Raw genomic sequence first — 113,852 nt, forward strand, 5'->3', positions numbered from 1 at the left:
TCAAGATGAGCGACAGCGACTGGGACATCGTCATGAACGTCCACCTGCGTGGGGCCTTCCTCATGACGCGCGCTGCCCAGAAGCACATGATCGACGCCAAGTGGGGCCGGATCGTCAACCTGTCGTCGACCTCGGCGCTGGGCAACCGCGGCCAGGCGAACTACTCCACGGCCAAGGCCGGGCTGCAGGGCTTCACCAAGACCCTCGCCATCGAGCTGGGCAAGTTCGGGGTCACCGCCAACGCGGTCGCGCCCGGCTTCATCCAGACCGAGATGACGAAGGCGACCGCCGAGCGCCTCGGCGTCGGATTCGACGACTTCATCCAGTACAACGCCTCGCAGATCCCGGTGGCCCGGGTCGGCCAGCCCGAGGACATCGCCCACCTGGTGTCGTTCTTCGTGAGCGAGGGTGCCGGCTTCGTGTCCGGTCAGGTCGTCTACGCCGCGGGCGGCCCGAGGGCCTGACGGGCCGACGCACATCACGCCGGTCGGCGGGCATCGCGCCCCGCCGGCCGGCGTTGTCGTGTCCGTGACCCGAACGCCGCTGCGCCTGGCCGTCCTCGGCGACTCCATCGCCTTCGGTACCGGGGCCGCCCGACCCGAGGACGGGCTCGGGCCTCGGCTGACCGCGGCGCTGCGCGCGGACGGCCACGACGTCGAGCTCACCGTGCGCGCGGTCCCCGGTGCGGTCTCCGCGGACCTCGGTGCCCAGGTCCGACGCGGCGGGCCCGCGCCGGACCTCGCGGTCGTCGTGGTCGGCGCCAACGACCTGGCCCGGCTGGTCCCGCCGGACCGCGCAGCCGCCGACCTGGCCGACGCCGTGCGGTCGCTGCGCGCCGGTGGCACCGACGTCGTCGTGGTCCCCGCGCCCGACATGTCGAGCATCCCGTTCGTCCCACCGGCGTTGCGCCCACTGGTGCGCGCCGCCTCCGCCGAGCTGCAGCGACGGCAGGAGGCAGTGGCCGGGGCAGCCGGAGCCCGTGTGGCCGCAGTGGCCGCGCATGTCGGCCGGTCGTTCGAGACCGATCCCGCGATGTTCGCCGCCGACCGGTTCCACCCGTCGTCGGCCGGCTATGCCGTCATCGCCGCCGCGGTCCTCCCGTTCGTGCGGGACGCCGCCCTGGCGCGCCGGGACGTCGTCGCCTGAGCGGCGGCCGCCCGAGCGCCGGCGGAGCCCACTGTCCCGGGTGGGCTCCGCCGGGGACCACCCGGTCTCAGTCGGAGGTCGGCGGCTCGTCCTTGCCGGCTTCCTCGAGCTCGTCGGCCTCCTCCTTGGTCGCGTGGACAGCGCCGTCGGCGTGCTCCGGAGGCCCGTACACCGTGTAGAGCACCAGCGGGTTGGGCCCGGTGTTGACGAAGTTGTGCTTCGTCCCGGCCGGGACGACGACCAGGTCGCCCTGGGCCACCTTCCTGGTCGCCCCGCCCACCCGCGCCTCGCCGGTGCCGGAGACGAAGGTCAGGATCTGGTCGATGTCCTCGTGGACCTCCTCGCCGATCTCCCCGTCCGGCGGGATGGTCATGATCACCAGCTGGGTCTTCTCGCCGGTCCACAGGACCCGGCGGAAGTCGGCGGACTTCTCGGCCTCGGTGGCGATGGTGTAGTGGATGACGGCCATCGACGGCTCCTCTCGTTGCGGTGGGCTCCTGACTGCCGCCCCGGAGCTCCGGTCCGGGCGGCGAACGCCCTGGTCCTGCCCGGTGCGCCCCCGGATTACTCGTGGGGAAGGACGGAGGTCACCGCGCCACGGCAGCTCGCTCGCCGCGGTCGGTGCCGCGGCAGTCGGCTCGACGTCGGTGACGGCATGGGCGCAGCCGCGACGGCCCGGACGGGGCGTGGTCAGCCGACGCGCAGGGCCCGATGCGCCCGCCACAGCCGCACCAGCCCGGTGGCGACGAGCGCGACACTCGCCCCGATCGCGGCACCGACCACCGTCAGCAGGGTGAGCCGGTCGGTCGCCACGAACAGCTCGACCGCGACCGCCTCCAGGGCGACGAAGCACCAGACGGCCACCCCGGCCACCCGGTCGGCTGCCGCGATGCCGGAGTACAGCAGGAGCTGGGCCAGCGCCAGGAAGGTGCCGAGCAGGGCGAAGACCCAGGTCGCGCCGCCGAGGGCGGCTCCGTACTCCGCCCCGCCCACCAGCGGCAGCGCGCGGGCGCCCAGCCCGGCGGTGGCTGCGGTGATGACGGCGCCGGTGCACGCGACGAGTGCGACCGCAGCGGGCAGCGCCCGCCGCCGCGACTGGGGGTCGGCCAGCCGGGGGAGCAGCACGACGCTGACGCCCTGCGGCAGCCAGAAGGCGACCTTGGTGAAGATCGAGGCCACGGCGTACTCCCCGGCCAGGTCCGCGGGGAGGTGGTGGCGGGCCAGCAGGACGTCGAGGTTGACCAGCAGGACCAGCCCCAGCAGTGCGCCGGATGCCCGGGCCGCGGCGCGGACGTGCGGGCTCACCCCTCGGGCCACGCCGGGCCGGCCGGTGACCAGCCAGCCCAGGACCGCGCTGGCAGTGCAGCCGAGGGCCATGCCGATCAGCGCCGACTCGGGAGTGCCGCCCACGAGGAGCCCGGTGATGCCGCCGCCGGTCTTGGCCACGCCGAACAGGCCGTGGACGATGGCCAGCCGGCCGTAGCGACCGGCGCCCTGCAGGAGGCCGTCGTATCCGCCGACCATCGTGTGCGGGACCAGGACGGCGACCAGCCAGAGGGCCGTCGAGGGACCGGCCAGGTGCAGCAGCGAGACGAGCGGGCCCACGGCCAGCAGGCCCACCACGCCGACGGCCACGGCCCCGGCCAGCACGGTGGTGTGCAGCCGGGCCATGACCAGGGGCTGATCGGCGGGGCGGCGCCCGAGCGTCAGAGCGGCAGCCGTCTGCAGGCCGGTCATCGGCACCACGCCGATGAACATGACGCCGAGCAGGGCGGCGAGCTCGCCGTAGGCCTCGGGTACGAGCAGGCGCGCCGCCATCACGGTGAAGACGTAGGCAAGGGCGTTGACGCCGAGCAGCGCCAGGGAGAGCAGCGCGGCCGGGACCGCGGTGTTCCCCCGTCTCGGGCCCGCCGCGGCGTGTCGTCCCCGGGCGGAGGAGACGGTCACCTGAGCGACGGGGACACCGGCACGCCCCGCGTCACCGGTCGGCAGTGCGCGCCGCCAGGGGGGGAACCGGTCGTGCCCAGGCGAGCACGCCGCCTCCGTCCGTCGGGCCTGCGGTGTCGCGGTCGCCCGGATGTCCAGGCGCTGCGACCTCCCCGGCGCCGACGCCGGCTGCGATGCGGTCCAGTGCGCGGACCAGGTCCTCCGGGCGCGACCCGGGAGGCGCACCGGCCGACGACTCGCGGACGCTGCGGGCGAGGAACGCGGCGAAGGAGGCGACCGAGGCAGGCCAGTCCAGGGAGGCGGTGTGGCGGGCGGCCGCGCGTCCCAGGGAGCGGCGTGCGTCCTCGTCCTCGATCAGGTGGGCCACGGCGTCGGTCATCTGGTCCAGGTCGTCCACGAGTACGCCGGTGACGCCGTCCACGATCGACTGCTGCAGGCCGCCGGCGGCGGTGTAGCCCACCGTGGGGACCTGGTGGCCGCCGGCTTCGTTGACCACGAGCCCCCAGCCCTCCTTGACCGAGGGGCACAGGTGGACCCACGCCGACGCGAGCAGCTCGTGCTTGGTCCGCTCGTCGACGAAGCCCGCGAACAGCACCCGATCGGCCACGCCGAGACGCTCGGCCTCGGCGCGCAGTCGCTCCTCCCACCAGCCGTCGCCCACGACGGTGAGCCGCATGTCCGGCCAGCGGTCGCCCAGTCGGGCGAGCACCTCCAGCGCGTGCTCGACCCGCTTGTGCGGCACCAGGCGACCGAGCGCGATCAGCTCCGGGGTGGCCGACCGCTGCGTCGTCACGGCGGGGAGGGGCTCGATGCCGACGGGGACGACGGTGATCCGGGAGGCGTCGATGCCGAGATCGACCAGCTCGGTCCGCGTCGCCTCTGACAATGTGACGTAACGGGTGCGGCGGTAGACCCACGGGGCGACGACCGACTCCAGCCACCAGCCGATCCGGCCGCCGATGCGACCGAACACGATCGGCCACTGCTCGCGGTGGACGTGGAACAGCGCGACGGCCACGGGGGAGCGGGTCACGAGCGTGCTGGCGAAGGGAACGCCGTTCTGCACGTCGACCACCAGCCGCGGGCGGGACCGCCGGACGAAGGCGAGTGCGCGGGCGTAGACGGTGAGCCGCCCGCCGCGCCGCATGATGCGCACGCCGTTGACCACCTCGTCGGCCGGTGCGCGGTCGTGGGCGGCGCAGAACATGGTCACCCGCAGCCCGGCAGCCGCCAGGCCCTCGGCGATCCGGTGCACGTACCGTTCGGATCCGCCGCCCTCCGGGTGACTGAGATCGCGCCAGTTCACGAACAGGACATCGATTTCCGGTAGTGGGGCGAACACCCGCGGGACAGTAGTACACCGCTGCTCGGCGAGCCGCCTGACAGACTGCGCCCTCCCACGAAGGTGTACAGCAGTGAATGGAGTGAAGAGGGATGAATCGGTCGGCCACCGTCGAGCGGTCGGTCACGCTGTTCCGGGCGTTCCGGAAGGAGCAGTCCGACCCCGAGCACTTCTACACGGTCCTCGCAGCCGACTCCGTCGACCAGCTCGCCCAGTGGGCGCGTCTGGACGGGGCGACGGTCCTGGACGTGGGCGGTGGTCCGGGGTACTTCGCCGACGCCTTCCGCGGTGCGGGGGCGAGGTACGTGGGGCTCGAGTACGACGCCAGCGAGATGGCCGCGCGGGGCGAACCCGAGCCGGGCACGGTGCGGGGCAGCGGCGAGGAGCTGCCGATCCGCGACGGCGCCGTGGACATCTGCTACTCGTCCAACGTCCTGGAGCACGTACGCCGACCCTGGGTGATGGCGGCTGAGATGGTCCGGGCGACGAAGCCGGGGGGCGTCATCTACCTCTCCTACACGCCGTGGCTGTCGCCGCACGGTGGACACGAGACGGCTCCGTGGCACTACCTGGGCGGGCATCGCGCCCGCCGGCGGTTCCACCGCCGTACCGGGGCCGAGGCGAAGAACCGCTTCGGGGAGTCGCTGTTCGCCGTGTCGGTGGGTGCCGGGGTGCGCTGGGCCCGGTCCTGTCCCGACGTCGAGGTGCTCGCGGTCCTGCCGAGGTATCACCCGTGGTGGGCGACCTGGGTCGTGCGGGTCCCCGGCTTGCGTGAGGTCGTGAGCTGGAACCTGCTCCTGGTGCTGAGGCGACGGTGAGAACCGGAGGCAGGAGGCCCTGACGTGGTGGTCGTGCTCGGTCGTCCGCCGCGGGCTCGCGGGGTGACCGGTTCACCCACCTGTTCGGGTGGATGCGCGCGCGAGCTGTCCCTGCGTTCCGCCGCGTGCTACGAAACGCTGTGACTGCGTCGCGGCCGGGGCAGGGATCCCTCGGCCGGCGACCACCGCGCACCGCGGTGACCGGAGCGTTCCGGGGGAGCGCCGATCGTCCCGACAAGGAGGGCCGCATGCGGGCACGTGCCGTCGGCTGGACGCTGGGCTGCATCGGGTCGGTCGCGCTCGCCGCCGCCGTCCTCGTGCCCGCCTCGTCCCCGGCGCGCGAGACCGAACTGCCGCTCGACGTGGCCTACCGGACCGAACTGCTCGGGGCCGACGTCACCTTCCTGGACCCGGCGACCCTCGTGCAGCGCACGGCCGAGGACGTGTCGGTGTCGGTCCGGGTCCGCGGGGACGAGGACTCCGGGGAGGCCGACGACGACACCGCGGTCTGGACGTACGACACGACGACCAGCGCCGCTGACGGAACGCTGATCTCGACGACGACGACGACCGCCTGCCTGGATCGTCGGACCGCCGAGGGGGTCGACTGCGCCGCGGAGTCGGTGGACGGCACCCCGATGGACGTCCGGGGACTGACGGTGACCTTCCCGGTCGCCGCGCCGGAAGAGGACCTGAGGCTCTGGAACGACACCGTCAGGGCGTCGCTCCCTGTGCGGTTCGTCGGCAGCGAGCGGTTCGCCGGCCTGGAGGTCCAGCGGTGGGAGCAGGTCGTCCCCGAGCGGGTGCTGAGGGCGGTCTCGGTGCCAGGAGCGCTGGTCGACTCGACCGCGCCGACGTCGCCTGCTGACGTCGTGTACAGCTCGACGAGGAGCCTGCTCGTGGAGCCGGTCAGCGGCATCGTCGTCTCGTCCGAGGAGGACACGCTCTCGGTCCTGCGCGCCCCGGACGGAACTCCTGGAGCGGTGCTGCTCGGTGGGGTGTTCACGGCGTCCGAGGAGAGCACCGACCGCGCCGTGGCCCGCGCGCGAGAGGTCATCGACCAGCAGGAGTCGCCCGGGCTCGTCTCCCCGTGGGGAGTCGGGGGCGCCGGGGTGGTCCTGCTGGGGCTCGGCGCCCTGCTCGTCGGGCGCAGCCGCCGCGGCGTACCTGCCGAGCAGACCGAGGACCAGGACGTCCGATCGCCCGTGCCGGCTGCCTGATCGCTCGGGCGGATCGTCGACATGGCAACCATCGCGCTCGGTGAGCGCACCGGTCCCGCGCTCCCGGACCCGGCCCGGCTCCGGGACACGGCGCCGCCCCGGCTGAGGCGGGTCCTCGCCCTGCCGGGCCGGTTCCGGGCAGCCCTCGTGTGCCTGGGCTTCGTGCTGCTGTCGGTCCTGCAGCGGCCGGGCGAGGTGGTGGGCGACACCAAGCTGGACCTGGCTGTCGACCCGCTCGGCTTCCTCGGCCGGGCCCTGTCGCTGTGGGAGCCGCAGGGCGCGGCAGGTCAGGTCCAGAACCAGGCGTACGGCTACTTCTTCCCGATGGGTCCCTTCTTCGCGCTGGGGCGGGTGCTGGGGCTGCCGCCGTGGCTGGTGCAGCGGTTGTGGCTGGCCCTGCTGCTCAGCGTCGCGTTCCTCGGTGTGGTGACCCTGGCCCGACGGCTGCGGATCGGCAGCCCGGCCACCGCACTGGTAGCCGGAATCGCCTATGCCCTGGCGCCGCGGATGATCACGTCGCTGGGTGCCAACTCGGTGGAGCTGGTCCCCATGGCGCTCGCGCCATGGGTGCTCGTGCCGCTCGCCGGGGTGGCAGGGCACGGGTCGGCCCGGCGGGCCGCGATGCGTTCGGGTCTGGTCGTGTTCTGCATCGGCGGGGTGAACGCGGTCGCGACGGCGGCCGCCCTGCCGCTGAGCGCCTTCTACCTCCTGACCCGCCCGCCCGGTCCGCTCCGCCGTCGGCTGATCGGCTGGTGGGTGCTGGCCGTGGGGCTGGCCACCGCGTGGTGGGCGGGGCCGCTGCTGCTGCTGAGCCGTTACAGCTCCCGCTTCCTGGACTACACCGAGACAGCGGCGGCGACGACCACGACCACCGACGTGCTGAGCGTGTTGCGCGGCACATCGCACTGGATCGCGCCGCTGATGTCCGGAGTCCAGGGGCCGGCCTGGCCGGCGGGATGGTCGCTGGTGAACGACGCGCTCCCCGCCGGGGCGACGGTGGTCCTCGCGGCGGCCGGTCTGGTCGCGTTCTGCCGTCGTGACCTGCCCGAGCGGCGCTGGCTGGTGGTGTCCGCCCTGATCGGGGTGGCCCTGGTGTCGATGGGGCACCTCGCCGCGGTCGACGGCCTGTGGGCCGGTCAGCTGTACGACGCCCTCGACGGGCCGCTCGCGCCCCTGCGGAACCTCCACAAGTTCGACCCGATGCTGCGGTTGGCGCTGGTGCTGGGGCTGGCGCACCTGGGTGCGGTCCTGGTCGCGCGCTCGCGGCGCGCGCGCCCGTCCGACCGGTCGGGTGCAGCCGGCCGGCGGCGACCCGCTGCAGCCTGGGCGTGCCGCGCCCTCCTGGCCGCCCTGACGATGGCCCTGGTCGCCACCGCGTCCCCGGCGCTGGCCGGACGGCTGGTGCCGCCGACCGGCTTCGAGGAGGTGCCCGCCCACTGGCAGCAGACGGCGGACTTCCTCGCGGCCCAGCAGCCGGACGGCAGGGCGCTGCTCGTGCCGGGGTCGTCGTTCGGCACCTATGCCTGGGGGACCACCGGCGACGAGCCGATGCAACCCCTGGCGCAGACGGCCTGGGACGTGCGCAACCAGATCCCTCTCACCCCGGAGGGACACATCCGCATGCTGGACACGGTCGAGGCGCAGCTGGCGCGCGGCGAGGGGTCCCCGGGTCTGGGTGCCTTCCTGGCCCGTGCCGGGTTCTCCCACGTCGTGCTCCGCAACGACCTGGACACGAGCGTGTCGGGCGTGACCCGGTCGATCCTCGTCCGCCAGGCGCTGGCGAACTCTCCCGGGATCACCCCGGTGGCCGAGTTCGGGCCGGTCCTGGATCAGGGCGCGGAGGAGGACGGGCTGGTGGTCGACGTCGGGTTGACCGAGCCGGCGCCCGCGATCCAGGTCTACGCCGTGGCCGGTGCGGCCCCGCCGGCCTGGACGGCGCCGCTGTCCTCGGCCGTGGGGGTCCACGGTGCCCCGGACGGCCTCCTCGCGCTGGAGGACCGCGGTCTGATCACCGACCAGCCCACCGTGACCGCCGGAGACGCGTCCGTGGACACGGTCATGGTCAGTGACGCGTGGGTCCGGCGGGAGCGCAACTTCGGTCGCATCGCCGATGCGACGTCGGCCGGACTGACCCCGACGGACCCCCTGCGGCTCGACTCCCCGGTCCGGGACTACACCGACCCCGACCTCGCCGGCGGCGAAGGAGCGGTCGCGTACATCAACGGCACGCCCAGCGCCTCCAGCTCGGCCTCGGATCCCGTCGGCTTCGGTGGGACCCGGCTCGACGCCGGGCCGATGTCGGCGGTGGACGGAGACCTGCTGACCGCCTGGCAGCCGGCCCCGTGGGTCGAGGACTCCGCGCCGCCGTGGTGGCGGCTCAGGACCGAGGAGCCGTTCTCCGCCTCGACCGTCGACGTCCGGCTCGGCGCGTTCCCGGGCCTCGAACGTCCGGAACGGCTGCGCCTGACGACGGACGCCGGAGAGGTCACCGTCCGGGTGGAAGACACAGGAGACACCCAGGTGCTGCCCCTCCCCGAGGGGTCCTCCAGCACCCTGACCATCACCGCGGTCGTCGAACCCGGCACCACGGGCGCCGGGTTCTCCCTCGCGGAGGTCGACCTCCCGGGCGTCGACGTGCAGCGGACGGTGGTCGTCCCGCGCGCCGACGAGCCGGTCCAGGCCTTCGCCTTCGATCTCGTGCCCGGGCGCTCCGGCTGCGTCGTCGACGCCGCCGGCGCACCCCGGTGTGCGGCCGCCCTCGTCCGCGCGGCGGAGGAGAGCCTCGTCCTGGACCGTACGTTCAACACCGTCGGAGCCGGCGACTACGGGCTCACCGCGACCGCGCTGCCCCGCCTCGGACCCGAGTTCGACGCCCTGCTGGCGTACGTGCGGGGCTTCCCGGCGGTCCTGGCCAGCAGCAGCGCGGTCAGCGACCCGCGGGGCAACGGGGCGGCTGCGATCGACGGCGACCCGTCGACGACGTGGGTGGCCTCCGGTGACGACCACAGCCCGACGCTGACCATCACCTTCGGCGAGGTCCGGTCGATCGACTCGGTGCGGGTCGTCACCTCCCCGGGCACGGCCGCGGCCGTGCCGAGCGCGGTGACCGTCGACGACGGCAGGGGCCTGCGGCGGACCATGCGGCTGGACGACGACGGCGTCGTCCGCTTCCCTCCCGTGACCACCGATCGGCTGTCCGTGACGTTCAGGCTGGCCGACGCGCTGGAGTCCGTGGACCCGCAGACCCTCTGGCGCCAGCCGCTGGGTGTCGGCGTCAGCGAGCTGGAGGTGGGCGGTCCCAACCGGGTGACACCGCCCGAGACCCCGGTGAGCCTGCCCTGCGGGTCGGGCCCGGACGTGTACGTCGACGGCGTGGTGCTGCTGAAGACCACGGCGACGACAACCCTGGGCGCGCTGTCGACGGGCCAGCCGATCCCGCTCGAGTTCTGCTCCGGCGCTCCCGAGCTGGCCTTCGACGGGGGGGAGCACCGTGTGCGCGTGGAGGCCGGCCGCCTGCTCACCCCGGAGTCGATCACCTTCACCCGCGAGGGTGCCTCGACGGACGCCCCCGCCGGAGGCCGCACGCCGGTGGAACGGAGTCGCTGGGACGCCGAGCACCGCACGGTCGAGGTCGGCGCCCGGAGCGAACCGACGCTGCTGGTGGTCCCAGAGAACGTCAACCCCGGTTGGGTGGCGCGGCTGGACGGGCAGGCGCTGGAGACGGTGACGGTCGACGGCTGGCAGCAGGGCTACGTGCTGCCGGCCGGACCGGCGGGCACCGTCCGGCTGGACTTCGCCCCGGCCACCCAGTACCGGCTGGCCCTCGCCGGCGGCGGCGGTGCGGTGCTGCTGCTCGCCCTGGCGTCCGTTCTCCCCGCCCGCCCCGGGAGGACCGCACCGGGCGGGCGGGGTCGGTCCAGTGCCTCGCCGGCCCTGGCGGAGGCCGGCTTCGTCGTCGTGCTCACCTTCGCGATGGCGGCCATCGGGGGCGGCGTCGGGGTGGCAGCGATGGCGCTGTTCTGGCTGGTGGGCCGGTGCGTGGGCACCTGGCGTCCGGCGGTCCTCGGGGCCTCGGCCGCGATGGCGCTGCTCGCCTCGGGCGTGCTGCTGCTGGCCGTACCCGAGGGCACGGGCACCGCCCGGCAGGTGCTCGCGGTCTCGGCGCTGGCCGCGGTCGCCGCGGCCGCGCTCCCGGCCCACGGACCCCGGCTCCGGCGGAGGACCCGCACCGGGACACCCGCCGCGGGATAGCCCGACCGCAGGGGCGCGTCAGCATCGTCGGCGGCCGGAGCCGGGGTATCGTCGCCCGGGTTGTGGCGCATGCGCCGTCGTGTCGAGGAGGGGCTGCATGCGGGCACACGTCGTCGGGTCGGGGGGTGGCCACGTCACGGTGACCGTCGCGGAGGTCGGGCCCACCCGGGTGCTCCTCGCGACCGCCTGACCCGAGACGACGACATGGCGACGATCGTCACCGACCAGCGCACCGTGGCCCCGGCGGAGCCCGTCACGGCGGCTCGTCCGCGGGTGCCTCTGAGAACCCGCGCGGCCGAGTTGCTCGTGCGCGGCCGGCTCGCCGTCGTCTGCCTCGGGTTCGTCGTCCTGTCGCTGGTGCAGCAACCGGGGCGGCTCCTGGGCGACACCAAGATCGACCTGCTCGTCGACCCGGTCGGGTTCCTGGGCCGGGCGCTGACCCTGTGGGAGCCGCTGGGCTCGGCCGGGCAGGTGCAGAACCAGGCCTACGGCTACTTCTTCCCCATGGGCCCGTTCTTCGCCCTGGGCGACCTGGTCGGGCTGCCGATGTGGATCGTGCAGCGGCTCTGGTGGGCCGGGCTCATGAGCGTGGCCTTCCTCGGAGTGGTGGCCCTGGCGCGGCGGCTGCGGATCGGCACACCGGGCACCGCGCTGTTCGCCGGCCTGGCCTACGCCCTGGCGCCGCGCATCGTGTCCGAGATCGGCCAGACCTCGTCCGAGCTGATCCCCATGGCCCTGGCGCCGTGGGTGCTCGTCCCGCTGGCCGGTCTGGCGCAGGACGGGAGTGCACGGCCCGGGCAGGTGCGACGGGCCGCGCTGCTGTCGGGCGTGGCGGTGTTCTGCGTCGGCGGGATCAACGCGGTCGCCACGGCCGCGGTCCTGCCACTGGCCGTGCTCTTCCTCCTCACCCGCCCGGCCGGCCCGCTGCGCCGCCGGCTGGTCGCCTGGTGGCTGGTCGCCCTCGGCCTGGCCACCGCCTGGTGGGCCGGACCGCTGCTGCTGCTGGGCCGCTACAGCCCGCCGTTCCTCTACTACATCGAGAACGCCCAGGCGACGACCGGCCCGAACGAGGTCCTGGGCGTGCTGCGCGGCACGTCGCACTGGATCGCCGAGATGGCCAACCCGTACGGCCCCGCCTGGCCGTCGGGATGGGCGCTGGTCCACCACGTGCTCCCCGTCGCCGGCACCGTCGTCCTCGCCGCGGCCGCGATCGCCGGGCTGTGCCGCCGCGACCTGCCCGAACGCCGCTGGCTGGTCCTGGGACTGCTGGCCGGGGTCGGCCTGGTGTCGCTCGGGCACCTCGCCGCCGTCGACGGGCTGTGGGCCGGCCCGCTGCACGACGCCCTCGACGGCGCGCTGGCCCCGCTGCGCAACGTGCACAAGTTCGAGCCGGTGGTGCGGCTGCCCCTCGTCCTCGGGCTGGCCCACCTGGGCGGGGTCCTCGTGCTCCGCGCCCGCCGCCTCCGGCAGGTCCCCCCGGTACGGCACCCCGCCCGGCCCGCGCCCGCCCGGGCGGCCTGGTCCCGGCTGGCCCGGGGAGGCTCCCGGCTCGTCCTCGCCGCCGTCGTCGCCGCGCTGGTCGCCACCGTCTCCCCGGCGCTGGCCGGCCGGCTGGCGCCGCCCACCGGCTTCACCGAGGTCCCCGGGTACTGGGCGGAGACGGCCGACTACCTCGCCGCCCAGCAGGACAGCGGCCGCGCACTGCTGGTGCCGGGTTCCTCCTTCGGCACCTACGAGTGGGGCAACCCCAACGACGAGGTCCTCCAGCCGCTGGCCGACTCGCCGTGGGACGTCCGGAGCGCCATCCCGCTCAGCCCCGAGGGGCACATCCGGGTGCTCGACGCCATCGAGGAGCGGCTGGCGATGGGCGAGGGCTCCGAGGGCCTGACCCGGTTCCTCGCCCGCGCCGGCATCTCCCACCTGGTGCTGCGCAACGACCTCGACACCGGGCAGGGCCGCTCGACCCGGGCGATCCTCGTCCGCCAGGCGCTGGCCACCTCACCGGGCATCGCCCTGGCGGCCACCTTCGGCCCGGTCGGCGCCAGCGAGGACGTGCCCGAGGGCCTGGTGTCCGACGCGGGCCTGGACGAGCCCGCCCCCGCCATCGAGGTCTACCGCGTCGCCGACACCGTGCCGCTCGCGTCGACCGCGCCGCTGGCCGACGCCGTGACCGTGCACGGCGGCCCCGAGGCGGTGCTGGCGCTCGAGGAGCGGGGCCTGATCACCGGCCGACCGACGCTCATGGCCGGCAGCCCCCAGGCCACCGGCACGCCGATGGTCACCGACGCGCTGGTCCGCCGGGAGCGCAACTTCGGCCGGCTCGACGGCGCCACCTCCGGAGCGCTCAGCCTGGAGGACCCGCTCCGGCTGGAGACCCCGGTCCGTGACTACGTCGTCCCCGACGCCGCCCTCGCCGAGAGCGTCGTCCACTACATCGGCGCCGCGCCGTCGGCGTCGAGTTCGGCGTCGGACCCGAGCGGCTTCGTGGCCACCCGCCTGGACAGCCAGCCCTACTCCGCCGTCGACGGCGACCCCACCACGGCCTGGCGGCCGGCGCCCTGGGACGAGTCGGGCGAGGCGCCGTGGTGGCGGGTCACCACCGACCAGCAGGTCCTGGCCTCCACCGTCGTGGTCGCGCTCGGGCAGGAGCCCGGTGTCCCCCGGCCCACCGAGCTTCGCCTGATCACCGACGCGGGGGAGGCCGTCGTCCCGGTCGTCGACACCGGCGACGAGCAGGTCCTCCCGCTCCCGTCCGGCCCCACCTCCAGCCTCACCATCGAGGCCACGAGCGCCGCGGACACCCGGGCGCTGGCCCTGGCCAACGTCCGGCTCCCCGGCGTGGACGTGCAGCGCTCGGTCATGGTGCCGCGCGCGGGGTCCCCGGTGTCGGTCTACGCCTTCGAGGCCCAGCGCGGCCGCGCCGGCTGCGTCGTCGACGCCTCGAGCGCCCCCCGGTGCTCGGGTGCGCTGCTCACCGGCGCCGAGGAGCCGGTGCTCATGGACCGCACCTTCTGGGTCGAGGAGTGGGCCGACTACGACGTCCGGTCGACCGGGGTGGCCCGCCCGGGCGCGGCTCTCGACGAGCTCCTGACCTCGCTGCGCGGCACGATCCCGGTCACGGCGAGCAGCTCGGCGGTCGGCGACCCGCGCGGCAGCGCCGTGGCGGCGCTGGACGGCGACCCGACGACCACCTGGATCGCGGCCGGCGAGGACCGGCGCCCCTCCCTGACCCTGACCTTCCCCCGGCCCCGGTCGGTCGACTCCCTGCGGGTGGTCACCTCCGACGGCGTCGTCGCCGCCCGCCCGGGCGCGGTCACGATCGACGACGGCGGCGGGCTGGCCCGCACCGTCCGCCTGGCCGCGGACGGCACCGCGCGCTTCGCGCCCGTCGTCACCGACCGGCTGACCGTCACCTTCGACCTGGCCGACGACGTGCGGTCGCTGGACCCGCTGACCCGCTGGGAGCAGACGGTCGGCGTGGGCGTCAGCGAGCTGGAGGTCGGCGGCCCCAACCCGGTCACCGACCCGGCGACGCCGGTGTTCCTGCCCTGCGGGACCGGCCCGACCGTCCGGATGGACGCCGCGATCATCGGCACCGAGGTCCGCACCACCGTGGGCGAGCTGCTGGCCGGCACACCGGTGACCGTCAAGCCGTGCGACGCGATCCCGGCCCTCCGGCTGCCCGCCGGCGAGCACCGGGTGGTCGCGCGCAGCACCGACACCATCGCCGTCGACACGGTCACGCTCAGCCGCTTCGGGCGGGCGATCAAGGAGGCCGCGGGGGTGCGCACCCCCGCCGAGGTCACCCGCTGGGACGCCGAGCACCGCACCCTCCAGGTGGCCGCGCGCGAGGAGCCCACGCTGCTCGTCGTCCCGGAGAACCCCAACCCCGGCTGGACGGCGCAGCTGGACGGCGAGGAGCTGGAGGCGGTCACCGTCGACGGGTGGCAGCAGGGCTACGTCCTGCCGGCCGGTCCGGCCGGGACCGTCCGGCTCGACTTCCCGCCGGGGGCGGAGTACCGGGAGGTGCTGGCCATCGGTGCCGGTGCCGTGGTCGTGCTCGCCGTCCTCACCGCCCTGCCCACGCGCCGGCCGGGGCGGATCGGCCCGCGCCGCCGGGCGGGACGGCTGCCCGGCGTGCTGGCCGGCGCCGCCCTCGTCGCCGCCGCCGGGCTGGGCACGGCCCTGGTCGGCGGGGGAGTCGCGCTGGCCGCGCTGGCCGTGTTCTGGGCGGTCTCCCAGCTGGCCGGAGCCCGGCGGTCGGCGGTCCTCGGCACGGTCGCCGTCGGCGGGCTGCTCGTCGCCGGCGCGCTCCTGCTGGCCGGTCCGGAGACGACCGAGGACGTGCGGCAGGTGGCCGCGGTGCTCGGGCTGACCGCGGTCGTGGCCGGGGTCCTGCCGGTGCTGCCGGGGCAGCCGTGGCGCAGGCGCACCTCCGGCGGGGGCGCGGTCCCGCGCGCCGCCGGCAGCGCCCCGTGATCGGGCACCATGGACGTGTGCGCCGCCCCCTCGTCCTCCTGCCCCTGGTCGGGCTGCTGCTGACCGGTTGCCTGCGGCTGGAGGCCCCCGAGGCCGACGCGGTCGCGGGGGAGCCGTCCGCCACGCTGCTCCCGGTCTCCCCGGGGGCCTCGGTGGGCACCGAGCGGCTGGAGCCGGCGTGCCCGGACCCCGAGCCCGGCGCGGTCCTGACCGCCGACGACTACAACGAGGCGTTCGAGGAGCTGGACCTGCCGTACTGGCAGTCCGCGGACGTCGGGGCCAGCGCCATGCTCAGCGACGGACGCGTCCTCTGGATGTGGGGTGACACCATCCGCGAGGCGGAGGTGGAGCCGGAGATGCCGCGCATGGTGGACAACTCCATGCTCGTCACCTCCGGCACCTGCGTGTCCCAGGTCGTGAACGCCGAACACGGGCCGGCGCTGCCGCGCGACCCCAACGAGCTGTCGATCTGGCCGATGTCCGTGGTGCGCACCGATCCCGGGCCCGAGGCCGCCGCGGACGTCACCGACGTCGTCGTCGTCTACTGCTCGCGGGTGCAGCGCGGCGACCGCATGTGGGACTTCATCGTCCGCGGGACGACGGTGGCGGTCTACACCGTCGGCGCCGACGGCGTGCCGCGGCTGTCCGAGGCCGCCCAGCTGACCCCCGACGACCCGAACCTCGGGGCCATCCACTGGGGCGCGGCCGCGGCGCTCGACGGGGACTGGCTCTACGTCTACGGCTCCCGCAACACCGGGCAGGCGTACACCTACGGCCACGAGGTGTACGCGGCGCGGCTGCCGGCCGACCGGCCGACGGACCCCACCGCCATGCAGTTCTGGGACGGTCGGAGCTGGCAGGCCGACCGCTCCCGTGTCGTGCCGGTCATCGGTGCGGCCGAGGGGGTGGCGCAGACCCTCTCCGTGGACCGGGTGGACGGCACGTGGGTCGCCTACTCCAAGCTCGGCGGCGACCTCGCCGACGAGGCGGCGACCTGGACGTCGGACTCGCCGACCGGCCCGTTCGTGGTCCAGCCGGTCCTGCCCTCGCCGGCCGGGCAGGACACCGGGTACATCCAGTACACGCCGCTGGCCCACCCCGAGATCCCGACCACGCCCGGACGGATGGTGGTCTCGGTGTCCCGCAACGTCGACGACTACGACCTCCTGCTGGCGCGACCCCAGCTGGGCCGGCCGCTGTTCTCCGAGATCCCCCGGCCCGCCGCCGGAGCCTGAGACCCGCGCCGAGCCGGCCCCCGGTGGGCAGCATCACGCCCGTGCGCGGAAGATCGGCGGCGTGCGGAGCGTCCTCCCGGGGGTGACCCGGTCGCCCGCCCTGCGCGCCCACGGCGTCTGGCTGGTGGCGCTCGCCTCCTACGTGATGGCGGTGTTCCACCGGGCCTCCCTCGGCGTGGCCGGGCCCGAGGCCCAGGAGCGGTTCTCCGCCGGCGCGTCGGCGGTCTCGCTGTTCCTGGTCCTGCAGCTGGCGGTCTACGCCGGAATGCAGGTCCCGGTCGGCGTCGCCCTGGACCGCTTCGGCTCACGGCGGCTGATCGTCGCCGGCGGGCTGACCATGGCCGCGGGCCAGCTGCTGCTCGCCGTCGCGACCGACGTGCCCACCGCGATCGCCGCCCGCGTCCTCGTCGGGGCCGGCGACGCGATGACCTTCATCAGCGTGCTCCGCATCATCGGCGCCTGGTTCCCGGGCGGCACCGTCCCCGTGATCACCCAGCTGACCGGCATCCTCGGCCAGCTCGGTCAGGTGATCGCCGCGTCCCCGCTGGTGGCGCTGCTGCACGGCGCCGGCTGGCGGAACACCTTCCTCGGGGCCGCCGCGGTGGGCGTGCTGGTGACGGTGCTGGTCCTGGCGACGCTGCGGGACGCGCCCGCGGGAGTCGTCCGGCCCGCGCCCCCGGACCTGGCCGCCGTCCGGGAGGGGCTGGTCGCCACCTGGCGGGAGTCGGGCACCCGGATCGGCCTGTACACCCACCTGGTCACCCAGTTCTCGGGCACGGTCTTCGCCCTGCTGTGGGGGTTCCCGTTCCTCACCCGGGCCGAGGGCCTCTCCCCGGGGACGGCGGCGGCGCTGCTCACGCTGCTGGTGCTCGTCGGCATGGTCGTCGGCCCGGTGCTCGGCCGGCTCTGCGGCCGGTGGCCGCTGCGCCGCTCGGTGCTGGTGTTCGGCATCCTCGTCGCCACCGTCGTCGTCTGGACCGTCGTCCTGCTGTGGCCCGGCCGGGTCCCGCTGCCGCTGCTCGTCGTCCTCGTGGTGGTGCTCGGCACCAACGGCCCCGGGTCGATGATCGGGTTCGACTACGCGCGGACCACCAACCCGGCCGAGCGCCAGGGCAGCGCCAGCGGGGTGGTCAACGTCGGCGGGTTCGTCGCCTCCCTGCTGACGATCCTGGCCATCGGCGCCGTCCTGGACCTGCTGACCCCGGGTGCCTCGACCGCCTACGACCGCGACGCCTTCCGGGCCGCGTTCGCCGTCCAGTACGTGCTCTGGGCGATCGGCACCGTCGGGGTCCTCCGCCACCGCCGGCTGCTGCGCGCCCGGCTCGCCGAGGACGGGGTCGTGCTGATCCCGCTGCACGTCGCGGTGGTCGCCCGGCTGCGCGGGAGCTCCCCCCGGCGCTGACCCGGTCGCGCCGCGGCGCCCCTACCTCCATGATCACCGGGAGGGCGGGAGGAGCCGGCGTGGACGTGGTGGTCGGACTCGATGCCGGCACGACGGCGACCAAGGCCGTGACGGCCGGCACCGACGCGCGCGTCCGGGACCTGGTCAGCGTGGGCTACCCGCTGCAGGTGCCGGCGCCCGGCCGGGCCGAGCTGGACGCCGGCCGGTTGACCGCAGCCGCGGTCGAGGCGCTGGCCGGGATCGCCCGCGCGGCCCGCGACCGCGGTGACCGGGTCGTCGCGGTCAGCCTGAGCGCGGCCATGCACGGCCTGGTCCCCATGGGCGAGGACGGCGTCCCCCTCGGGCCGGTGGTGACCTGGGCCGACGACCGCGCTGCCCGGTGGGCCGCCGCGCTGGTCGCCGACGGGCGCGCGGCCGGCCTGCACGAGCGCACCGGGACGCCCGTCCACCCGATGTCCCCGCTCGTCAAGCTCTCCTGGGAGCGGGCGCAGGACCCCGACCGCGTCGACCGGGTGCCGCGCTGGGGCGGGGTCAAGGAGCTGCTCGTCGCGGCGCTGTGCGGCGGCGGGCACCGCGTGGACCGCTCCTGCGCCTCGGCCACCGGGCTGTACGACGTGCGGGCGGGTCACTGGGACGCCGAGGCGCTGGGCATCGCCGGGGTCCGGCCCGGGCAGCTGGGCGAGGTCCTGCCGACGACGGCGGTGCTGCCCGCTCTGCGTCCCGAGGTCGCCGCGGCGACGGGCCTGCCGCCGGGGACGCCGCTGGTGATCGGGGCGTCCGACGGCGTGCTGGCGAACCTCGGCGTCGGCGCGGTGCGCCCCGACGTCGCGGCGGTGTCGCTGGGCACGAGCGGAGCGCTGCGGGTCGTCGTCCCCGCGCCGGTCGTGGACCCGGCTCACCGGCTGTTCTGCTACGCGCTCACCGACGACGCCTGGGTGGTGGGCGGCGCGGTCAACAACGGCGGATCGGTCGTGCGCTGGGCGGCCCGGGCGCTCGCCGCCGCCGACGGTCCCGAGCCGGAGGGCGAGGCCGCCGACGAGCTCGACGCCCGCCTGCTCGAGGAGGCCGCCGGCGTGCCCGCGGGCAGCGCCGGCCTGCTGTGCCTGCCCTACCTGCTGGGGGAGCGGGCCCCCTGGTGGCGCTCCGGCCTGCGCGGGGCCTACGTCGGGCTCCGCCGCGAGCACCGCCGGCCGCACCTGGTCCGGTCCGCGGTCGAGGGGGTGTGCCAGCAGCTGGCCCTGGTGCGGGACGCCTTCGCCGCCGCGCAGCTGCCCGTCCGCGAGGTGCGGGCGACCGGCGGCGCCGTCGCCTCGCCCCTGTGGGTGGGCACCCTGGCCGCCGCCCTGGACCTGCCGGTGCGCGTCGCCGACTCGCCGGAGGGCACCGCGCTCGGCGCCTGCCTGCTGGGCTGGCACGCCCTCGGCGCGCTGCCGGACCTGGACGCGGCGACGGCGCTGGTCGACGTCTCGGACCCGGTGGAGCCCGATCCGGCCGACGCGGCCCTCTACGCCCGGCTGCGGCCGCTGGTGGAGCGCTCCACCGGTGCCCTGACCGACGTCCTCACCGAGCTCGACGCGCTCGACGACACCCCGTCCCGCCCCGCCGGACGACCCGTCTGAGCCGGACCGGGACGGTCACGGAGACCCTGCTCGGCACGATCGGCTTCGTGCCGGCGCTGGTCCTCAGCCTGCTCCTCCGACCGGCCGCCGTTCCGCTCGCCGCCGCTCCGGGGGAGGGGCAGGGTGGAGGCATGAGAGGGATCGTCCGCGCCGCGGTGGCCGGGGCCGGGGCGGTCGCCGCCGTCGCCGCCCGGGACCTGCTGCAGCGGGAGCACACCGTGCTGCGCAACTACCCGGTGGTCGGGCACGCCCGCTACCTGCTGGAGCGGATCGGCCCGGAGCTGCGGCAGTACCTGGTCGCCGGCAACGAGGAGGAGCGCCCGTTCACCCGCGACCAGCGCCGCTGGGTCTACGCCTCGGCGAAGCGGGAGAACAACTACTTCGGGTTCGGCACCGACAACGACCTCGAGCACACCGCCGGCTACCCGATCATCAAGCACAAGACGTTCGGCGCCACGGTGCCGCCGTCACACCCGTCGTCGGCCGACGACGTGGCGTTGCCCTCGGCCAAGGTCCTCGGCGGACCCCGGGGGAGACGGCACGCCTTCCGCCCCCGCTCCGTCGTCAACGTCTCCGGCATGAGCTTCGGCTCGCTGTCGGGCTCGGCGATCGAGGCGCTCAACCGCGGTGTCGCCCTCGCGGGGTGCCTGCAGAACACCGGCGAGGGCGGGCTGTCGGTGCACCACCGGCACGGCGGCGAGCTGGTCTTCCAGATCGGCACCGCCTACTTCGGCTGCCGCGACGAGCACGGCCGGTTCGACCTCGACCGGCTGCGCGACCTGGTCGCCGGAGCCCCGGTGCGCGCCCTGGAGATCAAGCTCAGCCAGGGCGCCAAGCCCGGTCTGGGCGGCGTGCTGCCGGCGGCGAAGGTGTCGGCGGAGATCGCGGCGGCGCGGGGCGTGCCGGTGGGCGAGACCTGCGTCAGCCCCTCGCGGCACGCGGAGTTCTCCGACCCGGACAGCCTGCTCGACTGGGTGGAGCTGCTCGCCGCCGAGACGGGGCTACCGGTCGGCATCAAGTCCGCCGTCGGCGACATGGCGTTCTGGGACGAGCTCACCGAGCTCATGGCCACCACCGGCCGCGGCGTCGACTTCGTGACCGTCGACGGCGGCGAGGGGGGCACCGGCGCCGCGCCGATGGTCTTCGCCGACTCGGTCTCGCTGCCCTTCCAGCTCGGCTTCGCCCGGGTGTACTCGACCTTCGCCCGCGCCGGCCTGCACGAGCAGGTCACGTTCGTCGGCGGCGGCAAGCTGGGGCTGCCGGACAACGCGATCGTCGCCTTCGCGCTGGGCTGCGACATGGTCAGCGTCGCGCGCGAGGCGATGCTCGCCATCGGCTGCATCCAGGCGCAGAAGTGCCACACCGACACCTGCCCGACCGGCGTCGCCACCCAGAACGCCTGGCTCGCCCGCGGCCTGGACCCGCAGCTGAAGTCGGTGCGGCTGGCGAACTACGTCGCCACCCTGCGCCGCGACCTGCTCAAGGTCGCCGAGGCGTGCGGGGTCGAGCACCCGGGCCTGATCGACACCGACGCGGTCGAGCTGCTCGACGGCCGCACGTCGTCGACCCCGCTGGGCCGGGTGTACGGCTACGAGCCGGGCTGGGGGCTGCCGTCGCCGGCCGACCGGGCGGCGATCGCGGCGATCATGCGCGGCGAGGCCCCGCAGGGCGGCTCGGCCGTGCCGTCGCCGGACGCCGTCGGCTAGTCCCCACGCCGTTGCGCGAGGCATGGGAAGCGATCCCCTCGTCGTGGCGGTCGCATCCGCGGGGATCGCTTCCCATGCCTGGGCCCTAGGCCTGGTCGCCCAGCAGCTGGTCGAACGGCACGAAGTCCGCGAAGGGGTCCGCCGGCCGCGCGGCCCTGCCGTCTCCCGCCCGCCCCAGGCCGGCGATCAGGTCGGCCAGCTCGCCGGCCGCGCGCTGCACGCGGGGGAGCAGCGCCCCGCCGTCGCCGTCGGCCCAGTCCTCCGCCGCGGCGAACACCCCGGTGGGGACGACGACCGCACGCAGGTACGCGAACAGCGGCCGCATGGCGTGCTCGAGCACCAGGGAGTGCCGGGCGGTGCCGGCGGTCGCACCCATGAGCACCGGCCGGCCGCTGAGGGCGTCGGGGTCCAGCACGTCGAAGAACGTCTTGAACAGGCCGCTGTAGGAGGCGCTGAACACGGGCGTGACGGCGATCAGTCCGTCGGCGCCGACGACGGTGTCGAGCGCGGCCTCCAGCTCTCCGGCCGGGAAGCCGGTGACCAGGTGGTCGGCCAGCCCGCGGGCGTGCTCCCGCAGCTCGACGTGCTCGACGGTGGCGTCCTCGCCCCGCTGCCGCAGGGCGTCGACGGTCGCGGTGGTCAGCCGGTCGGCCAGCAGCCGGGTGGACGACGGCGTGCTCAGGCCGGCGCTGACGACGGCGAGGGTCCGGGTGGTCATGCGCGCACCTCCTCCGGGGCCGGCGTGGCGGCGCGGCGGGCGGCCACGCGGGCGGCGTGGGTCGGGGCGTCGGGCACGTGCGCCGGCTTCCGGGCGGCGAACTCGCGGCGCAGGACCGGGACGACCTCCTCGCCCAGGATGTCGAGCTGCTCGAGCACCGTCTTCAGCGGCAGCCCGGCGTGGTCGACGAGGAACAGCTGCCGCTGGTAGTCACCGACGTAGTCGCGGAAGACCAGCGTCCGCTCGATGACCTGCTGCGGGCTGCCGACGGTCAGCGGGGTCTCCCGGCTGAACTCCTCCAGCGACGGGCCGTGGCCGTAGACGGGGGCGTCGTCGAAGTACGGCCGGAACTCCGCGACGGCGTCCTGGCTGTTCTTCCGCATGAACACCTGCCCGCCGAGACCCACGATCGCCTGGTCGGCGTCGCCGTGGCCGTGGTGGGCGAAGCGGCCGCGGTAGAACTCGACCATCCGCTTCGTGTGCTCCGGCGGCCAGAAGATGTGGTTGGCGAAGAAGCCGTCGCCGTAGTACGCGGCCTGCTCGGCGATCTGCGGGCTGCGGATCGAACCGTGCCATACGAAGGGTGCGACGCCGTCCAGCGGGCGCGGCGTCGAGGTGAAGCCCTGGAGCGGGGTGCGGTACTTGCCCTTCCAGTCGACGACCTCGGTGTCCCAGAGCCGGCGCAGCAGCGCGTAGTTCTCCACGGCCAACGGGATGCCGTCGCGGATGTCCTGGCCGAACCACGGGTAGACCGGGCCGGTGTTGCCGCGGCCCAGGGTGAGGTCGACCCGGCCACCGGCCAGGTGCTGCAGCATCGCGTAGTCCTCGGCGATCTTCACCGGGTCGTTGGTGGTGATCAGCGTGGTCGCCGTCGACAGCTGCAGCGTGGACGTCTGCGCGGCGACGTAGGCCAGCGTCGTCGTCGGCGAGGAGGAGAAGAACGGCGGGTTGTGGTGCTCGCCGAGGGCGAAGACGTCGAGCCCGACCTCTTCGGCCTTGCGCGCGATGGCCAGGACCGCCTGGATGCGCTCGGCCTCGCTCGGGGTGCGGCCGGTCGTGGGGTCGGTCGTGATGTCGCTGACCGTGAAGATGCCGAACTGCATCGGTCTCGCCTCTTCGGTTGAAGTCTCAACTACTGATCCGTGCAACCGGGCGGGGGTCGACCCCATTCCCGTCAGGCGCGAGGGGCGAGGGCCCCGCGCACGATGTCGAGGAACGTCTCGAGGGGGATCCCGTCGGCCGCCTCGGTGATCTCCGGGTCGACCTGCGCCTGGGCGAGGACCAGGCCGCCGACGTACTGGGCGAGGTGGCGGGGGCTGCCCTCCCGGACGGTGCCGTCCCGCTGGCCCTGGGCGATGGCCTCGGCGTAGGCCTCCAGGACGGCCCGGAACGACGTCCGGTCCGCGTTCCCGGCCAGGTCCACCCCCAGCGACGTCGCCGTCAGCCGCGCGTGCCGCGGGTGGCCGCGGAGGTCGTGGACGGCGGCGCGGGCCATCGCCACGACCTTGTCGATGCCGCTGGCCGCGGGCTCGGCGGAGGCGCGGAACGACGTGCCCAGGGAGGTGGCGTGCCGCTCGAGGGCGGCCGAGTACAGCGCGTCCTTGTTGGTGAAGAAGTTGTAGATGCTGCCGACGGAGAAGCCGCAGCCCGCCGCGATCGCCTCGAGGCTGGTGCCGTCGTACCCGTTCTCCACGAAGAGCCGCTCGGCCACGTCGAGGATCTCCCGGCGGCCGCTCTCCAGCCGCTCCAGCCGGCGGCGCTCGCGCGCCGCGGCTGCGGGGTCGGGGGGTGCGGGGACGGACCCGGAGGCGGACGGCACGGTCCCGAGTCTGCCAGTCGCCCGGCGGACCTGAGGGTCGTTCAGGACGTTGAAGGTGACTCAGGACACGGGCTAGGGTCGGTTCGCCCCGGCGCGGAGGCGGCCCGGCCGGCGCCACGTGTCCCGACTGGCCGCCGCGCTGACGACGAGGAGGAACTCCGTGTCGAGAAGGCTCGACTTCCCGGTGTTCGACGCCGACAACCACATGTACGAGACGACCGACGCCTTCACGAAGTACCTGCCGGCGGAGTACGCGGGGCTGGTCAAGTACGTGCAGATCAACGGGCGCACGAAGATCGCGCTGAAGAACACGATCAGCGAGTACATCCCGAACCCGACCTTCAACAAGGTGGCCCCGCCGGGCGCCCAGGAGCTCGAGTTCCGCGCGAAGAACCCGTCGTCCAAGCACGTGCCCGTCGGCGGTGCGGGGCAGTTCCTGGAGAAGAGGGCCGGCGACGAGAAGATCGCCGGGATGCCGCCGAAGTACATCGAGTCGCCGCCGGCGTTCTTCAACCCGGCCGACCGGCTCCCGCTGCTGGACGAGCTGAAGATCGACCGGGCGATCATGTGGCCGACGCTGGCGTCCCTGCTGGAGGAGCGCCTGGCCGACGACCCGGACGCGACCCACGTGATGGTGCACGCGCTGAACGAGTGGATGCACGAGCACTGGACGTACAACTACGAGGACCGGATCTTCCCGACGCCGGTGATCACGTTGCCGATCGTGGACAAGGCGATCGCGGAGCTGGAGTACGTGGTCGAGCGCGGTGCCAAGGCCATCCTGATCCGCCCGGCGCCCGTCCCGGGCTACAACGGCCGGCGCCGGTCGTTCGCGCTGCCCGAGTTCGACCCGTTCTGGGCCCGGGTGCAGGAGGCCGGTGTGCTGGTCGGGATGCACTCCTCCGACGACGGTCAGCAGCGCTACCTCAACGAGTGGGAGGGCCACGTCGGGGAGTTCCTGCCGTTCGGCCAGAAGCCGTCGGGCTTCTCCAAGATCCTCGGCGCCCAGTACCGCGGCATCAAGGACACGGTCACCTCGATCGTGGGCCACGGCCTGGCCACCCGGTTCCCCGACATCCGGTTCATGCCGGTGGAGAACGGCAGCGCGTGGCTCAAGCCGCTGATGACGACGATGGAGAAGGTCTACGGGCGCAACCCCGGCGCCTTCGACGAGGACCCGCTGGTCGCGCTCAAGCGGGCGATCATGATCCACCCCTTCTTCGAGGAGGACATCCTCGGCGTGGTGGAGGCGATCGGGGCCGACAACGTCGTGTTCGGGTCGGACTACCCGCACCCGGAGGGCCTGCACGACCCGACGAGCTTCATCGACGAGATCGACAGCCTGTCGGTCGAGGACCAGGCCAAGATCATGGGCGGCAACCTCAACCAGCTGCTCGGCTTCCCGGCCGACAGCGGAGCCCTGCCGGCCGCCGCCTGACGCCCCGCCGGCCGGGTCGCACGACGTGACCCGGCCGGCTCGCGCGGACGCGGCGCGACTGTGCCGCAGAACACTTCGAGACTTGTCGTTGAATCGAATTCAGAGTCTTGAAGGTGACTCAGCCCACTGCTACGTTCGGCTCGCCGCTGTTCCCGCGCGCATCCCGGCCGGCCCTCGGCCGCCGAGCGCGTTCGCAAACGAATGAGGAGAGGCCTCGTGGCCCGACGACTGCCGTTCCCGGTGTTCGACGCCGACAACCACTTCTACGAGACGACCGACGCCTTCACGAAGTACCTGCCGGCGGAGTACGCGGGCCTGGTCAAGTACGTGCAGGTCAACGGCCGCACGAAGATCGCGCTGCGCAACGTCATCAGCGAGTACATCCCGAACCCGACCTTCAACAAGGTCGCGCCTCCCGGGGCCCTGGAGCTGGAGTTCCGCGCCAAGAACCCCTCCTCGAAGCACAAGCCGCTGAGCAACAAGACCGCCTTCGGCGAGGTCACCAACGAAGAGCGCAAGACGATCGAGGGCATGCCGCCGAAGACCATCGAGTCGCCGCCGGCGTTCTTCAACCCGGCCGACCGTCTCCCGGTCCTCGACGAGCTGGGCCTGGACCGCGCCGTCATGTGGCCGACCCTGGCGTCGCTGCTGGAGGAGCGCCTGGCCGACGACCCGGACGCGACCCACGTGATGGTGCACGCGCTCAACGAGTGGATGCACGAGCACTGGACCTTCAACTACGAGAACCGGATCTTCCCGACGCCGGTCATCACCCTGCCGGTCCTGGACAAGGCGCTCGCCGAGCTCGACTACGTCCTCGAGCGCGGTGCCAAGGCCATCCTGATCCGCCCGGCGCCCGTCCCCGGCTACAACGGCCGCCGCCGGTCGTTCGCCCTCCCGGAGTACGACCCGTTCTGGGCGCGCGTCCAGGAGGCCGGGATCGTCGTCGGCATGCACTCCTCCGACGACGGCCAGACCCGCTACCTCAACGAGTGGGAGGGCCGCCAGGGCGAGCACCTGCCGTTCGTCAAGAACTCCGGCTTCCACGCCCTGGTGTCCGCCGAGTACCGCGGCATCAAGGACACGGTCGCCTCGATCGTCGGCCACGGCCTGGCCACCCGGTTCCCCGACATCCGGTTCATGCCGGTGGAGAACGGCAGCTCCTGGCTCAAGCCGCTCCTCGGCACGATGGAGAAGGTCTACGGCCGCAACCCGGGCGCCTTCGACGAGGACCCGACCGTCGCGCTGCGCCGCTCGATCATGCTGCACCCGTTCTTCGAGGAGGACGTGCTCGGCGTCATCGAGGCCATGGGCGTCGACAACGTCGTCTTCGGGTCGGACTACCCCCACCCCGAGGGCCTGCACGACCCGATCGAGTACATGAACGAGCTCGAGGGCCTCTCCGACGAGGACAAGGCCAAGGTCATGGGTGGCAACCTGAACAAGCTCTTCGGCTTCGCCGCCGACGACACGGCCATCGCCGCCTAGTTCCACACGAGCACACGACCTGAGGCGCCGGCCGGACGAGATCGACCGTCCGGCCGGCGCCTCAGCCGTGTCCGCAGCACCACCTTCGACAACCACCCGATCGGACCCCGGCGCGGGCGCCGGGCGGAGAGGCGGCGCGTTCCGCATGGCGGAGTACCAGTTCATCAGCACCGAGTCCTACGACGACGGGGCGATCGTCCGGATCAACCTGAACCGGCCCAAGCAGCGCAACGCGCAGAACCGCGGCATGCTCGTCGAGCTCGACGAGGCCTTCCGCGCCGCGGAGATGGACGACCAGGTCCGCGTGATCATCCTCGGCGCCGAGGGGACGATGTTCTCCGCCGGGCACGACACCGGCTCCAAGCAGTCGATGGTCGAGTGGATGCCCGGCCCCGATCAGCACCCGACGGTGAAGATCGACGGCGGCACCCGGCTGGGCCCGGAGCGGCTGTTCCTGCAGGAGTGGCACTACTACTTCCAGAACACCCGCCGCTGGCGCGACCTCCGCAAGATCACCATCGCCGAGGTGCACGGCAACGTCATGTCCGCCGGCCTGATGCTCATGTGGGCCTGCGACCTGATCGTCGCCGCCGAGGACACCCAGTTCTCCGACGTCGTCGGCCAGCGGCTGGGCATGTGCGGCGTCGAGTACTTCGCCCACCCGTGGGAGTTCGGCCCGCGCAAGACCAAGGAGCTGCTCCTCACCGGCGACTCCATCGACGCCCGCGAGGCGCACGCCCTCGGCATGGTCAGCAAGACCCACCCCCGCGAGCAGCTCGCCGACGGCACCCTGGCGCTGGCCCGCCGGATCGCCGCGCTGCCGACCATGACCGCACTGCTCATCAAGGAGTCGGTCAACCAGTCCGTGGACAACATGGGCTTCCAGAACGCGCTCAAGGCCTGCTTCACCCTGCACGAGCTCAACCACGCCCACTGGTCGACGGTCAACGAGGACGGCTTCCCCGGCGCCCGCGCCGCGGACGGCATCCAGGGCACCATCCAGGCCGAGAAGGCCTCGACCGGGCACGGGACGCAGTCGTGAGCGAGGCGGTCCGCCCCACGGTGGACGACGTCCTGCGGGTCCTGCAGCTGCAGCAGGACGGGGACGGCCGGTACGTGGGTCAGTGCCTGGCCACCGAGGGCCCGGTGGTCCCCGGGGCGCAGATGATCGCCCAGGCGATCGTCGCCGCCACCGCCGAGGCCGGCGGCAAGCGGGTCACCTCGATCTCCTCGAACTTCGCCCGCACCGGCCGCGCCGACACGCCCGTCACCCTCGAGGTCGAGCGCTTCCACGAGGGCCGGTCACTGGCGTCGGTCACCGTCACCGTCAGCCAGGGTGATCGGAAGCTGGCCCGCTCGCTGGTGCTGCTCGGTGCGGACGAGGCCGACGTCATCCGGCACGGCAGCGAGCCGCCGGCGATTGGCGGTCCGGACGCGGCCGTCGCCCAGGACAGCCACCTCGAGGGCCACGAGCAGCGCATCGTGGACGGCGTCGACGTCTTCGACCCGGCCCTGGTCGGGCCGCCCGAGCTGCGGTACTGGTCGCGCTGGGCCACCGACCGCACCGAGCGCGACGTCTCGCAGGCGCTGCTGACCTGGGCGAGCACCAACTCGTTCCTGGGCGCGGCCATGCGCCCGCACGAGGGCGTCGGGCTCAGCCTGGCGCACCGGTCCCTCTCCACCGGCGTGCTCAGCCACACGCTGTACTTCCACGACGACGTCGCCGCGGGGGAGTGGCTGCTCTACTCGCTGCGCAGCACGTTCACCGGCGGCGGCCGGGCCTTCGGCGTCGGCGAGGTGTTCACCGAGGACGGCCGGCTGGTCGCCACGGCGACGCAGGAGTCGATGATCCGGCCCATGACCGGCGGGGCCCTCTGAGCGCGGCCCGCGCCCGCTGACCGGGCGCTGTCCCCGACCTCCCGGGACAGCGCTCGGTCACCGCCCCGGCACGGGCGGTGGGACACCTTCCGTCGTGGCCGATCCGTGATGCAGCGGACGGGCCCGTGCCGTCTCCCGTGGGGGAGCCTCCACTCGTCGCGGCACGGGGGTCCGCCGCGCAGGGGGAGCTGGAGGGAACGTCCATGTCGGTGCGCGCTTCGGTCCTGGTCCCACCCGCCGCGGGCGGGGAACCGTCGGCTCCTCCCGCCGACGGCCCGCGGGCGCCCGGGGCCCTCGACGGGCTGCTCGGCACGGCCCCGTCCTTCCGCGGCGCGCTGCGCGGCTACGACCGGATCGAGGTCGACAACTACGTGGCGTGGGCCGAGGCCGAACTCGACCTCGCCCGCCGCGAGAGCGAGCACCTGTTCAGCCGGTTCTCCGTCTGCTCCGCCGAGCTGGTCGACGTCCGCCGCCGGCTCGCCCGCCTGATCCAGGAGCGCGCCGACGAGGACGCGCGCGGCGACCAGGCGCAGGAGCTGCTGGTGCGCGCGGCCGGGCACGCGGCCGCCATCACCGCCGCCGCCGAGGCCGAGGCGCAGCGCATCCACGACGCGGCCCGCGCCGAGGCCGAGGCGCGGCTGGCCAACGTCGCGGAACTGCGCGTGGCGGCCGTCGCCGTCCGCGACCAGGCCGAGCAGCGGCTGGCGGCCGAGCGCCGGGAACGGGCGGCCGCCGAGTCCGCGGCCGCCGAGCGGATCGCCGCTCTGGCGGCCGAGGCGGCGCAGCTGCGCGCCGAGCGCGACCGCGCGCGGGAGTCGCTCGCCGAGCTCCACGAGCGGATCGGCTGCGCCCTGCAGGTGGTGACCGCCGGACTCCCGGGCGAGGAACGTCACAGCGACGCTCCCTGAAGGCTCGCCGCACTCCCTTCGGGATCACCGTCCGGCGCGCGCCGCGGCCCCGTCGCCTCCTGAGGGGGTCGCCGGCGGTCACGCCGGGTGAGCGCGGACCCCTCCGCGGCGGCGCGTGGGACGGGCGGGGCGAGATCGGTCACGCTGTGGATTTCGCCCACGGCATTGTCACGGCCGGGTAACGGACCTACGGTGGCTCCCGTCCGGCCGGTCGTCTCCTCCCCAGCCGGGGAGTTCGGCCGGACGCCGCCGAGTCGTTCCGCGTCAGCGGAGCGAGCCGGGGACCCACCGCAGTCCTGGGGTGAATCCCGCGCGCCGAGCCCTGCTCGGACGCGGGTAGGGCGTCTTCCCTCCCGAACCCGTCAGCTAACTCGGTAGGCGGCCACGGAAGAAACGGAGTACCTCCGCATGCACCGCCTCCGGGCTCCCGCGGCCCGCGGCTGCCGCCGGCTGGACGCCTCGCTCGTCCGGCCCGCCTGAGCGCCCGCCCCGCCCCCGAAGACCTCCGCACCGCCGACGCGCGCCCCCCGGGGCGCGATGCGCGCGTGCGCCCTCTCCCACGGAGTTCCTCCCGCATGTCCTCGTCCCGTACTGCCCGTCCCCGTCGCAGCACCCCGCCCGGCGGCGCCCGGCGCCCCGGCCTGCTCCTCGCGGCCGCGGCCGCCGGCGGTGTCCTCGTCAGCGTCCTCGCCACCGGTGAGCCCTCCGCGGCCGCCGACGCGCCCGTCGCGGAGTCGGTGAGCGTCGCCCAGGCGCTCGGCATCGACGGCGTCGCCCCCGCCGCCGCCACCTCGCCCGACCTGGGCCCGCTCGGCCAGCTCGCCGCCTCCCGCTCCGAGCGGGGCGAGGCGGCCTGGGGAGCCGCCGCGACCCAGATCGCCGCCGACCAGGCCGAGATCGACCGCCGCGCGGCCGAGGCCGCCGCCGCCGAGGCCGCCGCTCGTGCGGCCGCCGAGGCCCAGGCCGCCGCCGAGGCCCAGGCCGCCGCGGAGGCGGAGGCGGAGGCGCGCGCCGCGGCCGCGGCGAGCGCGCCGGCGCCGGCCGCGTCGTCCGGCAGTTCGTCGTCGGGGTCGGCTCGCTCCGGGTCCTTCAAGGACTACGCGCTGAGCCAGGTCGGCAGCGCGTCGGAGTTCTCCTGCCTCGAGCGCCTCTGGGGCCGGGAGAGCGGCTGGAACCCCAACGCGCAGAACCCCACCAGCACCGCCTACGGCATCCCGCAGTTCCTCGACTCCACGTGGGCGGGCACCGGGATCGCGAAGACCAGCGACGGCTACCGGCAGATCGACGCCGGCCTGATCTACATCAACAACCGCTACGGCAGCCCCTGCGGCGCCTGGGCCCACTCGCAGTCCACGGGCTGGTACTAGAAGGACCCCCTCGCCCCCCAGGCCTCGCAGGCTCGGCGCGGGCTCGGCGCGGGCTCCTGCGAGGGGGCCGGCAGCGGGGCCGTTCCAGCACGTCACGATGACCGGGTGATCCCCTCTGTCGTGCCTGCGGGGTTCGTGCGGGCGCACACCTCCGTCCAGCGGCCGTCCTCGGTCCCCGAGGTCCGGCTGCACGTCGCCGACGACGTCGTCGCCCTCTGGGAGGCGATGGAGTCGGCCGGCGGGGCGGGGGACGCGCCGCCGTTCTGGTCGGCGGCGTGGCCCGGCGGGCAGGCGCTGGCGCGGTTCGTGCTCGACGACCCCGAGACCGTCGCCGGCCGGGTCGTGCTCGACCTGGGGGCCGGCAGCGGCCTGGTGGCGATCGCCGCCCGGCTGGCCGGCGCCGCCCGGGTCCTGGCCAGCGATGTCGATCCCTACAGCCGGACGGCGATCGGGGTCAACGCCGGGCTCAACGGGGTCGACGGCATCAGCGCGCTCGGCGACGTCCTCGGGCACCCGCTGCCTCCGGTGGACGTCGTCCTGGCCGGTGACGTCTGCTACGACCGGGAGATGACCGAGCGGGTGCTCCCGTTCCTGGACCGGGCACGCGCCGCGGGCTGCGCGGTGTACCTCGGCGACCCGGGCCGGCCCTACCTGCCGCACGACCGGCTGGACGAGGCGGCCGTGTACGAGATCCCGGAGACCGAGGGGCCGGGCCTGCGCCGGACGACGGTGTGGCGGCTCCCCTGACGGGGGAGGCGCCCGCTCGACGAGGTGTCGACTCCCTCGACACCCGCTAGCGTCCCGACCGTGAGCACCGCGGAGGACCCCGGCGCCGGACGGAGCAGGCGGCCCCGCCGGCCCTCGGGCGACGACCGGGAGCGCGCCCTGCTGGCCACGGCCGAGCGGCTGCTGGAGGAGCGCCCGCTGGCCGAGATCTCGGTCGACGACCTCGCCCGCGGCGCCGGCATCTCGCGGTCGACGTTCTACTTCTACTTCGCCTCCAAGGAGGCCGTCGTCCTGGCGCTGCTCGACCGTGTGGTCGCCGAGGCGCGGGCCGCGCGGGCCGAGGCCCTCTCCGGGACCGCCGGCGCCCGCGCCGCGTGGCGGGCGGCCCTGGTCACGGTGCGGGACACGTTCCGCGACCACCGGGCGCTCACCGCCGCGGCGACCGAGCTGCTGGCGGCCAGCCCGGAGGTCCGCGGACTGTGGTCGGCCGTCATGGACGACTTCGTCGCCGAGACGGCGGCCGCGATCGAGGCCGAGCGGGCACGGGGTGCCGCCCCGCCGGGGCCGCCGGCCCGGGACCTCGCGGTCGCCCTCAACTGGATGAACGAGCGGGTCATCCAGGTCTCGGTGTCCGGGCACGGTCCGGGTCTGGCGGCCGACGACCTGCTCGACGTGCTGCTGACCGTCTGGCTGCGCACCATCTACGGCTCCGACGCCGATCCCGACGAGCCGCGCAACCTTCCCGCCGACACGTCGTTGAAGTAGTCGACACCGTGTCGACAACGACGTCGGCACGGTGCACCATCGCCAGGGACCACCAACGGAGAGCGGGAGCCCCGATGACTGCAGAGCACGTCGACGTCCTCATCGTCGGGGCCGGACTGTCCGGCATCGGCGCGGCCTGTCACCTGGAGACCGAGCGGCCCGGGACGACCTACGCCGTGCTCGAGTCCCGCGGCGCGATGGGCGGCACCTGGGACCTCTTCCGGTACCCGGGGATCCGCTCGGACTCGGACATGTTCACCCTCGGTTACTCGTTCCGGCCGTGGACCGACCCGCAGGCGATCGCCGACGGGACCTCGATCCGCCGCTACATCGAGGAGACCGCGCGCGAGTACGGCGTCGACGAGAAGATCCGCTACCACCACAAGGTGCTGTCGGCGGAGTGGTCGACCGACGACGCGCGCTGGACCGTGACCGCCGAGCGCACCGACACCGGCGAGCGGCTGACGCTGACCTGCTCGTGGCTGTCGGTCTGCTCCGGCTACTACCGCTACGACGAGGGCTTCACCCCGCGCTTCGAGGGGGCCGACACCTTCCGCGGGCAGGTCGTCCACCCGCAGCACTGGCCCGAGGACCTCGACGTCACCGGCAAGCGCGTCGTCGTCATCGGCAGCGGCGCCACGGCGGTCACCCTCGTGCCCAGCCTCGCCCCGCAGGCCGAGCACGTGACGATGCTGCAGCGCACGCCGACCTACGTCGTCGCGCTGCCGGGCCGGGACAAGCTCGCCGAGCGGCTGCGCCGATTCCTGCCGGAGCGGCTGGTGTACCCGATCGCCCGGTGGAAGGCCCTGCTGGTCTCGATGTTCTCCTACCAGCTGTCCCGTCGCCGGCCCGCGGTGATGAAGAAGGTGCTGCGCAAGGCCCAGGAGCAGCAGCTGCCCGCCGGGTACGACGTCGCCAAGCACTTCACGCCGCCCTACGACCCGTGGGACCAGCGGCTGTGCGTCGTCCCCGACGGCGACCTGTTCCGCACCATCCGCGAGGGCCAGGCCTCGATCGTCACCGACCGCATCGCCCGCTTCGACGAGACCGGCATCGTCCTCGAGTCCGGCGAGCACCTCGACGCCGACGTGATCGTCACCGCGACCGGTCTGAACCTGCTCCCCATCGGCGGCATGACCCTCGCCGTCGACGGCGCCCCCGTCGAGCTGTCGGAGACGGTCTCCTACAAGGGGATGATGATCTCCGGCGTCCCGAACTTCACGATGACCATCGGCTACACCAACGCGTCCTGGACGCTCAAGGCCGACCTCGTCTCCCGCTACGTCACCCGGCTGCTCGAGCACATGGAGCGCAACGGCTACGACGTCGCGACCCCGCTCGCCCCGGCCGACCCCGAGCGCGAGCCGTTCCTCGGCCTGAGCTCGGGCTACGTGCAGCGCAGCCTCGACCAGCTGCCCAAGCAGGGCGGCCGGGCGCCGTGGAAGCTGCACCAGAACTACATCCGCGACGTCGTCCTCATCCGCCGCGGCCCGGTCGAGGACGAGGGCATCCGGTTCTCCCGCCGCCCGGTCCGCGCGGAGGTGGCCGCCTGATGGACGCCTACCGCTTCGCCGGGGGCACGGCCGTCGTCACCGGCGCCGCCAGCGGTATCGGTGCCGCCCTCGCCCCGCTGCTGGCCGCCCGCGGCAGCGACCTCGTCCTCGTCGACCGGGACGCCGAGCGGCTGGCCGAGGTCGCCGCCGGTGTCCGGTCGGCGTACCCGGGGGTCTCGGTCGACACCGCCGTCGTCGACCTGGCCGACCCGGTGGCCACCCAGCGGGTGGCCGACGAGCTCGTCGCCGCCCACCCGGACACGACGCTGCTGGTCAACAACGCCGGGGTGGCGCTCGGCGGCCGCTTCGACCAGGTGGGCCTCGACGAGTTCGACTGGGTCATGGAGATCAACTTCCGCGCCGTGGTGCGGCTGACCAAGGCGTTCCTGCCCACGCTCAAGGCCCACCCGGGCTCGCACGTGGTCAACCTGTCCAGCCTGTTCGGGCTCATGGCGCCGGCCGGGCAGGCCGCGTACAGCTCCAGCAAGTTCGCCGTCCGCGGCTTCACCGAGGCGTTGCGGCACGAGCTCGCCGAGGACGGCGTCGGCGTGACCAGCGTGCACCCCGGCGGCATCCGCACCCGCATCGCCGAGACCGCGCGGGTGGCCAGCGGGGTGGACGCCGAGGAGGCCGCGCAGGGCAAGGCGGACTTCGCCAAGCTCCTCACGTTCCCGGCCGAGAAGGCGGCGGCGCTGATCGTCGAGGCCGTCGAGAAGCGGCGGCCGCGGCTGCTCATCGGGATCAGCGCGAAGATCCCCGACGTGCTGGTCCGCGTCGCCCCCGGCGGCTACGGGAAGCTGCTGGCCGCGGTCACCAGGCTCGCCGGGATGCGCCGCTGACCGCCGTCCACATCGGGACGTCGGGCTGGAGCTACGACCACTGGGACGGCGTCCTCTACCCGCCGGGGACGCCGCCCCGGGACCGGCTGGCCCACTACGTGCGCCGGTTCGGCACCGTCGAGCTCAACGCGAGCTTCTACCGGTGGCCGCGGACGGCGACGTTCGCGAGCTGGCGCCGGCGGTTGCCGCCGGGCTTCCGGCTGTCGGTCAAGGCGCCCCGCGGGCTGACCCACGCCAAGCGGCTGTACGCCCCGGAGGCCTGGGTGCAGCGGATGACCGCCGCATGGCACGAGCTGGGTGACAGGCGGGCCGTGCTCCTGGTGCAGCTGCACCCCGCCCACGAGCGCGACGACGAGCGGCTGCGGTACCTGCTGCAGCAGCTGCCGGAGTGGATGCGCGTCGCCGTCGAGTTCCGGCACGACAGCTGGCACGCCGACGAGGTGTTCGACCTGCTGGAGCGGCACGGCGCGGCCTACGTCGTGATGAGCGGCGCCGGGCTGCCGTGCGTCCTGCGGGCGACCGCGCCGTTCGTCTACGTCCGGCTGCACGGACCCGACCGCGAGCACCTCTACGCCGGTTCGTACCCCGACGAGGACCTGCGCTGGTGGGCCGACCGGATCGGGGAGTGGCGGGCGCAGGACCGGGAGGTGTTCGCCTACTTCAACAACGACGGGTACGGCCACGCCGTCCGCGACGCCGAGACCCTGCGGGCCCTGGTCAGCGGGCGACCCTGACGCGGCGGCGGGCCAGCAGCGCGTAGCCGACGACGTTCGCCCCCAGCGCCACCGTGTACATGCCCACCTGGACCGCCGGGGATCGCACGTCCAGGCCCACCGGCGAGAACACGTAGTGGCCGAGCCACCCGCCGGGGAAGGACGCCGGCGCGCCCGCCGCGGCGCGCAGGTACAGCTCGAGCTCGGTCAGCGGGCAGTCCAGACCGGCCAGGTTGACGGCGAGGACCGCCGCGGCCAGCGGGGCGTGGACCCGGACCAGGCCGGGCCACCGCAGCGCCAGCAGCGCGCCGGTCAGCATGAAGGCGACCACCAGCGCGTGGACCACGGAGACGGCGGAGGCGAGCAGCACGAGGCCAGGGTGGCACCGCGGGCGGCGGAGGGGGAGGGGTCCGGGCACACTGGTCCGGGGCCCGCGGCGGGCGGGTCGGAGGGGGCGCGATGAGCGAGCAGGAGCCGACGGGCGGGCGCGTCCCTCGGTCGATCGAGGACTTCGTGACCCAGCTGCGCGGGTTCACCGACCGCGCCCGCGGGATGGCCGCCGGCGCGGTGCCGGGCGGGTTCTCGCTGCCGCGGCTGCCCTCGCCGCCGGGCGCGATGTCGGCCGCGCAGCTGCGGGCCATCGACGGCGCCGTGCGGGGCCAGCGCCGGCAGATCCAGGGGATGGTGGCGCAGCTGCAGGCCTTCGACGAGCAGCTCGCCGTGTTCGAGCGGCTGCTGGAGCCGCTGGTCGAGTGGAGCGGCACGTGGGCGCGGCTGGAGGAGTCCGTCTCCGAGTTCGTCCGGGGGCCGGGCAGCGGCGACCCGGCGAAGCGCACGCCGCCGGACGCCGGATCGGCCCCGACAGCCCCTTGACCTGCGATGCTGCGCACCTCCGGGCGCGCGCCGCGTGCCCCGACAGCGAGGAGCGCGGCATGGCCGGGCGGTACGAGTACAAGGTCGAGGAGCTCCGCGAGGGGATGCTCGGCGGCAAGATGTCGGGTGACAAGCTGGAGAAGGTGCTCAACGAGCACGCCCGCGAGGGGTGGCAGCTGAAGGCGATCACCGCGGTCGAGGTCAAGGGCCGGATCGGCCCGGGCGGTGTCGAGGGCGTGCTCGTGACCTTCGAGCGCCCGGTCGGCTGACGAACCAGGAGGGCCCGTGACCCCGCGCGACGACCGGGCCCTCCTGCACGCCGACTGCGCCCGGTGCGCGGCGCTGTGCTGCGTGCTGCCGCCGTTCGCCGCCTCCGCCGACTTCGCGATCGACAAGCCGGCCGGCCGGCCGTGCCCGAACCTCGCCGCCGACGACCGGTGCTCGATCCACGCCCGGTTGCCCGAGCGCGGCTTCCCCGGCTGCGTGACCTTCGACTGCTTCGGCGCCGGACAGCAGCTCGTGCAGGTGACCTACGCCGGGCGGGACCCGCGGCGCGATCCCGGTGCGCTCGCCGTCCTCGACGCGATGCGCCAGGTCTCGGAGCTGCTCTGGTACGTCGCCGAGGCGCTGGCCCGGCCGGCGGCGGCACCGCTGCGGCCGCGGCTGACCGCCGTCCGGGACCGCGCGCGTGCCCTCCGGGAGGCCCCCGCCGACGAGCTCGCGGAGCTCGACACCGGTGCGCTGCGGCGCGACGCCGGAGCGCTGCTGCGCGAGGTGAGCGAGCGGGTCCGCGCGGAGCTCCCCGGCCCGCGCCGGGACCGGTCCGGCGCCGACCTGGTGGGCAGGGACCTCCGCCGCGCCGACCTGCGGGCGGCCTGTCTGCGCAGCGCCTACCTGATCGGTGCCGACCTGCGCGGGGTGGACCTGCGCGGCGCCGACCTGCTCGGCGCGGACCTGCGCGGCGCCGACCTGCGGGGGACCGACCTGCGCGACGCGCTCTTCCTCACCCGCCCCCAGGTGGCCGCCGCCCGCACCGACCCCGCCACCCGGCTGCCGGACGGGCTGCCGTGAGCGCCGCCGGGGTGCTGGCCCTCTTCGACTCCCTCGACCCGGTCGCTCCGGCCGAGCTGGTCGGTCGGTGGCGGGGCGCCGAACTGCCCACCGGCAGCCGCCTCGACGGGCTGCTCCCGCTGCACGGCTGGTGGGGCAAGGAGGTGCTGGACCCCGAGACGGTGCACCCGCTGCTCTTCGCCGACCGCTCCGGGCGCCCGCACCCGGTCGCCCCGTGGCCGGCGCCGCTGGGCCTGCTCCGCCGCGCGCCCGGCCTCGCCCGCACCCCGCCGGCCCGGGCCGCGTTCGCCGCCGCCCGGCCGCTGCTGCGCGCCCGTCGGCCCGGGGCGCGGGTGCGCACGGTGACCGTCCGCGGGGTGGCCACCGCCGCGATCGTCTACGACGCGCTGCCGGTGGTGGACGCCTTCCGCCGGGTCGACGAGCGGTCGCTGCTGGGCCTCATGGACATGCGCGGCCTGGACGAGCCGTTCGCCTTCGTGCTCGTCCGCGACCCGGAGGGTTGAGCCGCGCCGCCGTCGGTGGAGCCGCGCCGTGACGCGGCTCAACCGACGCCCGGGCGGCTCCAGCCGCACAGTGACGGGAGGCGGAGCGCCCCCTACAGGGCCTTGAGGATGTCCTCGACCCGCTCGCGCGCGTCCCCGAAGAGCATCCGGGTGTTCTCGCGGAAGAACAGCGGGTTCTGCACGCCGGCGTACCCGGTGTTCATCGACCGCTTGAACACCACGACCCGCTCGGCCTCCCAGACCCGTAGCACCGGCATGCCGGCGATCGGGCTGGAGGGGTCCTCGGCGGCAGACGGGTTCACCGTGTCGTTGGCACCGATGACGAGGACGACCGACGTGCTGGCCAGGTCGTCGTTGATCTCGTCCATCTCCAGGACGACGTCGTAGGGCACCTTGGCCTCGGCCAGCAGCACGTTCATGTGCCCGGGCAGCCGGCCGGCCACCGGGTGGATGCCGAAGCGCACCTCGACCCCGGCCTCGGACAGCCGCCGGGTGAGGTCGGCGACCGGACCCTGCGCGTGCGCCACGGCCATGCCGTAGCCGGGGGTGATGACGACGGAGTCGGCGTCCTTGAGCAGCTCGGCGACCTCGGCCGCGGTGATCTCGGTGTGCTCGCCGTCCTCGCCGCCCCCGCCGGCCGCGGCGCCCTCGTTGCCGAAGCCACCGGCGATGACCGACAGGAAGGAGCGGTTCATCGCCTTGCACATGATGTAGCTGAGGTAGGCACCCGAGGAGCCGACCAGCGCACCGGTGATGATCAGCAGGTCGTTGTCGAGCAGGAAGCCCGCGGCGGCCGCCGCCCAGCCCGAGTAGCTGTTCAGCATCGAGACGACGACCGGCATGTCGCCGCCGCCGATCGAGGCCACGAGGTGCCAGCCCAGCGCCAGCGCCAGCGCGGTGAGCACCGCGAGCACCGGCAGGTTGGGCTCGACGACGAACACGACCGTGAGGACGGCGAAGGCGACCAGCGCCCCGACGTTGAGCCAGTTCTTGCCCGGTAGCACCAGCGGGTTGCTCTTGATCCGCGCCGAGAGCTTGAGGAACGCGACGATCGAGCCGGTGAAGGTGACCGCGCCGATGAAGACGCCGATCGCGACCTCCGCGGAGTGGATCTCCACGGCCAGGCCCAGCTCCTCGGCCTCGCCGGCCGGGGCGCCCTCGACCGACAGGTAGCCGTTCCAGCCGACCAGCACCGCGGCCAGGCCGACGAAGCTGTGCAGCAGCGCGATCAGCTCGGGCATGCCGGTCATCTCGACCCGGCGGGCCCGCCAGATGCCGATGGCGGCGCCGGCGGCCATGGCGACGAGGATGGCGGCGATCGCGGCGGCCTCGAGGTCGTCGGCGGCCAGCGCCACGGTCGCGACGAGGGCCAGGGCCATGCCGGCGATGCCGTAGCCGTTGCCGGCCTTGGCGGTCTCGTGCTTGGACAGCCCGGCCAGGGAGAGGACGAACAGCAGGCCGGCGACCAGGTAGGCGGCCGCGGCGGCGGACTCGAGGCTCATCGGGCGCTCCCCGCGGTCGAGCGGGCGGGCCCGCGGGAGAACATGCCGAGCATCCGGCGGGTGACGGCGAAGCCGCCGAACACGTTGATCGAGGCCAGCAGCACGGCGAGGAAGGCCAGCACGGTGACGACGCCGCTGACGTGACCCAGCTGGAGCAGGGCGCCGACCACGATGATCCCGGAGATCGCGTTGGTGACGCTCATCAGCGGCGTGTGCAGGGCGTGGTGCACGTGCCCGATCACGTAGAAGCCGATGACGACCGACAGCGCGAACACCGTCAGGTTGCCCACGAGCTGGTTCGGCGCGAACGCCGTCGCCAGGAACAGCAGGGCCGCGGCGAGCCCGACCAGCGCCGACCGGCGGCCGGCCGTCATCGCCGGCTGCTCGGGCTTCGGCAGGGCCGCCGGTGGTGGCGGTGCGGGGGTGGACGGCGCGGCCGAGACGGCCACCGGCGGCGGGGGCCAGAGCACCTCGCCGTCCTTGGCGACCGTCATGGCCCGGATCACGACGTCGTCCAGGTCGAGGACCAGCTGCCCGTCCTTGCCGGGGGTGAGCAGCTTGACGAGGTTCACCAGGTTGGTGCCGTACAGCTGCGAGGCCTGGGCGGGCAGCCGCCCGGGCAGGTCGGTGTACCCGATGATCGTGACGCCGTTGGCGGTGGTGACCACCTGGTCGGCCACCGAGCCCTCGACGTTGCCGCCCTGAGCCGCCGCCATGTCCACGATCACCGAGCCCGGCTTCATCGAGGCGACCATCTCGGCGGTGAGCAGCCGCGGGGCAGCCCGGCCGGGGATCAGGGCGGTGGTGATGACGATGTCGACGTCGCGGGCCTGCTCGGCGTACATCACCGCGGCGCGGGCGTTGTAGTCCTCGCTGGTGACCGAGGCGTACCCGGTGCCCCCACCCGGCTCCCCGGCGTCGTCGGCCGGCACGCCCACGTACTCCCCGCCCAGCGACGCGATCTGGTCGGCCACCTCCGGCCGCACGTCGGTCGCCCGCACGATCGCGCCCAGGCTGCTGGCGGCGCCGATCGCGGCGAGCCCCGCCACCCCCGCGCCGGCGACCAGCACCTTCGCCGGGGGCACCTTGCCGGCGGCGGTGACCTGGCCGGTGAAGAAGCGGCCGAAGGCGTGCGCGGCCTCGATGACCGCGCGGTAGCCGGCGATGTTGGCCATCGACGACAGCACGTCCAGCGACTGCGCCCGGGAGATGCGGGGGACGGCGTCCATGGCCAGCGCGGTGATCGGGCGGGCGGCCAGCGCGGCCACCAGCTCCGCGTCGAAGGCGGGGGCCAGGAGGCTCACCAGCACCGCCCCGTCGGCCAGCCGGTCGAGCTCCTCGCGCGCCGGCTTGGCCACGTGCAGGACCAGCCCGGCCCCCCACGCCTCGGCGGCGGTGCCGATGCGGGCACCGGCCTCGGCGTAGGCCTCGTCGGGGTGGCTGGCGCCGGCGCCGGCGCCGGACTCCACGACCACCTCGTGGCCCAGCCCGATCAGCGCGCGGACCGTCGTCGGGGTGGCGGCCACCCGGGTCTCGCCGGGGGACGTCTCGCGGGGAACGCCGATGAGCACGAGGTCTCCAGTGCAGGTCGGTCCGGCAGCGCTGCCGGGAGGGGCCTGGGGGCGAGGAGGCCGCGCAGGTCGCGGGTCCGTCCGGCTGTTCCTACCAGCCGCGCGGTGGCCTCACCGCCGGGATCGGTGTGAGGCGCAGCACGGCGGGGGACCGGGCCCTCCCCCGTCCGGGGGACAGCGGGTCGATCGGGGTGCAGGGAACGTCCCGCGCCGCCGTAGTCCACAGCACGAGCCGGGCACCACCCGGACCGACCGAGAGCACCGCCGCCCGGAAGCAGCCCGAGCGGACGCACATCGCACAACAGCACGGGAAGGACGGGGGGAGGACGTGACAGCCACTCCGACCACGGCGATCGACCCCAGGGTGGCGCCGGAGATCGTGTCCTCGGTCTTCTACGGTGCCTCGGTCAGCGACACGCTGGCCCTGCTGGTCGCCGAGATGTCCGACGTCCCCCGGTTGTCGTGGGGCAACGAGGGCGCGGTGCACCTGCTCGGCTACGCCCAGGAGGACCTCCGCGGCCTGCCGGTCGCCCAGCTGCTGCCGTCGCTGCGCGGCAGCGAGCTGAAGCTCCTGCTGCGGCGGGAACGCGCGGCCCGGATGAACCTCCCGGTGCGCACCGCCAGCGGCGTCTTCGTCGAGTGCGTCGTCGTCTGCACCCCCACGCCCAGCGGCCGGATGTGGAACCTGCGGGTCATCTCGGCCGACAACGAGCAGGAGCGCGCCCTGCGCGCCACCGCCGACGCCCACGAGCAGCGCTTCGCCACCCTGACCGAGCGCTCGCCGATCCCCACCCTGCTGTCCGAGCAGGGCATGCGGCTGGCGCACGTCAACGACGCCTTCTGCAGCCTGGTCGGCCTGCAGTCCGAGCAGCTGCTCGGCACCGGGTGGATGGGCTCCATCCACCCCGACGACCTCGACCACGTCATCGAGCAGGTCGCCGTCGTCCTCGGTGGTGGTGACGGCGAGGCCCACGCCCGCCTGCTGCAGGAGGACGGCAGCGAGCGGATGACCGTCATCCGCTTCGCCCACCTGTTCACCCCCGGCGTCGGCGCCGGCTTCGTCGGCACGATCGAGGACATCACCGAGCGGCTGGCCTTCGAGGCGCGGCTGGCGCACCAGGCCAACCACGACCCGTTGACCGGGCTGCCCAACCGGACGCTGCTGGCCGGGCACGTCGCGGAGCGCTTCGTCCGCGGCGCCGCCGGCCTGGCCTGCCTGTTCCTCGACCTGGACAACTTCAAGGTCGTCAACGACTCCCTGGGCCACGCCGCCGGCGACGAGCTGCTCGTGGAGGTCGCCGCGCGGCTGCGGTCGGTGGTCCGTCCGGGGGACCTGGTCGCCCGGTTCGGCGGCGACGAGTTCGTCGTCGTCTGCGAGGACGTCGACGAGGAGGACGCCGTCGCCCTCGCCGAGCGGATCGGCGCGGCCCTCGCGGCGCCGGTGCGCCTGGGCGGCGTGGACGTCCGCCCGTACGCCAGCGTCGGTGTCACGGTCCAGGCCGAGGAGCACACCAGCGCCGACGACCTCATCCGCGACTGCGACATCGCGATGTACCAGGCCAAGAACGGCGGCAAGGGCCGGATCACGGTCCTGGACCAGCAGGCCCGCGCCGAGGCCCGCGACAAGCTCCGCCTGGTCGCCGACCTGCGCGACGCCATCGAGCGGCGCGAGATCAGCCTGCTCTACCAGCCGATCTTCGGCACCGTCGACGGCAGCTCGACGGCGGTGGAGTCGCTCGCCCGCTGGCAGCACGCCGAGCGCGGCCCGATCAGCCCGACGACGTTCGTCCCGCTGGCCGAGGAGAGCGGGCTCATCGGCCCGCTGGGTTCCCTGGTGCTGGACGAGACCTGCCGGCAGCTGGCCGAGTGGGACGCGCTCCTGGGCCCCGACGCGCCCCGCCGGGCCAACGTCAACGTGTCGGCGCTGCAGCTGGACGACAACCTGCACGCGCTCGTCGAGGCCGCGCTGCTCCGCCACGAGCTGCACCCCTCGCGGCTGTCGATCGAGATCACCGAGTCCGCGCTCATGCAGGACCCCGCGGCAGCGCGGGGGATCCTCCAGCAACTGCGCGACCTCGGCGTCCAGCTGGCCATCGACGACTTCGGCACCGGCTACTCGTCCCTGGCCTACCTGCGGCACCTGCCGGTGGACTGCCTCAAGGTCGACCGGTCGTTCGTCGCCGAGCTCGCCGAGGGCCACACCGAGATCACCACGGCCGTCATCGCGCTCGCCGGCAGCCTCGGCCTGTGCACCGTCGCCGAGGGCGTGGAGACCGCCGAGATGGCCGAGCAGCTGACCCGGCTCGGGGCCACCTACCTGCAGGGCTTCGGCCTGGCCCAGCCGATGAGCGGCACCGGTGCGGCAGCCTGGTTCGCCCAGCGCGCGTCGCAGGTGGCGGCCCCGGCCGTCCTGCCGTCCCTGCCCGTCCCGCGGGACCCCAGCCCGTGACACCGACCCGTCCCGCCACGCCCCGTCCCCCCGCGCCATCCCGACCCACCCCGGAGCAGACGTGACCCCCCCGCAGCTCGCCGCAGCGCCCTCGTTCGACCTGGACCGGCTGCTGACCAGCATCGACACGATGGCGGCCCAGAAGCCGGTCGCCGCGCAGATCGTGTCGGTCGCCAACTCCGACGACACCAGCGCCCGCGCGCTCGCCGACATCCTCGCCGCCGACGTCGCCCTGGCCAGCCGGGTGATGAAGCTGGCCAACAGCGCCTACTTCGGCATGCGGGGCCGGGTCGGCACGCTGCAGTTCGCGGTGACCGTCGTCGGCTTCACCACCGTGCGCACCATGGCCACCGTCGCGCTGACCGACCTGGACGACGAGTCGCGGCTGCCCGAGGACTTCTGGCGGAGCACCACCAGCGTCGCCCTGGCGGCCTCCCTGCTGGCCCCCCGCTTCGGCGAGCGCCCGCAGGACGCGCTGTGCCTGGGGCTGCTCGCCCAGGTCGGTGTCGCGCTGCTGCACCACAACGACCCCGAGGGCTACCGGGAGCTGGTCGCCGAGGAGCCGACGTTCCCCGGCCGCCGCGCCGCGGAGGTGCGGCGCTACGGGATCTCCGGGATGCGGCTGACCAGCGTCGCGCTGGAGCAGTGGGGCTTCCCGCACGGGATGGTGGCGCCGCTGAGCGCCGTCGACGACCGCAGCTCGACCGACGGCGCGCTGCTGCGCTGCGCCTTCGAGCTCGCCGCCCGGCTCACGCAGGCCGGTTACGAACCGGTCGACGTGTCCGAGCTGACCGGTGGCCAGCTGCGCGAGGACGTCGTCGGGCCGGTCCTGGACCAGGTCGCCCAGGACGCCGACGAGCTGCGCCGGGCGATGCTCGACAGCTGAGCCCCACAGCAGGACGGCCGGCGCCCCGTGCGGGACGCCGGCCGTTCTGCCGTGGTGCGGGTCAGCCGGTGAAGGGCGCGCCCAGCGGGTCCACGGTCGGGTGGTCGCCGACGGTGGCGGCGAGCCGGTCGAGGGCCCAGTCGCCGTCGCCGAGCACGTGGTCGATGGCGGTGAGCCGGCTGGTGTAGTGGCCGACCTTGTACTCCGCGGTGACCCCGATGCCGCCGTGCAGCTGGATGGCCTCCTTGCCGATGTGCCGGCCGGCGCGGCTGGTCTGCAGCCGGGCCCGGTCGGCGGCGGCGACGACGTCACCGCCGGCGTCGGCCACCATGCTCGCCCACAGCGCGGTGCTGCGGGCCAGCTCGAGGGACACGTACATGTCCGCGGCGCGGAAGGTGAGCGCCTGGAACTTGTTCAGCGTCACCCCGAACTGCTTGCGCTGCGTCAGGTACTCCGAGGTGGTGCGCAGCGCGGTCTCCATCGCGCCGACGGCCTCGTTGGCGTAGGCGATCCGGGCCAGCGCGAACGCCTTCTCGATCTCGGCGGTCCGGTCGCCGGTGCCCTCGCCCAGCAGCCGGGCGGGGGTCGACGCGAACGTCACGTTGGCCGCGCGGCCGCCGTCGTGGGTGCGGTAGCCGGTGCGGGTCAGCCCCGACGCGTCGCCGTCCACCACGAACAGCGCGGTGCCGCCGTCGGTGACGGCGCTGACCACGAGGACGTCGGCGCGGGCGCCGCCCAGCACCGGCTCCTTGACGCCGGTCAGCGTCCAGGAGTCGCCGTCGGCGCTCGCGGTGACGCCCTGCGCCGCCGCGCTCCACCGGGTGGTGGGCTCGGCGTGGGCGAAGGCGAGGACGCTGCTGCCCTCGCTCAGCGGGGCGAGGAGCTCGGCCCGCTGCTCGGCCGTGCCGACCGCCGCGACCAGGCCACCGGCCAGGACGACGGCCTCGACGAACGGCTCGGGCGCCAGCACCCGGCCGATCTGCTCGGCGACGATGGCCACCTCGACGGGGCCGGCGCCCATGCCGCCGTCCTCCTCGGCGAAGGGCAGGCCCAGCACGCCCATCTCGGCCAGCTGGCCCCACGTCTTCTCGTCGAAGCCGGGGTCGTTCTTCGTGACCTGCCGCCGCTGCTCGGCGTCGCCGTAGGCGCGGTCGAGGAGGCCGCGGACGGCCTCGCGCAGGTCGTTCTGCTCGCTGTCGAACTCGAAGTTCATCTCGTCAGAGCCCCAGGATCGTGCCGGCGATGATGGTGCGCTGCACCTCGTTGGAGCCTCCGTAGATGGAGACCTTGCGGTAGTTCAGGTACTCCGGCGTGGCCACGCGGGCCCAGTCGGGGACCTCCGAGCCGCCGTCGGCGAACGAGGCCAGCGAGAGCGGGCCGGCGATGTCGACCAGCAGCTCGGTGGCGGCCTGCTGCAGCTCCGAGCCGCGGAGCTTGAGGACCGACGAGGCGGGGTGCGGCCGGCCGTCGGCAGAGTTGGCGACCACGCGCAGCGCGGTCAGCTCCAGCGCGAGCAGCTCGTTCTCCACCTCGGCGATGCGCCCGGCCATCCGCGGGTCGTCCAGCAGCGTGCGGCCGCCGACCTGGATCTCGCGGGCGAGCTCCTTGGCCAGCTTCAGGTAGTACTTCGTGGTGCCGACCCGGGCGATGCCGACCCGCTCGTTGCCGAGCAGGAACTTGGCCATCGTCCAGCCCTGGTTCTCCTCTCCGACGAGGTTCTCGGCCGGGACGCGGACGTCCTCGAAGAACACCTCGTTGACCTCGTGGCCGCCGTCGAGCAGCTCGATGGGCCGGATGGTCACGCCGGGGGTGTCCATCGGGAAGAGCAGCAGCGAGATGCCGCGCTGCTTCTTCTCCGCGGTCGGGTCGGTGCGGCAGAGGCAGAAGATCCAGTCGGCGTGCTGGCCGAGCGTGGTCCAGGTCTTCTGGCCGTTGACGATCCAGTCGTCGCCGTCGCGGACCGCGGTGGTGCGCAGCGAGGCCAGGTCGGAGCCGGCGTCGGGCTCGGAGAAGCCCTGGCACCACCAGATGTCGAGGTTCGCCGTCTTGGCCAGGAAGCGCTCCTTCTGCTCCTGGTTGCCGAACTGGGCGAGGACCGGGCCGATCATGCTGGTGTTGAAGGCCAGCGGCTCGGGGACGCAGGCCAGCTGCATCTCCTCGCGCCAGATGTGCCGCTGCAGCGGCGTCCAGTCACGGCCGCCCCACTCCACCGGCCAGTGCGGCACGGCCAGGCCCGCGGCGTTGAGCGCGCGCTGGGCCTCGACGTACTGCTCCTTGCTGACGTGGCGGCGGGCGGCCACGGTGTCCCGGATCTCCTGGGGCACCTGCGTGGTGAAGAAGGTGCGCATCTCCTCCCGGAAAGTCTCGAGCTCCGGGGACAGCTGCAACCGCATCGGACCTCTCTCCTGACGTCGGCCACCGTGGGCGACGCCCTCTCGTGCGTGGTGACCCTGACGATCCCACACGTATTACCGGCGGGTAGCACGGGCCGCCGGACCGCGCGCGCCGGGAACCGGGCGGCCGCGACGGCCGTTGCCGCGACATGGAGCTGACCTGCCCGAAGTGCCACGGGACCATGCGGACCTACGAGCGCAACGGCGTCCACGTCGACCAGTGCGGCGACTGCCGCGGCATCTTCCTCGACCGCGGCGAGCTCGAGCGGCTGATCGACGCCGAGAACGCCTGGCACGGCGGCGGGACTCCGCAGGCCGCGCCGGCCGCCGAGGGGCGCTACCGCTCCGACCACGACCGCGACGAGGACCGGTACCGCGACCAGCAGCGCGCGGCGTCCTCCGGTGGGCTGGGCGCCGTGGTCAGCGAGGTGCTCGGCCAGGTGCAGGGCCGCTCCCACTCGAGCAGCTCGCACGGCTCCTACGGTCAGCCGTACAAGAAGAAGCGCAAGGAGTCGTTCCTCAGCGACCTCTTCGGCTGACCCGCTCTCCTACGCGGGCCGGCTCCGGGCCGCCCGCAGCGCGAGCCGGCGGGCGAGCGGGTCGGCCAGCCGCGGGGCGAGCGGCCCCAGCACGGCCAGGACCAGCACGTAGGCGGCGACCGTCGGCCCGAACTCCGGGACGACGGCGCCGCCGACCAGGCCGGCGATGATCAGCGAGAACTCGCCGCGGGGCACCAGCGCGGCGCCGGCGCGCAACCGGCCGGCCGGCCCCACCCCGGCCCGGCGCCCGGCCAGCCACCCGGTGGCCACCTTCGTCGCCACCCCCACCAGCGCGAGGCCGAGCGCGGGCAGCAGCACCGCGGGCAGCTCGCGGGGGTCGATCGACAGCCCCGCGAAGACGAAGAAGACGGCGGCGAACAGGTCGCGCAGGGGGCCGAGGAGGCCGCGCAGCCGCTCGACCAGCTCGCCGGAGAGCGCGATGCCCAGCAGGAACGCGCCGACGGCGGCCGAGACGTGCACCGCCTCGGCGCCCCCGGCGACCAGCAGCGCCAGCCCCAGCACGCTGAGCAGCAGCACCTCGTCGGAGCCGGTGCCGACGGCGCGGCTGAGCAACTGCCCGTGCCGCAGGGCCACCACCAGCACGACCACGAGCACGCCGAGCGCGACCGCGATCGACGCGGCGGCCGAGGCCCCGCCGGACGCGGCGAGCAGCGCGGTGAGGATCGGCAGGTACGCGGCCATGGCGAGGTCCTCGAGGACCAGCACCCCGAGCACGGCCGGTGTCTCCCGGTTGCCCAGCCGGCCGAGGTCGGTGAGGACCTTCGAGACGATGCCGGAGGAACTGATCGCGGTGACCCCGGCCATGGCCAGCGCCGCGGTCGGACCCCACCCGGCCACCAGGGCGAACGCCGCCCCGGGCAGCCCGTTGAGGAGCAGGTCGACGACACCCACCGGCGCCTGGCGGCGCAGGGTGCCGACCAGCTCGTCGGCGGTGTACTCCAGGCCGAGGACCAGCAGCAGGAGGACGACGCCGACGTCCGCGCCGGCCTCGATGAAGTCCTCCGGCGCGTCGAGCGGCAGCAGCCCGCCGGTGCCGAACGCCAGCCCGGCCAGCAGGTACAGGGGCACGGGGGAGAGGCCGATCCGGCCGGCGAGGCGTCCGATCACCCCCAGCGCGAGGACGACGGCGCCCAGCTCGACCAGCAGCCGCGCCGCGTCGCTCACGGGGAGTGCAGCAGAGCGCGGACCCGCGCCACCCCGTCGGCGGTGCCGATCACGATCAGCCGGTCGTCGGCCTGGAAGCGGAAGTCGGGGGTGGGGGAGGCGACCGCCTCACCCGCCCGGAGGACGGCGACCACGGAGGCGCCGGTGCGGGTGCGCAGCGCGGTGTCGCCGAGCGTCGCGCCGACGTACGGCGAGCCGGGGAGGATCGGCACGCCCTCGGTGGCCAGCCCGGACACCTGCTCGCGCAACCGGGACAGCCGCTCGGTGATCCGCGGGGCGCCCAGCAGCTCCGCGACCGCATCGGCCTCCTCGGGCGTCAGCTCGACGGTCGCGGCCGTGGCGTCGGGGTCGACCTCGTCGTAGAGGACGAGGTGCCGGGCGCCGGTGGACTGCGAGACCACGCCGATCCGCCGTCCGGACGCGGTGAGCAGGTCGTGCCGGAGGCCGATGCCCGGCAGGCGGGTCTCCTCGACCTCCACCGTCGTCCCCTCTCCGCCGCTGGCAGCTGCAGGGTCAGGCTAGGGGCCGGCGCGTGCCGGAGCCGCACGCGGGGCAGGGGAGGGTGCGTGTTCGACGTCGACTGGATGGACCTGCTCTGCCGGGCGGTGCTGCGGGAGCGGACCGGGGAGCTCGTCGCCGAGGCCTGCGCCTGGACGGTGGGCCTCTCCGACCGGCCGCACCACCTGCGCCGCCGCGGCCGGCTCGTGGAGACCGGCGGCACGATCGGCGACCGGGCGGCGACCGGGCTGATGCTCAGCGGCGACGAGGACGGCCGGCTCGACCTCGGTGACGCCCGCCCCGGCTCGTTCGCCGACGCGCTGAACGCCGTCGGCGCGGACGGGGTGGTCTTCGCCGACCACTTCGACCGCGAGGTCGTGGAGCCGTTCGTCCTGACCACCTGCGTGCGCGCGGCCGAGCGGGCCCGGGACACCCGGCCTGCGGAGTGGCGGGAACTGCTCGACGACCTCGGCGAGGACGGCACCGACCTGGTCGAGGTGGTCCGGGCGGGGGAGTGGGAGGTGCCGCTGCGGATCGACGCCGAGCACCTCGTGCTGGCCGCGCTGGGCGGCGTCCCGCTGCTGCAGGTGGAGGCCGAGGGGCTGCCGCTGTCGCTCGTGCGCCGCGCCGAGGCGCTGACCCGGGAGGCGGCGCCGCCACCGGCACCGGCCGCGCCCGTCGCGGACCCGGCGGCCTCCGGCGCGGTGTTCCTCGCCCGCGCGGCCCTGGCCGGCGGCGACCCGCCCGAGCCGGTGGTGCCCGCCGACGCCGACCGGCTGCTCGCCCTGCTGCTGGCGGAGGGCATCGAGCCCGACGAGGTGGCCGACGTGCTGCCGCACCTGCCGCTGGCGCCGGGCACCGCCGACACCGTGCTCGGGTTGCTCGCCGCCGGGCGCTGAGCCGGCTCAGTCCCCGGTGAGGCGGGCCAGCACCCGCGGGAGCAGGTCACCCGGGACGGCGTCGGGGTCGGACAGGGTCTCCACCGCGAGGCCGTGCACCAGGGCGAGGACGACGACGGCGAGGGACTGCGCGTCCCACCCGCCGACCCCGCGCTCGGCGAGGAAGCCGGCCACCACGCCGGTGACCCGGTCGCGCACCGCGCGGCGGGCGGCGACGAACGCCGGGCGCACCGCGGGCTCGCGCACTGCCCGCTGCCAGAACTCGAGGAAGAGGACCTGCCAGCGCGGATCGAGCCGGTGCAGCTCCGTGGCGACGGCGGACAGGGCCTCGGGCAGATCCCGGGCCGCGGCCATCGCGGTCTCGACCGCGGCGAGGCGGGCGGCCACCTCGTCCTCCATGAGGGCGAGGAACAGCTCGTCCTTGCCGGCGAAGTTGGAGTAGACGGCGCCCTTGGTGAAGCCGGCCGCGGCCGCCACGTGGTCCAGGCTCGCGGCGGCGAAGCCCCGGTCGGCGAAGACCTCCCGCGCGCCCTCGAGCACGCGGGCGCGGACGTCCGCCCGTGTCGGTCGAGGTGTGCGCGGCGACACCTCGGACGTGGTGGACGCGGGCACGACGACGAGGATACTCGTCGGTATCCAATACCTAGCGGTATCGAGGTGAGTCATGACCCGTCCGGGGGCCCCGGGACCCGCGCGCACCGGCACCGTCCGCACCGCGGTGCTCGTGCTGGGCGTCCTGCTGCTGCAGCTCGGCTTCGTGCTCAGCTACATCGGCGCCTTCCACTCGCCCACGCCGCGGGAGGTGCCGCTGGCCGTCGTCCTCCCGGCCGGCGCCCCGGCGGACGCGGCCGGCGACGTCGTCGACGCGCTGAACGGCATCGACGGGTCGCCGCTCGACGCGCGCGCGGTGGCCGACGAGGCGGCCGGACGGGACCTGCTGGCCGACCGAGAGGTCGACGGCGTGCTGCTCCTGGGGGCCGGCACGGAGGACCGGCTGCTCGTGGCCGGCGCCGAGGGCGGCGCGCTCGGCACCGCCCTGGAGACCGTGCTCGAGCGGGTCGACGCGACCCAGCAGCGCACGGTGACGACCGAGGACGTCCTCCCGGCCGACGAGCAGGACACCCGCGGCCTGTCGCCGTTCTACCTCGCCGTCGGGTGGGTGGTCGGCGGCTACCTGGTCGCCGCGATCATCGGCGTCGCCTCCGGCCCCGCGACGACGGCACGGGCCGCGGCGGGCCGGCTCGGTGGACTGGCCGCGTACGCCGTGGCCTCCGGCGTCGGGGGAGCGCTGGTCGCCGGGCCGCTCCTCGGCGCGCTCGACGGGCCGTTCCCGGCGCTGTCGGCGCTCGGTGCGCTGGTCGTCTTCGGCGTCGGCGTTTTCACCATGGCGCTGCAGGGCGTGCTCGGACTGGTCGGCGTGGGGGTGGCGATCCTGCTGTTCGTCGTCCTCGGCAACCCCAGCGCCGGCGGTGCCTACCCCGGCCCGCTGCTCCCGCCCTTCTGGGCCGCGATCGGACCGTGGCTGCCGCCGGGCGCCGGCACCGACGCCGTGCGGGCGCTGGTGTACTTCGACGGCACCGGGGCCGGGCAGGGCGTCCTCGTCCTCGCCGGCTACGCGGTGGCGGGGGTCCTGGGCTCGCTGCTCGCGGCCGGCCGCGGCGCCAGCAGCCAGGTGACCAGCGCGGTCAGCACCGAGACGGCGCAGCCGGCCAGCGCGAGCGCGGTGTAGCCCCCGGCGGAGGGGTACGGCGCCCCGGCCGGGGTCGCCGCCGCCAGTGCGGCGGCGACCAGCGCGCTCCCGGTGGAGAAGCCGACGTAGCGCAGCACCTGGTTGAGGCTCATGGCGCTGCCGGTCTCCCGTCCCGGCACCGCGGCCACGACGAGGGCGGGCAGCACCGCGAAGCAGGCGCCGACGCCGAGGCCGGCCACCGCCATCACCCCGGCGAGGGCCCAGAGGCCGGTCGGGGTCGTCGCGTACAGGCCCAGCGCGGTGGCCAGCAGCAGCGCGCCGGCCGGGAGGGACACGTGCGGGCCGGCGCGGTCGGTCAGCGCCCGGGCGGCCCGGCTGGCCGCCACGCTGAGCAGGGAGAACGGCACGAGGACGAGGCCGGCACCCACCACCGAGGCGGCGGACCCGTAGCCGGAGGTCTCGGGTGTCTGCGCGTAGAGCGGCACCGAGGCCAGCAGCAGGTAGTTGGCGAGGCCGACCAGCAGCGACGTCAGGTGTGCCGTGGCCGCCGTCCGCCCCCGGGCCAGGCGCAGGTCGACCAGCGGCGCCGGTGTGCGCAGCGACCACGCCACCCACCCGGCCGCGGCGAGCAGGCCACCGGCGGCGAGGGCGAGCAGGGCGGGCGACGTCCAGCCCCACGTGTCGCCCTCGCCGAGCACCAGCAGGCCGGCGGCCAGCGCGGCGCCGAGCAGGACGGCGCCGACGGCGTCGAGCCGGCGCGGCGGGCGGTCCGGTGGCGGCGGGAGCACCACGGCGCCGGCGGCCAGGGCCAGGCCGCTCACCGCGGCGCCCAGCCAGAAGGCGGCGTGCACGCCGCCGAGGTCGGCGACCAGCCCGGCGACCGGGTAGCCGAGGCCGACGCCGGCGACGACGGTGATCGACAGCGCCGCGACGGTCGCGCGCTGCCGGGCGCCGGTCAGCGCGTCCCGCGCGGTCGCCATCGCCAGGGGCGCCAGGCCCAGCCCCAGGCCCTGCAGCGCCCGGCCGGCCAGCAGCTCCCCGAAGCCGACGGGGAGGGCGGCCAGCACGCTGCCGGCCAGGACGGCGGCGAGGGTCGCGAGGACGACGGTGCGGCGGTGGCGTCCGTCGCCGAGCCGCCCGAGCACCGGGGTGGCCACGGCGCCGACCAGCAGGCTGATCGTGAGCGACCACTGGGCGTCGTGCACCGGGACGTCGTAGGCGTCGGCGATCGCCGGGACCAGTGGCGCGCCCAGGCTGCTGATCACCGCGACGACGGCGACGCAGAAGACCAGGACGGGGGCGAGGGCCCGGCCGGTGATCGGGGGAGGAGGCGCGGTCACCCCTCGATCGGCAGACCGGTGTAGTTCTCGGCCAGCTCGCGGGCCGCGGTCTCCGACGAGCACACCCGGCGCAGCTGGGAGAGCTGCAGCTGGGCGTCGAAGTCGTCGCCGGAGGTGTGCAGCATGGAGGTCATCCACCAGGAGAAGTGGGTGCAGCGCCAGACCCGGCGCAGGGCGGTGTCGGAGTAGGTGTCGACCAGGTCGGTCTCCTTCTCCTTGAGCAGCCGGGTGAGGGCGGTGGCCAGGAGGGTGACGTCGGCGACGGCGAGGTTGAGGCCCTTGGCGCCGGTGGGCGGGACGATGTGCGCGGCGTCGCCGGCGAGGAACAGTCGGCCGCGGCGCATCGGCGCGCTGACGAACGAGCGCATCGGCAGGATCGACTTCTCGGTGATCGGGCCGGTGCTGATCTCCCACCCGTCGAGCGCGAACCGGGTGGCCAGGCCCTCCCAGATGCGGTCGTCGGACCAGTCCTCGATCCGCTCGGCCGGGTCGACCTGCAGGTACAGCCGGGACACCGTGGGCGAGCGCATCGAGTACAGGGCGAAGCCGTCGGGGTGCCAGGCGTAGATGAGCTCGTCGGTGGCGGGCGCGGCGTCGGCCAGGATCCCGAGCCAGGCGTAGGGGTAGGTCCGCTCCCACACCTGCGCGCCCGCGGACCCGGCGGCGACGACCGCCCGCGAGGGGCCGTGGAACCCGTCGGTGCCGGCGATCACGTCGCACTCGAGCACCTGCGGGGTGCCGTCGGCGTCGGTGAAGCGGATGCGCGGGGAGTCGCCGTCGACGTCCTCGGGGACGACGTCGGAGACCTCGAACAGCAGCGGCGGGCCGCCGGCCAGCTGGGCGGCGATGAGGTCCTTGGTGACCTCGGTCTGCCCGTAGACCCACACGGTGCGGCCGCACAGCTCGGGGAAGTCCAGGGTGTGCCGGGTGCCCGGGTACTGCAGGTGGATGCCGGAGTGCTCGAGCCCCTCGCGGCGCAGCCGGTCGCCCACGCCCGCGGCGGTCAGCGTGTCGACGGTGTGCTGCTCGAGGATGCCGGCGCGGATCCGGGCCTCGACGTAGTCCCGGGACCGGTTCTCCAGCACGACCGAGTCGATGCCCTGCAGGCTCAGCAGCCGTGAGAGCAGGAGGCCGGCCGGGCCGGCACCGATGATCCCCACCTGAGTGCGCACGCCGCCGAGTGTGACCGCGGGCATGCCGGCGCGGAACCCGGTGCTGCCGCTCAGTGGAAGTCGCGCACCCGGGCCAGCTGCCGGCCGATGCCGCGGGCGGCGACCTCGAGCACCGGCGCCAGCCGGGTCACGTCGCGGCGCGAGCTCGGCACCACGACGCCCAGGGCGGCGGCCACCACCGGCGTCCCCTCGACCTGCACCGGGACGGCGACCGAGTGGGTGCCGAGCGACATCTCCTCGGCGGTCCGGGCGTACCCGCGGCGGCGCGTCTCCGCCAGTTCCCGGCGCAGCCGGCGGGGGTCGACGACGGTGTGCCGGGTGGCGCGGGTCAGGGACCGCAGCACCTGCTCGACGACGTCGTCGGGCGCCGCGGCGAGCAGGACCTTGCCGACGGCGGTGGCGTGCAGCGGCAGCCGGCTGCCCACGGAGCTGACCACCGATACCGACTCGCGGCCGGAGATCCGCTCCACGTAGAGGGCGGTGTGCCCCTCCCGGACGGCGAGGTGCACGGTGTCGCGGGTGGCGGTGTGCACGTCGAGCAGGAACGGCGCGGCCACCGACCGCAGCTCGGCCTGCACGGGTGCGAGCAGCCCGAGATCCCACAGCTTGCGGCCGACCTCGTAGCGGCCGTCGGGACGCCGGACCAGCCCGCCCCACCCGGTCAGCTCGGCGAGCAGCCGGTGCGCCGTGGAGAGCGGGGTCCCTGACCGTTCGGCGATCTCGGTCAGCGACAGCCGGGGGTTCGCGGCGTCGAAGGCGTCGAGGACGGCCAGGGCGCGCGAGGTGACCGACCGGCCGGTCTCGGCCGCTCCTCCGGACACGACGACTCCTTCCGGCCAGTGGAACCACGGGCTTGGGGAGGGTAGACCCGCGCCCTACGGTCGCGGCATGACGCGGAGCACGTCCGACGGCGGTCTCACCCTGCCGCGGTACCTGGTCGAGGACCCCTCGCAGCGCACCCCGCTCGCCTTTCCCGACTACCGCAGCACCGCGCTCCGGGCGCCGCTGCGCGAGCCGGTCGACCTGCCGCACCGGCTCACCGAGGTGACCGGACCCGTGCTCGGCGAGGACCGGGTGCTGCCGCACGACGCCGACCTGACGTGGCGCAACGGCGGCGAGGCGGTCGGCCAGCGGGTCCTCGTGCACGGGCGGGTGCTGGACAGCGACGGCCGTGCGGTGCCGCACGCGCTCGTCGAGGTCTGGCAGGCCAACGCCGCCGGCCGCTACCGCCACGTCGTCGACCAGTGGCCGGCGCCGCTGGACCCGCACTTCGACGGGCTCGGCCGGGTGGTCACCGACGACCTCGGCCGCTACGAGTTCCTGACGATCAAGCCCGGCGCCTATCCGTGGGGCAACCACCACAACGCCTGGCGGCCGGCGCACATCCACTTCTCGCTGTTCGGCCGGGCGTTCACCCAGCGCCTGGTCACCCAGATGTACTTCCCGGACGACCCGCTGTTCGGGCAGGACCCGATCTACAACGCCATCCCGCCGGCCGCCCGGCACCGCGCGGTCAGCCGGTTCTCCCTCGAGCGGACCCAGGACAACTGGGCGCTGGCCTACGAGTGGGACATCGTCCTGCGCGGCGTCGACCAGACCCCGTTCGAGGCCCTGTCCGAGGGCGCAGACGACGGGGACGTGGCGTGAGCGCCCCGGTGGACCCGCTGGACGTGCCGGCCGACCCGCCGGGCCCCTTCCAGCCGCGGTCCGGGCAGCGCGGCAGCGGGTTCCTGACCGGGCCGCTGCGGCGGGGCACGACTCCCAGCGCCACCGTCGGGCCGTACCTCGCGATCGGGCTGACGTGGGCCGACGGCGAGTGGGCCGCCGCGGAGGGCACCGAGGGCGGGTTCTGGATCCGCGGCCGGGTGCTCGACGGCAACGGCGACGTCGTCCCCGACGCGATGGTCGAGACCTGGCAGGCCGACCCCGACGGCCGGTTCCCCTCGCCGGAGGACCCGCGGGGCGCGGCGGCGTACCCGGGGTTCCGTGGATACGCCCGGTCGCAGACGCTCACGGGCGAGTTCGCCGTCTTCACGCTCAAGCCGGGCCGGGTGCCCGACGGCGAGGGCGGGCTGCAGGCGCCGCACGTCGACGTCTCGGTCTTCGCCCGCGGGCTGCTCGACCGGGTGGTCACCCGGATCTACTTCGCCGACGAGGAGTCGGCCAACGCGGAGGACGCGGTGCTCCGGACGGTCCCCGGCGACCGGCGTCCGACGTTGCTGGCGACGCCCGCCCCGGACGGCTACCGCTTCGACGTCCGGCTCCAGGGGGAGTCCGAGACCGTCTTCTTCGCGGTCTGAGCGTGGTCCGGACGGTGCTGGTAGGCAGAGCGGCGTGACAGGTCTCCTCGACGGCACCTTCGCGCGCGGTGCTGCCGCGGCGGCGGTCTCCGGCGACGCGTGGTTCCGGTCCCTGCTGGCGGTGGAGGCGGCGCTCGCCCGGGCCGCCGCGAGCGCGGGTCTCGTGCCGACCACGGCCGCCGACGCCGTCACCGCCGCGTGCGCCGACCCGGGCCGGCTGGACCTCGCGACCGTCGTCGCCCGCGCGGCCGACGCCGGGAACCCCGTGCCGCCGCTGGTCCGCGCGCTGACCGAGGCGGTGGGGGAGCGCGACGCGGTGGCCGTGCACGTCGGGGCGACCAGCCAGGACGTCGTCGACACCGCGCTGGTCCTGATGAGCCGCGACGCGATCGGGGCGATCGACGCCGACCTCGCCGCCGCCGCGGCGTCGGCGGCGGAGTTGGCCCGGGCCCACCGCGACGACGTCGTCGTGGGCCGCACCCTCCTGCAGCAGGGGCTGCCGACGACCTTCGGGCTCAAGGCCGCCGGCTGGCTCGCGGCGCTGGACGGGGCGCGGCTGCGGCTGGCCGAGGCGGTGGCCGGGCTGCCGGTCCAGTACGGCGGCGCGGTCGGGACGCTGGCCGCCAGCGGCGGTGCCGGGGTGCAGGTGCGCGCGGCGCTGGCCGAGGAGCTCGGGCTGGCGACGACGGCGGTGCCCTGGCACACGGTGCGGCTGCCGGTCGCCGACCTCGCGGGGGCCCTCGGCACGGCGGCCGGCTCGGTGGCCACGGTCGCCGTCGACGTCGTCCTCCTGGCGCAGTCCGAGGTCGCCGAGGTGGCCGAGGTCAGCGCGTCGCGAGGCGGCTCGTCGGCCATGCCGCACAAGAACAACCCCGTCGCGGCGATCTCCGCCCGGGCCTGTGCACGCCGCGCGCCCGGTCTGGTGGCCACGCTGTTCGCGGCCATGGAGCAGGAGCACGAGCGGGCCGCGGGCGCGTGGCACAGCGAGTGGCCGGCGCTGACGGACCTGCTGGTGACCGTGGGGTCGGCGGCGTCCTGGCTCGCCGAGTCGCTGGCCTCCCTGCGGGTGTCGGCCGACCGGATGGGCGCCACCGCGGAGGCCGCCGCCGAGGGCCCGCTCGCCTCAGCCCTGGCCGAGGCGCTCGCGCCCACCCTGGGCCGGGCCGCCGCGCACGACGCCGCCGCCGAGGCGACCCGCACCGCCCGCGCCTCCGGACGCTCCCTGGCCTCGGTGGTGCGGGAGCGCACCGACGTCGACGCCGCCGCGGTGCTCGCCGCCGCGGCCCCGGACGTCGGCGAGGCGGGTGTCCAGGTGGACGCCGCACTGGCCGAGCACACCGCTCTCACCGAAGGAGAGGCATGACCGCCGTCGAGGTCGCGTACACCGAGGACGGGCCGGCCGACGCGCCGGTCGTCGTCCTGTCCAACTCGCTCGGGGCCACCCGGGGGATGTGGGACCCGCAGGTGCCGGCGCTGGCCGAGCGCTACCGGGTGGTCACCTACGACACGCGTGGTCACGGCGACTCGCCCACGCCGGCCGGTCCGTGGACCCTCGACGACCTGGTGGACGACGTCGTGGCGCTGCTCGACCGGCTCGGTGCACCGCGGGCGCACGTCGCCGGGATCTCCCTCGGCGGCATGACCGCGATGCGGCTGGCCGCCCGGGCGCCGGCGCGGGTCGACCGGATCGCCGTCCTGTGCAGCTCGGCGAAGGCGGACCCGCAGGGCTTCCGCGACCGTGCGGCCGCTGCCCGGTCCGGTGGGACGGCGCCGCTGGCGGCCCCGGTCGTGAGCCGCTGGCTGACCCCGGAGTACGCGGCGTCGCACCCGTCGCTGGTCGCGCGCCTGGAGGCGATGATCGCCTCGTCGGACGACGAGGGGTACGCCGCCTGCTGCGAGGTCGTCGCCGACATGGACCTGCGGGAGGACCTCGGGCGGATCACGGCGCCGACGCTGGTCGTCTCCGGCGCCGAGGACCCCTCGCTGCCGCCCGAGCACCAGCAGGTCATCGCCTCCGGGATCGTGGGATCGGAGTTCCTGTCGCTGAGCCCGGCCGCGCACCTGGCCAACCTGGAGCGGACGCTCGAGGTGACCGGCGCGCTCCTGGCGCACTTCGACGGCGCCGGGCGATGACCGGACCGGACCTGTCCGACGAGGAGCGCCGGACGGCAGGCATGCGGACCCGGCGGGAGGTGCTGGGAGACGCCCACGTCGACCGCGCCGTCGCCGGCACGACGCCGTTCACCGCGGACTTCCAGGACTTCATCACCCGCGTGGCGTGGGGGGACGTCTGGCAGCGGCCGGGGCTGACCCGGCGCGAGCGCAGCATCGCCACGCTGTCGATCACCGTCGCGCTGCGGCACTGGGACGAGTTCGCCCTGCACGTCCGTGCCGCGGTGAACAACGGCCTGACCGACGAGGACATCGCCGAGGTGCTGCAGCACGCCGCGGTCTACGCCGGGGTGCCGGCCGCCAACCACGCGTACAAGGTGGCCGGGCCGATCCTGGCCGAGCTGCGCGCCACCACCGACTGAGAGGGAGACATGGCACTGCTCGAGGACGGCGCCTGGCACGGCCGGATCTGGACCGGCGCCTGGACCGACGGGTCCGGCGGCACCTACGACGCCGTCGAGCCGGCGACCGGGGACGTCATCGCGCCCGTGGGCCGCGCGACTCCCGCCGATGTCGAGGCGGCGGCGGTGCGGGCGGCCGGCGCGCAACGATCCTGGGCGGCAGCGCCGTTCGAGGAGCGGGCGCGGGTGCTGCGCCGGGCCGGCTCCGTGCTGGAGGAGCACGCCGAGGAGATCAAGGGCTGGCTGGCCCGGGAGTCCGGGGCGATCCAGCCCTTCGGCGACTTCCAGGTGCACACCAGCGCGCAGGAGTGCTTCGAGGCCTCGGCGCTGCCCTCGCACCCGTACGGCGAGCTGCTGCGCACCGGCTCGCCACGGCTGTCGTTCGCCCGCCGGGTGCCGGCCGGTGTCGTCGGGGTGATCGCCCCGTTCAACGTGCCGACGATCCTCGCGATCCGTGCCATCGCCCCGGCGCTCGCGCTCGGCAACGCCGTCGTCCTCAAGCCGGACCCGCGCACCGCGATCTCGGGCGGCGCCGTGTTCGCCCGCGTCTTCGAGGAGGCAGGGCTGCCGGCCGGCGTGCTGCAGGTGCTGCCGGGCGGTGCCGACGTCGGCGAGGCGCTGGTGGTCGCGCCGCAGGTCCGGGTCATCGCGTTCACCGGGTCGACGCGGGCCGGTCGGGCGGTCGGCGCGCTGGCCGGGCAGCACCTCAAGCGCGCGCACCTGGAGCTCGGCGGCAACTCGGCGCTCATCGTGCTGCCGGACGTCGACGTGACCGCGGCGGCGTCCGTCGGGGCGTGGGGCACGTTCAGCCACCAGGGTCAGATCTGCATGGCGACCTCGCGGCACCTGGTGCACGAGTCGATCGCCGAGGAGTACACGCAGGTGCTCGCGGAGAAGGTGGCCCAGCTGCCGGTGGGGGACCCGTTCCGCGAGCAGGTGGCCCTCGGGCCGCTGATCGACGAGGGCCAGCGGGACCGGGTGCACGGGCTGGTGACGGCGTCGGTCTCCGCGGGCGCGTCGGTGCGCACCGGCGGGACCTACGAGGGGCTGTTCTACCGGCCGACCGTGCTCGCCGACGTGACCATCGACCACCCGGCGTACGCCGAGGAGATCTTCGGCCCGGTCGCGCCGGTGACGCCGTTCTCCTCGCTGGACGAGGTCGTGAAGCTGGCCTCCGGCACCGAGTACGGGCTCTCGCTGGGCATCCTGACCCGCGACGTCTACGCCGGGCTGCAGCTGGCCGAGCGGATCCCGTCGGGGCTGGTGCACATCAACGACCAGACCGTGAACGACGAGGCGGTGGCGCCCTTCGGCGGTGTCGGTGCCTCGGGCACCGGCTCCCGCCACGGCGGTCCGCAGGCCAACGTCGAGGCGTTCACCGAGACGCAGTGGGTGACGCTGCGGGGGGACCTGCCGGCCTATCCGTTCTGACCGGCCGCTCCGGACGGTCCTGACGCGGGTGCTCATGACCGGGATGGTGGCCGGTCGTGCGGACGGGACGGGATCGGCCGTCCACAGGCCGGAGGTCTGTCCACAGGTCACGAATGGGCAGGTCAGCCGTCCAGCCTCGCGACATGATCGAACACGTGATCGATGTCGGAGGTGGTGGGGCGACCGAGGTGGAACGGCTGCTCGACGCCGGGGTCGCCGCCCTGTCACAGGCCACGGCCGCGTGGTCGGACGAGGCGAGGGCAGCGGGGCGGGGCGTGCGAGCCCTCGCGTCCTTCGCACGCCTGCGGCCGCAGGGAGCGTTCGACCGGCAACCCGGTGAACAGGGCGCGATGTCGGCGAGCACCCGCGAGGGGCGACCGGAGGTCCTGACCGGGGTCAGCGAGTGGGCGGTGGACGAGGTCGCGCTCGCCCTGCGGATCAGCGGTCCCGCGGCGGCGGGTCGGTTGAGTGACGCGCTGGTCCTCGTGGACCGTCTTCCCGCCACCCTGGCGTTGCTGGAGGCCGGCCGGATCAGCTGGGGTCACGCCCGGCAGATGATCACCCAGGTCGGTCCCGTGACCGACGACGGGCTCCGGGCGCAGGTCGAGGCGCGGGTGCTGGCGCTGCTCAAGGACAAGACACCACCGCAGCTGGGGGACTGCGCCCGCCGGATCGTGCTGCGGGAGGACGCCGACGCCGCCGCCCGACGGCTGGTCGCCGCCGTGCGTGACCGGGGGGTGCGGCTGTTCGACCGGCGGGACGGGGCGGCAACGCTTGCGATCGACCTGCCCCTCCCGGTCGCGGTGGCCGTGTACCGGGCGCTCGAGGCCTACGCCGAGGAGCTACGCACCGAGGGCGACGAGCGGACCAAGCAGCAGCGGATGGCCGACGCGGTCACCGACCTGCTGCTGCGGCCGGGCGAGAACGGGCTGCCGCCGGTGTCGATCGCGCTCACGTTGATCGCCACGCTGGAGACGATGCTCGGCGGCAGCGAGCCGGGGCAGGTCGAGGGGCATCTCGTGCCGGCCGAGGCGGTGCGCGAGCTGGGCTACACGTTCGGCCTGATGCCACGTCCGGCACCGCAGTCGGCTGGGCACCCGGCGGAGGCCCAGCCGGCCCCTGGGAGACCATCAGAGCCGGAACACGAACCGGAACCGGAATCGGAGCCGGAGCCGACGGAGGAGCCGACAGCGGAGGCGACCCCGACTCCGGCGCAGGCACCCACGACCCCTGTCCGTGATCGCCCTCTGGCGGAGTGGATGGCGCTCGCCGCTGCCCGGCACGAGGCCGCGGTCGCCGCTGCGCTGAGCGGCGCCGACCAGGCCGTCGCCGAGGGGACCTGGACCGACGGCGAGGAGCGTGCACTGCTCGACCTCGGCGCGCTGATCGGCGTCCGCGACCTCACCGGCACCGGTCTGGCCCACCGACCGCACATCGCCGTGGTCGACATGCTGCGCGGCAGCCTCGTGGCGCTCACCGACGCCATCGGCATCCGCCGCGGCGGATCGCTGGGCCCACCGGGCGGCACGGCCGAGCACGATCCGCCCGCCGCGCTCGACCGGTTCGTCCGACTGCGGGACCGCCGCTGCCGGTTCCCCGGCTGCCGGGCCCGCGCCCGCACCTGCGACCTCGACCACCGCCGCGAGTGGCCGCACGGCCCGACCACCCACGCCAACCTGTGCTGCCTCTGCGAGCACCACCACCGGCTCAAGCACCAGGCGCCCGGCTGGCGGTTCGACGTGCCCGACGACCCTGCACACGACAGCGCACTCGTCGTCACGACGCCCGGCGGCGACACCCGCGTCAGCCACCCACCGCGGTTCGGCAGCGACCTCGACGTCCCGCCGTGGTGACGGTCGTGCCACGGCGGGGAGGGGCGCGCACGAGGATGGGGAGGTGGCGGACGACTCCCCGACGGTCGAACTCAGCCGGACCGAGCTGCAGGCGATCAGTGACTTCGCCGCACGGTGCGCCCGCCCCGTGCTGGGGACCTTCGAGGACACCCGGCCAGGGGACACCCGCCCGCGGGCCGCGGTCGAGGCCGCCGAGGCCTTCGTCCGCAGCGGAGAACGCACCAAGGCGCTCCGGGACGCCGCGTGGGCGGCACACCGGGCAGCCCAGGAGGCGCGCGACGCGGGACAGGCCGCGGCGAGCGCTGCGGCGCGCGCGGCCGCCGACGCCGCCGGCTCGGCGTTCCTCCACCCGCTGGCGAAGGCGACGCAGGTCCGGCACGTCCTGGGCGCTGCCGCGCACGCGGCCCGTGCGCGGGAACTGGCCGCCAGGGAGGATCCGCCCGTCGCCGCCGACCACCTCGCTGCCGTCCGCGAGCTCGCCGGCCCCGTGGTGGTTCGCGTCCTGCGGAGGTATCCGCCCGCACCGCCGGGCGGTGGCCGCGTGGGAGAGCTGCTCCGTCGGCTGGACGCGCTGTTGCGCTGAGGGCGCGGGATGCTGACCGGCGGGGGCGGAGCGACCGCCAGGGGACAGGGGGCCGACGTGTCGGCAGCTCGAGTGGTGATCGCCGGAGGAGGCATCGGCGGCCTCGCCGCGGCGGCCTTCCTCTCCCGCGCGGGGCTGGAGGTCTCGGTCCACGAGCAGACCGCCGAGTTCCGCGAGATCGGCGCGGGGCTGGTGGTCGCGCCGAACCTGGTCCGGCTGCTGCGTCGGCTCGGGCTGGCCGCCCGGCTCGCCGACGTCGGGGTCCGCCTCGAGGTGGGCTGGGAGTTCCGCCGCTGGCAGGACGGCCGCGTCCTTTTCGCCCAGCAGCTGGAGCGGTCGGCCGAGATGTACGGCGAGGACACCTGGGTGGTGCACCGCGCCGACCTGCTGGAGCTGCTGCGCTCCGCCGTCCCCGCCGAGGCCGTCCACCTGGGGCAGCGGGCGACGGGCGTCGAGCAGGACGACGACGGCATCCGGCTGCAGCTGGCCGACGGCACCGCGGTCGAGGGCGATGCCGTCATCGGCGCCGACGGGATCCACTCGGTGCTCCGCGGCGCCGTCACCACGCCGGGGCCGCCGCGCTACAGCGGGCTCTGCGCCTGGCGTTCGCTGGTCCCCGCCGACGCCGCGCCCGAGCTCGCCCGTCGCCCCGCGCAGACCCTGTGGCTCGGTCCCGGCCGCCACCTCGTGCACTACCCGGTCTCCTCGGGCCGGCTGGTCAACCTCGTGGCCTTCACCCCGGCCGGCGACTTCGACGTCGAGTCCTGGGAGTCGCGCGGCCGGGTCGAGGACCTCGCCGCCGAGTTCGCCGGCTGGGACCCGCGGCTGACCGACCTCGTCGCCGGTGCCGGCGAGGTGGGCCGCTGGGCACTGCTGGACCGCGACCCGATCCCCACCTGGACGGCGGGACGGCTGGCGCTGCTGGGCGACGCCGCCCACCCGATGGTCCCGTTCTTCGCCCAGGGTGCGGGGCAGGCGGTGGAGGACGCCGCCGCGCTCGCCGTCTGCCTGAGCGATCCGGGGGCGACGGTCCCCGAGGCCCTCGCCCGCTACCAGGCCGTCCGCGCTCCGCGGGCCACCCGCGTGCAGACCGCCAGCCGCGGCCGGCAGGGCTCCCACCACCTGCCCGACGGCCCCGAGCAGCAGACCCGCGATGCCGCCTTCGCCGGCGACGACCCCCTCGCCCACAACGAGTGGCTGTACTCCTACGACGCCGAGGAGGCCGCCCGCACCGCCCGGTGAACCAGCCGCAGCGGCTGCCCCGGCTGCAGCTGCGCGCACCGGTCGACGTCGGCCTCGTCCACGTACCCGATGACCGGGTAGCCGCCGGTGACGGGCGCGTCGGCGAGGAAGAGCACCGGCAGACCGGACGGCGGCACCTGCAGCGCCCCGCGCAGCATGCCCTCGCTGGGCAGCTCGCCCTCACGCGCGCGGCGCAGCGGCTCGCCGCCGGACAGCCGCAGCCCCACCCGGTTGCTCTCCGCGGTGACCGTCCACGGCTGGGTGGTGAGCGCCGTCCAGGCGTCGTCGGCGAACCAGTCCTGCCGCGGGCCCGGCCGGACCCGCACGGACACCTCGTCCCCGGGCGGATCGGACAGCGGCGCGAGGTCGGCCGCCGGCATCGGCTCGCGCGCCGTGCCGACCGGGAGGACGTCGCCGACCGCGACCACCGGCGGGCCGAGCCCGGAGAGCAGGTCGGTCGAGCGCGACCCGAGCACGGGCGCCACCTCGATGCCGCCGCGCAGCCCCACGTAGGTGCGCAGCCCGGTCGGGGGTGGGCCCAGCCGCAGCTCGGTGCCGGCCGGCAGTGGCCGGGGCGCGTTGTGCGCCACGGAGCCGGGACAGCGGGCCCCGGTGGTGACGACGGTCAGGTCGGCCCCGGCCCGCAGCGCCAGCCCGCCGAGCGTGACCTCCAGCAGCGCGGCGTCCGGGTCGTTGCCCAGCAGGCGGTTGGCCAGCGCGGCGGCGCCCCGGTCGGCCGCCCCCGACCGGCCGACGCCCAGGGCGCCCCGGCCCGGACGGCCGAGGTCCTGCACGGTCGTCAGCGGACCGGTCGCCAGGACGGTGACGCAGCGGCCGGTCATGCGGCGACGAACCGCACCCGCACGCCCGGCCGCAGCAGCGCGGCCGGATCGCGGTCGAGGTCGAACACGGCGACGTCGGTGCGGCCGATCAGCTGCCAGCCGCCGGGGGACTCCTGCGGGTAGACGCCGCTGAACGGCCCGGCCAGGCCCACCGCGCCGGCCGGGACGCGCGTGCGCGGGGTGTCGCGGCGGGGCACGTCCCACGGCTCGCCGTCGGGCGTGCAGTAGCCGAACCCGGGGGCGAACCCGCAGAAGGCGACCGTCCACGCGGTCCCGGTGTGCCGGGCCACGACGTCGGCGGGGGAGACGTCCCAGAATGCCGCGACGTCGGCCAGGTCCGCGCCGTCGTAGTGCACGGGCAGCTCCACCGTCTCCGCGGTCCCGGCGCGACCGGGCCGCGGACGGATGCGACGGACCGCCGCCTCGACGTCGGGCAGGGCCGCCACCGCGGGGTCGGTGACGAGCAGGACGGTGCGGGCGGCGGGGACGACGTCCACCACACCGGGCAGCGGATCGTCCACCAGCGCCGCGTAGAGGCCGAGGACCTGGTCGAGGTCGTCGACCTCGACCAGCAGCGCGGTCGACCCGCTGGGCAGGACGCGCATCAGCCCGCGAAGGGGGCCAGCGCCACCCCTGCCCCGGTCAGCTCCGAGCGCACCCGCCGGGCGATCGCCACCGCGCCTGGAGTGTCGCCGTGCACGCAGATCGAGTCCGGCCGCAGCAGCAGCGAGCCGCCCTCGACGTCGGTGATCGGCTCGCCGGTGGCCATGGCCAGGCAGCGGCGGGCGATCGCGTCGGCGTCGTGCAGCACCGCTCCCGGCAGCCGGCGGGAGACCAGCGTGCCGTCGGGGGTGTAGGCCCGGTCGGCGAAGGCCTCGGCCACGGTCCGGAGACCGGCGTCGGAGGCCTGGCGCAGGAACGCCGACCCGGGGAGGCCGAGCACCGGGAGGTCGGCCGAGTACTCGACCACCGCCCTGACCACGGCCGCGGCCTGCTCCTCGTGCGCCACGATCGCGTTGTAGAGCGCCCCGTGCGGCTTCACGTAGCTCACCCGGGTCCCGGCCACGCGGGCGAACGCCTCCAGGGCACCGATCTGGTAGAGCACGTCCTGGGTGAGCTCGTGCGGCTCGACGTCGACGAACCGCCGGCCGAACCCGGCCAGGTCCCGGTAGGCGACCTGGGCGCCGACCGCGACCCCGGCGGCCGCGGCCTGCTCGCACACCCGGCGCAGGATCACCGGGTCGCCGGCGTGGAACCCGCAGGCGACGTTCGCACTGGTCACGACGTCGAGCAGTGCCTCGTCGTCGCCCAGGGGCCACTGGCCGAAGCCCTCGCCGAGGTCGGAGTTGAGGTCCACGGTGTCCATCCTGCTGCCCCTCAGAACAGCTCGATCACGGGCTTCACCGAGTTGACCGCCAGGTAGATCGTCACCAGCCAGGCGGCCCAGCCGATCACCAGCAGCCAGCGCGGGTACCGGTATCCGCGCAACAGGTCGCTCCGCCGGGTCGCGACGTACAGCAGGACGGCGATCCCCACCGGCAGCAGCAGCCCGTTGAAGGCGCCGGCGAAGACCAGGAGCGTCGTGGGCGCGGCCTCGGCGAGGACGAACACCAGCGTGCTGACGGCGATGAAGCCGACCACGAGCAGCGTGCGGGTGCGGTCGCTGGTGCGCTCGCGCGAGGTCAGGAACGACACCGAGGTGTAGGAGGCGCCGATGACGCTGGTGATCGCGGCGGCCCAGAGGATGACCCCGAAGACCCGCAGGCCGACCTCACCGGCGGCTGCCTGGAACGCGTTCGCCGCCTGGTTCTCGTCGCCGAGGTCGGTACCGGCGGCGACCACGCCGAGGATGGCCAGGAAGAGGACGACGCGCATGATCCCGGTGACGACGATGCCGGTGATCGAGCCGCGGGTGATGTCGCGGACGTGCCTGGGACCGCTCACGCCGGAGTCCAGCAGCCGGTGCGCCCCGGCGTAGACGATGTAGCCGCCGATGGTCCCGCCGACCAGCGTGGTGATGGCCAGGAAGTCGACCTCGTCGGGCCACACGGCGTTGCGCAGCGCGGTGCCGACCGGCGGGTCGGAGCTGAGGGCGATCCAGGTGGTGAGCACGATCATCGCCACGCCCAGGACGACGACGATCCGGTCGACCGCGACGCCGGCCCGCTTGCTGAGGAAGATCCCGATGGCGACGACGGCGGAGATCAGCCCGCCGATCCGCGGCTCCAGGCCGAGCAGCGCGTCGAGGCCCAGCCCGGTGCCGGCGACGTTGCCGATGTTGAAGACCAGCCCCCCGGCCACCAGGAAACCGGCCATCGCCCAGCCCAGGCCGGGGAGCACCAGGTTGCCCAGCTCCTGCGCGCGGCGGCCGGAGACGCCGACCACCCGCCACACGTTCAGCTGCAGCGCGATGTCGATGAGGATCGAGATCAGGATGGCGAAGGCGAACGCGGCCCCGAGCCGGACGGTGAACGTCGTCGTCTGGGTGATGAACCCGGGCCCGATGGCCGAGGTGGCCATGAGGAACATCGCGCCGAGCACGGTGGAGCGGGTGCTCGCCGCCATGCGGCCGCCGGCGGGGGCGGTGGTCGGAGGGGCGTCCTCGGCCGGGCTGTGGGACATCGGCGCTCCTGGCGGCTGCGGACCGGTACCCGACGCTAGGACCGCCCCCGGCGCCCGGCAACGCGAACGGCGGGCCACTCCTGCACCCACTCCTCGCCCGGTGCCATCGCCGCCCAGCGCTGCTCGGCGGCGCGCAGGTCCTCGACGGCCGCGGTCAGCCGGTCGGCGGGGACTCCGCAGCCGGCGACCTCGCCGGGGAGCACCTCGGCGCCGTCGGCGAGGCGGTGCACCAGGTCGGCGAGGGCCTCGGCCCGCATCACCGAGCCAGCCCGCTCGCGCTTGACCCGGTCCGAGCGCTCGGCGGCGTGCGGCGGACGACGCCCCGAGACGTGCCGCATCGTCGTCCACACGGCGCCGTCGGCGACGGTGCCCCAGACGCCGTCGCGGACGCCCAGCGAGGCCTCGACGAGCGCGTGCACCAGGTCGTGCGGCAGCCCCTCCCCGCCGCCGGCGCCGCGGATCGCGAACACCACGCCGTCGTCCCGCTCGACCAGCGACTCCACGGCGCGGCGGTCGGCCATCCGGCGGAAGGTGAGGCGCACGTCCCCCAGGATGGCGGCGCCCGCGAGCGATTTCCGTCGGGCGTGCAGCGCCGGTGGGCACCCGATGCGTCTTTCCGGGTGGGAGACGGGAGCGGACGTGACGTTCGAGCAGTTCGTGGCGGCACAGGGGCAGCCCCTGCTGCGGCTGGCGTTCGTGCTGTCCGGCGACCGGCACCTGGCCGAGGACCTCGCCCAGACCGCGCTGGCCGACGCCCACCGGCACTGGCAGCGGGTGGCGGCGGCGCAGGACCCGGCCGCCTACGTCCGCCGCATGCTGGTCAACGCTCACCTCAGCTGGCGGCGCCGCCGGTGGACGACGGAGCGGCCGGTCGAGCGGACCGACCCCGGCCCGCCGGTGGCCGACCACGGGCAGGCGGTCGTCGACCGCGACCGGATGCGGATCCTGCTGGCCGGCCTCGCGCCCCGGGCGCGGACCGTCCTCGTGCTGCGCTACTACGCCGACCTGGACGACGCGGCGATCGCCGACGCCCTCGGCATCACCGCGAGCTCGGTGCGCGCCACGGCGTCGCGTGCGCTGGCCGCCCTGCGCGGCGCCACCACCCCCGAGGCGCTGGAGGAGACCCGATGAGCACCGAGGACACCGAGCGGGAGCTGCGCGCCCTGTTCGCCGCGGACGCCGAGTCGGCGCCGTCCGCGGCCGGTCTGGCCGACGGGGCGCGGCGCCGGGTGCGGGCCCGCCGGGTGCGGGCGGCGGCCGGCGCCGGGCTGCTGGTGGCCGCCGGCGTCGTCGGCGCCGTCGTCCTCGGGGACGCTCCGGGCGACGCGGAGCCCGGACCGCCCGCCGCGCAGACCCCCGGCACGCACCCGGCCGCCGGAGGTGCGCTCCCCGTCGGCCCCGACGGGGACTGCGGGCCGTACCTGCCGATGGACCTGGTCACGTGGGACCTGGCCGTCGACGGCACGGTCGTCGCGATCGGGCCGCAGCCCTCCTGGGGGCCCGAGGAGCCGGAGCCGCGGGTCGAGGTGACCCTGGCGGTGCACGAGTGGTTCGTCGGTGGAGCGGGGGAGACGGCGACCGTGGAGATGTACCCGCCCACCGCCGCCCTGTCGGAACCGCCACCGGCCTACGGGGTGGGCAGCCGCCTGCTCGTCGCGGCCGTCGAGGACCGGGACGGCGGGCTCGTCGCCTCCAGCTGCGGGTTCACCCGCCACTACGACCGCGTGACGGCGGCGGAGTGGACCGCCGCGGCGTCGGCGGGACCCGCGGACGGACCGACCGGCGAACTGCCGACCGACTCGGCGGCCTCCTGCGTGGAGGAGTACTCCCCGCAGGCCGTGGCCGACCGGGCCTTCGCGTTCGACGGGACCGTCGTGGCCATCGGCCCGCCGGTCGGCAACGGGGGCGGGGCGCCGCTGGACCTCGTCGGCGTGACCTTCCGCGTCGACGAGTGGTACCGCGGGGGCTCCGGGGAGACGGTCACGGTCGACATGGACCCGCCGGACGGCGGCCTCCGGACCAGCGAGCCGGTCGCCGTCTACGGGATCGGCACCCGGCTGCTCGTCTCCGGCGAGCCGCGCTGGGGTGGCGCGCCGCTGGACGCGCCCCTCGCGTGGTCCTGCGGGTTCACCCGCTACTCCGACCCGGCGACCGCGGCCGGCTGGGCGGCGGCCACCGGGTGACCCTCATCCCTTTACGACGTCGTAGCGGACGCAGACGAACTCGCCGTTGACCGCCCACTCGGTGCGGGCCAGCTCCACGTGGCGGGGCAGCAGCGGGGCGCCGGCGCCGATGGTGACCGGGGCGATGGAGACGACGACCTCGTCGAGCAGGCCGGCGTCGGCGAACTGACCGGCCAGGTCGCCGCCGCCGACCACCCAGACGTCGCGCTCGCCCGCCGCGGCCACCATCTCGGCGTGCAGGGCGATGAGCTGCTCGCGGGTGTCGGCCGCGGTGATCCGGATGTCCGCGCCGGGGAACGGCTGGAGGTCCTGGTGGGTCAGCACCCACGCCGGCATCGCGTAGGCCCACGACTCCGGCTCGTGCTCGCGGACCCAGCGGTAGGTGCTCGACCCCATGACGATGGCGCCGATCCGCTTCTCGAACTCCTGGTGGCTCATCGGGCCGTCCGCGTCGATCTGGCGGGAGAGCAGCCAGGCGAGCGAGTGGTCCTCGGTCGCGATGAAGCCGTCGAGCGTGGTGGCGGTGTTGTAGACGGTCCGGGTCACTTCTCTCTCCTCGTCAGCCAGTCGATCGGGTCGCCGGTGTCGATCTCGACGCCGGCGTCGCGGAGCAGGGAGCGCACCAGCAGCCGCCGGTGCGCCGAGAACGTGAGGACGTGCGCGACGACGCTGCCGAGCACGAAGGTCTCCGGCGGCTCGCACAGCGCGTCGACCAGCCGGTCGCCCCAGGCGCCGCGGCGGGCGATGTCGCGGACGGCGGCCAGCCACCGCGGGGCGACGTCGTCGTGGCGGGCGAGCAGCGCGGCCGGGTCGTCGGCGCCGCGCACCGGGTGGTCGGCGCCCTCGATCGAGGCCAGCCACACCTCCTTGGACCACACCAGCGTCGACAGCACCGCGGCGATGGACTCCTCCGCGCCGTCCCACGGCAGCATCGACCAGCCGGGCAGCCGGACCCGGCGGTAGGCCTCGTCGTCCAGGCCCTTCGCGGCCTCGAGCAGCGCCCGGGTGTCCTCCACGTCGTGGTGCACCAGCAGCCCGGTCACCTCGTCGGGCGTGCCGCGGGCGGGCTGGTCGGCCACCCACAGCGACATGGGCGGGTGGAAGTGGATGCCGTTGGGCGCCGGCAGCCAGTGGCCGTCGCGCGGCGCGGGCCCGGGATCGGTGACGCTGCCGGGGGAGCGGCCGTAGGCGCGGGTGAACGCCCGGGCGAAGCCCTCGACCGAGTCGTACCCGGCGGCGAAGGCGGTCTCGGTGACGCTGGCGCCGCCGCGCAGCTGCCACGCCGCGCGCTCCAGCAGCACCCGCCGGCGCAGCGCCACTGGGGGCTCGCCGGCGCCGGCGCTCACCTGCCGGCTGAAGTACCAGGGGCTGGCGTAGGCGTCGCCGGCCATCTCGGGCAGCGTCCGGTTGTCCTCGTCGAGGACGGCGTCGATGAGCTCGCGGAGGCGGTCGCGCCCCGGGGCGGGGGAGTGCTCGGTCACGGGGAGAGTCTGGCGAGGACGGCGACCCCGGCGCCCGACCGTTCTTGCGCTGTGCGGGCGCGGCGGGCGGGATCAGGCCGCCGAGCGCGCGTACCGGGACGGCGTCGTGCCCAGCAGACGGCGGAAGTGCCGGTTCAGGTGCGCCTGGTCGCAGAACCCGACCGCGGTCGCCACCTCGGCGGGCGGCTCGCCGGCGAGCAGCCGGTGCCGGGCGGCGTCCACCCGCCGGCCGATGACGTACCGGTGCGGCGGCAGCCCGAAGGTGCGGCTGAACGCCCGGACCAGCGAGTCGGGGTGGACGCCGAGCAGCCGGGCGGCGTCGGCCAGCGCGATGCCCTCGGCCAGGGTCGCGTCGAGCAGGTCCCGCAGGTCCGCCGCGACCGCCCGCCCGGCCGGTTCCCCCGGTGCGGCCGGCCGGCCGCGCAGGTGCTCGGCGACCCGGCCCAGCACGAGCGCGAGCCGGCTCTCCGCCTCCAGCTCGTCGCCGGGCGTGGCCAGCGCCCGGTGCAGCTGGCCCACCCGGGAGGCGAGCAGCGGGTCCGGCAGGGCGGGGGTGTCGACCGCCCGCCCCGTCAGCTCCGGGGGCACGAGGGCGGGCTCGACGTAGACGACGCGCTTGCGGAACCCCGCGTCGCTGACGGCCCGCCCGGTGTGGGCGACCTGCGGCGGCAGCACCGTGACCTGGCCCGAGAGTGCGCCGTGCTGGTCGCGGCCCAGGTCGTAGCGGACGGCGCCGGAGTCGACGAGCAGGAGGGTCCACTCGTCGTGGGTGTGGGCGGGATAGGCGTGCGCGACGAAGCGGGCGTGCAGGACCTCGCTGACGCCCGGGACCGCCGGGCGCCAGGCCCGCACCCGCTCGCCGCCGGTGTCAGGAACGTCCAAGACCGCACCTCCTCCGGGTCCCAGTCTGGTCCCGCGCCGGCAGCGGGCCGGCGGCGGGACGGGAGGGAACCGATGAGCGGGCCGGTGCGCTTCGACACCAAGATCGCGGTGCTGCTGCGGGAGGACCTGGCGGGCTGGCAGCGGGTGAACGTGGTGGCCTTCCTCGCCAGTGGCATCGCCGGTGCGGTGCCCGAGCTGCTCGGCGAGCCGTACGCCGACGCCGACGGCACCGGCTACCTGCCGATGTTCGGCCAGCCGGTGGTCGTGCTGGAGGCCGGCGCCGAGGCGCTGCGGACCGCGCACGGCCGCGCCGTCGACCGGGCCCTGCCGGTCAGCGTCTTCACCGAGGAGCTGTTCGCCACCGGGCACGACGCGGCCAACCGCGCGGCGGTCGCCGCGGTGCCCCGCGCGGAGCTGGCACTGGTCGGGTTCGCGGTGCACGGGCCCCGCAACGCCGTCGACAAGGTGGTCAAGGGCGCGCACCTGCACCCGTGAACCGCCACCATGGGAGCCATGGCAGCTCCCGCCGAGCACCGCGCGCAGTACCGGGCCGGCCTCGCCGTCCCCACCTCGGGCGCCGCGCCGGGCTTCACGCAGGCCAACCTCGTCGTCCTCCCGCGGGACTGGGCCTGGGACATGCTGCTGTTCGCCCAGCGCAACCCGCAGCCGGTGCCGGTGCTCGAGGTGACCGACCCCGGCTCGCCGGGGACGACGCTGGCGCCGGGCGCCGACCTGCGCACCTACCTGCCGCGCTACCGGGTCTGGCGGGACGGCGAGCTGGTCGACGAGCCGACCGACGTGCTCGACGTCTGGCGCGACGACCTCGTCGCGTTCCTGGTCGGCTGCAGCTTCAGCTTCGAGACCGCGCTGCTCGACGCCGGCGTGCCGATCCGCAACGTCGAGCAGGGCCGGAACGTGTCGATGTACCGGACGTCGGTGCCCTGCCGCCCGGCCGGCCGGCTCTCCGGGCCGCTGGTGGTGTCGATGCGCCCGGTGCCGGCGTCCCTGGTGGCCACCGCGGTGGCGGTCACCGCGCGGATGCCGCAGGTGCACGGCGCTCCGGTGCACGTCGGCGCCCCGGAGGCGCTGGGCATCGCCGACCTGGCCGCGCCCGACCACGGAGATGCGGTCGACATGGAGCCCGGCGACGTGCCCGTGTTCTGGGCGTGCGGGGTGACGCCGCAGGCCGCGGTCCTCGCGTCCCGGCCGCCGCTGGCGATCACGCACGCCCCGGGGCACATGTTCGTCACCGACGTCCCGGACAGCGCCTACCGGCTGCCCTGACGGGCCCGCACCCTCGAGTGCCGGCGCCCGTAGAACGCGTAGACGACGAAACCGAGGGCCAGCCAGGCCAGGAAGCGCAGCCAGGTCTCGATGCTGAGGTTGAGCATCAGGTACAGGCAGGCCAGCGCCGACACGACCGGCAGCACCGGCGACAACGGCACCCGGAACGGCCGGCGCAGGTCCGGGCGGGTGCGCCGCAGCACCGGCACCGCGGCCGAGACCAGCAGGAACGCGAACAGCGTGCCGATGCTGACCAGGTCGGCCAGCGTGCCCAGCGGCACCAGCGCCGACAGCACCAGCACGAGGACGCCGAACACGAGGGTGATGCGCACCGGGGTGCCCGTGCGGGGGGAGACACCGGCGACGGCCGGGGGCAGCAGGCCGTCGCGGCCCATCGCGAAGCCGATCCGGCTGGCGGTCAGCAGGTCGACCAGGATCACCGAGGTCAGCCCGGCGACGGCGGCCAGCGAGATCAGCGACGACGCCCAGCCGGCGCCGACCTGGTCGAAGGCGTCGGCCAGCGGAGCCCCCTCGTCGAGCCGGTCGTAGCGGACCATGCCGACCAGCACGAGCGAGACACCGACGTACAGCGTCGTCGACAGCGCGAGGGTGCCCAGCAGGCCCAGCGGCAGGTCGCGCGCCGGCCGCCGGGTCTCCTCCGACAGGTTCGCGACCGCCTCGAAGCCGGTGTAGGCGAAGAACACGACGGCGGCCGCGGTCAGCACCCCGCCGACGCCGAACGCCACCGGCTCCAGCCCGAGCGTCGCCTCCAGCAGCGGCCGGGCCAGCCCGCCCTCGCCCTCGGCCGGCCGCGACGGCGGCACGAACGGCGTCAGGTTGGCGCCGCGCACGTACCAGGCGCCGGCCACGACGATGAAGACGCAGACCGCCACCTTGACGACGACGAGCCCGGCGGTGACCCGCGCCGACTCCCGGATGCCCAGGACCGCGACCGCCACCAGCACCACCACGATCAGCGCGGCGCCCACGTTGACCGGCGCGTCCTCGCCGAAGAGCCCGGGCGGCAGGTCCAGCAGGTTGCCGACGTACCCCGACCACCCCCGAGCGACGACGGCGGCGCCCAGGGCGAACTCGAGGAACAGGTCCCAGCCGATGATCCAGGCGACGACCTCGCCGGCGGTCGCGTACGCGTAGGAGTAGGCGCTGCCCGCCGTCGGCACCGACGAGGCGAGCTCGGCGTAGCAGAGCGCGGCCAGGGCGGCGACGACGCCGGCGATCACGAACGAGATCACCACCGCGGGGCCGGCGTTGTCCTTCGCCTGCACCCCGGTGAGCGTGAAGATCCCGGTGCCGATCACCACGCCGATGCCGAAGCCGACGAGGTGGCGGGCGCTCAGCCGGCGCCGCAGCCCTCCGCTGCCACCCGTTCCGTCGGCGTCGCCGGCCTCGGCCCGGATGTCCTCGACCGACTTCGTCCGGAACAGGTCCACCCGCACATGCTGCGGGCGCCCGGACCGGACCGCGCGCTAGACCTCGGTGACCTCGAACGTGTGGCTGGGGCTCACGAACTCCCCCTGGGCCGCCACCAGCAGGATCTCCCGCGATCCGGCGGCCTCGGTCGCGGCGAGCAGGCCGTGCACCGACGCGCTGGCACGGGCCACGGCCTCGGCGGCCGAGCGGGTGTCGAGCCAGTGGGCGAGGAAGAGGGCGGCGATCGCGTCACCGGCGCCGTTGACCGCGACGTCCAGCCGCGGCGTCCGCACCCGCCAGTGCCTCCCGCCCTCGGACGCGAGGAGGTCCACCGCGTCGTCGGGGGTGTCGTCGGCGACGAGCGAGGTCGTGAGCACGACCTTCGGGCCCATCGCCTGGACGGCGGCGACCGCCTCCTTGACCGAGGACAGCGACGTCGTCGTCGTGCCGGACAGAAGGTCGAGCTCGTAGTGGTTGGGGGTGACGACGTCGGCGGCGGGCACGGCCACCTCGCGCATGAACTCCGGGATGCCGGGCCGCACGAACACCCCGCGGCCGACGTCACCGATCACCGGGTCGCAGCAGTACACCGCCGCGGGGTTCGCCTCCCGGACCCGGCCGACGGCGCCGATCACCGCGTGCCCGATGTCGGCCGAGCCGAGGTAGCCGGACAGGACGGCGTCGCACCCGCCCAGCACGCCGCGGTCGGCGATGCCCTCCACGACCTCGTCGACGGCCTGCCCGTCGAACACCCGGCCGCGCCAGAACCCGTAGCCGGTGTGGTTCGAGAACTGCACCGTGTGCACCGGCCACACCTCGATGCCCAGCCGCTGCAGCGGGAACACCGCGGAGGAGTTGCCGACGTGGCCGTAGGCGACGTGGGACTGGATCGACAGGACGGCGGTCATGGCCCCGTACCGTGCCACAGTGCTGATCCGCGACGCCGTCCCGGCCGACGCCGCCCGCTGCGCCGAGGTGTACGCGCCGTACGTGACCGGCGGCGCGGTGTCCTTCGAGCTCGAACCGCCGTCCGCCGCGGACATGGCGGAGCGCATCGCGCGGGCCCAGGTCGCCCACGCGTGGCTGGTGGCCGAGCGGGACGGCCGCGTCGTCGGCTACGCCTACGGCGGGGAGTGGATGAGCCGCGCCGCCTACCGGTGGTCGTGCGTGGTGAGCGTCTACCTCGAGCCCGGCCTCCGGCGCACCGGCGCCGGCCGCGCGCTGTACGAGGAGCTGTTCGCGCGGCTCGCCGGCCGCGGCTACCGGATGGCGCTCGCGGGGATCACCCTGCCGAACCCGGCCAGCGACGGGTTGCACCGGGCGCTGGGCTTCGAGCCGGTGGGCACGTTCCGGCAGGTCGGGTTCAAGGACGGCGGCTGGCACGACGTGGCGTGGTCCCAGCGGCCGCTCACCGACGACGACGGCCCGCCGGCGCCGCTGCGCTGAGGGACGCGACCGGACGGCGCCGTCCCTCCGTCGGACGACGCCGCCCGGGCGCGGGCTCGGGCCGGTCAGCCGGCCGTGGTCACCAGTCCACGCCGGCGCGCTCGGTGCCGGTGCGCAGCAGGCCGCGGGTGCCGATCCGGTAGGTGTTCATGACGGTCAGCCGCGGGGTGTAGACGTGCACGCTGATCGCCGGGTGCGCGCCGGTGTTGGTCACCTGGTGCACGTGGTGCGGGCCGAACGGCCGGACCCGGCCGGCGGTGAGCCGGGCCTCGGCGTCGCGGACCCCGCCGTCCCCGGTGTCGGTCACCGTGAGCTCGGCCAGCGTCCCCTGGACGACGGCGAACGCGCCGGCCGAGCCGCCGTGGTCGTGCAGTGGCGTGCCCTGGCCGGGCAGCCAGGAGAGCAGCCAGACCTGGGCGGCGGCGAGGTCGTCGTGCAGCGCGGGGTCGAGGGCGGCCGCGGCAGCGGCCGGCTCCAGGAGGTGGGTCCACCGGCTCTGCGGCCGGTACTCGACGAGGTCGGTCCACGCCGCGGCGTTCGCGGCCAGCGCGGCGGCGAGGGCCGCGGCGCTGGTGCGCCGGGTGGTGATCTCGTCGGCGCCGCGGGTCGCGGTGATCGTCGCGAGGAGCGCGGCGGCGGGGGCGGGCAGGGTGGCGGTGCTGGAGGTCACGGGGAGTCCTGACGACAGGCGCGCCGGCCCGTGCGGGGGCGGACGCGGAGGAGGAGGAGCGGTCTGGAGCGGCGTCAGGGAGCCGGACACAGCGCGCTGGCGACCCGCAGCAGGTCCACGGCGGACCGGCGGTACAGGGCGGGGGCGGCAGGCACGTCGTCCAGGGAACGCGACCGTGCATTCCCTGTCAAGTCCATCGGATTGGTAGGGATACGTGTCGCGGGACCGCTGACGCCCGTGCAGCGGTAACGAGAAGTCGTCGCGATCGACACCGCACGGACACGACGTCAGGTCAGGCTCTGGTCAGGCCCTGCCAGGCCCTGGTCGCAGCCGTCGCCCGGAGGTGCATCGCGTGGACATCGCCCTGCTGCTGGGTCCGGAACCGCCCCGGGGAGTCCGCGCGCACACCGTGGGGCTGGCGAACGCGCTGGCCCGGCTCGGTGAGCGGGTGACCGTCTGGGAGCTGTCCCGCGGCAGGGCCGGCGGCACCGGCCTGCCGGTGGACCCCGCCGTCCGGCTGCTGTCCGTGCCGTTCCCCGACGTGCCGGGGGAGGACGCCGGAGCGCGCCTGCGGCGGGCAGTCGCCGAGCTGGGGATGGCCGTCGCCGCGGCGGGGGAGCGGTACGACGTCGTGCACGCGCAGGACTGCACCGGCGCCGACGCCGTCCCCGGCTGCGTCCGGACGGTGCATACCCTGGACGGCTGCGCCGCCGCCGAGCCGGCCGGGTGCTCCGAGCGGGCGTTCACCCGTCCTACGGCGCTGTTCTGCGGGTCCGCCGCCGTCGCGGCGCAGGTCCGCGCCCGGTGGGGCCGTGACGCCGTGGTCCTGCCCGGCGGGGTGGACACGACCCGCTTCGCCGCCGCCGCGGCGCCGGAGAACGCGGCCGGGCGGAACCGCTGGCGCGCCCGGCTCGGCCGGTACGTGCTCGCCGTCGGCGGGGTGGAACCGCGCAAGGGGACCCTCGACCTGGTCGAGGCCATGGCCACCGTGCGGCTGGCCCGGCCCGACCTCGCCCTGGTGCTCGCCGGCGAGGCGTCGCCCGACGCGGACCGGTACCGGGCCGTCGTCGACGCGCGGGCGCAGGAGCTGGAGGTCTACCCCCTGGTCCTGGGGCACGTGCCCGACGAGGAGTTCGCGCCGCTGGTCGCCGGTGCGCAGGCGCTGGCGGTGCCCTCCACCGAGGAGCGCTTCGGCAGCGCCGTGCTGGAGGGTCTGGCCGCTGGGGTCCCGGTCGTCGCCCGGGACCTGCCCGCGGTCCGCGCCTCGGCCGGGGGCGTGGTGTCCCTCGCGACCGGTCCGGCGGGCTTCGCCGCGGGCCTCCTGGCCGCCGCCGACGCCGACCGCCGGCGCCTCGCGGACGGGCGCGCCGTCGCCCTCCGGCACGGGTGGGACGCCGCCGCCCGCGCCCACCTGCGCTGCTACCGCGCCGTCGCGGACGCGCCGGTACCGCATGCGGTGGGCGCCTGACCGGTTGTCTGCGATCTACACGGGCAACCCTTGACCCCGTTCCGGGGGATCGCTGGCAGAACTGGGAGTGGAGGCGCTGCACCCCGGCGCCGATATCCCAGCGTCGGACCGAGCCGGGAACGACCAACGGCCGGAGCAGACGGCGCGGAACGGGGGTGCGGGGTGCAGGGGACGGGGCCGGTGCCGGAGTGTGGGACGGTCCAGCAGGTGGCGACCGGGCCGGCCTGGTGGCTGGTCGACGCCGCCGACCTCGTGGTCGCCGGTCCCTACGCGGACCAGGGCGAGGCGGTGTGGGCGACCGGACCGCTGAGCCCCGAGGGCGGCTCCGGCGGCACCCCGGCCTACGGCGTGCGGCGCGACGGCGGGCGGCTCGCCCGGCGGCCCTCCCCGGAGGACCGCGCGTGGCTGGCCGACCTCTCCGGCGAGCTGGAGCGGGTCGGCGAGGAGTGGGACGCCCTGGTCGACGACGTGTCCCCGCTGGTCGGCCTGCTCTGCCAGCTGGGCGCGTCGCTGGTGGAGGTGGGGCTCCCGCTGCACGACTGCAGCGGCCGCACCGCGACCCGCTCGCGCGGCGGCGTGTGCCTCACGCCGAGCCCGGTGCACGACGGCGTCGTCGTCGCCTGGACCCAGCACCTGCGCACCACGCGGGAGGCCCCCCGCCCGCCGGAGACCGAGCGCTGGCTGCAGGAGACGATGAACCGCACGCTGGCCGGCCTGCTCGGCGGCCTCGGGTTCACCACCGCACCCTTCGGGGAGGCGAGCGCCGCGCTGGTCACCGGCCGGCGCGCCGCGGCGGAGACGGCCGGCGACCAGGCGGCGGGGGACGGCTGAGCTGGGTGTACTGACAGCTAGGCGGGGTCGCTGCTCGAGAGGTGGGTCCCGAGGTTCTGCAGCGCCTTCCGCAGCTGGCCGCCGGCGAACCGGATGATCAGCCCGCCGACGAAGCCGGGGCTGGTCTCCTGGGCCATCGTGTACTCGACGCGGGTCCCGGTGCCCTCGGGCGTCAACGTGAAGTTCTCGGCGAGGGCGCGGACCGCGGGCAGCCCCGCCTCGTCCACCCGGAACGCCCACCGGCGGCCCGGCTCCCACGCGAGGACCGTCTCCAGGAACCGCGCGCCGCGGGCGAACACCTCCCGCTGGGAGCCGACCCCGTGCGGGCCGGGAGTGAGGTAGCGCCCGGCGTCGGAGAAGCCGGGGAACCAGGCGCCCCAGCCGGCCGGGTCCTCCGCCAGCGCCGCGAAGACGACGTCCGGGGGCGCGGGGACCACGTGCGTGACGGTGACGCGGTGCTTCGCCTTCTCGACGAAGTCCAGCTCGACGGGGCGCAGGCTCCTGGGCATGGCGGCACCCTAGACCGGCCGGGAGCGCGCAGCGGCCTGGTTACCGTGACCCCCGTGCAGCCTGATCCCGCCTCCCACCCCGACGTGCGCCCGGGCTCGGGCCCGCTGCGCGGCCTCCGCGTCGTCGAGCTCGCCGGGCTCGGCCCCGGCCCGTACGCCGGGATGCTGCTGGCCGAGCTCGGCGCCGACGTCCTGCGCGTCGACCGGCCCGGCGGCGGCTCGGTCCTGCTCCCGCCCGAGACCGAGCTGCTGCACCGCAGCCGCCCCTGCGCGGCGGTCGACCTCAAGCGCCCCGAGGGGCGCGACCTGCTGCTGCGGCTGCTCGACTCCGCCGACGTCCTCGTCGAGGGCCTGCGCCCCGGCGTCACCGAGCGGCTGGGCCTGGGCCCCGAGGAGGCCCTGGCCCGCAACCCCCGGCTGGTCTACGCGCGGATGACCGGGTGGGGCCAGACCGGCCCGCGGGCCGCGGAGGCCGGCCACGACATCAACTACCTGGGGCTGACCGGCGCGCTGCACGCCATCGGCCCGGCCGAGCACCCCGTGCCGCCGCTGAACATCGGCGCGGACTTCGGCGGTGGCTCGCTGTTCCTCGTGGTGGGCGTGCTGGCGGCGCTGCTGGAGCGGGCCACCAGCGGGCACGGCCAGGTGGTCGACGCGGCGATGGTCGACGGCGCCAGCTCCCTGGTCACCATGGTCCACGGCATGCTCGCCGCCGGCGTGTGGACCGATCGGCGCGAGGCCAACCTGCTCGACGGCGGGGCGCCCTTCTACACGACCTACGCGTGCGCGGACGGCCGGCACGTCGCCGTCGGCGCGATCGAGCCGCAGTTCCACGCCCGCCTCCTGGAGGGCCTCGGCCTGAGCGGGGAGCTGTCGCACCAGCACGACACGGCGGCCTGGCCGGAGCACCGGCGGCGGATGGCCGAGGTCTTCGCCACCCGGACCCGCGACGAGTGGGCGGCGCACTTCGCCGGCACCGACGCCTGCGTCACCCCGGTGCTGGGCCTCACCGAGGCGCCCACCGATCCGCACCTGGCCGCCCGGGGCAGCTACGTCGAGGTCGACGGCGTCGCCCAGCCCGGCGTCGCGCCCCGGTTCTCGCGGACCCCGGGCGCCGTCCGCAGCGCGCCGCGGCTGCCCGGACAGGACACCCGGACGGCGCTCGCGGCCTGGGGGATCGCCGACGACGAGGTCCGCCGGCTGCTCGACGACGGCGTGGTGGCCGGATGAGCGCCGGCGAGGACGGCGGCGCGCTGCAGCGGCTGCTCACCGTCACCGAGGAGGCGCCCGACCGGTTCCTCACCGGCGCGCCCACCCCGAACCGGCACAACGGCCTCTACGGCGGCCAGGTGGCGGCCCAGGCGCTGGTCGCCGCCGCCCGGACCGTGCCCGGCGAGCGGGTGCCGCACTCGCTGCACGGCTACTTCCTCCGCCGCGGCGACGCCCGCCTGCCGGTGGCCTTCGACGTCGAGCGCGACCGCGACGGCCACTCGTACTCCGCGCGCACCGTCGCCGCCCGCCAGGAGGGCCGGGTGATCTTCCGGCTCGCGGCCTCGTTCGCCCGGCCCGAGGAGGGGCCCGACCGGCAGGCCGTCGCCATGCCCGCGGTGCGCGGGCCGGAGGAGTCCCAGCCGCTGCCGACGATCCTGCCCGGGGTCGAGGTCCGCGACCCCGACCCGAGCGCCGAGCGGGCGCACCCCATGCGCACCTGGGTGCGGGCGCCGGGTGCGGCCGACGGCGGCCCGCTCTCCCAGGCCGCGGTCCTCGTCTACGTCTCCGACCTCTTCAGCGGCCTGGCGCACCTCATGGGGTCGCGGGTCCGCTCGATGGCCAGCCTCGACCACGCGGTGTGGTTCCACCGCCCGGTCCGGGTGGACGACTGGGTGCTCATGGACCACGTCGGCACCTCGCTGGCCGCCGGCCGCGGCTGGTACACCAGCACCCTGTTCGACCGGACCGGGGCGGCGCTGGCCAGCTGCGCCCAGGAGATGGTGATCCGCGAGGCCCGGGGCCCCGAGGAGGCCTGACGGGTCCGGCCCGGTGTCAGGCGCCGGCGACCAGCTCGGTGTCGACGCCGACCTTGCCCACCTTGGAGGCGCCGCCCGGGCTGCCCAGCGGCGCGTCCCGGCCGGGCAGCGGCTCGACGAAGAAGCGCCGGTTGTCGGCGATGTGCGGCTCGTTCTCCTCGGTCACCCGGCGGTCCTGGGAGATCGCCTCGACCGGGCACACCGGCTCGCAGGCGCCGCAGTCGATGCACTCCTTGGGGTTGATGTAGAGCTTGCGGTCGCCCTCGTAGATGCAGTCGACCGGGCACTCGTCCACGCAGGACATGTCGGTCGTGTCGATGCACTCGCTGCCGATGACGTAGGGCACGGGAGGTCTCTCTCCTGGGGGCGAAGGGGCGGGAGGTCAGGCGGGGCTGCCGGGCACGGCCGCCGTCAGGTCGGCCTGGGTGAGGTCGGCACGGGCGCTGCCGAGCCGTTCGATCGCGAGCTCGCGCACGCGGAACCTCTGCAGCTTGCCGGTGGCCGTCTGCGGCAGCTCGTCGAAGACCAGGATGTTGCGGGGCCGCTTGAACGCCGCGAGGCCGTCGCGGCAGAACGCGACGAGGCCGGCGTCGGTCACGGTCGCGCCGTCGGCCAGCACGACGCAGGCGACCGGTTTGTCGAGCCCGGTCTCGTCCGGCACCGAGACGACGACGACCTGGTTGACCTCCGGGTGCGCCCGCAGCCGCTCCTCGACCTCGGTGGGGGACACCCAGATCCCGCCGGCCTTGATGATGTCGTCGGTGCGGCCGAGCGAGGAGTAGTACCCGTCGGCGCTGCGCACGTAGGTGTCGCCGGTGCGCACCCACTCGCCCTGGAACACCCGGCGGGTGACGTCCATCCGCGACCAGTAGCCGGTGGCCGCCGACGTGCCCTTCACCCAGAGGTTGCCCGGGGTGCCGTCGGGCACCGGGTTGCCCTCGTCGTCGACGATCTTCGCCTCGTACCCGGCGACGATCTCGCCGGTCGACCCGGCGCGGGTCCGGCCGGGGCGGCCGCTGATGAAGATGTGCAGCATCTCCGTCGAGCCGATGCCGTCGAGCATCTCCACCGAGAACGTCGAGGTGAACCGCTCGAACAGCGGGGCGGGGAACGCCTCGCCGGCCGAGACGCAGGCCCGCACCGAGGCGAAGGCGTCGGCCGGGAGCCCGGCGCCGACCAGCGCGGCGTAGAAGGTCGGGCCGGCGAAGAACAGGGTGGGGCGGTGCTCCTGCAGCACGCGCAGGGTGCCCGCGGGGCTGGGCCGTGAGCGGTCCAGCACGGTCGCGGCCCCGACCGAGAACGGGAAGGTCATCGTGTTGCCCAGGCCGTAGGCGAAGAAGAACTTCGCGACCGAGAACGTGACGTCGTCCGGGCCGATGGCCAGCACGTCGCGCGCGTAGGTGACCGCGGTGTCGCGCAGCGAGCCGTGCCGGTGCATGGCGCCCTTGGGCGTGCCGGTCGTGCCGGAGGTGTAGAGCCAGAACGCGGGGGAGTCGGCGACGGTCGGGTAGGGCTGCGCCACCCCGTCCAGGGCGTCGGCGCCCTCGGCGACGAAGGCCTCCCAGCTCCGCACCCGGGTGCCGGGGACCGTCGGCAGCTCGACCGTGCCGTCCGCGGCGGTGCCCATGACCACGACGTCGGCGAGGTCGCGCTGCCCGGCCAGGCCCTGGGCGAGCCCGGCGAACTCCGCGCTGAGCACCACGAGCCGGGCGCGGCTGTCGGTCGCCATCCCGGCGATGTCCTTGGGCTTGAGCATGGTGCTCACCGGGACGGGGACGGCGCCGATGCGCAGGCCGGCGAGGAACGCGGTGAGCAGCTCCGGGGTGTCGCCCATGCACAGCAGCAGCCGCTCCTCCGGCCGCACGCCCGAGGCGACCAGCCCGGCGGCGCAGCGGGTCACGGCGTCGTCGAGCTCGGCGTAGCTCAGGGTGCGGGTGCTGCCGTCGAGGTCGATCGCGACCACGGCGCGGCGGTCGGGGGTGGCGCGGGCGTGCCGGGTGACCAGCCACTCGGCGGCGTTGAACAGCTCGGGACCGGACACGGCGCACGTCCTCTCTGACTCGCGGCGGCCCCCGCGCAGGGGCCCGCCGCGAGCCTGCGAGCGGTGGGGGGCAGGGGGTCCTTCGATCAGAAGCGGACGTAGTCGTACTCGACCGGCAGCGAGTTGATGCCGACCGACGGCGGAGAGATCCACCCGGCGAACCGACCGGGCTCGTGCACCGGCTGCATGAGCTCGGCGACCCGGGCGCGGTCCTCGGCGCTGGGCAGCCACTCGCCGGCCTGCTGCTCCCACGTCGCGGCGTCGAGGATCTCGCCGGTGGGGGAGACGTGATGCCCGGCGAAGGCGCCGACCTTCCGGTTGAAGCCCTGGTGCGGCAGCGTCAGCCGCTGCTCCAGGCCGGCCTCCTCGAGCTCCTGGTTCCAGCGCTTGACGCCGTTCTCGCAGTCCGCGGCGTACTCGTTGCGCAGGTCCAGGTTGAGCGCGGTCAGCATCGGCACGGTCTTGGTCGCCATCCGGCCGTCGGTGATCACCGGCACGTCCATGGTCAGGTCGTGCAGCAGGTGGTCGTCCTTGCGGCGGGTCTCCATCCAGCGGCCCTTGAGCCCGGCGGTGTAGTACGCGGCCGCGTTGGACGACGTCTCGGCGCCGAACAGGTCCATCGACACCGAGAACTGGAAGTTGAGGTACTTCTGGATGACCGACAGCGGGATGCCGCCGTACTGCCAGATGTCGTCGGTGCCGTGCTGCTTCGTGAGCTCGGCGGTCCGCTGCACCGTCCGCTGCACGCCGGTGGTCCCGACGAACATGTGGTGCGCCTCCTCCTTGAGCATGAACTCGCAGGTGCGCGCCAGCGGGTCGAAGCCGCTCTCCTTCAGCGTCCCGAGCTGGTACTTGCCGTCCCGGTCGGTGAAGTAGGTGAACATGAAGAACTGCAGCCAGTCGGTGGTGTCCTCGTTGAAGGCACCGAGGATGCGCGGGCTGTCGTAGTCGCCGGAGTTGCGCTTGAGCAGTTGCTCGGCCTCCTCGCGGCCGTCCTTCCCGAAGTAGGCGTGCAGCAGGTAGACCATCGCCCAGAGGTGACGGCCCTCCTCCACGTTGACCTGGAAGAGGTTGCGCATGTCGTACAGCGACGGCGCGGTCATGCCGAGGTGGCGCTGCTGCTCCACCGAGGCGGGCTCGGTGTCGCCCTGGACGACGATCAGCCGGCGCAGGTCCGAGCGGTACTCACCGGGGACCTCCTGCCAGGCCGGCTCGCCCTTGTGCTGGCCGAAGTTGACCTTCCGGTCCGGGTCGCGCTCGGCGAGGAAGATGCCCCACCGGTACTCCTCCATGGGGACCCGGTCGAAGTGCGCCCAGCCGTCGCGGCCGACGGCGACCGCGGTGCGCAGGTAGACGTCCTGCGTCGGGATGCTCGGGCCCAGGTTCTTCCACCAGTCGAGGAACTTCGGCTGCCAGCCCTCGAGTGCGCGCTGGAGCTTGCGGTCGCTGGCCAGGTCGACGTTGTTGGGGATGCGCTCGCTGTAGTCGATCTTCGACAGCGGGCCGGTGGGCTCGGGGGCGTCCCCGGTGACCGTGCCGGTCTGCGGGGTGCTCTCGGTGGTGGTCATGGGTCAGACCCGCTTCCTGTCGTAGTCGGCCCGCTTGCCGGTGCCGTAGCGGCGGAGGGCTCCTTCGGGGCCAGCGGCGTTGGGCCGCTGGAAGATCCAGTTCTGCCAGGCGGTGAGCCGCCCGAAGACCTTGGTCTCCGGCGTCTCCCGGCCGGCGAAGCGGAGGTTGGCCTCCATGCCGGTCAGGGCGTCGGGGGAGAAGCTGGCGCGCTCCTCGATGGCCAGGCGGACCTCGTCGTCCCAGTCGATGTCGTCCGGCGTCGCGGTGACCAGGCCGAGCGCGTCGGCGTCGGCCGCGAGCAGGTCCCGGCCGACGGCGGCCTCGGCGGCGGCCAGCTCGTCGGCGCTGCCGAGGAACCGGACCTGGAGTCGGGTCATGTCGTTGCTCATGGGGAGCAGGCCGGTGTTGAAGGCGTTCAGCCGGAGGACGGCGGCCGGCTTCGGTTCGTCGTCGTCCTCGAACTGGCCGTCGAGCATGTACTGCCGGTCGGCGGAGAAGGCGATCTCGGCCAGCGCGCCCACGAAGCAGCTGCCCGGCTCGATCAGCGCGAAGAGGCTGCGGGACGTGGTGTCCAGCCGCTTCACGGTCCGCTTGTAGAAGCCGATCATCTCGTTGACCAGCCAGTGCTCGCGCTCGGCGAGCAGGAACTCGTCGTAGGCCGCGGCGGTCGCGGGGTCGCCCTCGGTGCGCAGCAGCCAGGTGCCGATCGACTGCTCGTTGCTGCGCAGGTGCAGGACGGCGTCGTCCAGCTGGCGGGTCATCGCGAGGAACCACGCCCGGTCGCCCTGGCCCTGCAGCTCCTCGACCGACGCGGGGACGGCGGAGGGGCCGAGCACCGTGATGGTCGCGGTGCCCGAGTCGCGGTCGAGGACGACGCGCACGTGCTCGTAGCGGAAGCCATCGCTGTCGGTCTCGCGCTGCAGCGGGGTGAGCGCGACACCCTGGGCGCCGGCGCCGGGGCGGGAGGACCCGGCGGCCAGCTCGGCGGCGCGACGCTGCACCTCCGCGTCGAAGTCGCGCGCCTTGGCCACCGCGTCGACCAGCCGCCACTGCACCGCGCGCTCGCCGCGGACGCCCTCGGCGGTGGTGGAGAAGATGTCGGCCAGGTCGCGCCGGACGCCGCGCTTGTCGACCACGCGGGTCAGGCCGCCGGTCCCGGGCAGCACTCCCAGCAACGGCACCTCGGGGAGGGAGACCGCCGAGGAGTTGTCGTCGATCAGCACGATCTGCTCGCAGGCCAGCGCCAGCTCGTAGCCGCCGCCGGCCGCGGTGCCGTTGACCGCGGCGACGAAGGGGAGCCCGGAGTTGCGGGTCGCGTCCTCGATGCCGTTGCGGGTCTCGTTGGTGAACTTGCAGAAGTTCACCTTCCAGCTGTGCGGCGAGGCGGCGAGCATCTTGATGTTGGCGCCGGCGCAGAACATGCGCTCCTTGGCGCTGGTGACGACGACCGCCTTGACCTCGGGGTGCTCGAAGCGCAGCCGCTGGACCGCGTCGTGCAGCTCGATGTCGACGCCGAGGTCGTAGCTGTTCATCTTGAGCTCGTAGCCGGGGACGAGCCCGCCGTTCTCGTCGACGTCCAGCGTCAGCGTGGCGATCTCGCCGTCGACCGACAGCCGCCAGTGCCGGTACTGCTCCGGCGAGGTCGTGAACGACACCTCGACGGTCGCGCCCGGTTCGGCGACCGGTGCCGGGCCCTCCGTGGTCGCCTGACGGTCTTCCAGCGTGGTCACGGTGCCTCCCAGGGGGACGGAACAGGCGCAGGGGTTCCCCGCCGGCCTCGTGCACCCATCGTGACGTGCTACAGCAGCGTGTGCAAGTGGCGGCGGTTCTGTAGATGTGCGCTACACGTCACCATCGTAGGCCCGGTCGGGACGGGGCGTCGCCGGGCGACCGGGACCGCCGCCTGCCCCCGCGGGTCCAGGCGCGGCGCTGACCTGGCCGTACGCCGGCGAGTTGGGCGCTGGACGGCGGTACCTGGAGTGCTCCCCCGGGCCGTCCTGTGACGCCTCGACGTCGAACTGTGTCGTGTGTCACTCCAGCGTGGCGGACGTCAGAACAGGTGCAGGTACTCCCGCTGCTCCCAGTCGGTGACCGCGGCCTCGAAGCGCGCCACCTCCGCGCGCTTGACCCCCGCGTAGTGGTCGACCAGGGCGGGTCCGAGCAGCGCGCGCAGCTCGGTGTCGCCGTCCAGGGCGCGGACCGCCTCGGTCAGGCTGGTGGGCAGCCGCGGCGCCTCGGTGGCGTAGGGCTGGTCGGCCGACGGGCCGGGGTCCAGCCCGCGGTCGACGCCGTCGAGCCCGGCGACGAGCTGCGCGGCCATCGCGAGGTAGGGGTTGGCGGCCGGCTCCCCGGCACGGTTCTCCACGTGCAGGTCGCCGCGCTCGGCGCTGCCGACCACCCGGAGCATCGCCGCGCGGTTGTCGTGCGCCCAGAGCACCCGGTCGGGGGCCATGGAGAAGGGCTGGAACCGCTTGTAGCCGTTGACCGTCGGCACGGCGAACACGCAGCCCGCCCGGGCGTGCCGCAGCAGGCCGGCCAGGTAGCCGCGGCCAACCTCGGACAGGCCGTCGTCGCCCACGAACGCGTTCCCGCCGTCGGGGTGCTCCAGCGACTGGTGCAGGTGCCAGCCGCTGGAGCAGGCCTCGGGCAGCTGCGGCCGGCACATGAAGGTGGCCAGCAGCCCGGCGCGGCGGGCCACCGACCGGACGGCGCTGCGCAGCAGCACGACGGCGTCGGCGCCGGCGAGCCCGCGCAGCGGAGCGGTGGTGACCTCCACCTGGCCGGGGCCGAACTCGACCTCCACGGTCCGCAGCGGGATGCCGAGGGCGCGCAGGGTCCGGGCGAGCTCGGCGAGGAACGGCTCGAGTGCGTCGGCGCGGTCCTCGCTGAGCAGCTGGTAGCCGCGGTCCACCGGCGAGACGGCCCGGGCGCGACCGGGGGCGCCGGGGCGGTTGATCTCCGCCGGGTCCAGCGGGCCGTCCTCGACGTGCAGCAGGTGGAACTCCAGCTCGAGGCCGGTGACCAGCTCCAGGTCCCGCTCGGCGGCCCGGGCCAGCGCCGCCCGGAGCGTGCCCCGGGGGTCGAACGGCACCGGGGCGCCGTCGGTGAGGCGCAGGTCCGACAGCAGCCAGCCGGTGCCCGGGGCCCAGGGGAGGACGCGGAACGTGGTCGGGTCGGGGACCATCACGACGTCCCCGGCGCCGCCCATGCCGGCCACGCCGACACCGCCGTCGGGGGCGAAGGCGCCGTAGACGGTGCGGCCCGAGGTGTCCTTGGACAGCAGGGTGCTGACGATCGGCAGCCCGCCGGCGAGGATGCCGGGCAGCTGGTCGGCCATCACCGTCTTGCCGCGCACCAGGCCGTGCAGGTCGACGACGCCGACGCGGACCGCCTCGATGCCCTCGACGTCGACCCGTTCGCGGAGCTGCCGCGCGGCCTCGCGCTGCCCGTCGTCCCAGCCGCCGTGCTCCTCGACGAAGCTCATGGCTTCCGGGGAGCGAACACCGCCGGGTCCTCCGGCTCGACCTCGTCGGCGCGCACGCCGGCGGGGCCGGTCGCCAGCGCGGAGGTCCACGGGCCGGCCCACGGGCTGTCGGCGCGCAGCCGGGCGACCGCCTCGGCCCAGAACCGCTCCCAGGCGCCGGTGGGCCCGATGCCGTCGAGCGGGATCGGGCCGCGGCTCTCCACCTCGGCCTTGTCGTGCAGCAGGGTCTGCGGATCGCCGCCGGCCTCGACGGTGTCGATGGCCGACATGAGCATCCGTCGGTAGGTGATGATCGCCTTGTCGGAGCGGCTGAGCTTCTCCCGCGTGCGGTCGTGGATCGGCCCCTGGCCCTCGACGGCCATCTGGTCGTGAACGTTGATGTCGGTGCCCAGCCCGGTGTAGGTCGTCGTCCGCTGCTCCTCCGGGTCGAACAGGTAGTTGTTCGCCCGGTTCCGCACCGGCCGGTAGTCCGGCAGCGTGATGCCGTCGAGCCGCTGGGCGCGCATGGTCGCCTTGTCCACCGGGGCGTCGAGGCTGGTGAACATCGCGTACCAGTAGCAGGAGACGTCGTCGACCGGCACGTGCCACTGGGTGATCGCCATGGTCGAGGACAGCGGGATGGTGATCCCGTGGGGGAAGACCTGGTGGGTGATCCGCACGTGGGTGCGGCTGCCGTCCTCCCCGCCCTTGTCCAGGGTGCGCAGGGCGACGATGCGCTGGCCGTAGTCGGTGCGGGCGTTGAGGATCTCCGGCCGGCCGTACTCGCGCAGGATCCGGGTCATCGGCAGGTCGGTGCCCAGGCTCGAGGAGCGGAACTGCCTGCCGTAGCTGTCGGCCGGGTCCTCGTCCTCGGCGAACCGGTGCAGGTAGGAGGCGTGCGCCGGGTCGATGCCGACCTCCAGCGCCTGCAGCCAGTTGCAGTCGAGGAAGCCCTTGAACGCGAACGTGTACTCGTCCGGGGCGGCGAAGCAGTCCAGTGCCGGGAGCTCGGGCGGCTCACCGGGGCCGAGGTAGCCCCAGACGATGCCGTTGCGCTCCTGCACCGGGTAGTGGGTGAAGCGGACCTTCGAGGCGAGCGTGCTGTCCTCGGGCTCGGCGGGGGTCTCCAGGCACCGCCCGTCGGCGGCCAGCAGCCAGCCGTGGAAGTAGCAGCGCAGCCCGCCGTCCTCCCGCCGCCCCAGGGCGAGGTCGGCGCCGCGGTGCGGACAGCGCCGGTCGATCAGCCCGAGGCCGCCGTCGTCGTCCCGGAAGAGGACGAGGTCCTCGCCGAGCACCCGCACCGGGACCGCCGGCCGGTCGGTCTCGAGCTCCTCGGTGAGCGCCACCGGCTGCCAGTAGCGCCGCATGAACGCCCCGCCCGGGGTGCCGGGGCCGGTGCGGGTGATCCGGACGTTGTCCTCCGCGCGCACGGTCAGGCCACGCCGAGCAGCGCGTGCGCCACCGAGGAGTCCCTGCGGAACTCCTCGGTGGGGGAGCGGTGCACGATCCGGCCCTTGTCCATCACGGCGATCTCGTCGGCGACGGCGAAGGCCAGGTGCAGGTCCTGCTCGACGACGAGCAGGGTCACGCCCTCGGCCTTCATCCGGCCGATCGCCACTCCGATCAGGTCGACGACGGAGGGGGCGAGGCCGTCCGACGGCTCGTCCATGAGCACCAGCCGGGGGTTGGTGAGCAGCGCCCGCGCGATGGCCAGCATCTGCTGCTCCCCGCCGGAGAGCTGGCCGGCGGTGTGCCGGCGCCGCTCGCCGAGCCGGGGCAGGAGCTCCAGCACCCGGTCCATGTCCCACGGTCCCTTCCCCCTGCCCCGGCGCGCGGCCAGGTCGAGGTGCTCGGTGACGGTGAGCGGCGCCCAGGTGCGCCGGCCCTGCGGCACGAGCGCCACGCCGGCGCGGGCGATGACGTCGGGACGGCGGCCGGTCAGGTCGCGGCCGTCGACGTTCACCCGGCCGGCCGACGGGGTCACCAGACCCATGAGCGTGTTGATCAGCGTCGACTTGCCGACGCCGTTGCGGCCCAGCAGGCCGAGCACCCGGCCGTCGAGCAGGTCGAGGTCGACCCCCTGCAGGACGGTGCTGCGCTTGTAGCCGGACTCCAGTGCGCGGACCTCGAGCACTCAGCCCACCTCCATCCCGGGTCGGGAGACGTCGAGGGACGCCGGGCCGTCCAGGAACAGCGCCTCCCGGCCGGTGCCCAGGTAGGCCTCCTGCACCGCGGAGCTGGCCCGCACCTCGTCGGGCGTCCCGGTGAGCAGCAGCTTGCCCAGGTGCAGCACGGTCACCGAGGTGGCGAGCGCGAAGACGACGTCCAGGTCGTGCTCGACGATCACCAGGGTCACGGTGTCCGGCAGCGCCTTGAGCAGCCCGACCAGCCGGGCGCTCTCGGCCGGCGACATGCCGGCCGCCGGCTCGTCGAGCAGCAGCAGCCGCGGCTCGCAGGCCAGCGCGACGGCGACCTCGAGCTGCCGGCGCTCGCCGTGGGAGAGCGCGGAGACCAGCGCGTGCGACCGGCCGGCGAGGCCGACGTCGGTGAGCAGCTCGTGCACGCGGTCCCGGGCGGCCCGCTGGCGGCGCGGCAGCAGCGAGTGCCGGCTTCCCCCGGGCCGGCGCTGGGCGGCCATCAGCACGTTGCGCTCGACGGTCTGGCTGAGGAACAGGCTGGAGTGCTGCAGCGTCTGGCTGATCCCGCGGCGGGCCCGCGCGGGCTCCGACAACCGGGTGACGTCGGAGCCGTCGAAGGCCACCGTGCCCGACGACACCGGCATCGACCCGGTGACCAGCTTGAACAGCGTGCTCTTGCCGGCGCCGTTGGGCCCGATCAGGGCGTGCCGGGCGCCCACCGGCACCGACAGGTCGACGCCGTCGACGGCGGTCAGCGCGCCGAAGCTGCGCGTCACGCCGGACAGCTCGAGCAGACCGTCGCTCATGCCGCCCGCTCCTCTCCGGGGACGATGGACCGGTCGCGGCGGCGCCGGGGGGTGCGCAGGAGCCCGGCGATGCCGGCGAACCCGCGCGGGAGCACGTACACGGCGATCACGAAGACGATGCCGAGGACCAGCGGGCCGTGCCCGTTGAGGTCGGGGCCGTAGTAGTCGCGGACGATCACCACGACCGCCATGCCGAGGACCGGGCCCCAGAGCGTCCCGGCGCCGCCGAGCACCAGCGCCAGCAGCGTGATCGCGCTGAGCGCGAAGCCGGCGTCGACCGGTGAGACCAGCCGGTTGACCTGGGCGAACAGGCCGCCGGCCAGACCGGCGAAACCCCCGGCCAGGACGTAGGCGACGTACTTGTAGCGGAACGGCGTGTAGCCCAGGGACCGCATGCGGCCCTCGTTGTCGCGGATGCCGCGCAGGGCCAGGCCGAACGGGGAGCGGGCGATCAGCCACATCGCGGCGAAGGCGATCACGAAGACCACGAGCACGTACCAGTACGTGTAGGCGATCCGGAAGTCCGCGTCGAACGGCTCGCTGCCGAACCGGACCGACGGCACGCTCATGCCGTTGGAGCCGCCGGTGACGTCGTCGAGCTGGAGCGCCAGCTGGGAGGTGATCTCGCCGATGGCCAGCGTCAGCATCAGGAAGAACACGCCGTGGCTGCGGACGGCCAGCCACCCGGTGAGGACGGCGGCCACCGCGCCGGCGGCGGCGGCCATCAGCACCGGCGTCGGGGCGCTGGGCGTCCAGTGGTCGGCGACCAGCGCCGCGGTGTAGGCGCCCACCCCGAAGTAGGCCGCGTGGCCCAGCGACGGCAGCCCGGTGATGCCGACCAGCAGGTCGAGGCTGACGGCGAAGAGCCCGAACACCAGGATGCGGGTCAGGATGTTGGTCGGGTCCTCGGCCAGGAAGAACGGCACGAAGGCCAGGACGACGAGCACGACGGCCGGCGGCAGGGCGCCCAGCAGCCCGCGCCGGCGGGACGAGGACGGCGGCGACGCGGGGACCGCGGTGGAGCCGGTGCTCGGGGGGACGTCGGTCGTGGGGTGCGCGGTCGCGCTCATGCCGCCACCTTCTTCGGGCCGAAGAGCCCCTGCGGGCGCAGGACCAGGACCAGCGCCAGCGCGCCGAACAGGATGAACGAGGCGAGCTCCGGCAGCAGGGCGCGGCCGAGGGAGTCGACCTGGCCGATCACCATGGCGCCGATGAGGGCGCCCTTGATGGAGCCCAGCCCGCCGATCACGACGACGATCAGGGCCAGCAGGAGGACGGTCTCGTCGAGGCCGGGCCGGACGCCGTAGACCGGGCCGCCGAGGACGCCGGCGACCGTGGCCAGGACCGAGCCGAACGCCAGGACGCCGATCTTGACCTTGCGGTTGTCGATGCCCATCGCCGAGACCATCTCCCGGTCGGCGACGGCGGCGCGGACCAGGGCGCCGATCGACGTCCTCTCCATGACCAGCCAGACGACGACCGCCAGCACCAGCCCGATGCCGATGAGCACCAGCCGGTACAGCGGATAGGTGTTCCCGGCGACCGAGACGCTGCCGTCGAGGCCGGGGGGCGCCCCGATCCGGTAGACGTCGTTGCCGTAGATGATCGACAGGACCTCGGCCACGATCAGCGAGATCCCCAGCGTGAGCAGGGCCTGGTCGAGGATCGGCCGCTTGGCCAGCGGCTCGGTCATCACCGACAGCGTGCCGCCGGCGACCAGCCCGAAGGCGACGGCCAGGCCGAGCGCACCGAGGAACGCGCCCCACGTCGCACCGCCGTCGAGCAGGCTGTAGGCGAGGTAGGCGCCGACCAGGTAGAGGGCGCCGTGGGCGAGGTTGAGCACGTCCATCATCCCGAAGACGATGGACAGGCCCACCGCCAGGATGAACAGCAGCGAGCCGATGGCGAAGCCGTTGAGGATGCTGACCAGGTTCGCGTCGAACCAGTCGGCCATGGAGGGCGCCTTCCGGGAGGGCGGCGTCCGGGGCCGGGCGGGTGCCTCGTGGTGGAGTGCCTCGTGGCGTGCCCGGCCCCGGACGGGGCGTCGGAGGGCCGGGGGTGGGTCCCGACCCGGGATCAGATCGTGCCGTACTCGCCGAGCTCCTCCACGACGCTGTTGATCAGCGTGCCGCCCTCGTCCACGACCTCGCGGAGGTAGATCGTCTGCTTGGGGTTCTGGTCCTCGAACTCCCACGACCCGCGCGGGCTGTCGTCGATCGCGCCGAGGCCGCCCAGCGCCTCGACGAGCGCGTCGCCGCTGACGTCGCCGGCCTCGGTGACGGCGCGGTCGAGCACGTTGGCCGCGTCGAACATCGACATGGCGAAGACGGTCGGCAGGGAGCCGTTGGCCTCCTCGTAGGCCTGGACGAACTCCGCGTTGGCCTCGTTGTCCAGCTCGGTGGAGTACTGCATCGTCGTCCGGATGCCGACCGCCGAGGGGCCCTGGCCCTCCAGGACGCTGCCCTCGGTGAGGAAGCCCGACCCGTAGAGCGGGATCGAGGCCTTGAGGCCGAAGTCGTCGTACTGGTTGACGAACGTGACCGCCTCGCCACCGGAGTAGAAGCAGAAGGTCGCCGCCGCTCCCGACCCCTGGATCTGGGAGAGGAACGGCTGGAAGTCCTGCGTCGTGCCGAACGGGGTGAGCGCGGTGCCGGCGATCGTGCCGCCGCCGGCTTCGAACGCCTCGGTGAAGGCGGTGATGTTCTCCTGCCCGGCCGCGTAGTCGGGGCAGATGATGAAGACCGAGCCGATGTCCTGCCCCGCCAGGTACTCGCCCATCGCGTAGCTGTTCTGCGCGTTGTTGAACGACACCCGCCACACGTACTCGTTGGAGGCGTCGCCGGTGAGGGCGACGGCACCGGCGTTGCCGATGAGGAGCACCTTCTGCTCCTCGGCGAACAGCTCCGCGACACCCAGGGCGGTGGCCGAGTTCACGATGCCGACGACGACGTCGACGTCGGAGATCAGCTGCTGGATGGCGGGGACGCCGGTGTCCGGGCCCTCGCCCTCGTCGGCCGTCACCGTCTCGACGTCGCGCCCGCCGATCTGGCCGTCGTGCTGGTCGAGCCAGAGCTGCCAGCCGGCCTCCATGTCGACGCCCAGCGGCGTGTAGACCCCGGCCTGCGGGATCACCAGGCCGACGCGGATGGGGCCGTCGCTGCCGCCACCGCCGCCGTTGTCGTCGTCGTCGCCCCCGAGGCTGCCGCCGCCGCAGGCGCTCAGGGCGAGGCCGCCGGCCCCCACCCCCACCGCTCCGAGCAGCTGACGACGGGACAGGTCCGGCAAGGCCATGAGGGTCTCCGCGGGGGTGAGCGACGTGCTACAGCAGCACGCCTGTCCTGAGGGATGCTGTAGAGCGCTTCCGACTGTGTCAAGCGCCACAGTGGCCGGGTGCTGACCGTTACCGAGTCGTTGCCCGCGCCCGTCCCCGCCGCCCGGGGGGCGCGGACCGGGCGAGGAAGGATGCCACGATGGGCGACGTGGAGGCAGTCGACGGTCCGTTCGTCACGCGCCGGCAGGAGCTGGGCGCGGCCAGCGCACGGAGCCTCCTGCTCACGGTGCTCGGCGAGTTCGTGCTGCCGGCCGCCCGGCCGGTGTGGACGGCGACGCTGATCGAGCTGCTCGCCGACCTCGACGTCGCCGAGAAGGCCGCCCGCCAGGCGATCATGCGCACCGCGGACTCCGGCTGGATCGAGCCCTCCCGGGTCGGCCGGGAGACCCGCTGGTCGCTGACCCCGGCCGGCACGCGCCTGCTGCGGGAGGGCAGCGAGCGCATCTACGGCTTCGCCACCGACGAGCGGCAGTGGGACGGCCGCTGGCTGGTGGCGCTGGTCGGGGTCCCGGAGAACAACCGCGGGCTGCGGCAGCGGCTGCGCACCCAGCTGGGGTGGGCCGGTCTGGGCTCGCCGGCCCCGGGCACGTGGGTGACGCCGTGGACGGGCCGCGAGCCGGAGGTGCGCGAGGCGCTGGCCGAGCTCGGCCTGCTGGGCGGCAGCTGGACGTTCGTGGCCGGCGCCGGCCGGGTGGGGGAGGAGCGCTCGCTGGCGCGGGCGGCCTGGGACCTCGACGACATCGAGGGCCGCTACGAGGACTTCCTCGAGCTGGTCGGCCGCCGCCGTCCGCGCACCGACCGCCAGGCGCTGGTCGCGCAGGTCAGGCTCGTGCAGGAGTGGCGACGCTTCCCGCTGCTGGACCCCGGTCTGCCCCGCGAGCTGCTCCCGCCGCGGTGGAGCGGCAACCGCGCCGCGGAGGTCTTCCGCGAGCGCCACGCCGCCTGGGCCGACCGGGCCCGGACGGCGTGGCTGGAGCTGGCCCGCGAGGACTGACCGCACGGCGACCGTCCTAGGCGGGCACGGGATGGGCGGCCAGCCACGCGCGGCCGGCCTCGGTGATCACGCGGGCGTCCTTCTCGGCCTGCAGCAGCGGCGGGTCCTGCCGGTACAGCCGGGCGACGAGCTGGTTGTCCGGCGCGAGCTGCCGGGCGATCTGGTGGGCCTCCAGCTTGTGCAGCCGGCCACCGGGCGCCGCGGCGAAGCGCTGCAGCAGCGCGGCCTGCGCCTCCTCCGGGTCCCGCCGGTGCGCCGGTGCCGCCGGGGCGGGCTCCTCGTCCAGCAGCGCGGTGACGGCGCGGGAGAAGGTCTGCACGAGGTCGCGGATCCGGTCGTCGCGCGACGGTGCCGCGGCGTCGCCCCCGGAGCCCTGCCAGGTGCGCTGCGGGTGCCGGCGCAGGTACTCCTGCTCGAGCTCCAGCATGCGCTCGGTGTGCGTGCGGAACTGGTCGGCGGTGCCGTGCAGGAAGACCCAGTGCCGCATGGCGTGCGCGTGGACGCCCTGGCGCTCCAGTTCCTCGTCGGACAGCTCGCGGGCGGGGACCCCCGGTCGGTCGGTCATGGCGCTCCTGTCGGTCGGTCGGCGGGGCGGTCGGGCGGGTGTGATCTGGCTCTCATCGTGCTGCGGGGAGGCCCCGCTGTCATCCGGACGCGGCGGTGCCGGTGGAGACGGCGGCCAGCGCGTCGGCCAGTTCTGCCGGGCGGGTGAACATCGACTCGTGGCTGCCGGGCACGGTCACCGGCGTAACCCCGAGGCGGTCGGCCAGCCGCGGCGCGGCGCCGGCCACCACGTAGCCGCCCCAGCTGTGCCCGACGAGCGTCACGTCGCGGCGGTCGGTCGACTCGACGTGCGCGACCAGCGCGTCGACGCAGTCGGCCAGCGTCACCCCGCGGGGGTCGTCGTCGATCCCGAGCCCGGGGCTGGTCACGGTGCTCACCCGGTGCCCGGCGGCGCGGAGCCGCTGGGCCACCGGTTGCCAGGACCAGCCGCCGTGCCACGCGCCGTGCTGCAGGACGAGGTCGGCCATGTCGTCGTCTCCTTCGCGGGAGGGTCGGCCCGGACGGGCCGCACCGGGGTCAGGCGGTGTGCCGGGCGAGCACCTCGCGCACGTACGGGTCGGCGGCCGCGCCGAGGGCCTCGTGGGCGGCCAGGAACAGGGCGTGCGCCCGCGACCCGGGCCAGCCCTCGGGGAGCAGCTCGGCCGGCAGGTCCGGATCGCGGAAGGGGAAGTGGCGGTAGGTGTAGATGAGCTCGATCCGCCGGCGCAGCGCCTCGGGTCCGGGCAGCGCGGCGAGCTCCGCGGCCGGCGGCAGCCCCTCGAGCTCGGCGACCAGCTCGGCGTAGTCGCGGCCGAGGGTGTCGAGGTCCCAGCAGCGGGCCGCCATGCGCCGGTCGGCGTCGCGGCCGCCGCTGCGGGCGGTCAGCAGCTCCACGCGGGTGGCCGACGTGCCGGCCAGCGCCTCGGCCGCCGCCTCCAGCCGCGGGTGCGGGCTGGTCCACACCGAGGGGGCGAGCGGCCCGAAGCCCAGCCAGGCCAGCGACCGGCGCACCCGCTCGCGCTCGCCGCGCTCGGCCTCCGGGACGGTGTAGAGCACCATCCGCCACTCGCCGTCCCACTCCGCCGTCCCGCGGTCGAGGATGCGGCTGCGCCCCTCGTCGAGCAGCCGCCGGCTCCGCTCGGTCAGCTCGTAGACGGTCTGCCGGCCCTCGCGGCGGGTGGTGAACCACCCCTCCCGGCGCATCCGGGAGAGGACGACCCGGGCGGTGCTCTCGCCGATGCCGAAGACGCCCAGCAGCTCGCCCAGCGCCTGCATCCGGGCGGCGCCGCCCAGGTCGCGGAGGTGGTCGCCGAAGAGGTCGACGACGACCGAGCGTGGCTTCACCGCGGCGGCTCCTCGGCGGTCGGTGGCCTCTGTTGCGTCGGTACCAATGTGTGTCAGCATCGGGCCGTCCGTCAAGCAGATGACACATGGGCGTCGGGCGAGAGCCCGGACCGAGGGGGACCGATGCGGATCGCGGTGCTCGGTGGCGGCCCCGGCGGCCTCTTCGCCGCCGCCCTGGCCAAGAGCGCGGACCCGGCGCGGGAGGTCACGGTCCTCGAGCGCAACCGCGCCGAGGACACCTTCGGCTTCGGGGTGGTGTTCTCCGACGCGACGCTGGCGGAGATCCACGCCGCCGACCCGGTGCTGCGCACCGCGCTCACCGAGCACGGCGTGCACTGGGACCCGATCGAGGTCCGCCTGCACGGCGAGCGGCTCTCCTGCGGCGGCAACGGCATGGCCGCGGTCGAGCGGCGCACGCTGCTGCGGCTGCTGCAGGAACGGGCTCTCGACGCCGGCGTCGACGTGCGGTTCAGCACCGAGGCCGACCCCGACGAGCTGCTCGCCGCCGGCTACGACCTGGTCGTCGCCGCGGACGGCGCGAACTCGCGGCTGCGCAACCGGTTCCCCGAGGTCTTCGGCGCCACGGTCGAGACGGCGACGGCGAAGTTCGTCTGGCTGGGCACCACCTACCCGTTCGACGGGCTGACCTTCGTGCACGAGCGCGGCCCGCACGGGGTGTTCGCGGTGCACGGCTACCCGATCGGCAACGGCGTCTCGACGTTCATCGTGGAGACCGACGAGGCCTCGTGGCGGGCGGCCGGCCTGGACGCGTTCGACGTCACCCAGCCGCCGGGGCCCAGCGACGAGCGGACCCGGGACTACCTGCAGGAGCTGTTCGCCCCGCAGATCGACGGCGCCCCGCTGCTGGTCAACAACTCGCGGTGGTCGAACTTCCGCACGCTGCGCACGGCCCGGTGGACCCACCGCGCCGGCGGCACGGGCATCGCGCTGCTCGGCGACGCCGCGCACACCGCGCACTTCTCCGTCGGCTCCGGCACCAAGATGGCGATGGAGGACGCGATCGCCCTGGTCGCGGCCCTGGAGCAGCACGGCGACGACGTGGACGCGGCGCTGGCGACGTACGCCGAGGTCCGCCGGCCGCAGGTGGCGAGGATCCAGGACTCGGCGCGGCCCAGCCTCTCCTGGTGGGAGCACTTCGGCCGCAGCCACGACGCGATGCCGCCCTGGCAGTTCGCCTACCACTTCCTCACCCGCAGCCTGACCGACGCCAAGCTGCGCCGCCGCGACGCCGGCTTCGTCGACGGGGTGCACCGCGCGTGGCAGGCCGAGCACGGGGCGCCGCCGCTGGAGAGCCCGTTCGAGGTGGCCGGCCGGCGGCTGCCCGGCCGGGTGGTCGACGGCGTGGCGGACCTGCCCGCCGCCGCGGTGGCCGCGCCCGCCGAGGAGGCCGGGATGCCCGCCGCTCTGGCCGCGGTGGCCCGGGCCGCGGCCGACGGCGCCCCGCTGGTCGCGGTCTCCGGCGGCACGCCGCTCACCCGGCGGCTGTTGTGCGAGGCCGCCCGGCTGGAGCACCGGGTGCCGGCGCTGCTGGTGGAGGAGGCCGACGACGACGTCCGGCTGACCGCCGTCCTCTCCGGCCGCGCGGACCTGGTCGCCGCGCCATGACCGACCGGCTCGCCCCGCTGTTCGCCCCGCGCGGCATCGCCGTCGTCGGCGCCTCGGCCGACCCGGCCAAGCTCGGTGCGGTGATGGCCCGGTCGCTGGCCGGCTTCCCGGGGACCGTCGCCGGGGTCAACGCCCGCGACGTCGACCCCGCGGCCGGCCGCTGGGCCTCGGTCGCCGACGCCGCGGCCGACGCCGCGGACCCGATCGACCTCGCGGTGCTCTGCGTGCCCGCGGCCGTCTCCGCGCGGGCGCTGGCCGAGGCCGCCGAGGGTGGGGTGCGCGCGGCTCTCGTCTGCTCCGGGGGCTACGCCGAGGCCGGCGGTCCGGGCGTCGGGTTCCAGGCCGACCTGGTCGCCGCGGCGGCCGACACCGGCGTGGCGCTGCTGGGTCCCAACACCTCCGGCTTCCTCGCCCCGGGCCGGGCGCTCACCGCCTCCTTCGTGCCCGGTGCCGCCGCGGTGGCCGCCGGCCCGGTGGCGGTCGTCGCGGCCAGCGGCGGGGTCAACCACGCGCTGGCGTTCCTGCTGGCCGAGGCCGGGCTCGGCGTCTCCCTCGCGGTGGGGCTGGGCAACGCGGTCGACGTCACCGCCGCCGACGTGCTGGCCCACGTGGCGGCCGACCCCGCCACCCGCGCGGTCGCGTTGCACGTGGAGTCGGTGACCGACGGGGCGGCGCTCGTGGCCGCCGTCCGCGCCGCGACCGCGCGGGTGCCGGTGGTCGCGCTGGTGGTCGGCCGCAACGACGTCGCCGAGTTCGCCCGGTCGCACACCGGCGCGCTGGCCACCTCGTGGCGGACCACCCGCGCCGCGCTGCGGGCCGCGGGCGCGGTCCTGGTGGACGACGAGCGGCAGCTGGTCGACGCGGTCACCGCCCTCTCGGCTCTGCGGCTGGACCCGTCCGCGGCGCCCGGCGTCGGCGTGGTGACGGCTCAGGCCGGGCCGGGGCTGCTGCACGTCGACGGACTGCGCGGCCACGGGATCGCCGTCCCGCCGTTGGCGCCGGGTACCCGCGAACGGCTGGCCGGGCTGCTGCCGCCGCTGACCTACCAGGCCAATCCGGTCGACACCGGCCGCCCGGGCCCCGGCTTCGCCGACGTGCTCGCCGCGGTCGCCGCCGACCCGGCCGTCGACCTGGTCAGCGCCTACGCCCTCGCCGAGCCCGACGCGCTCGACCTCCCCGCGGCGGTGGCCGCCGCGGGTGCCCGGGCCCTCGTGGTCGGCCTCGGCGGGCCGGCGGTGCAGGTCGAGCCGCAGCGCCGGGCGCTGCGCGAGCTCGGCGTGCCCGCGGTGACCAGCCCCGCCGCGCTGACGGCCGCGGTCGCGGCGCTGGTCGACGACGCCCGCGCCCGCGCCACCGCCGCGGAGTCCGTCCCCGTCGCGCGGGCGGAGGACCGCGTGTACCGCGATCTCGACGAGGACGAGGCGAAGACGCTGCTCGCCGGCCTCGGCATCGCCTGCCCACCGCGCCGCGCGTGCGCCGACCGGGCCGCCGCCCACGCGGCGCTGGTCGAGCTGCCCGGGCCCGTGGCGGTCAAGCTGCTGGACGCCGCGGTGACGCACAAGAGCGACGTCGGCGGCGTGGTCCTCGGGGTGCGCGACCCGGCCGGCCTCGACGCCGCCCTCGACGCGCTGGAGGCCGCGGGGGCGCGCCGGTTCCTCGTGGAGTCGATGGCGCCGCCGGGCGTGGACCTCGTCGCCGGGGCGAGCCGGGACCCGGTGTTCGGCCCGACCGTGCTGCTCGGGCTGGGCGGTGTGGCCGCCGAGGCGCTGGCCGACGTCGCCGTCGCCCCGGCCCCGCTGACGGCTGCCATGGCCGGCTCCCTGGCCGACGAGCTCGCCGGGCGGGCGCTGCTCGACGGCTTCCGCGGCGGGCCGGTGGCCGACCGGGCGGCGCTCGGCGCGGTGCTGGCCACCCTCGGGGACCTGCTGGCCGCGCACCCCGAGCTCGACGCGGTGGAGGTCAACCCGCTCCGGGTCACCGCGGACGGGCTGCTCGCGCTGGACGCCGTGGTGACCCTCCGGGAGGCCGACCGATGGAGCTGACCACCGCCACCCCGATCGCCGCGGGCACCGTGCCGTGGCCGGAGGAACTGGTCCGGGAGTACACCGCGCGGGGGTGGTGGCGCGGCCGCCCGCTCGGCGCCGACCTGTACGAGGTCGCCGACACCCGGCCCGACGAGGTCGCGCTGGTCGACGGCTCCACCGACGGGGACGGCGTCCGGTTGACCTCGGCCGGGCTGATGGCCCGGGCCGACGCGCTGGCCTCCCGGCTGGTCGACGACCTCGGGCTCCGCCGTGAGGACCGGGTCGTCGTCCAACTGCCCAACTGCTGGGAGTTCGTCGTCCTGACGTTGGCCTGCCTGCGCGCGGGCGTCGTCCCGGTGATGGCGCTGCCGGCGCACCGCGAGGCCGAACTGGCGTACCTCGCCGCGCACAGCGAGGCGGTGGCGATCGCGGTCCCCGGCGAGCTGCGCGGCTTCGACCACCAGGAGATGGCCGCCGGGCTGGTCGCCGGCTCGGACACCCTGCGGCACGTGCTGGTCGTGGGCGACGACGTCCGCCACCGCAGCACCGGCCTGACCGCGCTGTGCGCGCCGCCGGCCGACCAGGCCGCCGAGCGCGCCCGCTGGGACGCCGACCCGCCGGACAGCCGCTCGGTCGCGGTCTTCCTGCTGTCGGGCGGGACGACGGGGCTGCCCAAGCTCATCGCGCGGACCCACGACGACTACTCCTACAACGCCCGGCGCAGCGCCGAGGTCTGCGGCTTCGGTCCCGACACCGTCTACCTCGTCTCGCTGCCCGCCTCGCACAACTTCCCGCTCGCCTGCCCGGGCATCCTCGGCGCGCTGCTCGCCGGCGGCCGGGTCGTCACGCTCGCCTCGCCGGAGCCCGAGCGGGCCTTCGCGACCATCGCCGCCGAGGGCGTCACGGACACCGCGGCCGTGCCGGCGGTCGCCCAGCGCTGGCTGGCGCACGCCGCCGAGGTCGGCGCGGAGCAGGTGGCGTCGCTGCGCGTGCTGCAGGTCGGCGGCGCGCGGCTGGCCGACGAGGTCGCCCGCCGGGTCCGCCCGGTCCTGGGCGCGACCCTGCAGCAGGTGTTCGGCATGGCCGAGGGGCTGCTCAACTACACCCGGCTCGACGACCCCGAGGACGTCGTCTGCACGACGCAGGGCCGGCCGATGAGCGAGGGCGACGAGGTGCGGATCGTCGACGAGGACGACCGCGACCTCCCCGACGACGTGCCCGGGGCGCTGCTCACCCGGGGCCCCTACACCCCGCGCGGCTACTACCGGGCCGCCGAGCAGAACGCCCGCGCCTTCACGCCGGACGGCTGGTACCGCAGCGGGGACGTCGTCCGCCGCCGGGCCGACGGGAACCTCGTCGTCGAGGGTCGCGACAAGGACATGATCAACCGCGGCGGGGAGAAGATCAGCGCCGAGGCGGTGGAGAACGTCGTCTACACGCTGCCGCAGGTCGCCCAGGTCGCCGCCGTGGCGATGCCCGACCCCGAGCTGGGGGAGCGGGTGTGCGTGTACGTCGTCCCCGAGCCCGGCGCGGCGCTGACGCTGGACGAGGTGCGCGCGGCGTTCGCCGCCGCCGGCGTCGCCCGCTTCACCTGGCCCGACCGGCTGGAGCTGGTCGGCGAGCTGGCCACCACCAAGGTGGGCAAGATCGACAAGAAGGCGCTGCGGGCGGACCTGGTGGTCCGGCTCGCCGCCGACCGTCCCGAGGAGGACACCTGATGCGCCTGGCCACCGTCCGCACCGCCGAGGGCACCCGCGCCGTCCGGGTCGACGCCGACCGCGCCGTGGAGACCGGGCACGCCGACGTCGGCGAGCTGCTGGCCGTCGAGGGCTGGCGGGCCGTCGCCGAGGCCGCCGACGGCCCGGCGCACGACCCCGCCGGCCTCAACTACGCGCCGGTCGTCCCGCGGCCGGGCAAGGTCGTCTGCGTCGGCATCAACTACGGCGCGCACATCGCGGAGATGGGGCGGGAGACCCCCGAGCACCCGACGCTGTTCGCCAAGTACGCGGAGGCGCTGATCGGCGCGAACGACGACGTGGTGCTGCCGGCCGCCTCGCAGGCGGTGGACTGGGAGGCCGAGCTGGCCGTCGTGATCGGGTCGACCGTGCGGCACGCCGACGAGGCCGCTGCCACCGCCGCGATCGCCGGCTACTCGGTGCTCAACGACGTCACCGCCCGCGACTGGCAGTACCGGACGCTGCAGTGGCTGCAGGGCAAGACCTTCGAGGCGACGACGCCCTTCGGCCCGCACCTGGTGACCCCGGACGAGGCGGGGGAGGGGCTGGACCTCAGCTGCGCCGTCGACGGCGAGGTCGTGCAGACGGCCAACACCGCCGACCTCGTGTTCGGCGCCGCCGCGACCATCGCCTACGTCTCCACGATCCTCACCCTGCGGCCCGGCGACGTCCTCGCCCTCGGCACCCCCGGCGGCGTGGGCCACGCCCGCAAGCCGCCCCGCTACCTCGCGCCGGGCCAGGTGCTGACCACCGCGATCGCCGGGCTCGGCGAGTGCCGCAACACCTGCGTGGCGGAGCGGTGACCGCCCGGGAGTGGTGGGCCGACGGCGAGCGCACCCTGGGGACGGCGCTGGGCCGGCTCGTGCCGCACGAGTACGCCGAGCCCTCGCTGCTGCCCGGCTGGACCCGCGCGCACGTCCTCGCGCACGTCGCGGGCAACGCCGACGCGGTGACCAACCTGCTGCACTGGGCGCGGACCGGCGTGGAGACGCCGATGTACCCCTCCGCCGAGGCGCGGGACGCGGAGATCGAGCGCCGGGCCGCGCTGGCGCCGCCCGAGCTGGAGGCCGAGGTGCTCGCGGCCACCCGGGAGCTGGCCGAGGCGGTCGCGTCCCTGCCGGAGGAGGCGTGGACCGCCGAGGTGCGCACCTTCCAGGGGCGCACGGTGCCCGCGACCGAGGTCTTCTGGATCCGCGCCCGGGAGGTGTGGGTGCACGCGGTCGACCTCGACGCCGGCGTGGGGTTCGCCGACGCCCCCGAGGAGCTGCTGGCCGCGGTGGTCGACGAGGTGTTCGGGGCGTGGTCGCGCCGGGGCGCCGTCCCGGCGGTCACCGTGTTCGCCGGCGACCGGGAGTGGGGCAGCGGCGGGGTGGCGGTGGCGGGCTCGCTGGCCGATGTCGCGGGCTGGGTCACCGGGCGGACGGCGGGGGAGGGGCTGCGCTGCGACGGCCCGCTGCCGGCCCTGCCCCGGTGGATCTGACGGGTTACGGTCGGTTCCCGTGCTCGACGGACACGTCCTGGTGGACGCCCACGTCCACGTCCCGCTGCTCGACACCCTCGCCCCGGCCTGGGTCGACTGGGCCCGGCAGTTCGGCCGGCCCGGCATCCTCGAGGAGATCTGGCGCCCCGACGGCAGCCCGGACCCGGCTGCGCTGGACCGGCACATGGCCGACGAGGGCGTCGACGTCGCCCTGCTCTTCTGCGAGTACAGCCCCAAGGCCACCGGCTATCAGCGCTTCGACGACTTGCTGCCGCTCGTGGAGCACAACCCGCGGCGGTTCCGGCCGGTCGCCAACGTCAACCCGCACCTGCACCACCCGATCGCGAGGGAGCTGACCCGGCAGCTGGACCTCGGCGCCGCGGCGCTGAAGATCCACCCGGTGCACGGCGGGTTCCGGGCCGACGACGCGATGATGTACCCGGCCTACGCGGTGCTGGTGGAGCGCGGCGTGCCGCTGGTCGTGCACTCGGGCACGAGCACCTTCCCGGGGTCGACCAACTCCTACGCCGACCCGGTGTACCTCGACGCCGTCGTCCGCGACTTCCCGGACCTGCAGGTCGTGCTCGCCCACGGCGGCCGCGGCTGGTGGTACGACGCCGCGGCCTTCCTCGCCGTCTCCCGGCCCAACGTCTGGATCGAGCTCTCCGGCCTGCCCCCGCGGCGGCTGCCCGAGTACTACGCCCGCTTCGACCTGGCGCGGTTGTCGCGGAAGTTCATCTACGGCACCGACTGGCCCGGCGTCCCCGGCCAGGCGGCCAACGCCCGCGCGATCGCGGCGCTGGACATCCCCGAGGACGTCGTCCCGCTCGTGCTCGGCGGCAACGCGCTGCGCGTCTACAGCGGCCTCGACCCCGCGGTCTGACCCGTCCCGCGCCGGCGCGCCCACCTCTCCTCCCGGACGCTCGGGCTCTGCCCACACCCGTGGGCAGAGCCCGAGCGCGCGCGGAGGACACCCGCCGGTCCGCTCGTCCTCAACCAAAGGGTTGACAATGCGTCGCTATCGGTCCTAGCGTCTTCCTCAACCGGTTGGTTGAGCAAGGAGGAGGGCGGCATGGCGGCAGACCCGCTGTCCCGGGTGTTCGCGGCCCTGGCCGACCCGACCCGCCGGGACATGGTGGCGCGGCTGACCCTCGCGGACGCGACGGTCAACGAGCTCGCGGCGCCGTACGACATCAGCCTGCAGGCCGTCTCCAAGCACGTGCGCGTGCTCGAGGACGCGGGGCTGGTGACCCGCAGCCGGGAGGCGCAGCGTCGCCCGGTGCATCTCGAGGCGGAGGTGTTCGACCTCATGACGAAGTGGCTCGAGCGCTACCGGCGCGCCGCGGAGGAGCGGTACCGCCGTCTCGACGACGTCCTCGGCTCCATGCCGGAGGACGACGTCCCCCCCACCCCACCCGCAGGAGGAGCACGGCCATGAGCACCCCCACCACGCACGACACGCAGATCGCCCTCGACCCCGACGTCCCCCTCGTGCGGATCACCCGCGAGTTCGACGCCTCGCCGGCGAAGGTGTTCCGGGCGCACACCGACCCGGAGCTGGTGAAGCGCTGGAACGGCCCGCGCGGGTACGAGATGCGGATCGACTCCTGGGACTGCCGGACCGGCGGCTCCTACCGCTACGTGCACCTGGCCGGCGGTGAGGAGTACGCGTTCCGCGGGTGCTTCCACGAGCTGCGGCCCGACGAGCTGATCGTGCAGACCTTCACCTGGGAGGGCATGCCCGACGGCGTCGCGCTGGAGAAGATGGTCCTCGAGGAGCTGCCCGGCGGCCGGTGCCGGCTCACCGCCACCTCGCTGGTCGACTCCTTCGCCGACCGGGACGCCTTCGTCGCCAGCGGCATGGAGGTCGGGGTCCGCGAGGGGTACGAGCGGCTCGACGAGGTCCTCGCCGGCAGCTGAGCGCGGGCGGAGCCGGTCCCCGGCCGCCCGGTCAGGCCGGGCGGCTGGGGAGCAGGTTCTCCTGGTGGTCCAGCTCCCGCTGCAGCGCGCGCAGGCTCTCGTCGGGCAGCCGCCCGGCGTCCCGCCAGCGCAGCAGTTCCTGGCGCTCGGCGTCCAGGACCGCCCGCCGCACCCCCAGGGCCGCCTCGTACTCCGGCGAGACCGGGATCTCGCCGCCCTCGGCGAACTGCAGCACCGACAGCCGCCGCTCGTAGCGGTCCAGCCGCCCCTGCAGCGCCGTCCGGAGCCCGTCGATGGCCCGGTCCTCGAGGTCGCTGTGCTGATCGGCGTCCAGCTCGTCCAGGCGGACCAGTCCGGCCCGGACGGCGGCGGCGCGTGCCTCGTTGCGCAGCCGGGCCGCGTCGGCCGCGTCCGCGCGGACGCCGAGCCGCCGCACCAGCGGGGCGAAGGTCAGCCCCTGGCCGACCAGGGTGACCAGCACGCCGACGAACGCGCAGAACAGCAGCAGGTCGCGGTCGGGGAACGGGTCGCCGGCATCGGTGGTCAGCGGCAGCGTGAAGATCGCGGCCAGGCTGATGACGCCGCGGGTGCCGGCCCAGCTGAGCACGGTGATCTCGCGGCCGGAGAGGCGGCCGGTCCGCCGCAGCCCGCCGAACGCCGTCGCGGACGGGCCGGCGACGGTCGGCTGGTCCTCGTCGGACCCCTGGCCGCCGAGCCGGGTGCCCATCCAGCCCGGCAGGTACTCGGTCAGCAGCAGCCACAGCGGCCGCAGCAGCAGCATCACGCCGATCGTGATGGACACCGCGATCACCACGGTGGAGGTCTCGTAGTCGCCGAGGTTCTCGATGACCTGGGGCAGCTGCTGGCCGATCAGCAGGAAGACCACGCCCTCCAGCAGGTAGTCGACGAGCTTCCAGACCGCGCGGGTCTGCAGCCGCGACTGCCCCGACTGCCAGTACGGCGCGTTGTGCCCGATGACCAGTCCGGCGACGACGACGGCCAGTACCCCGGAGACGTGCACCTGTTCGGCGAGCAGGTAGGCCACGAACGGCGTCGCCAGCGAGATCGCGTTCGACGACAGCGGGTCGTGCCGCAGCCGTCGCAACGGCCGGATGCCGAAGGCGACCACCAGCCCGGCGGCGACGCCGCCCGCCGCGGCCAGCAGGAACTGGCCGGCCGCCGAGGGCGTGGAGAAGCCCTCGCCCTCGGCGGCCGCGACGGCCACGGTGAGGATGGTCAGGGCGGTGGCGTCGTTGAGCAGCCCCTCGCCCTGGATGAGCGTGAGCAGCCGGGGCGGCAGCCCGACCCGGCGACCGACGGCGAGCGCGGCCACCGGATCCGGCGGTGCGACCGCGGCACCCAGGGCGATCCCGGCGGCGAGGGTGGCACCGGCGACGAAGAGGCTGAACCCGATCCCGATGACGAGCGCGGTCGCGAGGACCAGCAGCACCGAGAGGCTGACCACGGTCCGCAGGTTCTTGCGGATGGCGAGCAGCGAGGAGTCCAGGGCCGCGCTGTAGAGCAGCGGCGGCAGCACGAACGTGAGCACCAGGTGCGGGTCGAGCTCGACGTTCGGCCCCGGCAGGTAGGCGTACCCGATGCCGACCAGCGTGAGCAGCGCGGCGCCCGGCAGGCCGGTCCGCTCGGCGACCCAGTGGACGACGACGGTGACGCCGACCGCGGCGAGGAGCAGCAGCAGGACGGTCTCGGCGCTCACCGCGACATCGTGCCGGGCCGCGTCGCGGCCGGCGGGGTGACGCCCCGGTCAGGCAGCGACGGTCTCCATCGCCTCGGCGGTCAGGGCGATCGAGCGGAGCCGGGACTCCGGGGCGGGGGACTGGAAGGCCACGATCAGCTCGTCGGCGTCGGCCAGCGCGCGGAAGGCGGTCAGCTGCTCGCGCACGTCGGCCGCCGTCCCGACGGCGGTGTGGGTCAGCATGCCGTCGACGTGCACCGCGGCCCCGCCCTGCAGCAGGAGGTCGGCGACCTCGTCGGGCGAGCCGGCGCCGGAGAGGTCGCGGCCGCGGCCGAACAGGCCCACCGCCAGCCGCCGGCGCACCTGCGCCAGGTCGTCCCGGGCGGCCTCGGCGGTGTCGGCGGCGACCACGTTGACCCCGGCGATCACGTAGGGGGACTCCAGCTGTGCCGACGGGCGGAACTCACGGCGGTAGGCCTCGACGGCCGGCTGGAGCATCTGCGGCGCGAAGTGCGACGCGAAGGCGTACGGCAGGCCGAGCGCCGCGGCGAGCGTGGCGCCGAACATCGACGAGCCGAGCACGTACAGCGGCACGTCCGAGCCCTTGCCCGGGATCGCGTCGACGCCCGGCACGCGGGTCTGTCCCGCGAGGTAGCCCTGCAGCTCCTGCACGTCCTGCGGGAACCGGTCGGCGGAGTGCGCATCGCGGCGCAGCGCGTACATCGTGTTCTGGTCGCTGCCCGGCGCCCGGCCCAGCCCGAGGTCGATCCGGCCGGGGTACATCGCCTCCAGGGTCCCGAACTGCTCGGCGATGGTCAGCGGCGAGTGGTTGGGGAGCATCACGCCACCCGCGCCGAGCCGGATGGTGCTGGTGTGCGCGCCCACGTGGCTGATCAGCACGCTCGTCGCCGACGAGGCGATCGCCGGCATGTTGTGGTGCTCGGCGTACCAGACCCGCCGGAAGCCGTGCTCCTCCGCCGCGCGGGCCAGCGCGACGCTGGCCGCGATGCTCTCGCCGACGCTCTGCCCAGGGGCGATCGGGGCGAGGTCGAGGACGGACAGCGGCAGGGGGGACGACGACGGCATGCCAGGGGCAACCCCGTCGGCGGCTCCCCGCTTCCCGGCGGGCACCCCTGTCGGTGGGTGGTGCGCGGCACGTTCCGGCGGCAGGGTGACGGGGTCGCCCCGTCGTCCCTCCGGAGGCCCGCCATGTCCGTCAGCCCGCCGCCCGTGCCCTCCTACGCCAGCGGGACGTCGACCGTGCCGCTGCTCGGCAACACGATCGGGGCGGACCTGGACCGCACCGTGGCGCGGGTGGGGGAGCACGAGGCGCTGGTCGAGTGCGCGACCGGGCGGCGGTTCAGCTACCCGCAGTTCGCCGCGGAGGTCGACGCGGTCGCCCTCGGGCTGGACGCACTCGGTGTGGCGAAGGGCGACCGGGTCGGCATCTGGGCGCCCAACTGCGCCGAGTGGGCGTTCGTGCAGTACGCGACGGCGAAGCTGGGCGCCGTCCTGGTGAACGTGAACCCCGCCTACCGCACCCACGAGCTGCAGTACGTGCTGCAGCAGGCCGGCATCTCGGTGCTGGTCAGCGCCCCGGAGTTCAGGACCAGCGACTACCGGGCGATGGTGGCCGAGGTCCGCGGGGACTGCCCGGCGCTGCGCGAGGTGGTCTTCCTCGGCGACCCGGAGTGGGAGCGGCTGGTCGCCACGGGCCGGGCGGGGGACCGCGGGCTGCTCGCCGAGCGGCAGGCGCAGCTGTCGGCCGACGACCCGATCAACATCCAGTACACCTCGGGGACCACGGGCTTCCCGAAGGGCGCGACGCTCACCCACCACAACCTGCTCAACAACGGCTTCTTCGTCGGCGAGGGGTGCGGGTACACCGAGGCCGACCGGATCTGCATCCCGGTGCCCTACTACCACTGCTTCGGCATGGGGATGGGCAACCTGGCGGCCACGTCGCACGGGGCCACGATGGTGATCCCGGCGCCCGGTTTCGACCCGGCGGCGACCCTGCGCGCGGTGCAGGAGGAGCGCTGCACCTCCCTCTACGGCGTCCCCACCATGTTCATCGCCGAGCTCGCGCTGCCCGACCTCGGCGACTACGACCTCTCGTCGCTGCGGACCGGGATCATGGCCGGCTCGCCATGCCCGGTCGCCGTCATGGAGCGGGTGGTCGCGGAGATGGGGATGACCGAGGTGACCATCTGCTACGGGATGACCGAGACATCGCCGGTGTCCACCCAGACCGGCGCCGACGACGACCTGGACCGGCGCACCTCCACCGTCGGGCGGGTGCACCCGCACCTGGAGGTCAAGGTCGTCGACCCCGAGACCGGGCTGACCGTGCCGCGCGGCGAGCCGGGGGAGCTGTGCACGCGCGGGTACTCGGTGATGCTCGGCTACTGGGACGAGCCGGAGAAGACCGCCGAGGTCATCGACGCCGCCCGCTGGATGCACACCGGCGACCTCGCGGTCATGGACGCCGAGGGCTACGTCAACATCGTCGGCCGGATCAAGGACATGGTGATCCGCGGCGGGGAGAACGTGTACCCGCGCGAGGTGGAGGAGTTCCTGTACACCCACCCCGACGTCGTCGACGCGCAGGTGATCGGGGTCCCCGACGAGCGGTTCGGCGAGGAGCTGATGGCGTGGGTGCGGCTGCGCGAGGGCGCCGAGCCGCTGACCGCCGAGGCGCTGCGCGAGTTCTGCGCCGGCCGGCTGGCCCACTTCAAGGTGCCGCGCTACGTCAAGGTCGTCGACGCCTTCCCGATGACGGTCACCGGCAAGGTCCGCAAGGTGGAGATGCGCGAGACCTCGGTCCGGGAGCTCGGGCTGGAGGCCGCCGCGGCGGTGCGCAGCGCCTGAGCGGGTCGCCCGGGACCGGGGCCCCGGGCGACCCGGCTCCGGTCAGCGGGCCAGGCGCAGCGGGAGGGGGCCCACCGGGAGGACGTCGTCCAGTCCGGTCAGGCTCACCACCCGCCGCACGCACCCGGCGGCGGCGACCAGCTGCATCCGCCGGCCGCGCTCGGCCGCGGTCCGCTGCACCGAGAGCAGGGCCGAGAGCCCGCCGCAGTCGCAGAAGTCCACGCCCGAGGCGTCGACCTGCCAGATCCGGGCGCTCCCGGTCGCGAGCGGGTGCACCGCCTCGACCAGCAGGTGCGCGGAACAGTGGTCGAGTTCGCCGGTGACCGTGACGAACCCCGCTGGGACGTCGACGACCACGAGCAGGGAGGGTCCGGGCGGTGCCGGGGGGACCGGCAGCGCGACCTCGGGGAACCAGGGGAGGGGGGCGAGGGACATGGGCGACCACCGTCTCGACGGTGGCACCGGACCCGGTGGGCACCGTCGCGAGAGACGTGCACACGGCCGGGGCTTCGACCGAGGGACACGATACCGTGCGGTCCGTTCTCGTGCCGAGTCCCCGGTCGCGACCCACCCGTGGTCGCGCCGGTCACCGGGAGGGAGGATGACGACCGCGAGGGGAGCGCCCCCACCGCACTCGACCGGCCGCGGGTGGACCGGTGACGGACGGAGATCCGCGTGACACCGAGCAACTCCACGACCCGGCGGGACCTGGTCGTGGTCGGCGCGTCGGCCGGTGGCGTCGAGGCGCTCCGTCAGATGTTGGGGTCGCTGCCGCCGGACCTGCCGGCGACCGTGCTGGTCGTGTCGCACCTGCCGACCAGCGCGCACAGCCACCTGCCTCAGATCCTCGACCGGGTGGCGGCCCTCCCGGTGCGCGCGGCGGTCGACGGAGCCCCGCTGACGCCGGGGACGGTGTGGGTCGCCGTCCCCGACCGGCACCTGATGGTGGTCGACGGCCACGTCGCGCTGTCGCGGGGGCCGCGGGAGAACGGCCACCGGCCCGCCGTCGACGTGCTGTTCCGCTCGGCCGCCCGGGCCGCGGGTCCGCGCGTGATCGGGGTGGTGCTGTCCGGCGCGCTGGACGACGGGACGGCCGGCATGGTGGCCATCCGTGCCCGCGGCGGCGTCGGTGTGGTCCAGGATCCCGAGGAGGCCATGTACGGCAGCATGCCGCGGCACGCCAGGGAGATCGGTGGCGCCGAGCACGTGGTCGCCCTCGACGCGCTGCCGAAGCTGCTCGACGACCTGCTCGCGGAGGAGGTCGACGCGAGCGAGGCACCCCCGCCCAGCGAGCTGATGGACATGGAGACCGCGATGGCCCGGCTGGACATCGACGCGATGAACGCCGACGACCGACCCGGCAGCCCCTCCGGCTTCGGCTGCCCCAGCTGCCACGGGGCGCTGTTCGCCATCGACGAGGGCGGGCTGGAGCGGTTCCGCTGCCGGGTCGGGCACGCGTGGTCCCCGGAGGCCCTGGCCGAGGAGCAGTCGCAGGCCCTGGAGGGGGCGTTGTGGATGGCGTTGCGCGGGCTGGAGGAGCGGGCGGCGCTCGCCCTGCGGATGGGGGAGCGGGCCGAGGACCGCGGCCACCTGCACACGGCGGCGACGTTCCGCCGGCGGCACGACGAGGCCCAGAACGCGGCGATGCTGCTGCGGGCCCTGCTGGAGCGCGGCGACTTCGACGGCGAGGCGCTCCCAGACGCCATCGGTGAGGGCTGACCGGTGAGCATGGGCGGGGAACCGGAGGACCGGGCGGACGACGTCCGGGACGGCGCGCCCGACGACGTACTCGACGACGACGGGCTCGACGGCTCGGCCGAGGACGCGTCGGCGGGTCTGGACACCGCCTTCGAGGCGCTGCTGGTGTATCTGCGCGAGCAGCGCGGGTTCGACTTCACCGGGTACAAGCGACCGAGCCTCGTCCGGCGGGTGCGCCGCCGCATGAGCGAGGTCGGCATCTCCGGGTTCGCCGAGTACCAGGACCTCCTCGAGGTGCACCCCGAGGAGTTCGCCCCGCTCTTCAACACCATCCTGATCAACGTCACGAGCTTCTTCCGGGACCGGCCGGCCTGGGACCACCTGCGCGACCGCCTGCTGCCGGACCTGCTGGCCGGTGCCGGGCAGGCGATCCGGATCTGGAGCGCCGGGTGTGCGTCGGGCCAGGAGGCCTACAGCCTGGCGATCCTGCTGGCCGAGGCGCTCGGGCCCGAGGAGTTCCGCCAGCGCGTCAAGATCTACGCCACGGACGTCGACGAGGAGGCGCTCACCCAGGCGCGCCAGGCGGTGTACTCCGAGCGGGAGCTGACCGGGTTGTCGCCCGAGCAGGTCGAGGCGTACTTCCAGCCGGAGGGGGCGCGGTTCGCCTTCCGCAAGGACCTGCGCCGGTCGGTGATCTTCGGGCGCAACGACCTCGTCCAGGACGCGCCGATCTCGCACGTCGACCTGCTGCTGTGCCGCAACACCCTCATGTACTTCAACGCCGAGACGCAGAACCGCATCCTCGGACGGCTGCACTTCGCGATGAACCCCCAGGGCCTGCTGTTCCTCGGCAAGGCCGAGATGCTGCTGTCGCACCCCCAGCTGTTCGCGCCGGTCGACCTGACGCGGCGGTTCTTCCACAAGCGGGGCGGCGGGCGCCGGGCCTCCGGCCGGGTCGTCGTCCCG

General features: G+C 75.0%; 107 protein-coding genes and 1 riboswitch (2 of these 108 cut by a window edge). Of the genes, 60 read left to right on the forward strand and 47 right to left on the reverse strand.

Features of this window, described 5'->3' with window-relative positions:
* Together fabG and DQ240_RS01400 are read left to right on the forward strand one after the other, a co-directional pair.
* Positions 1–464, forward strand: the 3' portion of a protein-coding gene (gene fabG, locus DQ240_RS01395) for a 3-oxoacyl-ACP reductase FabG (protein WP_113837828.1). The gene continues 298 nt to the left of window position 1, outside the view; only the last 464 of its 762 coding nucleotides appear in the window; its start codon lies off the left edge, out of view; the stop codon is at positions 462–464.
* 58 nt (positions 465–522) lie between these two features.
* Positions 523–1,146, forward strand: a complete 624-nt coding sequence (locus DQ240_RS01400; RefSeq protein ID WP_233498400.1) for an SGNH/GDSL hydrolase family protein — start codon at positions 523–525, stop codon at positions 1,144–1,146.
* 67 nt (positions 1,147–1,213) lie between these two features.
* Here the strand turns inward: DQ240_RS01400 and DQ240_RS01405 are convergent, their stop codons facing one another.
* The 3 genes from DQ240_RS01405 to DQ240_RS01415 form a co-directional block, all read right to left on the reverse strand.
* Positions 1,214–1,615: a cupin domain-containing protein gene (locus tag DQ240_RS01405; RefSeq protein WP_113837829.1), complete on the reverse strand. Its 402-nt coding sequence runs from the start codon at positions 1,613–1,615 to the stop codon at positions 1,214–1,216.
* Positions 1,616–1,836: 221 nt separating this feature from the next.
* Positions 1,837–3,093, reverse strand: coding sequence for a polysaccharide biosynthesis protein (locus DQ240_RS01410; RefSeq protein WP_113837830.1), 1,257 nt, complete (start codon positions 3,091–3,093; stop codon positions 1,837–1,839).
* A 31-nt stretch (positions 3,094–3,124) separates the two neighbouring features.
* Positions 3,125–4,435, reverse strand: coding sequence for a glycosyltransferase family 4 protein (locus DQ240_RS01415; protein WP_369831991.1), 1,311 nt, complete (start codon positions 4,433–4,435; stop codon positions 3,125–3,127).
* 92 nt (positions 4,436–4,527) lie between these two features.
* Here DQ240_RS01415 and DQ240_RS01420 point away from each other — a divergent pair, with 92 nt between their 5' ends.
* From DQ240_RS01420 to DQ240_RS01455, 8 genes are all read left to right on the forward strand, one after another.
* Complete coding sequence (locus DQ240_RS01420) at positions 4,528–5,253, forward strand: bifunctional 2-polyprenyl-6-hydroxyphenol methylase/3-demethylubiquinol 3-O-methyltransferase UbiG (RefSeq protein WP_113837831.1); 726 nt, start codon at positions 4,528–4,530, stop codon at positions 5,251–5,253.
* Positions 5,254–5,501: 248 nt separating this feature from the next.
* Complete coding sequence (locus tag DQ240_RS01425) at positions 5,502–6,473, forward strand: porin PorA family protein (protein ID WP_158548474.1); 972 nt, start codon at positions 5,502–5,504, stop codon at positions 6,471–6,473.
* A gap of 21 nt (positions 6,474–6,494) precedes the next feature.
* The gene (locus DQ240_RS01430; protein WP_113837833.1) at positions 6,495–10,724 is read left to right on the forward strand and encodes an alpha-(1->3)-arabinofuranosyltransferase family protein; all 4,230 of its coding nucleotides are present in this window, start codon (positions 6,495–6,497) and stop codon (positions 10,722–10,724) included.
* Positions 10,725–10,997: 273 nt separating this feature from the next.
* Positions 10,998–15,203 (forward strand): alpha-(1->3)-arabinofuranosyltransferase, encoded by a 4,206-nt coding sequence (locus DQ240_RS01435; protein WP_158548476.1) that lies wholly within the window; start codon positions 10,998–11,000, stop codon positions 15,201–15,203.
* A 17-nt stretch (positions 15,204–15,220) separates the two neighbouring features.
* Positions 15,221–16,438, forward strand: a complete 1,218-nt coding sequence (locus DQ240_RS01440) for a DUF4185 domain-containing protein (RefSeq protein ID WP_147261919.1) — start codon at positions 15,221–15,223, stop codon at positions 16,436–16,438.
* Positions 16,439–16,499: 61 nt separating this feature from the next.
* A complete protein-coding gene (locus DQ240_RS01445; protein WP_233498401.1) occupies positions 16,500–17,840 on the forward strand; it encodes a nitrate/nitrite transporter in 1,341 nt (446 codons plus the stop codon).
* 59 nt (positions 17,841–17,899) lie between these two features.
* Entirely contained in the window at positions 17,900–19,459 is a 1,560-nt protein-coding gene (locus DQ240_RS01450) for a gluconokinase (RefSeq protein WP_113837836.1), read from the forward strand.
* 131 nt (positions 19,460–19,590) lie between these two features.
* Entirely contained in the window at positions 19,591–21,165 is a 1,575-nt protein-coding gene (locus DQ240_RS01455; protein ID WP_113837995.1) for an FMN-binding glutamate synthase family protein, read from the forward strand.
* A gap of 85 nt (positions 21,166–21,250) precedes the next feature.
* On the opposite strand, the gene DQ240_RS01460 is transcribed toward DQ240_RS01455, so the two are convergent.
* The 3 genes from DQ240_RS01460 to DQ240_RS01470 form a co-directional block, all read right to left on the reverse strand.
* The gene (locus DQ240_RS01460) at positions 21,251–21,883 is read right to left on the reverse strand and encodes an FMN reductase (RefSeq protein WP_113837837.1); all 633 of its coding nucleotides are present in this window, start codon (positions 21,881–21,883) and stop codon (positions 21,251–21,253) included.
* Positions 21,880–22,986, reverse strand: a complete 1,107-nt coding sequence (locus tag DQ240_RS01465) for an LLM class flavin-dependent oxidoreductase (protein ID WP_113837838.1) — start codon at positions 22,984–22,986, stop codon at positions 21,880–21,882. The genes DQ240_RS01460 and DQ240_RS01465 overlap by 4 nt, the downstream gene beginning before the upstream one ends.
* Before the next feature lie 71 nt (positions 22,987–23,057).
* A complete protein-coding gene (locus tag DQ240_RS01470; RefSeq protein WP_158548478.1) occupies positions 23,058–23,702 on the reverse strand; it encodes a TetR/AcrR family transcriptional regulator in 645 nt (214 codons plus the stop codon).
* A gap of 160 nt (positions 23,703–23,862) precedes the next feature.
* On the opposite strand from DQ240_RS01470, the gene DQ240_RS01475 reads away from it, so the two are divergent.
* From DQ240_RS01475 to DQ240_RS01525, 11 genes are all read left to right on the forward strand, one after another.
* Positions 23,863–25,140, forward strand: coding sequence for an amidohydrolase family protein (locus DQ240_RS01475; protein ID WP_199588965.1), 1,278 nt, complete (start codon positions 23,863–23,865; stop codon positions 25,138–25,140).
* A gap of 216 nt (positions 25,141–25,356) precedes the next feature.
* On the forward strand, positions 25,357–26,628 hold the full coding sequence (locus DQ240_RS01480) for an amidohydrolase family protein (RefSeq protein ID WP_199588966.1): 1,272 nt from the start codon (positions 25,357–25,359) through the stop codon (positions 26,626–26,628).
* A gap of 145 nt (positions 26,629–26,773) precedes the next feature.
* Complete coding sequence (locus DQ240_RS01485) at positions 26,774–27,670, forward strand: enoyl-CoA hydratase (protein WP_113837841.1); 897 nt, start codon at positions 26,774–26,776, stop codon at positions 27,668–27,670.
* A complete protein-coding gene (locus tag DQ240_RS01490) occupies positions 27,667–28,506 on the forward strand; it encodes an acyl-CoA thioesterase II (protein WP_113837842.1) in 840 nt (279 codons plus the stop codon). The genes DQ240_RS01485 and DQ240_RS01490 overlap by 4 nt, the downstream gene beginning before the upstream one ends.
* A gap of 203 nt (positions 28,507–28,709) precedes the next feature.
* Complete coding sequence (locus DQ240_RS01495; RefSeq protein ID WP_113837843.1) at positions 28,710–29,414, forward strand: hypothetical protein; 705 nt, start codon at positions 28,710–28,712, stop codon at positions 29,412–29,414.
* A gap of 237 nt (positions 29,415–29,651) precedes the next feature.
* Positions 29,652–29,810: riboswitch (cyclic di-AMP (ydaO/yuaA leader) on the forward strand.
* A gap of 179 nt (positions 29,811–29,989) precedes the next feature.
* Positions 29,990–30,781 carry a transglycosylase SLT domain-containing protein gene (locus DQ240_RS01500; protein WP_113837844.1) on the forward strand — a complete coding sequence of 264 codons (792 nt, stop codon included), beginning with the start codon at positions 29,990–29,992 and terminating at the stop codon, positions 30,779–30,781.
* A gap of 105 nt (positions 30,782–30,886) precedes the next feature.
* Positions 30,887–31,528, forward strand: coding sequence for a methyltransferase (locus tag DQ240_RS01505; protein WP_233498402.1), 642 nt, complete (start codon positions 30,887–30,889; stop codon positions 31,526–31,528).
* A 60-nt stretch (positions 31,529–31,588) separates the two neighbouring features.
* Positions 31,589–32,272, forward strand: coding sequence for a TetR/AcrR family transcriptional regulator (locus tag DQ240_RS01510; RefSeq protein ID WP_113837845.1), 684 nt, complete (start codon positions 31,589–31,591; stop codon positions 32,270–32,272).
* 74 nt (positions 32,273–32,346) lie between these two features.
* Positions 32,347–33,825, forward strand: a complete 1,479-nt coding sequence (locus DQ240_RS01515) for an NAD(P)/FAD-dependent oxidoreductase (RefSeq protein WP_113837846.1) — start codon at positions 32,347–32,349, stop codon at positions 33,823–33,825.
* The gene (locus tag DQ240_RS01520; protein WP_113837847.1) at positions 33,825–34,664 is read left to right on the forward strand and encodes an SDR family oxidoreductase; all 840 of its coding nucleotides are present in this window, start codon (positions 33,825–33,827) and stop codon (positions 34,662–34,664) included. The genes DQ240_RS01515 and DQ240_RS01520 overlap by 1 nt, the downstream gene beginning before the upstream one ends.
* An 11-nt stretch (positions 34,665–34,675) precedes the next feature.
* Complete coding sequence (locus DQ240_RS01525) at positions 34,676–35,398, forward strand: DUF72 domain-containing protein (RefSeq protein ID WP_304548238.1); 723 nt, start codon at positions 34,676–34,678, stop codon at positions 35,396–35,398.
* Here the strand turns inward: DQ240_RS01525 and DQ240_RS01530 are convergent.
* On the reverse strand, positions 35,382–35,747 hold the full coding sequence (locus DQ240_RS01530; RefSeq protein ID WP_113837849.1) for a DUF2784 domain-containing protein: 366 nt from the start codon (positions 35,745–35,747) through the stop codon (positions 35,382–35,384). The genes DQ240_RS01525 and DQ240_RS01530 overlap by 17 nt on opposite strands.
* Before the next feature lie 89 nt (positions 35,748–35,836).
* Between DQ240_RS01530 and DQ240_RS01535 the strand changes: the two genes are divergently transcribed.
* From DQ240_RS01535 to DQ240_RS01550, 4 genes are read left to right on the forward strand one after another with little or no spacing between them, the layout of a single operon-like run.
* Positions 35,837–36,250 carry a hypothetical protein gene (locus DQ240_RS01535; protein WP_113837850.1) on the forward strand — a complete coding sequence of 138 codons (414 nt, stop codon included), beginning with the start codon at positions 35,837–35,839 and terminating at the stop codon, positions 36,248–36,250.
* Positions 36,251–36,309: 59 nt separating this feature from the next.
* Positions 36,310–36,519, forward strand: a complete 210-nt coding sequence (locus DQ240_RS01540) for a DUF4177 domain-containing protein (protein ID WP_113837851.1) — start codon at positions 36,310–36,312, stop codon at positions 36,517–36,519.
* A gap of 16 nt (positions 36,520–36,535) precedes the next feature.
* Positions 36,536–37,321: a pentapeptide repeat-containing protein gene (locus tag DQ240_RS01545; protein WP_113837852.1), complete on the forward strand. Its 786-nt coding sequence runs from the start codon at positions 36,536–36,538 to the stop codon at positions 37,319–37,321.
* Positions 37,318–37,824, forward strand: a complete 507-nt coding sequence (locus tag DQ240_RS01550; protein WP_113837853.1) for a GXWXG domain-containing protein — start codon at positions 37,318–37,320, stop codon at positions 37,822–37,824. The genes DQ240_RS01545 and DQ240_RS01550 overlap by 4 nt, the downstream gene beginning before the upstream one ends.
* 92 nt (positions 37,825–37,916) lie before the next feature.
* Here DQ240_RS01550 and pntB read toward each other — a convergent pair whose 3' ends face one another.
* The gene (pntB, locus tag DQ240_RS01555; protein ID WP_113837854.1) at positions 37,917–39,326 is read right to left on the reverse strand and encodes a Re/Si-specific NAD(P)(+) transhydrogenase subunit beta; all 1,410 of its coding nucleotides are present in this window, start codon (positions 39,324–39,326) and stop codon (positions 37,917–37,919) included.
* Positions 39,323–40,897, reverse strand: a complete 1,575-nt coding sequence (locus DQ240_RS01560) for a Re/Si-specific NAD(P)(+) transhydrogenase subunit alpha (RefSeq protein ID WP_113837855.1) — start codon at positions 40,895–40,897, stop codon at positions 39,323–39,325. Before DQ240_RS01560 ends, pntB begins: the two co-directional genes overlap by 4 nt.
* Before the next feature lie 328 nt (positions 40,898–41,225).
* On the opposite strand from DQ240_RS01560, the gene DQ240_RS01565 reads away from it, so the two are divergent.
* Both DQ240_RS01565 and DQ240_RS01570 read left to right on the forward strand, forming a co-directional pair.
* On the forward strand, positions 41,226–43,346 hold the full coding sequence (locus tag DQ240_RS01565; RefSeq protein ID WP_233498404.1) for a bifunctional diguanylate cyclase/phosphodiesterase: 2,121 nt from the start codon (positions 41,226–41,228) through the stop codon (positions 43,344–43,346).
* 61 nt (positions 43,347–43,407) lie between these two features.
* The gene (locus DQ240_RS01570) at positions 43,408–44,232 is read left to right on the forward strand and encodes an HDOD domain-containing protein (RefSeq protein ID WP_233498405.1); all 825 of its coding nucleotides are present in this window, start codon (positions 43,408–43,410) and stop codon (positions 44,230–44,232) included.
* 61 nt (positions 44,233–44,293) lie between these two features.
* Here the strand turns inward: DQ240_RS01570 and DQ240_RS01575 are convergent, their stop codons facing one another.
* On the reverse strand, positions 44,294–45,445 hold the full coding sequence (locus DQ240_RS01575; RefSeq protein ID WP_113837857.1) for an acyl-CoA dehydrogenase family protein: 1,152 nt from the start codon (positions 45,443–45,445) through the stop codon (positions 44,294–44,296).
* Positions 45,446–45,449: 4 nt separating this feature from the next.
* On the reverse strand, positions 45,450–46,625 hold the full coding sequence (locus DQ240_RS01580) for an acyl-CoA dehydrogenase family protein (protein ID WP_113837858.1): 1,176 nt from the start codon (positions 46,623–46,625) through the stop codon (positions 45,450–45,452).
* A 182-nt stretch (positions 46,626–46,807) separates the two neighbouring features.
* Here DQ240_RS01580 and DQ240_RS01585 point away from each other — a divergent pair, with 182 nt between their 5' ends.
* Complete coding sequence (locus DQ240_RS01585) at positions 46,808–47,164, forward strand: zf-TFIIB domain-containing protein (protein ID WP_233498406.1); 357 nt, start codon at positions 46,808–46,810, stop codon at positions 47,162–47,164.
* A 9-nt stretch (positions 47,165–47,173) separates the two neighbouring features.
* On the opposite strand, the gene DQ240_RS01590 is transcribed toward DQ240_RS01585, so the two are convergent.
* Positions 47,174–48,349, reverse strand: coding sequence for a cation:proton antiporter (locus DQ240_RS01590; RefSeq protein ID WP_113837860.1), 1,176 nt, complete (start codon positions 48,347–48,349; stop codon positions 47,174–47,176).
* A complete protein-coding gene (locus DQ240_RS01595; protein WP_113837861.1) occupies positions 48,346–48,828 on the reverse strand; it encodes a cation:proton antiporter regulatory subunit in 483 nt (160 codons plus the stop codon). Before DQ240_RS01595 ends, DQ240_RS01590 begins: the two co-directional genes overlap by 4 nt.
* An 87-nt stretch (positions 48,829–48,915) precedes the next feature.
* Between DQ240_RS01595 and DQ240_RS01600 the strand changes: the two genes are divergently transcribed.
* The gene (locus tag DQ240_RS01600; RefSeq protein WP_113837862.1) at positions 48,916–49,746 is read left to right on the forward strand and encodes a hypothetical protein; all 831 of its coding nucleotides are present in this window, start codon (positions 48,916–48,918) and stop codon (positions 49,744–49,746) included.
* 6 nt (positions 49,747–49,752) lie between these two features.
* Here DQ240_RS01600 and DQ240_RS01605 read toward each other — a convergent pair whose 3' ends face one another.
* Entirely contained in the window at positions 49,753–50,358 is a 606-nt protein-coding gene (locus tag DQ240_RS01605; RefSeq protein ID WP_158548480.1) for a TetR/AcrR family transcriptional regulator, read from the reverse strand.
* Positions 50,359–50,410: 52 nt separating this feature from the next.
* On the opposite strand from DQ240_RS01605, the gene DQ240_RS01610 reads away from it, so the two are divergent.
* Positions 50,411–51,475 carry a DUF3533 domain-containing protein gene (locus DQ240_RS01610; RefSeq protein ID WP_199588967.1) on the forward strand — a complete coding sequence of 355 codons (1,065 nt, stop codon included), beginning with the start codon at positions 50,411–50,413 and terminating at the stop codon, positions 51,473–51,475.
* Here the strand turns inward: DQ240_RS01610 and DQ240_RS01615 are convergent.
* Genes DQ240_RS01615 through DQ240_RS01625 form a run of 3 tightly spaced genes read right to left on the reverse strand, consistent with a single transcriptional unit; the run spans position 51,358 to position 54,769 of the window.
* A complete protein-coding gene (locus tag DQ240_RS01615; RefSeq protein WP_233498407.1) occupies positions 51,358–52,776 on the reverse strand; it encodes an MFS transporter in 1,419 nt (472 codons plus the stop codon). The genes DQ240_RS01610 and DQ240_RS01615 overlap by 118 nt on opposite strands.
* Positions 52,773–53,948 (reverse strand): 4-hydroxybenzoate 3-monooxygenase, encoded by a 1,176-nt coding sequence (locus DQ240_RS01620; protein ID WP_113838000.1) that lies wholly within the window; start codon positions 53,946–53,948, stop codon positions 52,773–52,775. The genes DQ240_RS01615 and DQ240_RS01620 overlap by 4 nt, the downstream gene beginning before the upstream one ends.
* A 50-nt stretch (positions 53,949–53,998) precedes the next feature.
* Positions 53,999–54,769 (reverse strand): IclR family transcriptional regulator, encoded by a 771-nt coding sequence (locus DQ240_RS01625; protein ID WP_113837864.1) that lies wholly within the window; start codon positions 54,767–54,769, stop codon positions 53,999–54,001.
* A gap of 67 nt (positions 54,770–54,836) precedes the next feature.
* Between DQ240_RS01625 and pcaH the strand changes: the two genes are divergently transcribed.
* The 9 genes from pcaH (at position 54,837) to DQ240_RS01670 (ending at position 63,930) form a co-directional block, all read left to right on the forward strand.
* On the forward strand, positions 54,837–55,595 hold the full coding sequence (gene pcaH / locus DQ240_RS01630) for a protocatechuate 3,4-dioxygenase subunit beta (protein WP_113837865.1): 759 nt from the start codon (positions 54,837–54,839) through the stop codon (positions 55,593–55,595).
* A complete protein-coding gene (pcaG, locus tag DQ240_RS01635; RefSeq protein ID WP_233498408.1) occupies positions 55,592–56,248 on the forward strand; it encodes a protocatechuate 3,4-dioxygenase subunit alpha in 657 nt (218 codons plus the stop codon). The genes pcaH and pcaG overlap by 4 nt, the downstream gene beginning before the upstream one ends.
* A 34-nt stretch (positions 56,249–56,282) precedes the next feature.
* Entirely contained in the window at positions 56,283–57,611 is a 1,329-nt protein-coding gene (gene pcaB / locus DQ240_RS01640; protein ID WP_113837866.1) for a 3-carboxy-cis,cis-muconate cycloisomerase, read from the forward strand.
* Complete coding sequence (pcaD, locus tag DQ240_RS01645) at positions 57,608–58,381, forward strand: 3-oxoadipate enol-lactonase (RefSeq protein ID WP_113837867.1); 774 nt, start codon at positions 57,608–57,610, stop codon at positions 58,379–58,381. Before pcaB ends, pcaD begins: the two co-directional genes overlap by 4 nt.
* Positions 58,378–58,782 (forward strand): 4-carboxymuconolactone decarboxylase, encoded by a 405-nt coding sequence (gene pcaC, locus DQ240_RS01650; RefSeq protein WP_113837868.1) that lies wholly within the window; start codon positions 58,378–58,380, stop codon positions 58,780–58,782. Before pcaD ends, pcaC begins: the two co-directional genes overlap by 4 nt.
* A gap of 9 nt (positions 58,783–58,791) precedes the next feature.
* Positions 58,792–60,252 carry a benzaldehyde dehydrogenase gene (locus DQ240_RS01655; protein ID WP_113837869.1) on the forward strand — a complete coding sequence of 487 codons (1,461 nt, stop codon included), beginning with the start codon at positions 58,792–58,794 and terminating at the stop codon, positions 60,250–60,252.
* Between the two features lie 155 nt (positions 60,253–60,407).
* Positions 60,408–62,105, forward strand: a complete 1,698-nt coding sequence (locus DQ240_RS01660) for an HNH endonuclease signature motif containing protein (RefSeq protein WP_158548482.1) — start codon at positions 60,408–60,410, stop codon at positions 62,103–62,105.
* A gap of 43 nt (positions 62,106–62,148) precedes the next feature.
* Positions 62,149–62,688, forward strand: coding sequence for a putative immunity protein (locus DQ240_RS01665; protein WP_113837871.1), 540 nt, complete (start codon positions 62,149–62,151; stop codon positions 62,686–62,688).
* Between the two features lie 57 nt (positions 62,689–62,745).
* Positions 62,746–63,930 carry an FAD-dependent monooxygenase gene (locus DQ240_RS01670; RefSeq protein ID WP_199588968.1) on the forward strand — a complete coding sequence of 395 codons (1,185 nt, stop codon included), beginning with the start codon at positions 62,746–62,748 and terminating at the stop codon, positions 63,928–63,930.
* Here the strand turns inward: DQ240_RS01670 and DQ240_RS01675 are convergent.
* Genes DQ240_RS01675 through DQ240_RS01695 form a run of 5 tightly spaced genes read right to left on the reverse strand, consistent with a single transcriptional unit; the run spans position 63,894 to position 67,936 of the window.
* Positions 63,894–64,772: a biotin-dependent carboxyltransferase family protein gene (locus DQ240_RS01675; RefSeq protein WP_113837873.1), complete on the reverse strand. Its 879-nt coding sequence runs from the start codon at positions 64,770–64,772 to the stop codon at positions 63,894–63,896. The genes DQ240_RS01670 and DQ240_RS01675 overlap by 37 nt on opposite strands.
* A complete protein-coding gene (locus DQ240_RS01680) occupies positions 64,769–65,377 on the reverse strand; it encodes an allophanate hydrolase subunit 1 (protein ID WP_113837874.1) in 609 nt (202 codons plus the stop codon). The genes DQ240_RS01675 and DQ240_RS01680 overlap by 4 nt, the downstream gene beginning before the upstream one ends.
* On the reverse strand, positions 65,377–66,138 hold the full coding sequence (locus tag DQ240_RS01685) for a LamB/YcsF family protein (protein ID WP_113837875.1): 762 nt from the start codon (positions 66,136–66,138) through the stop codon (positions 65,377–65,379). Before DQ240_RS01685 ends, DQ240_RS01680 begins: the two co-directional genes overlap by 1 nt.
* Positions 66,139–66,149: 11 nt before the next feature.
* Entirely contained in the window at positions 66,150–67,394 is a 1,245-nt protein-coding gene (locus tag DQ240_RS01690; RefSeq protein ID WP_113837876.1) for an NRAMP family divalent metal transporter, read from the reverse strand.
* A 35-nt stretch (positions 67,395–67,429) separates the two neighbouring features.
* Positions 67,430–67,936, reverse strand: coding sequence for a hypothetical protein (locus DQ240_RS01695; RefSeq protein WP_113837877.1), 507 nt, complete (start codon positions 67,934–67,936; stop codon positions 67,430–67,432).
* Between the two features lie 97 nt (positions 67,937–68,033).
* Between DQ240_RS01695 and DQ240_RS01700 the strand changes: the two genes are divergently transcribed.
* Positions 68,034–68,525 carry a SigE family RNA polymerase sigma factor gene (locus DQ240_RS01700; RefSeq protein ID WP_113837878.1) on the forward strand — a complete coding sequence of 164 codons (492 nt, stop codon included), beginning with the start codon at positions 68,034–68,036 and terminating at the stop codon, positions 68,523–68,525.
* A complete protein-coding gene (locus tag DQ240_RS01705; protein ID WP_113837879.1) occupies positions 68,522–69,577 on the forward strand; it encodes a hypothetical protein in 1,056 nt (351 codons plus the stop codon). Before DQ240_RS01700 ends, DQ240_RS01705 begins: the two co-directional genes overlap by 4 nt.
* A gap of 3 nt (positions 69,578–69,580) precedes the next feature.
* Here the strand turns inward: DQ240_RS01705 and DQ240_RS01710 are convergent, their stop codons facing one another.
* From DQ240_RS01710 to DQ240_RS01720, 3 genes are all read right to left on the reverse strand, one after another.
* Entirely contained in the window at positions 69,581–70,123 is a 543-nt protein-coding gene (locus DQ240_RS01710; protein WP_113837880.1) for a dihydrofolate reductase family protein, read from the reverse strand.
* The gene (locus DQ240_RS01715; RefSeq protein WP_113837881.1) at positions 70,120–71,058 is read right to left on the reverse strand and encodes a helix-turn-helix domain-containing protein; all 939 of its coding nucleotides are present in this window, start codon (positions 71,056–71,058) and stop codon (positions 70,120–70,122) included. The genes DQ240_RS01710 and DQ240_RS01715 overlap by 4 nt, the downstream gene beginning before the upstream one ends.
* Before the next feature lie 72 nt (positions 71,059–71,130).
* Entirely contained in the window at positions 71,131–71,940 is an 810-nt protein-coding gene (locus tag DQ240_RS01720) for an AraC family transcriptional regulator (RefSeq protein ID WP_113837882.1), read from the reverse strand.
* 72 nt (positions 71,941–72,012) lie between these two features.
* Between DQ240_RS01720 and DQ240_RS01725 the strand changes: the two genes are divergently transcribed.
* The gene (locus DQ240_RS01725; RefSeq protein ID WP_113837883.1) at positions 72,013–72,435 is read left to right on the forward strand and encodes a DUF2000 domain-containing protein; all 423 of its coding nucleotides are present in this window, start codon (positions 72,013–72,015) and stop codon (positions 72,433–72,435) included.
* 18 nt (positions 72,436–72,453) lie between these two features.
* Entirely contained in the window at positions 72,454–73,224 is a 771-nt protein-coding gene (locus tag DQ240_RS01730) for a putative hydro-lyase (RefSeq protein ID WP_113837884.1), read from the forward strand.
* Here the strand turns inward: DQ240_RS01730 and DQ240_RS01735 are convergent.
* Entirely contained in the window at positions 73,209–74,675 is a 1,467-nt protein-coding gene (locus DQ240_RS01735; RefSeq protein ID WP_113838002.1) for an APC family permease, read from the reverse strand. The genes DQ240_RS01730 and DQ240_RS01735 overlap by 16 nt on opposite strands.
* Positions 74,676–74,711: 36 nt before the next feature.
* Positions 74,712–75,563, reverse strand: coding sequence for a pyridoxal kinase PdxY (pdxY, locus tag DQ240_RS01740; RefSeq protein WP_113838003.1), 852 nt, complete (start codon positions 75,561–75,563; stop codon positions 74,712–74,714).
* A gap of 19 nt (positions 75,564–75,582) precedes the next feature.
* Here pdxY and DQ240_RS01745 point away from each other — a divergent pair, with 19 nt between their 5' ends.
* Positions 75,583–76,101, forward strand: coding sequence for a GNAT family N-acetyltransferase (locus DQ240_RS01745; RefSeq protein ID WP_233498409.1), 519 nt, complete (start codon positions 75,583–75,585; stop codon positions 76,099–76,101).
* Positions 76,102–76,180: 79 nt separating this feature from the next.
* On the opposite strand, the gene DQ240_RS01750 is transcribed toward DQ240_RS01745, so the two are convergent.
* Positions 76,181–76,771, reverse strand: coding sequence for a cysteine dioxygenase family protein (locus DQ240_RS01750; protein WP_199588970.1), 591 nt, complete (start codon positions 76,769–76,771; stop codon positions 76,181–76,183).
* A 74-nt stretch (positions 76,772–76,845) separates the two neighbouring features.
* A complete protein-coding gene (locus DQ240_RS24470; protein WP_369831992.1) occupies positions 76,846–76,968 on the reverse strand; it encodes a putative leader peptide in 123 nt (40 codons plus the stop codon).
* Between the two features lie 155 nt (positions 76,969–77,123).
* Here DQ240_RS24470 and DQ240_RS01755 point away from each other — a divergent pair, with 155 nt between their 5' ends.
* Positions 77,124–78,239: an MSMEG_0565 family glycosyltransferase gene (locus tag DQ240_RS01755; protein ID WP_113837886.1), complete on the forward strand. Its 1,116-nt coding sequence runs from the start codon at positions 77,124–77,126 to the stop codon at positions 78,237–78,239.
* 207 nt (positions 78,240–78,446) lie between these two features.
* On the forward strand, positions 78,447–79,070 hold the full coding sequence (locus tag DQ240_RS01760; RefSeq protein ID WP_147261921.1) for a hypothetical protein: 624 nt from the start codon (positions 78,447–78,449) through the stop codon (positions 79,068–79,070).
* A gap of 17 nt (positions 79,071–79,087) precedes the next feature.
* On the opposite strand, the gene DQ240_RS01765 is transcribed toward DQ240_RS01760, so the two are convergent.
* The gene (locus DQ240_RS01765) at positions 79,088–79,579 is read right to left on the reverse strand and encodes an SRPBCC family protein (RefSeq protein WP_113837888.1); all 492 of its coding nucleotides are present in this window, start codon (positions 79,577–79,579) and stop codon (positions 79,088–79,090) included.
* A gap of 54 nt (positions 79,580–79,633) precedes the next feature.
* Here DQ240_RS01765 and DQ240_RS01770 point away from each other — a divergent pair, with 54 nt between their 5' ends.
* On the forward strand, positions 79,634–80,809 hold the full coding sequence (locus DQ240_RS01770) for a CaiB/BaiF CoA-transferase family protein (protein WP_304548222.1): 1,176 nt from the start codon (positions 79,634–79,636) through the stop codon (positions 80,807–80,809).
* Positions 80,806–81,606, forward strand: a complete 801-nt coding sequence (locus DQ240_RS01775; protein ID WP_113837890.1) for an acyl-CoA thioesterase II — start codon at positions 80,806–80,808, stop codon at positions 81,604–81,606. The genes DQ240_RS01770 and DQ240_RS01775 overlap by 4 nt, the downstream gene beginning before the upstream one ends.
* A gap of 16 nt (positions 81,607–81,622) precedes the next feature.
* On the opposite strand, the gene fdxA is transcribed toward DQ240_RS01775, so the two are convergent.
* The 11 genes from fdxA to DQ240_RS01830 form a co-directional block, all read right to left on the reverse strand.
* Positions 81,623–81,952, reverse strand: coding sequence for a ferredoxin (gene fdxA / locus DQ240_RS01780; protein WP_113837891.1), 330 nt, complete (start codon positions 81,950–81,952; stop codon positions 81,623–81,625).
* A gap of 36 nt (positions 81,953–81,988) precedes the next feature.
* Positions 81,989–83,647 (reverse strand): benzoate-CoA ligase family protein, encoded by a 1,659-nt coding sequence (locus tag DQ240_RS01785; RefSeq protein ID WP_233498410.1) that lies wholly within the window; start codon positions 83,645–83,647, stop codon positions 81,989–81,991.
* A gap of 86 nt (positions 83,648–83,733) precedes the next feature.
* Positions 83,734–85,215 carry a benzoyl-CoA 2,3-epoxidase subunit BoxB gene (gene boxB, locus DQ240_RS01790; RefSeq protein WP_113837892.1) on the reverse strand — a complete coding sequence of 494 codons (1,482 nt, stop codon included), beginning with the start codon at positions 85,213–85,215 and terminating at the stop codon, positions 83,734–83,736.
* 3 nt (positions 85,216–85,218) lie between these two features.
* Complete coding sequence (gene boxC / locus DQ240_RS01795) at positions 85,219–86,946, reverse strand: 2,3-epoxybenzoyl-CoA dihydrolase (protein WP_199588971.1); 1,728 nt, start codon at positions 86,944–86,946, stop codon at positions 85,219–85,221.
* A gap of 320 nt (positions 86,947–87,266) precedes the next feature.
* A complete protein-coding gene (locus tag DQ240_RS01800) occupies positions 87,267–88,700 on the reverse strand; it encodes a glutamine synthetase family protein (RefSeq protein WP_113837893.1) in 1,434 nt (477 codons plus the stop codon).
* Positions 88,697–90,109: an aromatic ring-hydroxylating dioxygenase subunit alpha gene (locus DQ240_RS01805; RefSeq protein ID WP_199588972.1), complete on the reverse strand. Its 1,413-nt coding sequence runs from the start codon at positions 90,107–90,109 to the stop codon at positions 88,697–88,699. Before DQ240_RS01805 ends, DQ240_RS01800 begins: the two co-directional genes overlap by 4 nt.
* Before the next feature lie 2 nt (positions 90,110–90,111).
* Complete coding sequence (locus DQ240_RS01810; RefSeq protein ID WP_113837894.1) at positions 90,112–90,813, reverse strand: ABC transporter ATP-binding protein; 702 nt, start codon at positions 90,811–90,813, stop codon at positions 90,112–90,114.
* The gene (locus tag DQ240_RS01815) at positions 90,814–91,623 is read right to left on the reverse strand and encodes an ABC transporter ATP-binding protein (protein ID WP_113837895.1); all 810 of its coding nucleotides are present in this window, start codon (positions 91,621–91,623) and stop codon (positions 90,814–90,816) included.
* Positions 91,620–92,693: a branched-chain amino acid ABC transporter permease gene (locus tag DQ240_RS01820; RefSeq protein ID WP_113837896.1), complete on the reverse strand. Its 1,074-nt coding sequence runs from the start codon at positions 92,691–92,693 to the stop codon at positions 91,620–91,622. The genes DQ240_RS01815 and DQ240_RS01820 overlap by 4 nt, the downstream gene beginning before the upstream one ends.
* Positions 92,690–93,577: a branched-chain amino acid ABC transporter permease gene (locus tag DQ240_RS01825; protein WP_113837897.1), complete on the reverse strand. Its 888-nt coding sequence runs from the start codon at positions 93,575–93,577 to the stop codon at positions 92,690–92,692. The genes DQ240_RS01820 and DQ240_RS01825 overlap by 4 nt, the downstream gene beginning before the upstream one ends.
* A gap of 122 nt (positions 93,578–93,699) precedes the next feature.
* On the reverse strand, positions 93,700–94,914 hold the full coding sequence (locus DQ240_RS01830) for an ABC transporter substrate-binding protein (protein WP_113837898.1): 1,215 nt from the start codon (positions 94,912–94,914) through the stop codon (positions 93,700–93,702).
* A 188-nt stretch (positions 94,915–95,102) separates the two neighbouring features.
* On the opposite strand from DQ240_RS01830, the gene DQ240_RS01835 reads away from it, so the two are divergent.
* Positions 95,103–95,948 (forward strand): PaaX family transcriptional regulator C-terminal domain-containing protein, encoded by an 846-nt coding sequence (locus tag DQ240_RS01835; protein WP_199588973.1) that lies wholly within the window; start codon positions 95,103–95,105, stop codon positions 95,946–95,948.
* Positions 95,949–95,964: 16 nt separating this feature from the next.
* On the opposite strand, the gene DQ240_RS23505 is transcribed toward DQ240_RS01835, so the two are convergent.
* The 3 genes from DQ240_RS23505 to DQ240_RS01850 all read right to left on the reverse strand — a co-directional run bounded on the left by DQ240_RS23505 (position 95,965) and on the right by DQ240_RS01850 (position 97,835).
* Positions 95,965–96,513: a DUF6158 family protein gene (locus DQ240_RS23505; RefSeq protein WP_199588974.1), complete on the reverse strand. Its 549-nt coding sequence runs from the start codon at positions 96,511–96,513 to the stop codon at positions 95,965–95,967.
* 79 nt (positions 96,514–96,592) lie between these two features.
* Positions 96,593–96,979, reverse strand: coding sequence for an alpha/beta fold hydrolase (locus DQ240_RS01845; protein WP_113837900.1), 387 nt, complete (start codon positions 96,977–96,979; stop codon positions 96,593–96,595).
* Between the two features lie 49 nt (positions 96,980–97,028).
* Positions 97,029–97,835, reverse strand: coding sequence for a PaaX family transcriptional regulator C-terminal domain-containing protein (locus DQ240_RS01850; RefSeq protein WP_113837901.1), 807 nt, complete (start codon positions 97,833–97,835; stop codon positions 97,029–97,031).
* Positions 97,836–97,958: 123 nt separating this feature from the next.
* Between DQ240_RS01850 and DQ240_RS01855 the strand changes: the two genes are divergently transcribed.
* The 8 genes from DQ240_RS01855 (at position 97,959) to DQ240_RS01890 (ending at position 106,621) form a co-directional block, all read left to right on the forward strand.
* Entirely contained in the window at positions 97,959–99,461 is a 1,503-nt protein-coding gene (locus DQ240_RS01855) for an FAD-dependent monooxygenase (protein ID WP_113837902.1), read from the forward strand.
* Entirely contained in the window at positions 99,458–101,503 is a 2,046-nt protein-coding gene (locus DQ240_RS01860; RefSeq protein WP_113837903.1) for an acetate--CoA ligase family protein, read from the forward strand. Before DQ240_RS01855 ends, DQ240_RS01860 begins: the two co-directional genes overlap by 4 nt.
* Positions 101,494–103,203, forward strand: coding sequence for a (2,3-dihydroxybenzoyl)adenylate synthase (locus tag DQ240_RS01865; protein WP_113837904.1), 1,710 nt, complete (start codon positions 101,494–101,496; stop codon positions 103,201–103,203). Before DQ240_RS01860 ends, DQ240_RS01865 begins: the two co-directional genes overlap by 10 nt.
* Positions 103,203–104,024 (forward strand): fumarylacetoacetate hydrolase family protein, encoded by an 822-nt coding sequence (locus tag DQ240_RS01870; protein WP_113837905.1) that lies wholly within the window; start codon positions 103,203–103,205, stop codon positions 104,022–104,024. Before DQ240_RS01865 ends, DQ240_RS01870 begins: the two co-directional genes overlap by 1 nt.
* A complete protein-coding gene (locus DQ240_RS01875) occupies positions 104,021–104,701 on the forward strand; it encodes a maleylpyruvate isomerase family mycothiol-dependent enzyme (protein ID WP_158548484.1) in 681 nt (226 codons plus the stop codon). The genes DQ240_RS01870 and DQ240_RS01875 overlap by 4 nt, the downstream gene beginning before the upstream one ends.
* A gap of 19 nt (positions 104,702–104,720) precedes the next feature.
* Positions 104,721–105,584: an amidohydrolase family protein gene (locus tag DQ240_RS01880; protein ID WP_113837907.1), complete on the forward strand. Its 864-nt coding sequence runs from the start codon at positions 104,721–104,723 to the stop codon at positions 105,582–105,584.
* A 189-nt stretch (positions 105,585–105,773) separates the two neighbouring features.
* On the forward strand, positions 105,774–106,139 hold the full coding sequence (locus DQ240_RS01885; RefSeq protein ID WP_113837908.1) for a helix-turn-helix transcriptional regulator: 366 nt from the start codon (positions 105,774–105,776) through the stop codon (positions 106,137–106,139).
* Positions 106,136–106,621 (forward strand): SRPBCC family protein, encoded by a 486-nt coding sequence (locus DQ240_RS01890; RefSeq protein WP_113837909.1) that lies wholly within the window; start codon positions 106,136–106,138, stop codon positions 106,619–106,621. The genes DQ240_RS01885 and DQ240_RS01890 overlap by 4 nt, the downstream gene beginning before the upstream one ends.
* 31 nt (positions 106,622–106,652) lie before the next feature.
* Here DQ240_RS01890 and DQ240_RS01895 read toward each other — a convergent pair whose 3' ends face one another.
* Complete coding sequence (locus tag DQ240_RS01895) at positions 106,653–108,338, reverse strand: sodium:proton antiporter (protein WP_113837910.1); 1,686 nt, start codon at positions 108,336–108,338, stop codon at positions 106,653–106,655.
* 48 nt (positions 108,339–108,386) lie between these two features.
* Positions 108,387–109,403 (reverse strand): LLM class flavin-dependent oxidoreductase, encoded by a 1,017-nt coding sequence (locus DQ240_RS01900; RefSeq protein ID WP_113837911.1) that lies wholly within the window; start codon positions 109,401–109,403, stop codon positions 108,387–108,389.
* 123 nt (positions 109,404–109,526) lie between these two features.
* On the opposite strand from DQ240_RS01900, the gene DQ240_RS01905 reads away from it, so the two are divergent.
* Positions 109,527–111,188, forward strand: coding sequence for an AMP-binding protein (locus DQ240_RS01905; RefSeq protein ID WP_113837912.1), 1,662 nt, complete (start codon positions 109,527–109,529; stop codon positions 111,186–111,188).
* Positions 111,189–111,230: 42 nt separating this feature from the next.
* On the opposite strand, the gene DQ240_RS01910 is transcribed toward DQ240_RS01905, so the two are convergent.
* Entirely contained in the window at positions 111,231–111,623 is a 393-nt protein-coding gene (locus DQ240_RS01910) for an STAS domain-containing protein (RefSeq protein WP_113837913.1), read from the reverse strand.
* 240 nt (positions 111,624–111,863) lie between these two features.
* Here DQ240_RS01910 and DQ240_RS01915 point away from each other — a divergent pair, with 240 nt between their 5' ends.
* The gene (locus DQ240_RS01915) at positions 111,864–112,907 is read left to right on the forward strand and encodes a chemotaxis protein CheB (protein WP_199588975.1); all 1,044 of its coding nucleotides are present in this window, start codon (positions 111,864–111,866) and stop codon (positions 112,905–112,907) included.
* A gap of 9 nt (positions 112,908–112,916) precedes the next feature.
* Positions 112,917–113,852, forward strand: the start of a protein-coding gene (locus tag DQ240_RS01920) for a CheR family methyltransferase (protein ID WP_113837914.1). It continues 999 nt past the right edge of the window; the window shows 936 of its 1,935 coding nt (coding positions 1–936); its start codon is at positions 112,917–112,919; the stop codon falls past the right edge of the window.

Origin of the sequence: Blastococcus sp. TF02A-26 (assembly GCF_003319125.1) — a bacterium.
Lineage (GTDB): Bacteria > Actinomycetota > Actinomycetes > Mycobacteriales > Geodermatophilaceae > Trujillonella.

Coding starts and splice junctions, on each gene's coding strand:
- DQ240_RS01405 (WP_113837829.1), bottom strand. CDS start 1,615: ATGGCCGTCATCCACTACACCATCGCCACCGAGGCCGAGAAGTCCGCC.
- DQ240_RS01420 (WP_113837831.1), top strand. CDS start 4,528: ATGAATCGGTCGGCCACCGTCGAGCGGTCGGTCACGCTGTTCCGGGCG.
- DQ240_RS01425 (WP_158548474.1), top strand. CDS start 5,502: ATGCGGGCACGTGCCGTCGGCTGGACGCTGGGCTGCATCGGGTCGGTC.
- DQ240_RS01430 (WP_113837833.1), top strand. CDS start 6,495: ATGGCAACCATCGCGCTCGGTGAGCGCACCGGTCCCGCGCTCCCGGAC.
- DQ240_RS01455 (WP_113837995.1), top strand. CDS start 19,591: ATGAGAGGGATCGTCCGCGCCGCGGTGGCCGGGGCCGGGGCGGTCGCC.
- DQ240_RS01460 (WP_113837837.1), bottom strand. CDS start 21,883: ATGACCACCCGGACCCTCGCCGTCGTCAGCGCCGGCCTGAGCACGCCG.
- DQ240_RS01465 (WP_113837838.1), bottom strand. CDS start 22,986: ATGCAGTTCGGCATCTTCACGGTCAGCGACATCACGACCGACCCCACG.
- DQ240_RS01485 (WP_113837841.1), top strand. CDS start 26,774: ATGGCGGAGTACCAGTTCATCAGCACCGAGTCCTACGACGACGGGGCG.
- DQ240_RS01495 (WP_113837843.1), top strand. CDS start 28,710: ATGTCGGTGCGCGCTTCGGTCCTGGTCCCACCCGCCGCGGGCGGGGAA.
- DQ240_RS01500 (WP_113837844.1), top strand. CDS start 29,990: ATGTCCTCGTCCCGTACTGCCCGTCCCCGTCGCAGCACCCCGCCCGGC.
- DQ240_RS01515 (WP_113837846.1), top strand. CDS start 32,347: ATGACTGCAGAGCACGTCGACGTCCTCATCGTCGGGGCCGGACTGTCC.
- DQ240_RS01520 (WP_113837847.1), top strand. CDS start 33,825: ATGGACGCCTACCGCTTCGCCGGGGGCACGGCCGTCGTCACCGGCGCC.
- DQ240_RS01535 (WP_113837850.1), top strand. CDS start 35,837: ATGAGCGAGCAGGAGCCGACGGGCGGGCGCGTCCCTCGGTCGATCGAG.
- DQ240_RS01540 (WP_113837851.1), top strand. CDS start 36,310: ATGGCCGGGCGGTACGAGTACAAGGTCGAGGAGCTCCGCGAGGGGATG.
- pntB (WP_113837854.1), bottom strand. CDS start 39,326: ATGAGCCTCGAGTCCGCCGCCGCGGCCGCCTACCTGGTCGCCGGCCTG.
- DQ240_RS01575 (WP_113837857.1), bottom strand. CDS start 45,445: ATGAACTTCGAGTTCGACAGCGAGCAGAACGACCTGCGCGAGGCCGTC.
- DQ240_RS01580 (WP_113837858.1), bottom strand. CDS start 46,625: ATGCGGTTGCAGCTGTCCCCGGAGCTCGAGACTTTCCGGGAGGAGATG.
- DQ240_RS01585 (WP_233498406.1), top strand. CDS start 46,808: ATGCGGACCTACGAGCGCAACGGCGTCCACGTCGACCAGTGCGGCGAC.
- DQ240_RS01610 (WP_199588967.1), top strand. CDS start 50,411: ATGACCCGTCCGGGGGCCCCGGGACCCGCGCGCACCGGCACCGTCCGC.
- pcaH (WP_113837865.1), top strand. CDS start 54,837: ATGACGCGGAGCACGTCCGACGGCGGTCTCACCCTGCCGCGGTACCTG.
- pcaD (WP_113837867.1), top strand. CDS start 57,608: ATGACCGCCGTCGAGGTCGCGTACACCGAGGACGGGCCGGCCGACGCG.
- pcaC (WP_113837868.1), top strand. CDS start 58,378: ATGACCGGACCGGACCTGTCCGACGAGGAGCGCCGGACGGCAGGCATG.
- DQ240_RS01655 (WP_113837869.1), top strand. CDS start 58,792: ATGGCACTGCTCGAGGACGGCGCCTGGCACGGCCGGATCTGGACCGGC.
- DQ240_RS01675 (WP_113837873.1), bottom strand. CDS start 64,772: ATGACCGGCCGCTGCGTCACCGTCCTGGCGACCGGTCCGCTGACGACC.
- DQ240_RS01680 (WP_113837874.1), bottom strand. CDS start 65,377: ATGCGCGTCCTGCCCAGCGGGTCGACCGCGCTGCTGGTCGAGGTCGAC.
- DQ240_RS01685 (WP_113837875.1), bottom strand. CDS start 66,138: ATGGACACCGTGGACCTCAACTCCGACCTCGGCGAGGGCTTCGGCCAG.
- DQ240_RS01690 (WP_113837876.1), bottom strand. CDS start 67,394: ATGTCCCACAGCCCGGCCGAGGACGCCCCTCCGACCACCGCCCCCGCC.
- DQ240_RS01705 (WP_113837879.1), top strand. CDS start 68,522: ATGAGCACCGAGGACACCGAGCGGGAGCTGCGCGCCCTGTTCGCCGCG.
- DQ240_RS01725 (WP_113837883.1), top strand. CDS start 72,013: ATGAGCGGGCCGGTGCGCTTCGACACCAAGATCGCGGTGCTGCTGCGG.
- DQ240_RS01730 (WP_113837884.1), top strand. CDS start 72,454: ATGGCAGCTCCCGCCGAGCACCGCGCGCAGTACCGGGCCGGCCTCGCC.
- pdxY (WP_113838003.1), bottom strand. CDS start 75,563: ATGACCGCCGTCCTGTCGATCCAGTCCCACGTCGCCTACGGCCACGTC.
- DQ240_RS24470 (WP_369831992.1), bottom strand. CDS start 76,968: ATGGACTTGACAGGGAATGCACGGTCGCGTTCCCTGGACGACGTGCCT.
- DQ240_RS01765 (WP_113837888.1), bottom strand. CDS start 79,579: ATGCCCAGGAGCCTGCGCCCCGTCGAGCTGGACTTCGTCGAGAAGGCG.
- DQ240_RS01775 (WP_113837890.1), top strand. CDS start 80,806: ATGAGCGCCGGCGAGGACGGCGGCGCGCTGCAGCGGCTGCTCACCGTC.
- boxB (WP_113837892.1), bottom strand. CDS start 85,215: ATGACCACCACCGAGAGCACCCCGCAGACCGGCACGGTCACCGGGGAC.
- DQ240_RS01800 (WP_113837893.1), bottom strand. CDS start 88,700: ATGAGCTTCGTCGAGGAGCACGGCGGCTGGGACGACGGGCAGCGCGAG.
- DQ240_RS01815 (WP_113837895.1), bottom strand. CDS start 91,623: ATGAGCGACGGTCTGCTCGAGCTGTCCGGCGTGACGCGCAGCTTCGGC.
- DQ240_RS01820 (WP_113837896.1), bottom strand. CDS start 92,693: ATGAGCGCGACCGCGCACCCCACGACCGACGTCCCCCCGAGCACCGGC.
- DQ240_RS01825 (WP_113837897.1), bottom strand. CDS start 93,577: ATGGCCGACTGGTTCGACGCGAACCTGGTCAGCATCCTCAACGGCTTC.
- DQ240_RS01830 (WP_113837898.1), bottom strand. CDS start 94,914: ATGGCCTTGCCGGACCTGTCCCGTCGTCAGCTGCTCGGAGCGGTGGGG.
- DQ240_RS23505 (WP_199588974.1), bottom strand. CDS start 96,513: ATGACCGACCGACCGGGGGTCCCCGCCCGCGAGCTGTCCGACGAGGAA.
- DQ240_RS01845 (WP_113837900.1), bottom strand. CDS start 96,979: ATGGCCGACCTCGTCCTGCAGCACGGCGCGTGGCACGGCGGCTGGTCC.
- DQ240_RS01855 (WP_113837902.1), top strand. CDS start 97,959: ATGCGGATCGCGGTGCTCGGTGGCGGCCCCGGCGGCCTCTTCGCCGCC.
- DQ240_RS01860 (WP_113837903.1), top strand. CDS start 99,458: ATGACCGACCGGCTCGCCCCGCTGTTCGCCCCGCGCGGCATCGCCGTC.
- DQ240_RS01865 (WP_113837904.1), top strand. CDS start 101,494: ATGGAGCTGACCACCGCCACCCCGATCGCCGCGGGCACCGTGCCGTGG.
- DQ240_RS01870 (WP_113837905.1), top strand. CDS start 103,203: ATGCGCCTGGCCACCGTCCGCACCGCCGAGGGCACCCGCGCCGTCCGG.
- DQ240_RS01885 (WP_113837908.1), top strand. CDS start 105,774: ATGGCGGCAGACCCGCTGTCCCGGGTGTTCGCGGCCCTGGCCGACCCG.
- DQ240_RS01890 (WP_113837909.1), top strand. CDS start 106,136: ATGAGCACCCCCACCACGCACGACACGCAGATCGCCCTCGACCCCGAC.
- DQ240_RS01900 (WP_113837911.1), bottom strand. CDS start 109,403: ATGCCGTCGTCGTCCCCCCTGCCGCTGTCCGTCCTCGACCTCGCCCCG.
- DQ240_RS01905 (WP_113837912.1), top strand. CDS start 109,527: ATGTCCGTCAGCCCGCCGCCCGTGCCCTCCTACGCCAGCGGGACGTCG.
- DQ240_RS01910 (WP_113837913.1), bottom strand. CDS start 111,623: ATGTCCCTCGCCCCCCTCCCCTGGTTCCCCGAGGTCGCGCTGCCGGTC.